This window comes from Mucilaginibacter straminoryzae (assembly GCF_022953055.1).
GTDB classification, from domain to species: domain Bacteria; phylum Bacteroidota; class Bacteroidia; order Sphingobacteriales; family Sphingobacteriaceae; genus Mucilaginibacter; species Mucilaginibacter straminoryzae.
In genome coordinates this window covers 57,672-173,014 of record NZ_JALJEJ010000009.1, presented here as the reverse complement: position 1 = coordinate 173,014, position 115,343 = coordinate 57,672, and the positions used below count along the sequence as shown (strand labels likewise).

102 protein-coding genes and 2 riboswitches (2 of these 104 cut by a window edge) are annotated in these 115,343 nt (G+C 45.1%); of the genes, 52 read left to right on the top strand and 50 right to left on the bottom strand.

Features of this window, described 5'->3' with window-relative positions; genetic code table 11:
• Both MUY27_RS17045 and MUY27_RS17040 read right to left on the bottom strand, forming a co-directional pair.
• Positions 1-699, bottom strand: partial view of a leucine--tRNA ligase gene (locus MUY27_RS17045; protein WP_245132022.1) — the 5' portion only. Its footprint begins 2,379 nt before the window's first position; 699 of the gene's 3,078 nt are visible here — the first part of the coding sequence; its start codon is at positions 697-699; its stop codon lies off the left edge, out of view.
• Positions 700-780: 81 nt separating this feature from the next.
• Complete coding sequence (locus tag MUY27_RS17040) at positions 781-1,317, bottom strand: hypothetical protein (RefSeq protein WP_245132021.1); 537 nt, start codon at positions 1,315-1,317, stop codon at positions 781-783.
• A 129-nt stretch (positions 1,318-1,446) separates the two neighbouring features.
• Here MUY27_RS17040 and dctA point away from each other — a divergent pair, with 129 nt between their 5' ends.
• On the top strand, positions 1,447-2,697 hold the full coding sequence (gene dctA, locus MUY27_RS17035) for a C4-dicarboxylate transporter DctA (RefSeq protein ID WP_245132019.1): 1,251 nt from the start codon (positions 1,447-1,449) through the stop codon (positions 2,695-2,697).
• An 8-nt stretch (positions 2,698-2,705) separates the two neighbouring features.
• Here the strand turns inward: dctA and MUY27_RS17030 are convergent, their stop codons facing one another.
• Entirely contained in the window at positions 2,706-3,098 is a 393-nt protein-coding gene (locus MUY27_RS17030; protein ID WP_245132017.1) for a hypothetical protein, read from the bottom strand.
• Positions 3,099-3,263: 165 nt separating this feature from the next.
• Here MUY27_RS17030 and yiaK point away from each other — a divergent pair, with 165 nt between their 5' ends.
• A complete protein-coding gene (gene yiaK, locus MUY27_RS17025) occupies positions 3,264-4,253 on the top strand; it encodes a 3-dehydro-L-gulonate 2-dehydrogenase (RefSeq protein WP_262918348.1) in 990 nt (329 codons plus the stop codon).
• Positions 4,254-4,686: 433 nt separating this feature from the next.
• On the opposite strand, the gene MUY27_RS17020 is transcribed toward yiaK, so the two are convergent.
• Both MUY27_RS17020 and panB read right to left on the bottom strand, forming a co-directional pair.
• On the bottom strand, positions 4,687-5,430 hold the full coding sequence (locus tag MUY27_RS17020; RefSeq protein ID WP_245132013.1) for an RluA family pseudouridine synthase: 744 nt from the start codon (positions 5,428-5,430) through the stop codon (positions 4,687-4,689).
• 136 nt (positions 5,431-5,566) lie between these two features.
• Positions 5,567-6,382, bottom strand: coding sequence for a 3-methyl-2-oxobutanoate hydroxymethyltransferase (gene panB / locus MUY27_RS17015; protein WP_245132010.1), 816 nt, complete (start codon positions 6,380-6,382; stop codon positions 5,567-5,569).
• Between the two features lie 199 nt (positions 6,383-6,581).
• Here panB and carA point away from each other — a divergent pair, with 199 nt between their 5' ends.
• The 3 genes from carA (at position 6,582) to MUY27_RS17000 (ending at position 9,807) form a co-directional block, all read left to right on the top strand.
• A complete protein-coding gene (gene carA, locus MUY27_RS17010) occupies positions 6,582-7,685 on the top strand; it encodes a glutamine-hydrolyzing carbamoyl-phosphate synthase small subunit (RefSeq protein ID WP_245132008.1) in 1,104 nt (367 codons plus the stop codon).
• An 81-nt stretch (positions 7,686-7,766) separates the two neighbouring features.
• A complete protein-coding gene (locus MUY27_RS17005; RefSeq protein WP_245132005.1) occupies positions 7,767-8,663 on the top strand; it encodes a Nif3-like dinuclear metal center hexameric protein in 897 nt (298 codons plus the stop codon).
• 70 nt (positions 8,664-8,733) lie between these two features.
• The gene (locus MUY27_RS17000) at positions 8,734-9,807 is read left to right on the top strand and encodes a tetratricopeptide repeat protein (protein ID WP_245132004.1); all 1,074 of its coding nucleotides are present in this window, start codon (positions 8,734-8,736) and stop codon (positions 9,805-9,807) included.
• A gap of 681 nt (positions 9,808-10,488) precedes the next feature.
• Here MUY27_RS17000 and MUY27_RS16995 read toward each other — a convergent pair.
• Both MUY27_RS16995 and tilS read right to left on the bottom strand, forming a co-directional pair.
• On the bottom strand, positions 10,489-10,971 hold the full coding sequence (locus MUY27_RS16995) for a hypothetical protein (protein ID WP_245132002.1): 483 nt from the start codon (positions 10,969-10,971) through the stop codon (positions 10,489-10,491).
• Positions 10,972-12,306, bottom strand: coding sequence for a tRNA lysidine(34) synthetase TilS (gene tilS, locus MUY27_RS16990; RefSeq protein WP_245132001.1), 1,335 nt, complete (start codon positions 12,304-12,306; stop codon positions 10,972-10,974).
• A 53-nt stretch (positions 12,307-12,359) separates the two neighbouring features.
• Here tilS and MUY27_RS16985 point away from each other — a divergent pair, with 53 nt between their 5' ends.
• Positions 12,360-14,576: an OstA-like protein gene (locus tag MUY27_RS16985; protein WP_245131999.1), complete on the top strand. Its 2,217-nt coding sequence runs from the start codon at positions 12,360-12,362 to the stop codon at positions 14,574-14,576.
• On the opposite strand, the gene MUY27_RS16980 is transcribed toward MUY27_RS16985, so the two are convergent.
• Positions 14,573-15,154: a non-canonical purine NTP diphosphatase gene (locus MUY27_RS16980; RefSeq protein ID WP_245132071.1), complete on the bottom strand. Its 582-nt coding sequence runs from the start codon at positions 15,152-15,154 to the stop codon at positions 14,573-14,575. The two genes, MUY27_RS16985 and MUY27_RS16980, sit on opposite strands and share 4 nt — an antisense overlap.
• 2 nt (positions 15,155-15,156) lie before the next feature.
• On the bottom strand, positions 15,157-15,702 hold the full coding sequence (locus tag MUY27_RS16975) for a hypothetical protein (protein ID WP_245131997.1): 546 nt from the start codon (positions 15,700-15,702) through the stop codon (positions 15,157-15,159).
• 173 nt (positions 15,703-15,875) lie between these two features.
• On the opposite strand from MUY27_RS16975, the gene MUY27_RS16970 reads away from it, so the two are divergent.
• Positions 15,876-17,243, top strand: a complete 1,368-nt coding sequence (locus MUY27_RS16970) for a peptidylprolyl isomerase (RefSeq protein WP_245131995.1) — start codon at positions 15,876-15,878, stop codon at positions 17,241-17,243.
• Positions 17,244-17,249: 6 nt separating this feature from the next.
• Positions 17,250-18,215 carry an AAA family ATPase gene (locus MUY27_RS16965; protein WP_245131993.1) on the top strand — a complete coding sequence of 322 codons (966 nt, stop codon included), beginning with the start codon at positions 17,250-17,252 and terminating at the stop codon, positions 18,213-18,215.
• Between the two features lie 82 nt (positions 18,216-18,297).
• On the opposite strand, the gene MUY27_RS16960 is transcribed toward MUY27_RS16965, so the two are convergent.
• The 6 genes from MUY27_RS16960 to mutL all read right to left on the bottom strand — a co-directional run bounded on the left by MUY27_RS16960 (position 18,298) and on the right by mutL (position 25,687).
• Positions 18,298-19,167, bottom strand: a complete 870-nt coding sequence (locus MUY27_RS16960; RefSeq protein WP_245131991.1) for a YybH family protein — start codon at positions 19,165-19,167, stop codon at positions 18,298-18,300.
• A gap of 279 nt (positions 19,168-19,446) precedes the next feature.
• Positions 19,447-20,907 (bottom strand): cysteine--tRNA ligase, encoded by a 1,461-nt coding sequence (cysS, locus tag MUY27_RS16955; protein ID WP_245131989.1) that lies wholly within the window; start codon positions 20,905-20,907, stop codon positions 19,447-19,449.
• 74 nt (positions 20,908-20,981) lie between these two features.
• Entirely contained in the window at positions 20,982-22,109 is a 1,128-nt protein-coding gene (locus MUY27_RS16950; RefSeq protein WP_245131987.1) for an endonuclease/exonuclease/phosphatase family protein, read from the bottom strand.
• Positions 22,110-23,000 carry a rhomboid family protein gene (locus MUY27_RS16945; RefSeq protein ID WP_245131985.1) on the bottom strand — a complete coding sequence of 297 codons (891 nt, stop codon included), beginning with the start codon at positions 22,998-23,000 and terminating at the stop codon, positions 22,110-22,112.
• Positions 23,001-23,044: 44 nt separating this feature from the next.
• On the bottom strand, positions 23,045-23,806 hold the full coding sequence (locus MUY27_RS16940) for a rhomboid family intramembrane serine protease (protein ID WP_245131983.1): 762 nt from the start codon (positions 23,804-23,806) through the stop codon (positions 23,045-23,047).
• 27 nt (positions 23,807-23,833) lie between these two features.
• A complete protein-coding gene (gene mutL / locus MUY27_RS16935) occupies positions 23,834-25,687 on the bottom strand; it encodes a DNA mismatch repair endonuclease MutL (protein WP_245131980.1) in 1,854 nt (617 codons plus the stop codon).
• Between the two features lie 115 nt (positions 25,688-25,802).
• Between mutL and MUY27_RS16930 the strand changes: the two genes are divergently transcribed.
• Both MUY27_RS16930 and MUY27_RS16925 read left to right on the top strand, forming a co-directional pair.
• On the top strand, positions 25,803-27,464 hold the full coding sequence (locus MUY27_RS16930; RefSeq protein ID WP_245131977.1) for an amidohydrolase: 1,662 nt from the start codon (positions 25,803-25,805) through the stop codon (positions 27,462-27,464).
• A complete protein-coding gene (locus MUY27_RS16925; RefSeq protein WP_245131976.1) occupies positions 27,451-29,268 on the top strand; it encodes a serine hydrolase domain-containing protein in 1,818 nt (605 codons plus the stop codon). The genes MUY27_RS16930 and MUY27_RS16925 overlap by 14 nt, the downstream gene beginning before the upstream one ends.
• Positions 29,269-29,281: 13 nt before the next feature.
• Here the strand turns inward: MUY27_RS16925 and MUY27_RS16920 are convergent, their stop codons facing one another.
• Positions 29,282-29,488 carry a hypothetical protein gene (locus MUY27_RS16920; protein WP_245131974.1) on the bottom strand — a complete coding sequence of 69 codons (207 nt, stop codon included), beginning with the start codon at positions 29,486-29,488 and terminating at the stop codon, positions 29,282-29,284.
• A gap of 182 nt (positions 29,489-29,670) precedes the next feature.
• Here MUY27_RS16920 and bshA point away from each other — a divergent pair, with 182 nt between their 5' ends.
• Together bshA and MUY27_RS16910 are read left to right on the top strand one after the other, a co-directional pair.
• Complete coding sequence (bshA, locus tag MUY27_RS16915) at positions 29,671-30,816, top strand: N-acetyl-alpha-D-glucosaminyl L-malate synthase BshA (protein ID WP_245131972.1); 1,146 nt, start codon at positions 29,671-29,673, stop codon at positions 30,814-30,816.
• Positions 30,817-30,866: 50 nt separating this feature from the next.
• The gene (locus MUY27_RS16910; protein WP_245131971.1) at positions 30,867-31,352 is read left to right on the top strand and encodes a hypothetical protein; all 486 of its coding nucleotides are present in this window, start codon (positions 30,867-30,869) and stop codon (positions 31,350-31,352) included.
• A 277-nt stretch (positions 31,353-31,629) separates the two neighbouring features.
• Here the strand turns inward: MUY27_RS16910 and MUY27_RS16905 are convergent, their stop codons facing one another.
• The 3 genes from MUY27_RS16905 to MUY27_RS16895 form a co-directional block, all read right to left on the bottom strand.
• Complete coding sequence (locus MUY27_RS16905) at positions 31,630-32,760, bottom strand: lactonase family protein (protein ID WP_245131969.1); 1,131 nt, start codon at positions 32,758-32,760, stop codon at positions 31,630-31,632.
• 141 nt (positions 32,761-32,901) lie between these two features.
• Entirely contained in the window at positions 32,902-35,271 is a 2,370-nt protein-coding gene (locus MUY27_RS16900) for an ABC transporter permease (protein ID WP_245131968.1), read from the bottom strand.
• 176 nt (positions 35,272-35,447) lie between these two features.
• Positions 35,448-36,773, bottom strand: a complete 1,326-nt coding sequence (locus tag MUY27_RS16895) for a pseudouridine synthase (protein WP_245131965.1) — start codon at positions 36,771-36,773, stop codon at positions 35,448-35,450.
• 343 nt (positions 36,774-37,116) lie between these two features.
• Between MUY27_RS16895 and MUY27_RS16890 the strand changes: the two genes are divergently transcribed.
• Together MUY27_RS16890 and uvrA are read left to right on the top strand one after the other, a co-directional pair.
• Positions 37,117-37,767, top strand: a complete 651-nt coding sequence (locus tag MUY27_RS16890) for a lytic transglycosylase domain-containing protein (RefSeq protein WP_245131963.1) — start codon at positions 37,117-37,119, stop codon at positions 37,765-37,767.
• 154 nt (positions 37,768-37,921) lie between these two features.
• Positions 37,922-40,765 (top strand): excinuclease ABC subunit UvrA, encoded by a 2,844-nt coding sequence (gene uvrA / locus MUY27_RS16885; protein ID WP_245131961.1) that lies wholly within the window; start codon positions 37,922-37,924, stop codon positions 40,763-40,765.
• 258 nt (positions 40,766-41,023) lie between these two features.
• Here uvrA and MUY27_RS16880 read toward each other — a convergent pair whose 3' ends face one another.
• Together MUY27_RS16880 and MUY27_RS16875 are read right to left on the bottom strand one after the other, a co-directional pair.
• Positions 41,024-41,548, bottom strand: coding sequence for a DUF2911 domain-containing protein (locus tag MUY27_RS16880; RefSeq protein ID WP_245131960.1), 525 nt, complete (start codon positions 41,546-41,548; stop codon positions 41,024-41,026).
• 45 nt (positions 41,549-41,593) lie between these two features.
• Positions 41,594-42,124 (bottom strand): DUF2911 domain-containing protein, encoded by a 531-nt coding sequence (locus tag MUY27_RS16875; protein ID WP_245131958.1) that lies wholly within the window; start codon positions 42,122-42,124, stop codon positions 41,594-41,596.
• Between the two features lie 98 nt (positions 42,125-42,222).
• Here MUY27_RS16875 and MUY27_RS16870 point away from each other — a divergent pair, with 98 nt between their 5' ends.
• Complete coding sequence (locus MUY27_RS16870; RefSeq protein ID WP_245131957.1) at positions 42,223-43,728, top strand: NAD(P)H-hydrate dehydratase; 1,506 nt, start codon at positions 42,223-42,225, stop codon at positions 43,726-43,728.
• Positions 43,729-43,851: 123 nt separating this feature from the next.
• Here MUY27_RS16870 and MUY27_RS16865 read toward each other — a convergent pair whose 3' ends face one another.
• The 6 genes from MUY27_RS16865 to MUY27_RS16840 all read right to left on the bottom strand — a co-directional run bounded on the left by MUY27_RS16865 (position 43,852) and on the right by MUY27_RS16840 (position 47,985).
• Positions 43,852-44,682, bottom strand: a complete 831-nt coding sequence (locus tag MUY27_RS16865) for an anti-sigma factor (protein WP_245131955.1) — start codon at positions 44,680-44,682, stop codon at positions 43,852-43,854.
• A gap of 1 nt (position 44,683) precedes the next feature.
• Positions 44,684-45,235, bottom strand: a complete 552-nt coding sequence (locus MUY27_RS16860) for an RNA polymerase sigma factor (RefSeq protein WP_245131953.1) — start codon at positions 45,233-45,235, stop codon at positions 44,684-44,686.
• A gap of 24 nt (positions 45,236-45,259) precedes the next feature.
• Positions 45,260-46,138: a lipoyl synthase gene (gene lipA / locus MUY27_RS16855; RefSeq protein ID WP_245131951.1), complete on the bottom strand. Its 879-nt coding sequence runs from the start codon at positions 46,136-46,138 to the stop codon at positions 45,260-45,262.
• Positions 46,139-46,247: 109 nt separating this feature from the next.
• A complete protein-coding gene (gene ytxJ / locus MUY27_RS16850; RefSeq protein WP_245131947.1) occupies positions 46,248-46,577 on the bottom strand; it encodes a bacillithiol system redox-active protein YtxJ in 330 nt (109 codons plus the stop codon).
• Positions 46,578-46,801: 224 nt separating this feature from the next.
• Entirely contained in the window at positions 46,802-47,305 is a 504-nt protein-coding gene (gene ribH / locus MUY27_RS16845) for a 6,7-dimethyl-8-ribityllumazine synthase (protein WP_245131945.1), read from the bottom strand.
• Positions 47,305-47,985, bottom strand: a complete 681-nt coding sequence (locus tag MUY27_RS16840; RefSeq protein ID WP_245131943.1) for a tetratricopeptide repeat protein — start codon at positions 47,983-47,985, stop codon at positions 47,305-47,307. Before MUY27_RS16840 ends, ribH begins: the two co-directional genes overlap by 1 nt.
• 135 nt (positions 47,986-48,120) lie before the next feature.
• Here MUY27_RS16840 and recF point away from each other — a divergent pair, with 135 nt between their 5' ends.
• Positions 48,121-49,227, top strand: coding sequence for a DNA replication/repair protein RecF (recF, locus tag MUY27_RS16835; protein WP_245131942.1), 1,107 nt, complete (start codon positions 48,121-48,123; stop codon positions 49,225-49,227).
• Positions 49,214-49,504 (top strand): DciA family protein, encoded by a 291-nt coding sequence (locus MUY27_RS16830; protein WP_245131941.1) that lies wholly within the window; start codon positions 49,214-49,216, stop codon positions 49,502-49,504. The genes recF and MUY27_RS16830 overlap by 14 nt, the downstream gene beginning before the upstream one ends.
• Here MUY27_RS16830 and MUY27_RS16825 read toward each other — a convergent pair.
• Entirely contained in the window at positions 49,491-49,697 is a 207-nt protein-coding gene (locus MUY27_RS16825; protein ID WP_245131940.1) for a hypothetical protein, read from the bottom strand. The genes MUY27_RS16830 and MUY27_RS16825 overlap by 14 nt on opposite strands.
• A gap of 177 nt (positions 49,698-49,874) precedes the next feature.
• Positions 49,875-50,294 (bottom strand): nucleoside-diphosphate kinase, encoded by a 420-nt coding sequence (locus tag MUY27_RS16820; protein WP_245131939.1) that lies wholly within the window; start codon positions 50,292-50,294, stop codon positions 49,875-49,877.
• Between the two features lie 119 nt (positions 50,295-50,413).
• On the opposite strand from MUY27_RS16820, the gene MUY27_RS16815 reads away from it, so the two are divergent.
• Genes MUY27_RS16815 through MUY27_RS16795 form a run of 5 tightly spaced genes read left to right on the top strand, consistent with a single transcriptional unit; the run spans position 50,414 to position 55,371 of the window.
• On the top strand, positions 50,414-51,424 hold the full coding sequence (locus tag MUY27_RS16815; protein WP_245131938.1) for a DHH family phosphoesterase: 1,011 nt from the start codon (positions 50,414-50,416) through the stop codon (positions 51,422-51,424).
• A 16-nt stretch (positions 51,425-51,440) separates the two neighbouring features.
• Positions 51,441-52,418 (top strand): FKBP-type peptidyl-prolyl cis-trans isomerase, encoded by a 978-nt coding sequence (locus tag MUY27_RS16810; RefSeq protein WP_245131937.1) that lies wholly within the window; start codon positions 51,441-51,443, stop codon positions 52,416-52,418.
• Positions 52,419-52,467: 49 nt separating this feature from the next.
• Positions 52,468-53,466, top strand: a complete 999-nt coding sequence (locus MUY27_RS16805) for an FKBP-type peptidyl-prolyl cis-trans isomerase (protein ID WP_245131936.1) — start codon at positions 52,468-52,470, stop codon at positions 53,464-53,466.
• Between the two features lie 57 nt (positions 53,467-53,523).
• On the top strand, positions 53,524-54,294 hold the full coding sequence (locus tag MUY27_RS16800; protein WP_245131933.1) for a TatD family hydrolase: 771 nt from the start codon (positions 53,524-53,526) through the stop codon (positions 54,292-54,294).
• Positions 54,295-54,345: 51 nt separating this feature from the next.
• Positions 54,346-55,371, top strand: coding sequence for an asparaginase (locus tag MUY27_RS16795; protein WP_245131929.1), 1,026 nt, complete (start codon positions 54,346-54,348; stop codon positions 55,369-55,371).
• Positions 55,372-55,418: 47 nt separating this feature from the next.
• Here MUY27_RS16795 and MUY27_RS16790 read toward each other — a convergent pair whose 3' ends face one another.
• Together MUY27_RS16790 and MUY27_RS16785 are read right to left on the bottom strand one after the other, a co-directional pair.
• On the bottom strand, positions 55,419-55,844 hold the full coding sequence (locus MUY27_RS16790) for an SRPBCC family protein (protein ID WP_245131927.1): 426 nt from the start codon (positions 55,842-55,844) through the stop codon (positions 55,419-55,421).
• 170 nt (positions 55,845-56,014) lie between these two features.
• Positions 56,015-56,863 carry a beta-1,6-N-acetylglucosaminyltransferase gene (locus tag MUY27_RS16785; RefSeq protein ID WP_245131926.1) on the bottom strand — a complete coding sequence of 283 codons (849 nt, stop codon included), beginning with the start codon at positions 56,861-56,863 and terminating at the stop codon, positions 56,015-56,017.
• A 272-nt stretch (positions 56,864-57,135) separates the two neighbouring features.
• Here MUY27_RS16785 and MUY27_RS16780 point away from each other — a divergent pair, with 272 nt between their 5' ends.
• Positions 57,136-58,710 (top strand): Na+/H+ antiporter, encoded by a 1,575-nt coding sequence (locus MUY27_RS16780; protein ID WP_245131923.1) that lies wholly within the window; start codon positions 57,136-57,138, stop codon positions 58,708-58,710.
• Positions 58,711-58,781: 71 nt separating this feature from the next.
• Here the strand turns inward: MUY27_RS16780 and MUY27_RS16775 are convergent, their stop codons facing one another.
• From MUY27_RS16775 to MUY27_RS16755, 5 genes are all read right to left on the bottom strand, one after another.
• Positions 58,782-59,162, bottom strand: a complete 381-nt coding sequence (locus MUY27_RS16775) for a VOC family protein (protein WP_245131921.1) — start codon at positions 59,160-59,162, stop codon at positions 58,782-58,784.
• 166 nt (positions 59,163-59,328) lie between these two features.
• Positions 59,329-61,398, bottom strand: a complete 2,070-nt coding sequence (locus MUY27_RS16770) for an ATP-binding protein (RefSeq protein WP_245131918.1) — start codon at positions 61,396-61,398, stop codon at positions 59,329-59,331.
• Between the two features lie 281 nt (positions 61,399-61,679).
• Positions 61,680-63,119, bottom strand: coding sequence for a SusD/RagB family nutrient-binding outer membrane lipoprotein (locus MUY27_RS16765; RefSeq protein ID WP_245131917.1), 1,440 nt, complete (start codon positions 63,117-63,119; stop codon positions 61,680-61,682).
• A 5-nt stretch (positions 63,120-63,124) separates the two neighbouring features.
• The gene (locus tag MUY27_RS16760) at positions 63,125-66,310 is read right to left on the bottom strand and encodes a SusC/RagA family TonB-linked outer membrane protein (protein ID WP_245131915.1); all 3,186 of its coding nucleotides are present in this window, start codon (positions 66,308-66,310) and stop codon (positions 63,125-63,127) included.
• A 358-nt stretch (positions 66,311-66,668) separates the two neighbouring features.
• On the bottom strand, positions 66,669-67,217 hold the full coding sequence (locus tag MUY27_RS16755) for a TlpA family protein disulfide reductase (RefSeq protein WP_245131913.1): 549 nt from the start codon (positions 67,215-67,217) through the stop codon (positions 66,669-66,671).
• Positions 67,218-67,318: 101 nt separating this feature from the next.
• Positions 67,319-67,424, bottom strand: a riboswitch (SAM riboswitch).
• Between the two features lie 267 nt (positions 67,425-67,691).
• Here MUY27_RS16755 and MUY27_RS16750 point away from each other — a divergent pair.
• Positions 67,692-68,786: a serine hydrolase domain-containing protein gene (locus tag MUY27_RS16750; protein ID WP_245131911.1), complete on the top strand. Its 1,095-nt coding sequence runs from the start codon at positions 67,692-67,694 to the stop codon at positions 68,784-68,786.
• A gap of 16 nt (positions 68,787-68,802) precedes the next feature.
• Here MUY27_RS16750 and bla read toward each other — a convergent pair whose 3' ends face one another.
• The 3 genes from bla to MUY27_RS16735 all read right to left on the bottom strand — a co-directional run bounded on the left by bla (position 68,803) and on the right by MUY27_RS16735 (position 71,469).
• Positions 68,803-69,690: a subclass B3 metallo-beta-lactamase gene (gene bla / locus MUY27_RS16745; RefSeq protein WP_245131909.1), complete on the bottom strand. Its 888-nt coding sequence runs from the start codon at positions 69,688-69,690 to the stop codon at positions 68,803-68,805.
• Between the two features lie 91 nt (positions 69,691-69,781).
• Positions 69,782-70,348: a histidine phosphatase family protein gene (locus MUY27_RS16740; protein WP_245131907.1), complete on the bottom strand. Its 567-nt coding sequence runs from the start codon at positions 70,346-70,348 to the stop codon at positions 69,782-69,784.
• A gap of 92 nt (positions 70,349-70,440) precedes the next feature.
• Positions 70,441-71,469 carry a phytanoyl-CoA dioxygenase family protein gene (locus MUY27_RS16735; protein ID WP_245131905.1) on the bottom strand — a complete coding sequence of 343 codons (1,029 nt, stop codon included), beginning with the start codon at positions 71,467-71,469 and terminating at the stop codon, positions 70,441-70,443.
• Between the two features lie 138 nt (positions 71,470-71,607).
• Here MUY27_RS16735 and MUY27_RS16730 point away from each other — a divergent pair, with 138 nt between their 5' ends.
• Both MUY27_RS16730 and MUY27_RS16725 read left to right on the top strand, forming a co-directional pair.
• Complete coding sequence (locus MUY27_RS16730; protein ID WP_245131903.1) at positions 71,608-72,312, top strand: methyltransferase domain-containing protein; 705 nt, start codon at positions 71,608-71,610, stop codon at positions 72,310-72,312.
• A gap of 35 nt (positions 72,313-72,347) precedes the next feature.
• Complete coding sequence (locus tag MUY27_RS16725) at positions 72,348-74,033, top strand: carbamoyltransferase family protein (RefSeq protein ID WP_245131902.1); 1,686 nt, start codon at positions 72,348-72,350, stop codon at positions 74,031-74,033.
• A gap of 1 nt (position 74,034) precedes the next feature.
• Here MUY27_RS16725 and porV read toward each other — a convergent pair whose 3' ends face one another.
• Complete coding sequence (gene porV, locus MUY27_RS16720; protein WP_245131899.1) at positions 74,035-75,189, bottom strand: type IX secretion system outer membrane channel protein PorV; 1,155 nt, start codon at positions 75,187-75,189, stop codon at positions 74,035-74,037.
• Between the two features lie 245 nt (positions 75,190-75,434).
• Here porV and MUY27_RS16715 point away from each other — a divergent pair, with 245 nt between their 5' ends.
• From MUY27_RS16715 to MUY27_RS16705, 3 genes are read left to right on the top strand one after another with little or no spacing between them, the layout of a single operon-like run.
• A complete protein-coding gene (locus tag MUY27_RS16715; protein WP_245131897.1) occupies positions 75,435-76,145 on the top strand; it encodes a glycosyltransferase family 2 protein in 711 nt (236 codons plus the stop codon).
• Positions 76,146-76,149: 4 nt separating this feature from the next.
• On the top strand, positions 76,150-76,515 hold the full coding sequence (locus tag MUY27_RS16710) for a DUF2304 domain-containing protein (RefSeq protein WP_245131896.1): 366 nt from the start codon (positions 76,150-76,152) through the stop codon (positions 76,513-76,515).
• Complete coding sequence (locus MUY27_RS16705) at positions 76,516-78,558, top strand: tetratricopeptide repeat protein (protein WP_245131895.1); 2,043 nt, start codon at positions 76,516-76,518, stop codon at positions 78,556-78,558. It abuts the gene before it with no gap.
• Between the two features lie 34 nt (positions 78,559-78,592).
• Here MUY27_RS16705 and MUY27_RS16700 read toward each other — a convergent pair whose 3' ends face one another.
• The gene (locus MUY27_RS16700; protein ID WP_245131894.1) at positions 78,593-79,384 is read right to left on the bottom strand and encodes a glycosyltransferase family 2 protein; all 792 of its coding nucleotides are present in this window, start codon (positions 79,382-79,384) and stop codon (positions 78,593-78,595) included.
• 212 nt (positions 79,385-79,596) lie between these two features.
• Here MUY27_RS16700 and MUY27_RS16695 point away from each other — a divergent pair, with 212 nt between their 5' ends.
• The 6 genes from MUY27_RS16695 to MUY27_RS16670 all read left to right on the top strand — a co-directional run bounded on the left by MUY27_RS16695 (position 79,597) and on the right by MUY27_RS16670 (position 84,262).
• Complete coding sequence (locus tag MUY27_RS16695) at positions 79,597-80,271, top strand: Fe2+-dependent dioxygenase (RefSeq protein ID WP_245131893.1); 675 nt, start codon at positions 79,597-79,599, stop codon at positions 80,269-80,271.
• Between the two features lie 7 nt (positions 80,272-80,278).
• Entirely contained in the window at positions 80,279-81,379 is a 1,101-nt protein-coding gene (locus MUY27_RS16690; RefSeq protein WP_245131892.1) for an ABC transporter substrate-binding protein, read from the top strand.
• Entirely contained in the window at positions 81,376-82,299 is a 924-nt protein-coding gene (locus MUY27_RS16685) for a methionyl-tRNA formyltransferase (RefSeq protein WP_245131891.1), read from the top strand. The genes MUY27_RS16690 and MUY27_RS16685 overlap by 4 nt, the downstream gene beginning before the upstream one ends.
• A gap of 82 nt (positions 82,300-82,381) precedes the next feature.
• A complete protein-coding gene (locus MUY27_RS16680) occupies positions 82,382-82,975 on the top strand; it encodes a phage tail protein (RefSeq protein WP_245131889.1) in 594 nt (197 codons plus the stop codon).
• Positions 82,976-83,005: 30 nt separating this feature from the next.
• Positions 83,006-83,620, top strand: a complete 615-nt coding sequence (locus MUY27_RS16675; protein WP_245131887.1) for a phage tail protein — start codon at positions 83,006-83,008, stop codon at positions 83,618-83,620.
• A gap of 27 nt (positions 83,621-83,647) precedes the next feature.
• On the top strand, positions 83,648-84,262 hold the full coding sequence (locus MUY27_RS16670) for a phage tail protein (RefSeq protein ID WP_245131885.1): 615 nt from the start codon (positions 83,648-83,650) through the stop codon (positions 84,260-84,262).
• Positions 84,263-84,832: 570 nt separating this feature from the next.
• Here the strand turns inward: MUY27_RS16670 and MUY27_RS20635 are convergent.
• From MUY27_RS20635 to MUY27_RS16650, 4 genes are all read right to left on the bottom strand, one after another.
• Positions 84,833-87,058, bottom strand: coding sequence for a collagen-like domain-containing protein (locus tag MUY27_RS20635; protein ID WP_274709922.1), 2,226 nt, complete (start codon positions 87,056-87,058; stop codon positions 84,833-84,835).
• 20 nt (positions 87,059-87,078) lie between these two features.
• The gene (locus MUY27_RS16660) at positions 87,079-87,588 is read right to left on the bottom strand and encodes a T9SS type A sorting domain-containing protein (protein ID WP_245131883.1); all 510 of its coding nucleotides are present in this window, start codon (positions 87,586-87,588) and stop codon (positions 87,079-87,081) included.
• 62 nt (positions 87,589-87,650) lie between these two features.
• Positions 87,651-88,160 carry a hypothetical protein gene (locus MUY27_RS16655; protein ID WP_245131879.1) on the bottom strand — a complete coding sequence of 170 codons (510 nt, stop codon included), beginning with the start codon at positions 88,158-88,160 and terminating at the stop codon, positions 87,651-87,653.
• Positions 88,160-88,861 carry an aspartyl/asparaginyl beta-hydroxylase domain-containing protein gene (locus MUY27_RS16650; RefSeq protein ID WP_245131877.1) on the bottom strand — a complete coding sequence of 234 codons (702 nt, stop codon included), beginning with the start codon at positions 88,859-88,861 and terminating at the stop codon, positions 88,160-88,162. Before MUY27_RS16650 ends, MUY27_RS16655 begins: the two co-directional genes overlap by 1 nt.
• Positions 88,862-89,063: 202 nt before the next feature.
• A riboswitch (TPP riboswitch) is annotated at positions 89,064-89,166 on the top strand.
• A gap of 101 nt (positions 89,167-89,267) precedes the next feature.
• Here MUY27_RS16650 and MUY27_RS16645 point away from each other — a divergent pair.
• Genes MUY27_RS16645 through MUY27_RS16630 form a run of 4 tightly spaced genes read left to right on the top strand, consistent with a single transcriptional unit; the run spans position 89,268 to position 91,927 of the window.
• Positions 89,268-89,987, top strand: a complete 720-nt coding sequence (locus tag MUY27_RS16645; protein WP_245131875.1) for a class I SAM-dependent methyltransferase — start codon at positions 89,268-89,270, stop codon at positions 89,985-89,987.
• 11 nt (positions 89,988-89,998) lie between these two features.
• Positions 89,999-91,039 (top strand): AIR synthase family protein, encoded by a 1,041-nt coding sequence (locus tag MUY27_RS16640; protein ID WP_245131874.1) that lies wholly within the window; start codon positions 89,999-90,001, stop codon positions 91,037-91,039.
• Positions 91,036-91,689, top strand: a complete 654-nt coding sequence (locus MUY27_RS16635; protein WP_245131872.1) for a thiamine phosphate synthase — start codon at positions 91,036-91,038, stop codon at positions 91,687-91,689. The genes MUY27_RS16640 and MUY27_RS16635 overlap by 4 nt, the downstream gene beginning before the upstream one ends.
• Positions 91,667-91,927 (top strand): Trm112 family protein, encoded by a 261-nt coding sequence (locus tag MUY27_RS16630; protein ID WP_245131869.1) that lies wholly within the window; start codon positions 91,667-91,669, stop codon positions 91,925-91,927. Before MUY27_RS16635 ends, MUY27_RS16630 begins: the two co-directional genes overlap by 23 nt.
• Before the next feature lie 83 nt (positions 91,928-92,010).
• Here MUY27_RS16630 and MUY27_RS16625 read toward each other — a convergent pair whose 3' ends face one another.
• On the bottom strand, positions 92,011-92,403 hold the full coding sequence (locus tag MUY27_RS16625) for a hypothetical protein (protein WP_245131868.1): 393 nt from the start codon (positions 92,401-92,403) through the stop codon (positions 92,011-92,013).
• A gap of 48 nt (positions 92,404-92,451) precedes the next feature.
• Between MUY27_RS16625 and MUY27_RS16620 the strand changes: the two genes are divergently transcribed.
• The 11 genes from MUY27_RS16620 (at position 92,452) to MUY27_RS16570 (ending at position 109,924) form a co-directional block, all read left to right on the top strand.
• The gene (locus MUY27_RS16620; RefSeq protein ID WP_245131866.1) at positions 92,452-93,102 is read left to right on the top strand and encodes a hypothetical protein; all 651 of its coding nucleotides are present in this window, start codon (positions 92,452-92,454) and stop codon (positions 93,100-93,102) included.
• Between the two features lie 299 nt (positions 93,103-93,401).
• Positions 93,402-94,592 carry a serine hydrolase domain-containing protein gene (locus MUY27_RS16615; protein ID WP_245131863.1) on the top strand — a complete coding sequence of 397 codons (1,191 nt, stop codon included), beginning with the start codon at positions 93,402-93,404 and terminating at the stop codon, positions 94,590-94,592.
• Positions 94,593-94,664: 72 nt separating this feature from the next.
• Complete coding sequence (locus MUY27_RS16610) at positions 94,665-95,009, top strand: hypothetical protein (RefSeq protein ID WP_245131861.1); 345 nt, start codon at positions 94,665-94,667, stop codon at positions 95,007-95,009.
• Between the two features lie 204 nt (positions 95,010-95,213).
• A complete protein-coding gene (locus MUY27_RS16605; RefSeq protein ID WP_245131859.1) occupies positions 95,214-98,207 on the top strand; it encodes a glycosyl hydrolase 115 family protein in 2,994 nt (997 codons plus the stop codon).
• Complete coding sequence (locus MUY27_RS20590; RefSeq protein WP_338042687.1) at positions 98,191-98,370, top strand: hypothetical protein; 180 nt, start codon at positions 98,191-98,193, stop codon at positions 98,368-98,370. The genes MUY27_RS16605 and MUY27_RS20590 overlap by 17 nt, the downstream gene beginning before the upstream one ends.
• 381 nt (positions 98,371-98,751) lie before the next feature.
• Complete coding sequence (locus MUY27_RS16595) at positions 98,752-101,088, top strand: alpha-L-rhamnosidase-related protein (protein WP_245131854.1); 2,337 nt, start codon at positions 98,752-98,754, stop codon at positions 101,086-101,088.
• A gap of 343 nt (positions 101,089-101,431) precedes the next feature.
• Entirely contained in the window at positions 101,432-102,028 is a 597-nt protein-coding gene (locus MUY27_RS16590) for an RNA polymerase sigma factor (protein WP_245131852.1), read from the top strand.
• A gap of 87 nt (positions 102,029-102,115) precedes the next feature.
• Positions 102,116-103,246: a FecR family protein gene (locus MUY27_RS16585; RefSeq protein ID WP_245131850.1), complete on the top strand. Its 1,131-nt coding sequence runs from the start codon at positions 102,116-102,118 to the stop codon at positions 103,244-103,246.
• Between the two features lie 220 nt (positions 103,247-103,466).
• Positions 103,467-106,859: a SusC/RagA family TonB-linked outer membrane protein gene (locus MUY27_RS16580; RefSeq protein WP_245131847.1), complete on the top strand. Its 3,393-nt coding sequence runs from the start codon at positions 103,467-103,469 to the stop codon at positions 106,857-106,859.
• A gap of 15 nt (positions 106,860-106,874) precedes the next feature.
• Positions 106,875-108,350: a SusD/RagB family nutrient-binding outer membrane lipoprotein gene (locus MUY27_RS16575; RefSeq protein WP_245131846.1), complete on the top strand. Its 1,476-nt coding sequence runs from the start codon at positions 106,875-106,877 to the stop codon at positions 108,348-108,350.
• An 83-nt stretch (positions 108,351-108,433) separates the two neighbouring features.
• Positions 108,434-109,924 (top strand): alkaline phosphatase family protein, encoded by a 1,491-nt coding sequence (locus MUY27_RS16570; RefSeq protein WP_245131843.1) that lies wholly within the window; start codon positions 108,434-108,436, stop codon positions 109,922-109,924.
• Positions 109,925-110,021: 97 nt separating this feature from the next.
• Here the strand turns inward: MUY27_RS16570 and MUY27_RS16565 are convergent, their stop codons facing one another.
• Complete coding sequence (locus MUY27_RS16565) at positions 110,022-110,234, bottom strand: hypothetical protein (protein WP_245131841.1); 213 nt, start codon at positions 110,232-110,234, stop codon at positions 110,022-110,024.
• An 80-nt stretch (positions 110,235-110,314) separates the two neighbouring features.
• On the opposite strand from MUY27_RS16565, the gene MUY27_RS16560 reads away from it, so the two are divergent.
• Both MUY27_RS16560 and MUY27_RS16555 read left to right on the top strand, forming a co-directional pair.
• Entirely contained in the window at positions 110,315-111,043 is a 729-nt protein-coding gene (locus MUY27_RS16560) for a class I SAM-dependent methyltransferase (protein ID WP_245131838.1), read from the top strand.
• Positions 111,040-111,609: a class I SAM-dependent methyltransferase gene (locus tag MUY27_RS16555; RefSeq protein ID WP_245131836.1), complete on the top strand. Its 570-nt coding sequence runs from the start codon at positions 111,040-111,042 to the stop codon at positions 111,607-111,609. The genes MUY27_RS16560 and MUY27_RS16555 overlap by 4 nt, the downstream gene beginning before the upstream one ends.
• Here MUY27_RS16555 and MUY27_RS16550 read toward each other — a convergent pair.
• The 3 genes in view from MUY27_RS16550 to MUY27_RS16540 are tightly spaced (at most 4 nt apart) and all read right to left on the bottom strand, a layout consistent with a single transcriptional unit that may run on beyond the window.
• Positions 111,606-112,940 carry an MATE family efflux transporter gene (locus MUY27_RS16550; RefSeq protein ID WP_245131834.1) on the bottom strand — a complete coding sequence of 445 codons (1,335 nt, stop codon included), beginning with the start codon at positions 112,938-112,940 and terminating at the stop codon, positions 111,606-111,608. The two genes, MUY27_RS16555 and MUY27_RS16550, sit on opposite strands and share 4 nt — an antisense overlap.
• Before the next feature lie 4 nt (positions 112,941-112,944).
• Positions 112,945-114,357, bottom strand: coding sequence for a DUF3526 domain-containing protein (locus MUY27_RS16545; protein WP_245131832.1), 1,413 nt, complete (start codon positions 114,355-114,357; stop codon positions 112,945-112,947).
• 2 nt (positions 114,358-114,359) lie between these two features.
• Positions 114,360-115,343 carry the 3' portion of an ABC transporter permease gene (locus MUY27_RS16540; RefSeq protein WP_245131831.1) on the bottom strand. Its footprint extends 426 nt past the window's final position, so only the last 984 of its 1,410 coding nucleotides appear in the window; the start codon falls outside the window, past its right edge — the gene reads right to left on this strand; its stop codon occupies positions 114,360-114,362.

The following is a 115,343-nucleotide window of genomic DNA, read 5'->3' as shown; positions in this document are numbered from 1 at the left end:
AGAAAAGCCGTCTTTTACCTCATCGTTTGCCAATACGGTACCAAGCGCTGCGCACCAGTTTACGGTGCTTTCGCGCAGGTAAGTGAGGCGGTATTTTAACAGTTCGCGCTGCTGTTCTTCGTTGCTCAGGGCTTTCCACTCATCTGCAGTGAAGGTTAAAATATCTTCGTCGCAAACGGCATCGATGTCTTTAGAGCCATGTTTTTCAAAATGTTCTACCAGTTTCTGGATAGATTCTGCCTTATCTGCCGCTTTGTTATACCATGAGTTGAACAACTGCATAAAGATCCACTGCGTCCACTTGTAATAGTCGGGCGAGCTGGTGCGCACTTCGCGGCTCCAGTCGAAAGAGAAACCGATCTGATCCAACTGGCGGCGGTACGTGTTGATGTTTTGTTCGGTGGTTAAGGCCGGGTGTTGCCCGGTTTGGATGGCGTACTGCTCGGCAGGTAGGCCGAACGAATCGTAGCCCATAGGGTGCAGTACGTTAAAACCGCGCAGGCGTTTGTAGCGTGAAAAGATATCAGAGGCAATATAGCCCAGCGGGTGACCCACATGCAGTCCCGCCCCGGATGGGTATGGAAACATGTCGAGCACATAGTATTTGGGTTTTGCTGAGTTATTGTCGGCTTTGAAAGTCTGGTTTTCTGCCCAGAACTGCTGCCATTTTTTCTCGATATCTTTAAACTGATAATCCATAATTACGCACGCTAAAATTGCGCGAAATTACGAAAATATAGATGGATTAGGTAGATAATGAGGAGAAAAGGATGGCAACGTTTACTTATTATAGATGTAATCAAACTCGTGCGTCTGATGAACGCGATCATAATGTTTGAACGCGTCTAAATACATTTTGCCCATTTCGGGATAATTCTTCTTATAGAGATACTGGAACATAACACTATCATATTTGCGTACTCCCAGCGGTATATAATGATAAGAATAACGGACAAAGTTTATATTAAATCTACGACGGACATAATCGAAAAAGATAGAGTCATTTCTATGATCCTCGAGTTCCCCTGCCTGGATGTAGTAAATTTTATTTCTTTTTATGTCATCAATGGCATACTTCACAGCGCTATCAGCACTATTAGTAAATATAATCTGGCCGACATGCCTGTTCTCTGCAACATCGAAACGCGGGAAAAATTTAGGGTCGAAATCTTTACGAGAAGACATCATTAACCAGGATGTGAAAACACTGGCTAAGATAACTACAATGGAGAAAATAGGAGTAGCGCCAATCTTGGTTAAAGGTTGGGTTGGCCAAAACCTAAGCGATTTTTGCCATGGAGAATTATAGTTCGGCATAAAGGTACTAAGTGAAATTACGAAAAATACTTATCGTTTAAATAGTGAACGTACGGAAAGAGAAGAGATTTGTCTTTATTGGATCAGTCTCAAATATCAATCCCGATAATAATCCTATTTTTAGCATTCATGAAACGCTTATTTTCTAATCTTACGTTCCAGGTGCTGCTGGCCATTGTGCTTGGGGTAGTGGTCGGGGTTTATTTTAAATCTTTCGCCCCAACGGCACAAACTATCAGCAAGGTGTTCATCAACATGATCACGATGCTCATAGGCCCGATCATCTTCTTTACCATTGTGCTGGGCATTGCCAATATGAACGACATGAAGAAAGTTGGCCGGGTAGGCGGAAAGGCGATCCTCTACTTCGAGGTGATCACCACTTTTGCGCTGGCGATGGGCGTCATCATGTCAGAGATCCTGAAACCCGGCGAGGGTATGCAGATAGCGGCTGCGCATCATACTGCCGATGCCAAGTTGCAGGCCTACACCGAGCAGGGCGAGCATATGAAGTGGGGCGAATTCTTCGCACATATTGTCCCCGGCAACGTAGTTGATGCTTTTGCCAAAGGCGATATCCTGCAGATCTTATTCTTTGCCATTCTTTTTGGTTACGGGCTAAGTAAGATGGGCGAGACCGGGAAGTCGGTGATTACCACATTTGAAAAGCTCTCTAAAGTGTTTTTTAATATCATGGGCGTGGTGATGAAAGTGGCACCCATCGGCGCCTTCGGCGGGATGGCCTTTACCGTAGGTACGTACGGGCTGACTACCTTAATCCCCATGCTGAAACTGCTTGGCGCGGTGTACCTTACCATGTTGCTGTTCATTTTTATTGTATTGAACATCGTCTGTATGCTGGCGAAATTCAGCTTATGGAAATACCTGAAGCATATTAAGGAAGAAATACTGATCGTGCTGGGTACCTCTTCTTCCGAACCCGTGCTGCCAAGCATGATGGTGAAGATGGAGCAGTTTGGTGCTTCGCGCTCAGTGGTGGGTTTAGTGATCCCAACGGGATATTCCTTCAACCTGGATGGCACGACAATTTATCTTTCCATGTCTGTCATCTTCCTCGCGCAGGTGTTTCATATCCCGCTTTCGCTAGGGCAGGAGCTTACGATCATCGGCATCCTGATGGTGACCAGTAAGGGTGCGGCAGGGGTAACCGGAAGTGGGTTTATTGTGCTGGCATCTACGCTAACGGCCATTAAGGTAATTCCACTGGAAAGCGTAGCCATATTGTTAGGGGTGGATAGGTTTATGTCGCTGGCCAGGGCGCTAACCAACGTCATCGGTAATGGTATTGCAACTGTAGTGATTGCCGAAAGCGAGAACGAGTTCGATAAAGAGAAATATCAGCAGGCGATCAGTCAATAACCGGCTGCTTAATTTACGGGGATCAGGCCGGTCTTGATGTCTTTTACTTTTACCAGGTTCAGTACATGGGTAGAATCGCCGCTGTTAACGGTAAGTTCCATCAGTTTGCGGTCTTTGATCTTTGCGCTGAAGGGCATTGCTCCGTCCAGGTAAATTTTTCCCGCCAACTGCACTTCATTATCCAGTTGGTAGTAGGTGATCTTATAATGTGCTACCTGGTTTTTCAGGCCCTTTTGGATATTGAGTAGTCCGTTGGGGAAAAACTTCATGGTGGTAATACCAGTGTTTTTTGTTTGTGCCGCCCATTCGCCAACCAGGCCCAGCTCTTTATCAGAAACAGCTTTCAGGCTGAAACCCATTGCAACCAGGGCTATACTTACTATTGCGATCAACTTTTTCATCACTCTTTAGCCGGTATATTTAAAGTTAAAATGAATAACGGCGAAAGTCAAGGCTTTGGCATAGTGTAAATTAAGTTTTAACGCTTTTTAACAATGTTAAAAAAGCTGATCTTGCGTTTATCAGTTATATCAAACATCATCTCTGATCATCAGCAACCATCTCAAATGCGCATACCTATAGAAACAATGAAAGCAGAATTTAAGCGAATTCTGCTTAACCATTTTACCGAGGCTAAGGCCGAAGCCATAGCGACCGTCTTTACAGAAAACAGCCGTGATGGGGTGTATACCCACGGCCTTAACCGTTTCCCAACGTTTATACAAATGGTAAAACAGGGGGCTATAAAAACAGATGCCGAACCCGAATTGGTTAGTTCATTTGGTTCGATAGAGAAATGGGACGGAAACTATGGGCCGGGAGTGTTAAATGCGGGTATTGCCATGGGCAGGGCCATTGCTTTAGCAAATGAATACGGTATTGGATGTGTCGCTATCAGGAATACCAACCATTGGATGCGCGGCGGAACCTATGGCTGGCAGGCTGCCGAAGCCGGGATGATCAGTATTTGCTTTACCAATACCATCGCCAATCTGCCACCCTGGGGCGGGCTTGATCCGCGATTGGGAAACAATCCGTTGATCATTGCGGTACCCCGAAAGGATGGGCATGTGGTGTTGGATATGGCCGTTTCGCAATATTCATTCGGTAAGCTGAAGCAATATGAAAGCCAGGGAAGGGAACTGCCACTGCCAGGCGGTTATGACGAAGAAGGAAATTTATCTACGGATGCGTCTACCATCATCAAATCCGGGCGATTAATGCCCGCCGGTTTCTGGAAGGGTTCCGGGCTGTCGCTCATGCTCGATCTGCTGGCAACGGTATTAAGCGATGGCCGGTCCACGGCAGAGGTTTCTAAAGACAATGTAGAAGCAGGGCTGTCGCAGTTGTTTATTTGTATTAAACCCACAGGAGATAGCGATCAGCACGAACAATTGATTCAACAGATACTGGATTATGCAAAGTCGAGCACACCTATTGATCCTGATGACCCAATCCGCTACCCGGGCGAAGGAACCATCCTCACCCGAGAACGGAATTTAAAAGAGGGAATACCGGTTGATGAGAAAATATGGGAAAGTGTGCTAAAGATGTAGGGATCTTTATCGCTATTGAATAGAGACACGAGGTGTCGTGCCTCTACAAGGAAAACCCATTTGTCATCGCGAACTCCAAGGGAGTGTGGGATCTTTTTCGTTTAGCGTTTCCTCTTGAGAGAGGTTAGGGGTGTGTTCTAAGGGATTGCCGCGCTGCGCTCGCAATGACAAAGGAAAAGCTTAATAAATAACAAATAAGAATTGTCATCGCGAACTCCAAGGGAGTGTGGCGATCTTCTCCGTTTAGCATTTCCTCTTGAGAGGGGGTCGGGGTGTGTTCTAAGGGATTGCCGCGCTGCGCTCGCAATGACAAAGGAAAAGCTTAATAAATAACAAATAAGAATTGTCATCGCGGACTCCAAGGGAGTGTGGCAATTTTCCCCTTTTGAATTCCCGTCTCAGAGCTGTTCGGGAGAGGTCTTGTCTCTCTATCTTAATTATCACTCATTACCACATCCTCATCACTATCCTGAACCAGGTGGGCAAACTTATCCCAAAAGCCATCTTTAGGAAGGGGAGCGATAATATCAATCGGTTCTTTTTTTACCGGGTGGATGAATTGCAACCTTCGCGCATGCAGGCTGATGCTTTTGCGCAGGCTGCCGCGTGGGTAACCGTACTTGTTATCGCCAACGATGGGGCAGTTTAAGGTGGATAGCTGCACGCGAATCTGGTGCGGTCTGCCCGTAACCGGGTTAACTTGTATTAATGAGTAGCCATTTTCCTCGCCGGCTAAGCGGTAATGCAGTTCAGACCGTAAACTTCCTTTTACCTCATGGCCATGCGCTGTGGTGACGTTCTTTTTTGGATTTTTCACCAGCCAGTGGACCAGCGTGCCATACGGTGGGTTGGGACGATTGCGTGTTACTGCGTAATAGGTTTTGCGCATCTGCCGTGTTTTAAACAACTCGTTCATGCGGTCTAAAGCCTTGCTGGTTTTGGCAAACATAATCACACCGCTCACGGGGCGGTCTAACCGGTGAACAACTCCCAAAAAAGCTCCGTTTGGCTTGTTATACTTCTTGGCCAGGTATTTTTTTACCTTCTCGTCTAACGGTTCGTCGCCGGTATCGTCTACCTGCACAATGTCTCCTGCGCGTTTATTAATGGCAATCAGGTGGTTGTCTTCGTAAAGGACGTCGTTATCGGTAATTTCGGCAGGTATATCTTGAGGCATAAGTTTTGGTTTAGTCGGTTAGTCAGTAAATCAGTTAGTCCTTTTTAATAGAACAACGAAGTCCACAGGTTTTGTTTGGTTGTCACTCACAAAGTTAGCTTCCCGACTCGGCCTTATCGACTTTCAGACTCGAAAATCAATACTGCTCTTTCTCGCTTGGGAAATCGTTGCTTTTTACATCGTTCACATAGCCTTGTATGGCATCATTCATTACATCGTACAAGCTGGCATATTGGCGTAAAAAGCGCGGACGAAAGCCCTTGTTAATGCCCAGCATATCGTGGATCACCAATACCTGCCCACTGCAATGAGGCCCTGCACCAATCCCAATGGTAGGGATTTGCAAACTATCCGTCACTTCCTTGGCCAGCATGGCCGGTATCTTCTCCAGCACTACGCCGAAGCAACCCAGTTCCTGCAGTTTCAAGGCGTCTTCGCGCAGCTTTTGCGCTTCTGCTTCTTCTTTAGCGCGCACCGTATAGGTACCGAATTTGTAGATCGATTGCGGCGTTAAGCCCAGGTGCCCCATTACAGGGATACCTGCAGTAAGGATGCGGCTAACGGATTCCGCAATCTCCACGCCGCCTTCAATCTTCACCCCGTGCGCACCGGATTCTTTCATGATCCGGATAGCCGAGTTCAACGCTTCTTTCGAATTTCCCTGGTAAGAGCCGAAAGGCAGATCAACAATCACCAGCGCGCGGTTAGCTGCACGAACCACGGATGAAGCATGATAGATCATCTGGTCGAGCGTAATAGGCAAAGTTGTTTCGTGGCCTGCCATTACATTCGAGGCGGAATCGCCCACTAATATCACATCAATACCCGCGTCGTCCACAATCTTCGCCATGGAATAATCATAAGCGGTAAGCATGGCTATTTTTTCGCCCCGGTTTTTCATTTCCTGCAGGCTGTGCGTGGTAACGCGTTTGATCTCTTTATTTACAGACATGGAGTGCAATTTACAGATGCCAAACAAAGGTAGAAACTCCTTTTATAATTTATTCAAATTTTACATCGCGGAAACATTTAAATAACGTATTTTTGCGCCGTGAATTTACAGGCTTGTTTACTTCCTGATACCGGCTTAGTTCACCGTGTTGTTTTAAAGGCAAACCGCCTCATTTTTAATCATTCAACTTTTTTTGGAAATGACAAATTACACCAAGTTACCGGCTGTATTATTACTGGCTGACGGAACTGTTTTTCATGGAAAAGCTGCCGGCAAGATCGGTACCACTACCGGCGAGATCTGCTTTAATACAGGCATGACCGGTTACCAGGAGATTTTTACAGACCCTTCTTACTTCGGGCAGATCATGGTAACTACCAATGCGCACATTGGTAACTACGGTATTGCTAAAGAAGAGGTAGAGTCTGAACGCATACAGATTGCCGGCCTGGTTTGTAAAAATTATAACATCGCTTACAGCCGTAAACAGGCGGATGAATCTATCCAGGATTATTTTCAGGAGCAGAACGTGGTTTGTATCTCTGACATCGACACCCGCCAGTTGGTACGCCACATCCGCGACAAAGGCGCTATGAACGCGATCATCTCTTCAGAGATTCTGGACATCGAGGAACTAAAAGAACGTTTAGCTGCCGTGCCTTCAATGGATGGCCTGGAACTGTCTTCACAGGTATCTACCGGCGAGACTTACACTTTTGGCAATGAAGACGCACCTTACCGCGTTGCCGTGCTCGACTTAGGTGTGAAGAAGAATATCCTGCGCAACTTCTCTGATCGTGGTGTTTATGCCAAAGTTTACCCGGCAAAAACTTCTTTCGAAGAAATAGAGAAAGATTTCCAGCCGAATGGTTACTTCATCTCTAACGGCCCCGGCGATCCGGCTGCGATGCCTTACGCGGTAGAAACTGTAAAAGAGATACTGCAGGCAGATAAGCCAATGTTCGGAATTTGCCTTGGTCACCAATTGCTGGCGCTGGCAAATGATATCCCTACTAAAAAGATGTTTAACGGCCACCGCGGTTTAAACCACCCGGTAAAAAATATCATCAAGAACCATTGCGAGGTTACTTCACAAAACCATGGTTTTGGTGTAGTGCCCGAAGCGGTACGCGCGTCGGATAAGGTGGAAATTACCCACGTTAACCTGAACGACCAATCGATTGAAGGTATCCGCGTAAAAGGTAAAAAAGCGTTCTCGGTACAGTATCACCCGGAATCATCACCTGGCCCGCACGATAGCCGCTACCTGTTCGATGATTTTGTCGACATGCTGAAAAACTAAAACATAACGAAGCCTTGCGAAAGCAGGGCTTTTTTGTTGGCAGATATTTTAGTTAAATTAACCATCGTAACCAATTATCCTATGAAAACAAACTTTACACGCCGGGAATTTATCGCCGGTGCCGCCTTAGTAACGGGTGCTGCTGCTATCGGGCATACCACAGATGCTTTTGCATTAGCAGTTGATACGCCACCCACGGTAGGTGAAATAATGGATACTTTTATAGCCCAGGTGTCAAATGCGCCTTTTCCTAATACAGTTGATACCCTTAAAGCTGGTAATCGTGAGCTAAAGGTGACGGGTGTAGTTACAACCATGTTTGCCACAATAGAGGTGATCCGTAAAGCGATCGCACAGAAAGCTAACTTCATCATTGCCCATGAACCGACCTTCTATAACCATGCTGACGATACCCAATGGCTGGCGAATGACGACGTTTTTCAGTACAAGAAGAAGTTGCTGGACGATAACGGTATCGCTGTTTGGCGCAACCACGATTATATCCATTCGATCCGGCCCGATGGGGTACGTAAAGGTGTAGAGGAAGCATTAGGCTGGCAAAAATACCAGGTGGCAGATCAGTTGTTTTATCAACTGCCCGCCGAGCAATCGTTGAATACTATTATTACTCATTGCAAAAAGCAGCTGGGTATCCAAATGGTGCGTTACGTGGGCGATCTGCAGCAAAACTGCCGGAAGGTAGTGCTAATGGTAGGCGCGGCAGGCGGCCAAAGGCAAATTAGTGCAGTAGCGAAGTACAAACCAGATGTGCTGATCTGCGGCGAAATATCCGAATGGGAAACGGCAGAATACGTACGGGACGCCCGTACGAAAGGAGATCAGCTATCGCTGGTCGTACTGGGGCATATCCCAAGTGAACAACCGGGCTCTGCGTTTATGGCTGCCTGGTTAAAACAGCATTTCAGAGGCTTACCAGTAACAGAAATCAATCCGGGTAATTCGTTGTCGTTTGTGTAATTTTAAAAGACTGAAATAGTAACACTGTAAAAGATTATCTTTAGCTGAAAGATAAATCCAGGACCTCATCATGAAAAAAATCCTACTTTTTACCCTAATTTATTTATCAGGCATAGTAATAGCATCTGCCCAAACAGAAAAGGATAAAGCCCGGCAAAAGGGTGAAGAAGCGGTAAAGCTGGAGGATGAAGGGAAATTTGACCAGGCGTTAGTACTACTTGCCGAGGCCATAAAACTTGATCCCGATAATATAAGTTTTCCTTATGAAACCGCTTATTCCTACTATGCTCAAAAGCAGTACAGTAAAGCTATAGAAGTACTAAACAAGCTGAAAGATCACAAAGATTGTTTTGACAGGGTTTATCAATTATTGGGTAACGCCTATGATCTTTCGGGGCAAAACCAAATGGCTATTACCACTTATAATGATGGTTTGAAAAGGTTTCCGCAATCCGGATCCTTATACCTCGAATCCGGGAATATATACCTGGTAAAAAAGGAATATGATAAAGCACTCAATTTGTACGAGCAGGGGATTATGGCAGAACCTTCTTTTGCGTCAAATTATTATTGGGCTTCAAGAATTTATTGCGGATCTGATGAGAAATTTTGGGGAATGATTTATGGAGAGATTTTTATAAACCTGGAACGTAACTCCCAACGTACACGCGAAATCAGCAAGCTGCTTTACGAAACGTATAAAAGTCAGATTACGTTTTCAGGCAAAGATTCCGTTAAGGTTAGTTTTAGCAAAAGCAACGTAATTAATTATACCGGCAAGGGGCCGATAAAGTTTCCTTATAACGTAATATATGAGCCCACGATGGCTATGGCAGTCGCCGGTCAAAAAGAGATTAATTTGGCCTCTTTGAATACAATCAGAGCGAATTTTATCAAATTTTATTATCAAAGGGAATTTAATAAAACCTATCCAAACGCACTTTTCGAATACAACAAAAAACTGCAGGATAACGGCTTTGATGAGGCTTATAATTATTGGATATTTTCGGCTGCAGATCCGCAAGCCTTTGAAAGCTGGCGTAATTCTAATCAGGAAAAATGGCAAAAGTTTATCGCCTGGTTTGGCCCTAATCCGCTCAAATTATCGCCGGAAAACCGATTTTATAGGACGCAGTATAACTAAAAAACCGCCATTCCCCTTATTGAACGACGGTTTTATGATTTTATGCCATCTTGCGGCAGCTGCCGGATAGCGCGAAATTTATTAATCTGCTTTTTATAGATTAATATCTTACTGCTTTTTTTGAGGTAGCCAGCGGAGCCAGGATTACCAGGATTACAGCAGCAACTTCTAATACAGTTACCATACTTTTATAATTTAATTTGTTTGATGGTAGCCTCTGCACTAAAAAGATGCCATTGCCGAAAACAGATCATTATGAGCTGTTTAGCTATGCTGAACGTGAAAAATGGAATTACAATAAATCAGTAATGCCCCAGCGATTCAACCATATCTGGTTTTATTATTTTCTCTTTTTTGTAAAAAGAAGAACGGAGACGTGCTAAAAGAGGGGATATTTTAGTGTTTTTGCTAAAAAATAAACTTGTTAGTGTTGAAAAAACTGACAATTCGAGATTTAGCATCGAAAATGTTTGATTATTTACGTCTTCGTTTTAAATCACGTTATGGTAGTGGGCTTTCAACTAGCGATTATCTTTTGGAGATAACGGTTTTTCTTTAATGGAAAGGCGAGCGTTAAAATAACAGATAAAATCAATTTGCTATGTCAAATTGTCATACATGTGTTATTCTGAAGCTTTGTCAGGAATTTAGCTGGGAAAATGGGAGTAGTGCAGCGACTTATTATTTCTTCATTTCTTCCTGAACGGCACGAAGCAGTTCATTTACATGTTGCGAACCGATGATGTAGACCAGCCCGTCGCGATCGGTCAGGTGGATGGCATCATTACCGCCGGTATAAAAGCGAATGGTTCCTTTCTGGTGCAGGTTATACACCGGGTTGTTAAACAGGTACCGGCTATAGATACCTTTCTCCACTTTGGTAATGCTGTTCAGGTCAATCTTTACCAGGCGGCTGCTCCACAATCCGTCCAGCAAAAGGCTTTTATTGATTACCCGGGTGCGGAAGTGCGGCAGAAAACCGATGATGACAGAGATGATCACAATGGCAAAGCCTACTACCACCAGCAGGTCGCCGTTACGTTCGCGTTCGTCGGTAAAAAAATAAATGGCAAAACAGATCATGGCAAGCATCAGCCGGATGGTTACGGGTATCCATTCTCTTCCCAGGTATTGTTTTTCGGTATAAGCAGGTTTGTCAGCCATTCAGATCTCTGATAGTTCGAAGATAGAAAAATTTTTAGTAGCAGCGGTTATTTTGTAGCGGTCGTCCAGCCGCAGGCCCGCTATCCAGATGATCTCGCCGTTGCCATTCACCACAATAGGAATGCGGCTTTTACGGTGCAAAGGAATTTTCCGGGCGATAAAAAAATCGCTTAGTTTCTTTCTCGATTCCATGCCCAGCGGCCGGAAAGCATCGCTCAATTCCCAGCTTCTGACCGTTAAGGGGAAAATGAGCTGATCGCTGTCAATCATAGCAATAGCCGGATCGGGCGGTATCGGCACCTGGGCCGATGTATGGCTGATTTTAAATTGATAAGTTCCCCAGATGCAGGTTTCGTCATTGGCGTTGACCTGCACATTGGTTGGCAAGTAGTTGCTTTGTGGACTTAAAATCAGCTGCTCCCTGTCGAGCACCAGCAGCCAACCGTCGCCTTCAAAACGGCGGCCTGCATGCTTATCCAAAGCTTCAATAACATCACTAATGGTGGTAGGAATAAACCCATAGGGTTTCAATAACTCGTTCAGGAGCAGATGCAGCGGTTTTAATAAACGAAGCTTTGACAGCGGGAGATGTATTTCGCCTTTGGTATAGGTGAACAGGTCTTCGCGCACTTCATCCACTTTTAGCTGCAGCAACTCTTCCAGTTCGGCAAAATGCTGCAGGTGGTTTTGAAAAGTTTGTTCCAGGTTGGGGTTTAGTTCTTTCAGTTTCGGAACCACCTCATGCCTGATCTTGTTACGCGCATACTTGGTCGAGGCGTTGGAGCTATCTTCCGCGTAATCCAGGTTTTCTCTTACGATAATTTCATCCACTTCCTTACGCGTCAAAAAAAGCAGCGGGCGAACCAGGTTGCCGTTTCGTGGGCGAATACCGTGCAGACCGGCAATACCCGTACCCCGGGTAAGGTTCAACAATATTGTCTCGATGGCATCGTTCTGATGATGCGCCAATGCAATCAGGTTAAAACCGAGTCGCTGCCTTAGTTGTTCAAACCACTGATAGCGTAAGTCGCGTGCGGCCATCTGGATAGAAACACCGTGTTGTTGGGCGTATTGTTGGGTCTGGAAAGTTTGGGTATAAAATTCAACGCCAAGGTTTTGGGCCAGTAAATGGCAAAAGGCTTCGTCGCGTCGCGACTCTTCGGCACGTAATTGAAAGTTGCAATGAGCAATCACAAAATGATGGCCTGCGGCTTTTAGTAAATGTGCCATCAGCACAGAATCTTTGCCGCCGCTTACCGCAGCGATAATTTTATCGTTGGCATTAAAAAGCCTGTTTTGTTCAGCAAAGGTTTTAAAGCCGGTAACTGGCAGCATAGGTTCAAAATTATTTAATTTAATAACCGCAAGCAAAAAAGTAATTTCGCACTGTGTTAAAATATTTGTTCACTGGTTTATTGCTGTTAACAGGTTTGGCTGCATTTAGTCAGCGCCAGCCGCAAAAAAAATCGGTAGTAAACCTTATTTCTTCAGAACGCAGCCAGGGAATCAAGCGAAACGGTGTCGATGTAATTAAAGTTTACAAAGGCGTTTTCAGGCAGGATTATTCCACCCTGCGGTCGGATAGTGCGTACTTTTACCCCCAGAATAACGCTTTTGACGCCTTCGGGAATGTCAACATCAACCAGGGCGATACGCTGAATATCTATTCGGATAAGCTGAACTATAACGGGAACACCCACGTTGCCTTATTAACGGATAATGTGAAAATGGTAGACCGCGATGCTGTGCTCACCACTAATTATTTTACTTACAATACTGCAACACGTATCGGCACATACACCGGCGGGGGTAAACTGGTAAATAAAGATAATACCCTTACGAGTACTAACGGCTACTACTTTGCGTTCTCGCGTGATGCCTACTTCAGGTATGATGTGATCCTGAACACCGTAGATGCTATTATTAAAACAGATACCCTTCGTTACAACTCCGGTTCGCGTATCGCTTACTTCTATGGCCCAACGCATATCTATGGCAAGAAGAATAAAGATACCCTCTATACTGAGAACGGTACTTACAATACCATAACCGAGCAAGCCTTTTTCGGTAAGAAGAATTTGTATACCCAGAGCACCAAATCGCTAAAAGGCGACAGCCTTTTCTATGACCGGTTGAAGGGCTACGGGCGCGCAGTAAAAAATGTGGTGTTTAACGATAACGAGCAGAAGATTACACTGCACGGGCAGATAGGCACTTACTTTGAAAAAGGTGAACGCGCGGTGGTAACACGTAACCCCTGGGTGACGTTTATTACGGAAGAAAAAGATACCACTAAAACAGACAGCGTAAAGAAGAAGACGCTGCCAGTTGTTAAAGACGCCAAAGCACCACCCAATACGCAGCCTGTAAAACAGAAAGAGGTAAAGGATAGCAAGAAGGAGATTAAGCCTGCTACCGTAACATCAGTTGCCGATACCGCAAAAAGGGTAAAGCAGGATACTATTTATATGGTGGCGGACACGCTGGAAACCCGGATGATCACCTATAAAGAGTTTAAGCAGATACAGGAACAGCGCAGGTTAGCCAGTATCCGCGATACGGCGAAGATTAAAAAGGCGTTGGATGCAACGCCTAAAAGCACCTCCAAATTCCTGATTGCGATCAAGCCGCAGTTCCCCAAAGATACCAGCTACCAACACCGTAATTTTTTCGGGCCGCCGAAGGCACCAGCCAAGCCGCCATTAACGCCGGTTGCAAAAGGGGCAGGAGGGAAGAAAGCCCCGACAGATACGTTGAAGAATAAAACCCTGAAGACAGATTCTGTTAACCTGCGGCAGAAATTTGTGTTAAGTGATACTACACGGATCAGGATACTGAACGGACATTATCATGCAAAGCTGTTCAAATCAGACCTGCAGGCCAAAGCCGATTCGTTGTTCTACAGTACGAGCGATTCTACCATACGTTGTTTCGTGAAGCCGATGCTATGGTCGCAAGGTTCACAAATGTCTGGTGATACGTTGTTTCTGCAGATGAAGAACCGGAAGCTGGATAATATGGATGTGTTCCCGAATTCGTTTATCGTCAATGTAGAGGATAACGATACCACACACTTTAACCAGGTTGGCGGGAAGAAGATGAAAGGCTTTTTTGTGAATAATAAACTAAGCCGGATGTTTGTGGATGGTAATGCAGAAAGTATCTATTTCCAGCGCGAGAATGGCAAGATTACCAACATGGCGCGCTCATTGGCTGCCCGTATGCGGGTGAATTTTAAAGAGAACAAGCCGCTTAATATCATCAATATCAGCAAGCCCGAGCATCGGATCGGCCCGCCTGAGAAATTTAAAGATGATGAGAAGCTTTTAAAAGGGTTTATCTGGAAACCGCATGACCGGCCCGAATCTAAGGAGCAGATCATACCCGAACTGGATAAGTCCGGTAAGTATAAGCGCGTAACTACGCCGCCGGTCCGGCCATCAAAAACATCACCCGGAAAGCCTGCTGTTAAGGGGCAGCCTGTTGGTAAACCGGTAACGGGGTCAGCAAAGCCAGACAGTACGCTGAATAAAACAATTAAACCTGCAGCGGATAGTTTAAAGCTGAAGAGGGATACAACCAATAAAAAGGCAGCAGATAATTAGGCTTTGGCTTTTAGAAATGCCAGTAGTTTTTCCATTGCCCTTGCACGGTGGCTGATGCTATTCTTTTCCTCCATGGTCATTTCGGCAAAGGTAATCGCATAGCCTTCGGGCTGAAAGATGGGGTCGTAACCAAAGCCCCCGTTTCCCGCCCTTTCTGTGCGGATGGAGCCCTCAACTATTCCCTCAAAAAAATGTTCTTCGCCATTCCATAGTAAAGAAATTACGGTCTTGAACCTTGCGCTGCGGTTGCTTTCGTCTTGAAGTTTTGCCAGCACCTTATCCATATTGGCCTCGTGGTTGCCGTGTGTTCCGGCATAGCGTGCAGAGTAAACACCAGGTTCACCGTTAAGGGCGTCTATCTCCAGTCCGCTGTCGTCGCCAAAACAGTTCAGGTGGTAATGGTCGAAAATATAGCGGCTTTTAATGGAAGCATTCTCATGAAAGGTAAGGCCGGTTTCGGCAATGTCTTCCGTGCAGCCAATGTCCGCAAGCGTAAGCAGCTTAAAAGAACCGCCAACTTTGGCGGCCACTTCATCAACCTTATGTTTGTTATTGGTAGCGAAAACGAGTTCCTGCATCATTAAAAGTTTTTCATTTGTTCCCAGAAGGCTTTTACTTTTTCACGGTCGGCAAGCATAGCGCCAAAGTCATAGCTATGCAGTAGCTGTAAATCACCCACCGGCATAATTTTGTTAAAAGTGGTAGCAGGTAAACCGTTTGGCACGGCTTCCGAACCAAGTATCAATATTTTTTTGGGTTGGAAGAAAGTGAACAGATCTGTATGCGAGGCTTGCGGATAAGCCGCTAAATTAACAATGGCTACATCGGCCAAAGAAAGGTCTTTCCGGCCTAAAGTGCTTTCCAATGCTTTTTGGTGAGCTTCAGCCATGCCCTGCTGTCCCGGATAGCTGGTCAGGATCAGGAAGTTCTTTTTGTTATCGCCCAGGCAATTAAAGCTTAACTGGGGCGTTTCAATTACGGTTACCGGCTGAACAGGTTTTTCTACAGCAATTTCCTGTTCAAGGGGCTTTTGCGCTTGTTCTGCATACGCTTGTTTTTCTGCAGCAAGCAGGTACAGATCGTCCTGAAGAAGAAAGCGTAACGCGGCCGGATTATCGTTCAGCATTTATTTAACAAATTTTAACCAAAAATAGTGAAAGCAGGCCCGGCATTATCAGCATATTCGCAAAAAAACTGCGCTTCAGGATAATTGACATTTAAAGGACTGCAGTTCAATAAAATTTGCGAAATTTGAAGGTTGACCGGGCGCAGGCTACGGTTTGGTTTATTGTATATTAAATGAGAAAATTCGGAATAGCCCTTGCGGCATTTTTAATGCTGGTAAGTGTTTCAAAAGCACAACGCACCCTTGATAAGATAGCAGGCGTTGTCGGCAGTAGCATTATCCTGCAATCAGATATAGAACAGCAGTACGCGCAATACATTGTTCAGGGCGGTAACCCTAACCCGGCCGTTAAATGCCAGGTAATGCAAAACCTGCTTACCCAGAAGATATTGGCCCAGCAGGCCGTTATAGACTCGGTTACCGTTAAGGAAGACGAGGTGGACAATGAAATTGAACGCCGTATGCGTTCCATGATCCAACGTGCAGGCGGGCAGGAGCGGTTAGAGCAGTTCCTGGGGCGCTCTGTTATCCAGTACAAGGACGAGATCAGGAATGAGATCCGCGAGAGTATGGTGGCAGACCGTATGCGCGGCAAGATCACCGAAAAGGTAAGCGTTACCCCACTTGAAGTAAAAACCTATTTCGAGCATATCCCTAAAGACAGCATCCCTACTTTTAACAAAGAGGTAGAAGTGGGTGAAATTGTGTTTAACCCGACATTGACGAAGGACGAAAAAGCCTTCGCGCGCCAAAAGGCCGAAGACCTGTTACAGCGTATAAAAAAAGGCGAAGATTTTGGCAACCTGGCCCGTTTATACTCGCAGGACCCGCAATCTGCTATAGAAGGGGGCGATTTAGGCTTTTTTGACCGTACCACCATGGTTAAAGAATTTACCGCATGGGCGTTTAAATTAAAAGCAGGTGAAATGTCGCCTGTTTTCGAATCTGACTTCGGTTTCCACTTCTTACAGGTGATCGAGCGTCGTGGCGAACAGGTAAGGGCACGCCATATCCTGATCATCCCGCAGCTAACCCAGGCAAGTCTTGACCGTGCAAAATTACGTGCGGACAGCGTTTATAACCTGCTGACCAAGAACAAACAGGTAGACTTTTCTGCCGCTGCCGGATATTATTCTGACGATAAGGAAACCAAATACAATGGCGGTATGATGCTGAATGCAGAGAACGTGCAAAGCCGTACCACTTTTATCCCGACTGATAAGCTGGACCCTCAAGTGGCATTGGTAATTGATACCATGAAGGTAGGAGGCGTATCTGCCCCAATCTTATACACAGGGCAGGATACCAAGAAAAGCTACCGGATCTATTATTTGAAATCTGTAGTGGATGCACACAAGGCAAATCTGGCGCAGGATTTTCCGAAACTGAAAGATGCCGCTTATAGCGATAAGCTGAACCGCGTGGTAAGCCAGTGGTTTGAGAAGAAACGTAAAGAGAATTACATCAGGATTGATAATGAGTACCTGACTTGCGGCGACCTGAAGAAGTGGGTAAGCACGCCGCAGGTAGCAGCAAAATAAATACCTATGTCTACCTACCGGTCTGAAGTTGAAGCGGCTGACGCGCTAAAGAAAGCTTATGAGCAGGCGCGTGCCGAGATAGGCAAAGTAATTATCGGGCAGGACGAAGTTGTAAAGTCTGTACTGTTGGCTATTTTCAGTAACGGTCATTGTTTGCTGGTAGGTGTACCTGGGTTGGCTAAAACCTTACTGGTGCAAACTGTTGCCCGGGCGCTCGATCTTAATTTTAACCGTATACAGTTTACACCCGATCTGATGCCGTCTGATATTATCGGCTCGGAAATTTTGGGTGAAGACCGCAGTTTTAAATTCATACACGGCCCTGTTTTCTCTAACATTATCCTGGCAGACGAGATTAACCGTACGCCGCCCAAAACACAGGCCGCACTGTTAGAGGCCATGCAGGAAAAGGCAGTAACTGCTGCCGGTGTTACCTATAAATTGCCCCAGCCTTTCTTTGTGCTGGCTACACAAAACCCAATAGAGCAAGAGGGTACCTACCCTTTGCCAGAGGCGCAGTTAGACCGCTTTATGTTCAACATCGCGCTTACTTATCCCACATTTGCCGAAGAGTTACAGGTAGTGAAAAACACCACCGGTACTACTGTAGCAGAAGTACATAAGGTGCTGAATGCCGAGCAGATCATGTTCTTTCAAAAACTGGTACGCGATATACCGGTAACAGACCATGTGCTGGAGTATGCGGTAAAGCTGGTTTCTAAAACACGCCCACAAAGCGAATTTGCCACACCGCAGATAAAAAGGTTATTGACCTGGGGCGCCGGGCCAAGGGCTTCGCAATTCCTGGTATTAGGGGCTAAGTGCCATGCTGTGATCAGCGGTAAGTATTCGCCGGATATTGAAGACGTACAGGCGGTAGCCAAAGCCATTTTAAGACACCGTATTGTAAGAAGCTACCAGGCAGAAGCAGAAGGGCTTTCTGCGGATCAGATTATCGAACAGCTTTTTTAAGCTTGAATAACGGAATGAGTGAAGGATAGAATGAGAATTTTGCTGTTCAATCCTTCTATCCTTCACGCATTCAATTCTTCAATTATTCGTTCTCTATCGCTGAAAACATTTCAAGGATCACGTTCCAGCGGTGGTTAGCATCAGGTTCCCAGATGCGTACATAGTTGTAATTGCTTACGATATTTCCTTTTTGTATCCGCGCACGGCCGTAGGTATAAGCCAGGTCGCTGCTAAGCGAACGGCCTGCGTTTACGGTTTCTGCGGTAATGGAAATAGCTTCGTTCGCTAAAAACTTCATGGTTTTATCTACACCTACAATCGGCAGAAAGCCCGGGAAATAAAAACGTCCCTCCGGACTGAAAAATTCGCGGTAGCTGGCTAATGCAGATTTGCTTAGTGTATAATTAAGTGTCTTGTCGGTATTGATGATGATCTTCTTGCCCAGGAACGGATCTTTGCTTGCGGCTGAAGTTTTAGATACATCCGGGTCTTTAAAATCTATCAGTTCGTCCTGCTCCACCTCCGGGTGTTGCATGCCCATATCCAACAGCAGTTTTAACTTATTATCCGCATCGGCACGCCAGATAGAGATGTAGTGGCCGTAAACCTTGTCATCTTCGCCCTGTCCGTTATGGTAAACATACGGGCCGGCGGTAAAAGCCAGATCACCGGCAGATGATATACGGGCGTATTTTGGTGTCCAGGTAAGGGTACCAGGCTGTTTGGCTATTTTGCCATAAAACTCGGTCAGGTTTACTGCTTCAGGTTTAAATACCACTCCTTCGGGATCAGCAACGCTTAAAAAGCCCTCTTTGATACCTTTTTTCGCCACGGCCTTGTTAAAGGCATCTTCGGCAGCAACTACAGTTTGTACATCAGCTTTTTTTTGCGCTTGTGATGCAAGGGTAAAACATACGATCGGGAGGAGTACAGATAGTGTCTTGAAATTCATGCTTAGATTGAACGTAAATAAATAATAAACCTGATGGGCCGTACAATTAATTTACAATAATAGTTAATAACTCAACTTATGCAATTTTATTGTACACGGGCGATAAAGTATCGCGCTCGCAGATTCAGGGTCAGCTTTTCTTATTTTTATTGATATGATAATTTAACAGGCCACTTCTGTGGCGGGTAATGCATATACAAATCTGGCAAGGCTTTGGTTTCAAAAAAAAAGCAATATTGCCTTGAGATAATGCTGCCGTAATTCCGGGCGTCGCTGTGCTTAAATCTTGCTCCAGGTGGTGCCTTCTTTGCTATCCTTTAATTGGATACCGATATGTTGTAAGCCATCCCTGATCTTATCAGAAGTTGCATAGTCGCGGTTAGTTTTAGCTTCGCTGCGAAGGTTTACAATAAAATCCAGCACACGCGGCAAATCGTCACCAGTTGCCTGCTCATTCTTCAAACCTAAAACATCAAACACAAAGTTCTGGATCAGCGTCTTCAATTCGTCCAGGTTGGCGGCATCTATCTTCATTTTGCCATCGTGAACAGAGTTGATGATACGCGTCGCTTCAAATAATTCGGCAATCAGAACAGGGCTGTTAAAATCATCATTCAGCGCATCATAGCAACGCTGGCTTAATGGCGCTATCGTTACGTCGGTTGTTGAAGAAGCTTTCAAACCATCTAGTAATGTTATGGCATTCATCAGGCGTTTAAATCCTTTTTCTGACGCTTCCATCGCCTCATTGCTGAAATCCAGCGTGCTGCGGTAATGCGCCTGCAGCATAAAGAAGCGAACGGTCATAGGGCTGTAACCCTTGTTCAGGATCTTGTTATTGCCGCTGAAAAGCTCATGCGGCAAGAAGCTGTTGCCTAATGATTTTGACATTTTCTGCCCATTCACGGTCAGCATGTTGGTATGTACCCAGTAACGGGCCGGTACCTTGTCGCAGCAAGCAATATTTTGGGCTATTTCGTTGGTGTGATGGGTAGGCACCAGGTCTAACCCCCCGCCGTGTATATCAAACTGTTCGCCCAGGTACTTGTGGCTCATGGCAGAACACTCCAGGTGCCAGCCCGGAAAGCCCACACTCCATGGCGAAGGCCATTTCATCAAATGTTCCGGCTTAGCTTTAATCCATAAGGCAAAGTCAAGCTTACCCCGTTTCTCTTCCTGGCCGCCCAGGTTGCGTGTATTGTTCAGCAGGTCGTCCAGGTTACGGCCGTTTAACATGCCATAGTTGTGCGCCTGGTTATACTTTTCTACATCGAAATAAATCGAACCGTTCACCTCATAAGCATATCCTGCTTCAAGGATGGTTTTCACCATCTCTATCTGCTCGATGATATGGCCGGTGGCGGTAGGCTCTATACTTGGCGGCAGGGTGTTCAGAATCTGCATCACCTCATGAAAACCAACGGTGTATTTCTGCACAATCTCCATCGGCTCCAGTTGGGCCAGTTTTGCTTTTTTAGAGATTTTATCTTCTCCCTCGTCGGCATCGCTTTCCAGGTGACCGGCATCAGTAATATTACGTACGTAACGCACCTTATAACCCAGGTGGGTAAGGTAACGGAAAATCAGATCGAAAGATATATAGGTACGGCAGTTTCCCATATGCGCATCGCTGTAAACCGTTGGTCCGCAGACATACATGCCCACATGCGGTGCATTAATAGGGGTAAACTCCTCTTTTTGGTGTGTTAAAGTGTTGTAAACAAACAAACTTTGGTTCATCCGGCAAACTTACAATTTTTTTAATAAGGCGTATTTGTAAACTCCTTTACATAACGTCACATTTCGGCTTTCGTTTACTTTGTTTGGACCGCAGAAGGTTTCAGGAGCAGGTCGCTGTAGACGGGGTAATGGTCTGATAACTTTTTTTCGATCACCCTGTAGTCTGCCACGTTAAATTGCGGCGTAGCCAGAATATAATCAATCTGGTAATTTGGGAAATCGCCGTTATAGGTTCGGCCCAGACCGCTACCTTTTTCCCTGAACGCATTCTTCATTCCTTTGGCGAGGCGGTTAACCGAATAAGAAGAAGGCGTATCGTTAAAATCGCCCGCAATGACATAAGGATAGGGGCAATCCTTTACTTTCTCGCGCAGGATATCGATCTGGTCTGCACGCTTTTTAAAAGCATTCTTGAGTTTTGCAGCCATGCGACGGATAGAATGCACATCTGTCTTTCCTTTCTGCACGCTATCCAGAGATTCATAGTCTTCGGGGCCAAAACCGACTGATTGCAGGTGGATACAGTAATAACGGAAGATCTGATCCTTTCGCTTTACATCGATAAACACACACTGGTTATCAGATTTGATAGGCGTGAGTTGAATATAGCCATGATTGATGATGGGGTATTTAGAGAAGATCGCCAAACCCATGGCGTCGCGCTGGTTCTGGTACGTCATGGCATCGAAATAATAAGAAGCGTTCAGCATGTTCTTAATCGAATCCACCATGGCAAACTCGCCCTTATAACGTGTATAGAATTCCTGAATGCCTAAAATATCAGGCTGGTGCAGGTTAATAATATCCAGGATATCATGCTTGGTGTAGCTGTCGTTGTTATCGCCATACTTTTTAAAGGAATGGACATTATAAGTCATCACACGGATGGCTTCTCGCGTCTCCTTTTGGCGGTAGGTACGCGCTGCATGGAAACCAATGCTTTTATTAAGAATATCCCAGCCGGACAGGACGCAGACTAAAGAGATCAGCGCGAACCAGCTCTTTTGAAGCAACCAGACGAGCACAAATATCAAGTTGACAACCAGCAGCGGTGGATAGGCCAGACCGAAAAAAGCAACCGGCCAGATCTTTCGCGGATCGGTAACGGGCGCCAGGTAGCTGATTAAAAGTGAGAGGGCCAGCAGGCAATTGATGAATAATAAAACTTTGGTAATAAAGCTTAGCCCTTTTTTAGCTTTCATCTAGTGGTTATTGCTCGCTCTGAACAGGGTTTCTTTTTCCTGTTTGTTGAGGCTATCGTATCCTGATTGTGAAATTTTGTCTAAGATACGGTCAATTTCTTCTTGTTGCGGTGCAGAATTTGCGTTTCTGCTGTTCTTTTGGTAGCCTGCATTATGGCTCACCACTTTAATTTTTGATTTACTGCCAAACAGCTGGAAATTAGCCCCCCAGTTATTGCCGCGCTGTAACTGCTTCATATAAATGAACCCGAACACAGCGCCGCCGATATGCGCCATTTCGCCACCTGCATTTGGCCCGGCAATGCTCAGGAAATCCAACACGACGTAGAAAACAGCAATCCATTTAAGTTTCACCGGCCCCAGGAACATCAGGTAAAGCGTATAGTTAGGCAGCAGGGTAGCCGTTGCGATAACGATAGCCATCACACTGGCAGAAGCACCAACCACTACGGTTTCGTACAGGCGTTCTGAATGGGAAAAAGCGGGAATGAGGTTAAAACCTGCTATATAGAACAATGCACCTGCTATGCCGCCCATGATGTACAGGCCTACAATACGCTTGGTGCCCAGGTATTCTTCAAACAACTGGCCCATCCAGTACAGCCACAGCATATTGAATAAAATATGGAACACCCCTTCGTGCATAAACATGTAGGTAATCGGCGTCCAGAAACGGGTAGCCAGTTTAGGCAGGTAGGCGGGCATCGCCAGATATTCGTGCGACATCCCCTCGATCAGGCTCGGCCCGCTGAGGCCGGTAACAAAAAGATGTTCCAGCACGGCGGGAATATTGATCAGCAAAAATACGAGCACATTAATGCCGATAAGCAAATTAAGCTTGCTGCCCGAATGAAGGATTTTATATCTGATGTCTGTCCAGGTAGTATTCATTACGATTGTTTTCTAACGCATATACGTACTATAACTTACATTAGTTAAAAAAAATTGTTTGGTCTTTGAACATGCCAAATTTTAATTAATAAAAAGCCAAGCAAAGCGCCGCCCAAATGGGCGAAGTGCGCAACAGAATCTCCCGAGAATTGTCCTACCCCAAGCCCTAATTCTATCAACACGTATACCGGCATGATATACTTGGCTTTGATGGGGATCGGGATGAACATGATCATCAGCTCCATATTAGGGAACAACATGCCAAATGCAATGAAGATACCGAAAATAGCGCCGGAAGCACCCACCATAGGGCCAAAGTAAATAGCGTAAAGCTTTTCAAGTGCTTTAGGGTCTAAAGGTAAACCAACCATGCTCTGCATATCGCCCAAAGTAACCGGGATAGAATTTCCGTTAAGCCGCAGAAAAAAATGACCTGTCAGGGCATAAACTTCATATGCCTGCACAATCATTTGCAGGGCGATGGCGCCCAAACCGCAGATGAAGTAGAACTGCAGGAATTTTTTAGAGCCCAGCACATATTCAAGCATCATGCCCAATGAATACAACGCAAACATGTTGAAGAAAATATGCATGAAGCTGCCATGCATAAACATGTAGGTGATAGGCTGCCAGAATTTGAACAGGGGGGAGTTGAAATAGAAAACCCCGAATATTCGCGTGTACGGGTCAAGTTCGCCACCGCGGCTGAAAAGCAGTACCGGTATAAAACAGATAATGTTAATGATCAGCAGGTTTTTAGTGACCGGCGGGATATTAGAAAGAGGGTTTTGCCTGTATGCGCTCATGTATATTTATTGGCTTGGCTACGCAAGCTATTTTTCAAAACGTTCCGCTAATTCATTTAGCGTAAATGTACTGATTACCGGTTTGCCATTTAATGCCTGGTTGGGCATTTCGCAGGCAAAAAGCTGGTCTATCAGCAGGTTCATTTCTTCCAGCGATAGTTTGGTGCCTGCTTTAGTAGCCGCATTACGGGCCAGGGTACGGGCTAAAGTATCGCGTTTATCTAACTTTAAAATGGCAGTGTTGTTTTTAAAGCCTTCTAGCAGGCTTTCCAATAGAGCCTGTTCGCTGTTGGGGTTAATATCTGCCGGTATACCTTCTACAATCACCGTATTTGGGCCGAACTCGCGAATATCGAAACCAAGTGCCCGGATATCCGGCAGTAGTTCCCTTAATAGTTCAAAATCGCTGCTGTTCAAACTCACTGTTTCCGGGAACAGGCTTTGCTGGCTTAATCCCGAATGGTTTTGCAGCTGCTGTAAAAAACGCTCGTACAGTACCCGTTCGTGTGCCGCCTGCTGATTAATCAGCATAAAGCCAGATTTAATCTGCGACAGGATGTATTTGTTATGGATCTGGAATAGTTGCCGTTCGCTGGTTTTGCTCACCTGCTCTTCGTCCAGCGTTACTTTGGGTTGTTCCAGTTCTATGGAATGCTGTTGCTGTACATCGCGTTTGCTGATCTCGTACAACGTTTCCCAGTTCGAAGGAATGGCCGTACGTTCATTACGGAAGGCTGCCTGCGAGTAGTTCCGCTCCGGTTTTTTATCAGCTTCAAAGGGATTGAAATTAGGGTTGAAACTGACGGTCGGCGGGACGATCTGCTCGATCGGTTTTGGGGTGATCAGGTGCTCTATGCTGTTCTCCTGGTCAAAGTCAAGGCTTGGGGTGATATTATACCGCCCTAAAGAACGTTTTACGGCCGACCGGATAATGGCGTAGATGGCTTTTTCGTCCTGGTATTTTATTTCTGTTTTAGTGGGGTGAACGTTAATATCAATCTTAGACGGGTCGATATCAATGAACAACACATACAGCGGGAAACTGTCATCAGGCAATAACTCTTCAAATGCTGTTAATACCGCATGGTTCAGGTAATTATCCTTGATAAAGCGATTGTTGACGAAGAAAAACTGCTCGCCGCGTGTTTTCCTTGCGAATTCCGGCTTGCCGATAAAGCCGCTCAGTTTAATAATGCTGGTATCTTCTTCTACCGGTACTAACCGCTGGTTATAGTTGTTCCCCAGCAGGTGAACAATACGTTGCTTCAGCGCAGTAGCAGGTAAGTGATACACCTCCTGCCCGTCGTGGTGCAGGCTGAAGAATATTCTGGGGTGTGCCAGCGCCACACGCTGAAACTCGTCGATGATATGGCGCATTTCTACCGGGTTGCTTTTCAGGAAATTCCGGCGGGCAGGCGTATTGAAGAATAAGTTCTTAACGGAAATAGAAGTTCCGCGCGGGGCAGCGCAGGGCTGCTGGCTTAAAACTTCAGAACCTTCGATATTGATACAGGTGCCCAGCTCGTCCTCATGGCGGCGGGTTTTCATTTCCACCTGGGCAATCGCCGCGATGGATGCCATGGCCTCGCCGCGGAAACCCATGGTGCGGATGGCAAACAGGTCGTCCGCCTTGCGGATCTTTGAAGTAGCATGGCGTTCAAAACACATGCGGGCATCCGTCAGGCTCATGCCGCAACCGTTATCGATCACCTGGATGAGCGATTTACCCGCGTCTTTCAGTATCAACTGTATTTTGTCTGCACCGGCATCTATCGCATTCTCCACAAGCTCTTTCACCGCAGATGCCGGCCGCTGCACTACTTCTCCGGCTGCAATCTGGTTCGCAACGGCATCTGGTAAAAGCTGTATAATATCTAACATTAAAAAATTCCCTTCGATTTCTTTTCCGGATGCTAAATTAAAAATTTGAAGCCATAACTTTAGCTTTCGATACTTGTATATAGCTTTGTATCCAATCTGCCAACTTGAATTGCTGATGACTGATAAACTAAAAAGTACCCTTCTCTCGCTTGTTTGCGCGGCTTTTTTCGGCTGCAATAATCATAACAACGCCAATAAAGAATATAATGCCGACCTGCTGGTGAAAAATGCCACTGTTTATACGGTGGATAGTACGTTTAAAACGGCCCAGGCTTTTGTGGTGATCGGCGGGAAAATTGCTGCGGTAGGTAATGCCGATACGCTTGAAAATAAGTATACCGCTAAAGAAGTAGTTGACGCGGGTGGAAAGCCAGTTTATCCGGGCTTTATAGATGCACATACCCATTTTTATCAGTATGGCCTGGGGTTACAGGAGGTAAAGTTGGACGGTACAAAAAGCTGGGCCGAGATTGTTGACTCGGTGCAGAATTATAGCAAGCGCAATACCGAGGGCTGGATCATTGGCCGTGGGTGGGACCAGAACGATTGGACTAAAAAGCAGTTTCCGGAAAAAGCAAAGCTGGATTCGTTATTCCCCGTACGCCCGGTAATACTTGTACGTGTTGATGGGCATGCGGCAATTGCTAATCAGGCGGCTTTAAATATTGCAGGTATTAAACCCGACCAGAAAATAGAAGGCGGGCAAATAGAAACCGTGAAAGGTAAACTAACCGGTATCCTGGTGGATAATGCCGTTCGGCTGGTTCAACATAAAATACCTGAACCGACAGACCAGATTGCAGACCAGGCCTTGCTGGACGCGCAAAGCAATTGCTTTGCAGTGGGTTTGACTACTGTAGACGAATGCGGATTAAATTACCCGATGATCAACCGCCTGGCGCAACTTCAGCATAAAGGCTCGCTGAAGATGCGGATGTATGTGATGCTGTCAGACAATCCGGAGAATTTCGAATATCTGTTTAAACGTGGCGTATTTAAAACGCCAAGGCTGAATGTCCGTGCCTTTAAAGTGTATGCAGATGGCGCATTGGGCTCGCGCGGGGCTTGCTTATTACAGGACTACAGCGACCGTCCCAAATGGAAAGGCTTCTTGCTGAATACGCCGCAGCACTACCAGGAAGTGGCACAGAAACTGGCCGACAAAGGTTTCCAGATGTGTACACACTGTATCGGCGACTCCGCCAATCGTTTAATATTAAATATTTATAGCAAAGCCTTGAAAGGGAAGAATGATCGCCGCTGGCGGATAGAGCATGCGCAGATCGTTTCGCCGCAAGATATGAAGCTCTTTGCCGATTACAATATCATCCCTTCCGTTCAGCCTACGCACGCTACTTCAGATATGTATTGGGCCGGGCAGCGCTTGGGCGAAAAGCGGTTGAAAACAGCTTATGCTTACAAAGAACTATTAAAACAAAACGGATGGATACCCCTGGGTACAGATTTCCCGGTAGAAAATATCAATCCATTATATACGTTCTATGCTGCAACGGAGCGCAAGGATTTAAAAGGTTACCCTGAAGGTGGCTTCCAGAAAGAGAACGCATTAAGCAGGATGGAAGCGCTTCGCGGGATGACTATATGGGCAGCCCGGGCTAATTTTGAAGAGAAGGAGAAAGGCAGTATAGAGGTGGGTAAGTATGCTGATTTTGTTATCCTGGATCAGGATTTGATGAAAGCTAAAGGTGATGAGCTGCCAAAAGTGAAGGTGTTGAAGACGTATATTAATGGTGAAAAAGTTTATGAAAAGAAATAAGCAGCTATTTATCCTGCTGCTTTTAGGGGGACTGACAACTGTACAACAAGCATGCGCGCAACCTGCTGCAGGCTTAACCAATCAGCAGATACTGGCAGAAACAAGGGTGGCCGCGCAAACCACTGTTTTGCTGAACAATGCCCAGGACGTGATCCCGCTGGAGAACCTCGACCAGAATAAGGTTGCTGCCGTTCATTTTCAGTATAGCTTCTCCAGCGCTTTCGACAGCCTGATGAATAAGTACACCGCGGTAAAGCCGTTCGACGGAAATAATTACCGCGGTAAGATGGACCTGCTGTCGCAGGACCTGAAATTGTACAACGTAATTGTTTTCGAGCTTGCGGAAGCAGATATGGCAAACACGGCGTTAATCAATTTTATTGAGGCTACGCAAAAACTCAAGACCACCATCGTCGCGTTTTATGGTACCGGCCGAGCGTTAAGCACGTTCAATAATTTTACCGGCCCCATTATCTGGTGCGACAGGCAATCGCTGGTTACGGCAGAGTACACACCGCAGGTTTTATTTGGCGGCGTAGCTGCAACGGCTAAATTGCCTCAAAGTTTTTCTTCTAAGTATTTGGTAAGCACCGGCTTCCAAACCACTAAGGTGCGTTTACAATATACCGTTCCGGAAGATGCGGGTGTCAATTCGAACAACCTGGCTGCCATTGATAATATTGCCAATGAAGCAGTGCGCGGACATGCTGCACCGGGCTGCGTGGTATTGGTAGTGAAAGATGGTAAAGTGATTTTTAACAAAGCTTACGGGCACCATACGTACGATGCAGATGCTTTGCCCGAAAAGGTGACCGACATCTTTGATATGGCTTCGGTAACCAAGGTGTCTGCCACTACTCCCGCTGCCATGCGGTTGTATGAGCAGGGAAAGCTTAACCTGGATTCTACCATGGGGTATTACCTGCCCGCAGCTGCAAATACCAACAAGCGTACCATAAAGGTAAGGGAGTTGTTGCTGCATGAAGCAGGTTTGGTGCCATACATTCCTTTTTACGAAGCGTTGAAGCCGCAGGATCACAGCGCTGATTCGTCAGAAGCTTACCCGACCAAAGTTGCCGATGGTTACTACCTGCGTAAAAACTACTACCGCGACGTCATGCTGCCACAGATGCTGAATTCTGGTTTACGCACACGCGGTAAGTATGTGTACAGCGACCTGAGCATGTATTTCACCAAGGAAATTATCGAAACCATTACTGCAAAACCGCTGAATATTTATACGGCCGAAGAATTCTACCAGCCTTTGGGTATGCAAACCGCAGGTTTCCTGCCGCGCGACCGGTTCAGCCGTGATCAGATTATCCCTACAGAAAACGATACCTATTTCAGGCATACGCTGCTGGATGGTTATGTACATGATCAGGGTGCTGCCATGGCAGGTGGGGTATCTGGCCACGCCGGGTATTTTGCTACCGCAAATGATCAGGCTATTCTTTTCCAGATGTTACTGAACAGGGGGAGCTACGGAGGTGTGCAATACCTGAAACCAGAGACGGTTGAACTATTTACGCACCGGCAATCCAACAACAGTCGCCGCGGGTTAGGTTTTGATGGCTGGGGCCCGATTGCTGACAGCCATTATCCATCTTACAAAGCAAGCCCTGGTACCTATGGACATACCGGCTACACCGGTACCTGCGTATGGGTTGATCCGAAATACAACCTCATTTATGTCTTTCTTTCGAACCGGGTATACCCTAAAGTAACAGACAGATTGTCGCAACTGAATATCCGTCCGCGCATTATGGATGCTATTTATGATGCGATAGAAAAGGGATTGTAGATTCGCGGCAAAATTACCTCATGAACCAGTGCATGTAACCGCATTTGCTGCACACAAAGCAGGTGGCGGTTTTATCTGTCCACTCCACACTGAAGAAGGTCCGCATAGGCGAATGGAGCTGTTCATACCTGGTGTCAAAGGTGTCATTTTTGCAAAACTGGCAGAATAGCTGGGTGCCGTCTATTTCGTATCGCTTGGGTTCAGATGTAAATATGCCCATGGTTTCAGCAGGTGATAGTTTTAAGGATGTCCCAAGGTACTGGTTTTTATCAAAAACTCGCGATTGATGCGCATATAATCTTTACACGGCGCTAACACTATTTATGCTAAAATGCTGTTAAACTTGTAACGGCAAATCGGCCTGATAGTCAAAAGGCTTTGTCAATCTAAATACGATCACTCATGAAAATCGGAATAGTTTGTTACCCTACGTTTGGTGGTAGCGGTGTTGTTGCAACTGAACTGGGTAAGGCATTAGCTGACCGGGGGCACCAGGTGCACTTTGTAACCTATAACCAGCCCGCCCGTCTCGATCTTTTTTCCGAGAATTTGTTCTATCACGAAGTAGCAGTTAGTAAATATCCGCTGTTTGATTTTCCGCCGTACGAACTCGCACTTGCCAGCCGTTTGGTTGATGTGGTGCGTTTCGAAAAGCTGGATGTGCTGCACGTACATTATGCCATCCCACACGCATCGGCAGCTTACATGGCCAAACAGATCCTGGCTACTTATGGTATCTCTATCCCGGTGGTTACTACCCTGCACGGTACGGATATTACCCTGGTGGGTAACGACCGTACTTATAAACCGGTTGTTGAATTCTCCATCAATCAGAGCGATGGTGTTACTGCGGTTTCAGAACATTTAAAGCAGGATACCTATAAATTTTTTGATGTTTATAAAGACATCAGGGTGATCCAGAACTTTATCGACCTCAATCGCTTCAGCCTGAAATCGAAAGAACATTTTAAAAAGGCGATTGCACCAGAGGGGGGGAAGATACTGATACATACCTCTAACTTCAGACGGGTAAAGCGCACGCAAGACGTGATACGGATTTTCGCTAAAGTACGCGAGGTAATTCCATCTAAATTATTAATGGTTGGCGACGGGCAGGAGCGTCCTGAATGCGAGCAATTGGCGCGCGACCTGGGCGTGGCAGAAAATGTCCGTTTTTTGGGTAAACAGGAAGCTGTTGAGGAGATATTATCTGTATCTGACCTGTTCCTGATGCCTTCGCAATCCGAAAGTTTTGGTCTGGCCGCGCTGGAAGCAATGGCCTGTAAAGTACCGGTGATCAGTTCCAATGCAGGTGGTCTGCCGGAATTAAACATAGAAGGGGTGACCGGTTACCTGCGCGATGTTGGCGATGTAGACGGCATGGCAGAACGTGCCATCTATATGTTGAGCGATGAAGAAAGGCTGAACCAGTTTAAGGAAAATGCTTTGGAGCATGCCCGGAAATTTGAGCTTTCTTACATTTTGCCGCAGTACGAGCAGCTTTACCAGGAAGTGATTGCTAACGTTAAACCTGTTGCTGCCTCTTAAAGGTTGGCAAGGTTTATGTTCATAGATTTCCGACTTATATTTTTACAGCTATGAAAAGAATACTTAAGCCCATACTTTTACTATTTACTTTAGCCGTTATTATTTCTGCCTGTTCAACTACCAAAAATGCAAGTACAGGCGCTGCAAACGTTTCCCGAGGGAAATTTGTAGGAACATGGACAGTTACCAACGTTAGTTATGACGGCGTTTTGCAGAACGCAGTACAACGTGTATTGGACCAGGCCCCTCCGGCAGATTTTGTGGGAAGTACCTGGAAGTTGTATAATAGCGGCGACGGTATTTACACTTTACCGAACGGTGTTTCACAGACTATTTTCTGGTCTGTTTATAACAATGATGCTTCTGGGCAGATGTTTCAATTTAAAAAGATCTATCAGGGCGATAAAGCTAAAAACGTAACCGAAGGTTACCGGTTACTAATTGGCCAGAACGACGGTTCAAGCATGACCTTGAGAATACCTATTGCGTTAGGTTCTGGCAATGGTTACGTTACTTATACGTTTAATAAGCAGTAAGCAACATCTAAAGATAAACAGAGCTATCCCTAAAAAGGATGGCTTTTTGTGCTCCAAATCCTGTCATTTCGACGAGGTACGAGGAGAAATCTTCTTAGACAGGCTAATCGAAGAAGATCTCTCACTGCGTTCGAGATGACAACATAGAAATGCCAGCGTGTATTGCGCTGTTTGTAACGGGTACTTCATGCTTTTCAGCGATTAAAGTCACTTCAGCTTTATTCACGCGTTGAAAATGCGCGTCAGTGTGAAATTTTCGAAGCCTTTTTGTTTTGTGTTATTCCGCCGGTGCAAATTTTAAACAAACCGGGCTGCCCACATTTAAGCGGATATTAGTTGCGGTGAGTTTGCCTGTTTGCTGGTTGCGTTTGTAAACTACAATGTTATCGCTGTTCTGGTTGCCCACCAGCAGGAAGTTCCCGGTTGGGTCAATGGTGAAATTTCTCGGCCCCTGTCCAAACGTGCTGATGCGGTCGAGATACGTTAATTGTCCGGTTTCTTTATTTACAGAGAAATAAACAATCTCATTGGCCGTACCGCGGTTACTGGCATAAAGGAAGTTACCATCTGCAGAAAGGTGGATATCTGCCGCGCCTACATTTCCGTGGAAGTTTTCGGGTAGTATACTGATGGTCTGCACTTGTTTCATCTTTCCGCCCTTATACTCGTAAGCATAAATGGTACCTGCCATTTCAGTGAGCAGGTAAACAAATTTATGATCCGGCGAGAAGTCGAGATGGCGCGGACCATCACCGCCTTTAACACTCGCCCCATTTTCGGCCAATAACTTTAAGGGCTGGTCTGCCGACGAACTGTATTTCGCAATATTCAGCTTGTCGGTACCAAGGTCTGTATAGAGCAGATATTTATCATCTGGTGAAAGTACGGCCGTGTGCACATGCGGCATTTTCTGCCTCGAGGTATCCGGTCCCGAGCCGGTGTCTTGGATGTTCTGAACCACGGCTCCCAAAGAACCGTCTTTATTGATCGGGAAAACGTTTAAACTACCGCTTTTGTAATTGGCCGCAAAAACATGTTTCTGATCTTTATCCACACTTACATAGCACGGCCCTTTACCGATGGAGGACTGGCGATTGATCGGTTTAAGCAAACCGGTAGACGGCTCGAATGAAAAAGCACTGATCCCGCTGTTTGCGTCGTCTTCATTAACAGCGTAAACAAATTTATTATTGCTGCTTACACAAAGGTAAGACGGATTGTTGATCTCGGTCTGACTTAGATAGGCCATCCGGCCGGTTTCTGCATAAAAGCGATAAACCTGAATGCCGGTGCTGCCACCTGGCTTGGTATAGGTGCCAATGAGCAGGTCGTAAGTTTTAGGCAGCTTCTTCTGGGCAAAAAGCAAACTCGGCGCCGAGAGTATTACAACAAGCAGTAGTTTTTTCATGGGTTAATAATTAGATACTGCAAAGTAATAAAAGTGCGGAGAATGGCTAAATTAATTAGGGAGAAGTTTGAAAAGGTGGGATATAAATCCTTCTCAAACGGAACATTTAAAGTCCTCCCCTTTGGGAAGGATTAGGGGGGCCTACTCCGATTTTAGGCTCTTCGTCGGATTCGTAAAAGCCGCCTTGAAGGCCTGGTAGCTAATGGTCAGGAAAGCGATGAAGATGGCCGAAGCGCCGGATAGCAAAAATATCCACCAACTGATGGCAATACGGTAAGTATAGTTATCTAACCACTTGTTCATCATGATCCAGGCCACCGGAAAGGCGATGAATAGCGCAAACATCACCAGTTTAACCAGATCCTTAGAAAGCAGGGTAACTATACTGGCCGTACTGGCGCCAAGCACCCTTCTTACCCCAATTTCTTTCAGCCTTTGCTGGGTGGTAAATGTTGCCAAACCGAAAAGGCCCAGGCACGAGATGATAATAGAGATGGCCGAAAAGGCATTGAACAGTTTGCCCATGCGTTGCTCTGACAGGTAGAGGTGGTTGATATCTTCATCCACAAAACCGTAGTTGAAGGGATAATTGGGGTAAAGATCTTGAAAAGCTCCTTTGAGCTTGTTGACCATAGCAGAACTATTGTTGCCAGGTATTCTTATCACCAAGAAGCCTGCACGGTCGGTATGCCGCAGGATCAAAGGTTCAATAGCCTGCTGAACGGGTTTAAAATTAAAATTCTTCACCACGCCGATCACCATACCCGGGTGCCCGTTACTGCTGATCAGCTGACCAATTGCACGATCGGGTGTCATGCCCATCAGTTTAACGGCAGCTTCGTTAAGCAGGTAATTGCCGGCATCTGCTTTAGAATCATCATTAAACGTCCTTCCGGTTAGCAGTTGCATTTTAAACGTCTGCAGAAATTTTGCGTCAGCCCCGATATGCGGGAAAACGGTTTGCTCTTTAGGTTTCTTGCCGCTCCACATCACATTTGTCGTGCCGGTGGTTAAGTAAGTAGGTAAGTGGTCTGTAATCGTATAATCAATGCCTTGCAATTGCTGGGGCAGGGTAGCTTTCAACCGTTCATAGTTAGATTTTAAATCGCCTGCGGCTGGCACTTCTACATACATTAAATTCTCTTTGCTGTAGCCGATGTTCCTGCCTTGTATAAATTTCAATTGATAGTTTACCACCATGGTACTAATGATCAGCACTACCGAAATGGCAAATTGCAGGATCACCAGCCCGTTTCTTAAAAATGGTTTATTTGTTTTAACGGCCTTTAATCCCTTTAATACAGCTACAGGCTGATATGAAGATAGCAGGAATGCAGGATACAGTCCTGAAAGAAAAGTAATGACCAATGCCAGTAGCACTAACTCGCCGATCAGTTTTGGGGTGAACAAATTAAGGGTGATGTTCTTTGATGAAATTTCGTTGAACAAAGGCAGGCATGCCCAGGCAATTACTAAACCGACTACCAGTGATAACAGCGTCACCATGAACGATTCACTCATAAATTGGATCACCAATTGCAGTTTATTAGCGCCGATAGTTTTACGTAGCCCCACTTCTTTTGCCCGTTGGGCGGCCAAAGCGGTAGAGAGGTTCATGTAATTAAAAGCAGCGATCAGCAGGATAAATATCGCGACGATGGAGAAAATGCGCACATGCTCGCTGTTTCCCTGCCCTTCCACCTCTAATAAGAGGTTAGAATGCAGGTGAATATCCGTTAACGGTTGCAGGTTAAAAACAGATTTGGTATCGCTGTTATCCTTTTCTTTATAAATAGCATCTATCTGTTTTTCGAGCATGGCGATATTGCCTGCATTGCCTTTGAAGTTTTTATCCAGCTCAAGGTAACTGTAGGCCGAATAATTACCCCAATCTGTTGCGTTAGATTTGTTATAGAAATCAATAGGGAGCAGGATGTCAAATTTTAAATGCGAATTGGACGGAATATCCCTTAACACGCCTTTAACCACGTAGCTGTTACCATTGATGTCGTTATTTACCAAGATGGTTTTGCCGACTGCATCAGCATTGCCAAAATACTTTTTAGCTGTTGATGCGGTGATCACAACGCCGTTTGGCGCATTTAGTACATCTTCCCGGTTGCCTTCTGCAAGCGCATAATCAAACATGCGCAGGAAGTTAGAATCGGCATAGAGCACATGTCTTTCATCAAACTTCTTTGTGCCGATGGAAACCATGGTGGTGATGGGCACAACGGTAGTGGTTCTTTTTACAATGGGTAACTGCTGCCTTACCGCTTCGGGCAGCGGCGGCGGTGTAACTGCCGATTTTGACCCCGAAACGTCAGCCGTTATCCGGTAGATCTGGTTAGCCTGTTTATTGAATTTATCAAAGCTGACCTCGTCTTGAACCCAAAGCAAAATCAGGATACTGCAGGCCAGCCCTGTCGCCAGGCCAAATACATTTAAAAAGCTGAATAACCGGTATTTTTTGAAGCTCCTGATGGCGCTCAATAAATAATTCCTGAACATAGCACACAGATTAGGTTCAAGTATTCGCCAAATTAATGCCTGTAATGTAATGTTTTATTTTACAGTAGTTTAGGTAATTGATTGCGAAAAATTACCGTTCGCTTTTGATACACCGTTTGTGCGGTTTTAGTAGGATTGGCTCCCAATAAAAAAGCCCTGATGAACAGGGCTTCGTATTATTTTACCAAATGTTTCAGTTGGATGATCTCCTTGTCTTCAAGGTATCTCCAGCGTCCGCGCGGAAGGTCTTTTTTAGTCAGGTTGGCATAAACAGAACGGTCCAGTTTCACTACCTCGTAACCCAGGTGCTCAAATATACGGCGCACGATACGGTTACGCCCGCTATGGATCTGGATACCGATTTCGCGTTTGCTGCCACCGGTAACATAAGAAACCATATCGGGTTTAATAAAACCGTCTTCCAGTTCCAGGCCGAAAGCAATTTTGTTCAAATCGCCCTGGGTCAGGTTCTTGTCCAGTTCTACCTGGTATAATTTGGTGATGCTGTTTCTTGGGTGCGAAAGCTTATCTGCCAGGTCACCATCGTTGGTCATTAATAACAAACCGGTAGTATTACGGTCCAGGCGGCCAACAGGGTAAATGCGTTCTTTGGTTGCTTTATCTACCAGGTGCATTACGGTACGGCGCTCCTGCGGATCATCAGTCGTAGTGATATAATCCTTTGGTTTGTTTAGCAGCACGTAAACGTTCTTTTCGCGTTTTAAAGTTTCACCATTATAACGGATCACATCTTTAAACGGATCAACTTTATAACCCAGTTCAGAAACAACCTCTCCGTTCACGCTGATCACACCTGCTTCGATCAGTTCATCGGCCTTACGGCGTGAACAGATACCGGCATTAGAGATATAACGGTTCAAACGGATCAGGCCATCATCTTTAGGCGCTGCAGTAGATTTCTTTGCTCTTAGTGTGCGTACAGGTTTTTGTTCCTGCGCAAACTCGGGGTTAAAACGGCGTGCTGGGTTTTCAAACCTTACCGGGCGTTCAGCAGATTGTTCTCCTCTGTTTTCATATCGATCGCCGCTGCTTCTCTTTTGAAAAGGCTTGCCGCCTGAGTTTTTGTCGAAAGACTTACGTTCGCCAAATTTCTTATCACCGAACTTTTTCTCGCCGAAAGATCTGTCACCAAACTTCTTGTCGCCAAAAGATTTGCTGCCAAAGCGTTTTTCGCCCGAAGGTCGGTCGCCAAATTTCTTTTCGCCAAATGACTTGTTGCCGCGTCCTTCAGAACGTTCGCCAAAGCTTTTGCCTGAGCCGGTTTTGCGCTCGCCAAACGGCCTGTCAGATTTGCCTTCGCCGCCTTCAAAAGGCTTGCCGGTGCGCGGACTGAACTCGCCCGATTTGTTGCCTGAAAATTTTGATGAAGATGAGCCGGATCTTGAAGGATTCTTACCACGCTGTTCACCACCTCTGCTGTTCCTTCCCGATGACTTTTCAGACCTGTCATCACGGCCGTTTCCTGGTTTTCTGAATACCATACTTTTTTTGTTAACGCCTCACGGCGAGGGGTGCAAAGATACTAAAAATGTGGAGTAACGGTGATAAATTTTCAACAAAAAATCTATGCTAACATAGCAATAAAATGCTGTTTTTAAGAGTTTTCCACATTTGCTCTAACACTAAGTAGGTGATAAGTTGTTGATATTCTGATTTATGTATTACCTTTGCCGACACAACACATCTGCTATTGTTGAAATAAATGTAATTTGAATGAGTAAAAAACACTTAGTTACGTGCTCCGTAATGATTGTGTCGGTTGTAGTTTTTAAGCTTTTTGTTTTTGCTACAACTGAAAGAAGGAACCCGGTTAAACTCGCCCGAATGACGAGTTTTTTAGCCCCTCCTGCACCTCAGAAACAAGGCTATACTTTTGCCGAAGAAGCCATACCGATGGCCAATAAAAAGGTAAGCCGCAAGATCCGTATTTCTTTATGGCGCAACAGCTATCAGAAAGTAGGGTCAGCTATTCTGCATCAGAAAGCACGAAAATTGTTTCCCATCATTGAACCTATCCTGGAATTGTACGGAATCCCTGAAGATTTCAAGTATCTTCCACTGGTAGAATCTGGATTAAAAGAGGGAACGTCTCCAAAAGGGGCTGCCGGTATCTGGCAGTTTATGCCCCAAACAGCACGCGAGTATGGTTTAAAGGTAGGCAAAGGACGTGATGAGCGCCTGAATGTGCGTAAATCTACCATTGCAGCCTGCAAGTATCTGCGCGAGCTGTACACCCAATTTAACAGCTGGACCTTAGCTGCGGCCGCTTATAACGCCGGTTCGCCGCGGGTACAGCGGGCGATCAATCGCCAGAATAAAGGTAATTATTACCGGATGGCCTTAAACCGCGAAACCGGTATGTATGTGTACAAGATAATTGCCGTGAAACAGGTGATTAGTAAGCCGAAAGACTACGGCTACCAAAATGTGTATGCCTTGTATGAAAAGCCGGCCGATTTGCTGGCTGTAAATTAAAGCAAAAACAATTACGGAGCATTTGAAGGCCGTTTTGCCCAGTGGCAAAGCGGCCTTTTTTTTGTATATTTGTGCCTCTTTTTCTGAGGGTTACAGCATAGCTAAAACTATGTGGTAAACAAACAGTTACTATACTTTCGGTACGTTATACACTATGAGCGAAAATACGATTGATCTGGGCGAACAAAGCGAAGTTGAGGTTTACGGCGCCCGGGTTCATAATCTTAAAAATATAGATGTTTCTTTCCCCCGCAATAAGCTGGTTGTAGTAACCGGCTTAAGCGGCAGCGGTAAATCTTCACTGGCGTTTGATACTATCTATGCCGAGGGGCAGCGCCGCTATATGGAAACTTTTTCGGCGTACTCGCGCCAGTTTATGGGCGGTATGGAACGGCCGGATGTAGATAAAGTGTCAGGCTTAAGCCCGGTAATTGCCATTGAGCAAAAAACCACCAGCAAAAACCCGCGGTCTACGGTAGGTACTATTACAGAGATCTACGACTTTATGCGCCTGCTTTATGCCCGTGCAGGTGAGGCGTATTCCTACGTAACCGGCGAGAAGATGGAACGCATGTCTGAAGATCAGATCTTCAAAGCCATCCTAAGCCGTTTTGATGGGCAGCCGGTGAACATCCTTGCCCCCGTGGTGAAAGGCCGTAAAGGACACTACCGCGAACTGTTCGAACAGATCCGCAAGCAGGGTTATCTGAAAGTTTGGGTGGATGGCGCCATTATGGATGTGGAGCCCAAAATGCAGGTAGACCGTTACAAGATCCACGATATTGATATTGTGGTAGACCGCCTGGTGATTAGCGAAGCCGACAGCAAACGCCTTTACACTTCGCTGCAGTCTGCATTGAAAATCGCCAAAGGCATTATTCGTGTTGCCGACCGCGATAACAACGTCGCTTACTTCAGCAAGTACCTGATGGACCCGGTATCGGGCATCTCGTACGACGAACCGCAGCCGAATACCTTTTCCTTCAACTCGCCTTACGGGGCTTGCGAAAAGTGCGATGGCCTTGGTTATATCTTCGAGGTGAACGAAGCTTCGGTTATTCCAAATCCAAAACTGAGCATTATCAACGGCGGTTTAGCGCCAATAGGGGAGTACCGCGAAACCTGGATATTCCATGTATTGAAGGCCCTCGCTAAGAAATATGAGTTTTCGCTTTCGGTACCTATCGAAAAAATCCCGCGCGAGAAGCTGGAGATTATCCTGAATGGTTCGCACGAGATCATCAACGTCGCAGTTGAATACAACAAGTGGAACGTTCAGAACTACCAGGTAACCTTCGATGGTTTGATCCGCATGCTGGAAGAACAGCAGGAACGCCGCAGCGAAGATATTGATGATGATATGGAAGCCTACCGGGTGCTGAAAACCTGCCCGGTGTGTAACGGCGCGCGTTTAAAGAAAGAATCTCTACACTTCAAAGTAGACAAAAAAAATATATTCGAGTTGGCTTGCATGGATATCAATACCTTGCAAAGCTGGTTTGAAGGACTGGAAGAGCGGTTGAATGAGCGGCAGAATATCATTGCTAAAGAAATTTTGAAAGAGATCCGCGCCCGCATTGGCTTCCTGCTGGATGTTGGTTTAAGTTATTTGACGCTTGATCGCACCGCACGTACCCTTTCGGGCGGCGAGGCGCAACGGATCAGGCTGGCTACGCAAATTGGTTCGCAACTGATGAATGTAATGTACATTTTGGACGAACCGAGCATAGGTTTACACCAGCGCGATAACGATAGACTAATTAAAGCTTTAAAAAACCTGCGCGACCTGGGCAATACCGTTTTGGTGGTAGAGCACGATAAAGACATGATCCTGGAAGCGGACCATGTCATCGATATGGGCCCGGCTGCCGGTGTGCATGGCGGTACTGTTGTTGCCGCAGGTACCCCGCAGGAATTAATGGCAGCGCACACCCTTACTACTTCTTACCTAAACGGCGAGCGCGAGATTGCCATTCCTAAAAAACGCAGGGCGGGTAATGGTAAAGAGTTGGTGCTGAAAAATGCCACGGGCCATAACTTGAAGAACGTTTCTGTTAAGTTTCCTTTGGGGAAATTAATTGGGGTAACCGGGGTTTCGGGTAGCGGAAAGTCGAGCTTAATTACTGAAACGCTATACCCAATACTGAACCATCACTTCTTCCGCGCGAAAAAGCAGCCACTGGCTTACAAGAGTATAGAAGGATTGGAGCATATCGATAAGGTGATCGAGATTGATCAGACACCTATCGGTCGTACACCTCGATCAAACCCTGCTACTTATACGGGTGTGTTTTCAGATATCCGTAACCTGTTTGTACAATTGCCAGAATCAAAGATCAGGGGATACAAACCGGGTAGGTTCTCATTCAATGTTAAAGGCGGCCGTTGCGAAACCTGCCAGGGCGCGGGTATGAAGCTGATTGAGATGAATTTCCTTCCCGACGTGCATGTGCTTTGTGAAGAGTGCGGCGGAAAGCGTTACAATCGCGAGACACTAGAAGTACGTTATCGCGGAAAATCAATCAGCGATGTGTTGGATATGAGTATCGAAGAGGCGGTTCCTTTCTTTGAGCATATCCCGGCAATCTATCGTAAGGTTAAAACATTGAATGATGTTGGTTTAGGCTATATCACCCTTGGGCAGTCATCGCTAACACTCTCCGGCGGTGAAGCGCAGCGTGTTAAACTGGCAACAGAGCTTTCTAAGAAAGATACCGGCAATACGTTTTACATTCTGGACGAACCGACTACCGGTTTACATTTCGAAGATATTAACGTGCTTTTAGGGGTATTGAACCAGTTGGTTGAAAAAGGGAACACGGTATTGGTGATAGAACACAACCTGGATGTAATTAAGGTGGTAGACCATGTGATCGACCTTGGTCCCGAAGGCGGCTCTGGCGGTGGAACCATTGTGTTTACCGGTACGCCGGAAGGGTTGGCTAAATCTAAAAACAGCTTTACTGGGAAATTCCTGGCAAAGGAAATGGGTTTGTAATAGAGTCAAGAAACAAGAGCCAAGAATCAAGACGTCGTAGCGTCATTGTCGGGAGCATTTCCATTCCCCTCCCTGGAGGGGGTGTGTAAGGTAGTGCGAAGGCAGGGGTGGGTTATAACCTTCCCTAACCCTCTAAAGGTTGGCGACAAAATTCAAATCGTACTTCTTTCTTTTAAACATAAAAATGCCCCCAATAAGTGTCTAACTTTTGGGGGCATTGCTGTATAGCGCCTTTGTTGTTATTAAATACTTTGCAGCTTACTTAATCTTTAGCATCGTGGTCAAATGTTCCCAACTGATAGTTAAGCCTTTGTTATTTAATGAATAGGTTAAACTTTCAACCATTTCGTCGGTTCGCTCTGGTTTAACGGTTACCGTTAATACGTTATTGGCCTTGTCGAAGTTGGCAACGCCGCCTTCTTTAATACCAGACTGTCCTGTTTGAGAGTTGAAGATCACCGTCCATTCGCTCTCAGTAGGTGTAATGAATAAAGAATATTTACCCGCAGGCAGTTTTTTACCCTCGATGGTGATCTCCTTGTCCGTTTCAAAGGTAGTTGCTGCATTAGCACCTGCTCTCCAAGCTTTTCCGTAAGGCACCAGTTCGCCCCATATTTTGCGTCCTCTTGCCGAAGGACTGGAATAGACAATCGTAATATTGGCTTTGCCTACAGTGCCTGTAGCAGTTTTAAGCGGGCTTTTGGGTTGCGCCTGGCAATTCACAAACATCAGCATGGCGGCAAACGCCATAAACAACACTTTACTTACTTGCTTAATTTTCATAGTTATTTGGTTTCGTAATATTACCCTTTAATTATCCGGCGCTTGTTACTTAATTGCTAACATGGCAGATTGATGTTCCCAGCTAATGGTTACTCCTTTTTTGTCAACTTTGTAAGTCAGGTTTTCTACCAGGTCGCTGGTCTTTTTAACCTTAGCTTTAACTGAAATTACGTTTTTGGCTTCCTCGTAATTGGCGTTACCATCTCTTTTAATACCCCATTGGCCGGTTTGCGAGTTAAAAATTACCGTCCACTCTGTTGCAGTAGGGATAATAAAAAGGCTGTATTTACCGGCAGGAAGTTTAGCACCCTGAATGGTAATATCTTTATCTGTTTCAAAGATGGTCGCTTCGTCGGCGCCTGCTCTCCAAGCTTTGTCATAAGGGACTAATCCACCCCAGATTTCGCGGCCTTTAACTGCCGGGCTGCCGTATACAATGGTTACATTGGCACCAGCCACACTACCTGTAGCGGTTTGATGCGGACTTTTACGCTGCATTTGCGCATTGCTGGTCATAAACATTAGCATACCTGCTAATGCCAGGAAAAATACTTTGCTTAATTGTTTGATTTTCATGGCTTATAATTTGATTTTAGTGAACAGATTTACGTTTTGAAGATATGCATTTATATCGCCCCAAAAAACAATTTCCAACAACTTAACTTTAATTGCACATGCGCACGATATTAACTTCCGGCCAGATACGCCAGGCCGATGAGTATACGATAACTCACGAGCCCATTGCTTCTGTAGACCTGATGGAAAGGGCAGCCCGGGCGTTTGTTGATGAATTTGCAAAGCGGTATCCGCAAAAGAAGCTAACGATTGCCCTCTATTGCGGGACAGGGAATAATGGTGGTGACGGACTTGCCATAGCGCGATTATTGTACGAACGTGGTTATCAGGAGGTAAAAGTTACCGTTGCCCATTTTGGTAGCCGGTCTACCAACGATTTTGACGAAAATCTGCGACGGTTAAGGTCACGCCCTATTCCTTTAAAAGAAATCAGCAGTGCGGTTGAGGTGGGTACCGAAGATTCCGATATCATCATTGATGCACTTTTAGGAACTGGCTTGAATAAGCCCATTTCGGGAGATTTTGAGCTTTTGGTGAAAAAGCTGAATGATATACGTAAGCCGGTCGTTTCTGTTGACATCCCGACGGGCTTTTTTGCAGATGAGGAAATACCTGAAAATGCGGCCTGCATTAAATCAGAACTGACCATCACTTTTCAGCAGCCCAAGATCAATTTCCTACTGCCCGAATCTTTTCCGGCGGTAAAGGAATGGGTGGCAGTTGATATCGGGTTAGATCAGCAATTTATACAGCAACTGGGTTCTCCGTATCAATACATCCAGGCAGAGGATGTTAAAGCCATGCTGAAAAAGCGAGAACGGTTTAGTAATAAAGGTAGTTATGGGCATGCATTGATTGTTGCCGGCCAGCCGGAAACCATGGGGGCCGCGTTGTTATGCTCGGCCGCATGTGTACATGCAGGGGCTGGGTTAACTACGGCTTACATTCCGCAAAGCGGATTATTTGCCTTAAATAGCTATATGCCTGAAATTATGGCTATCGTGCGAGATCCGAAATCGTTTACGCAGATTAGTTGGAGTAAATTCAGTGGCTTGGCCATTGGCCCGGGCCTTGGTCAGGACGATGAGGCTTTAACACTGCTGAAGTTGGTGACCGCACATTTTCAGAAACCGATGGTGGTTGATGCTGATGCCTTAAATGTACTGGCAAAGTATAAAGAGCTTTGGCGTTTCCTACCGAAGGGAAGTATCCTGACGCCACATATGAAAGAGTTTGACCGCTTGTTCGGCGAGCATAAAAACTGGCGACAACGCGTAGAGACAGCCAGGCAATGGGCGCAAGAGCGCGAGCTATTTATTGTGTTGAAGAATACTTACACCATTATCGCTACGCCGGAAGGGAAAGTATATTTCAATTCTACTGGTAACCCCGCAATGGCTACAGGTGGTATGGGGGATGTACTGACGGGTGTAATTTCGGCCCTGCTTTCGCAGAATTACACACCTGCAGAAGCTTGTTTAGCAGGAGTTTACGTTCACGGACTGGCCGGTGACGAACTCGCCCTTCCTGATCAGCGCCATGTGGTATTGCCTCATAAAGTGGCTGAACACGTGCCTGTTGTACTGACAAAATTAATGGCATAAAAAAAGCGGCCAGAGTATCTGCAGCCGCTTTTTCTAACTAACTGACCTATAAAGAACAAAATACTTGTCTATAAGATGCACAGTTAGGGTGTTTCGTTACAGTAAAAAGAAAATATTTTTAAATTACTTAGTGTTTCCAACTACCATCATGTTATCCATGGTAGGGATTGGGCTGCCGCCGCGGGGTTCAAGTGTTACAGCAAACGCTTCCGCGCTGTCAACTGCCTTCATTTCTTTCAATGCATCAGCATTTTGCTCATTGGCTTCAAAAACGCCCAGGTCTACAGGTTTGCCGCCTACAATTGCCCAAAGCTGGTAAGAATGCGTTTCGTCTGTCAATGGCATCCGTGAACGACCCATATCAATGATCAGTTTCTTGCGGTTCGGGCTCCAGCCGATCATCAGTTCTGATTTCGGTGTCTTCGAGGTGCCGTTCAACCGGATCATCTTAAATGATGGATCGCGGAATACAGAAAGCTGCCCGTCTAACAGATTAACCGTATTGGCAAATTTTTGATTCTGCAATTGCAAGGTTACCAACTGTCCGTTGGCACTCTGATACTTGTTATAAATAGTTACCAGCGCCGCTACACTTACCACTAATAGAGCCAGGCAAGCAGCGAAGGCATATTTATAAAAGTTATTGGATTTTTGTTGTACTAACTGAACTACCTTTTCTTCGCGGGCAGAGGCTGGTTTGTCTCTAAAAATGCGGTCGTCGCCAAGGTTAGTCACCAGGCTGTTCAGTACCCGTTCACGCAGGGCTGGCGCAGGCTCTACTTCGTTAAGTTCGGCATATCGTTCCATAGAGCTTTCAATAGCATCCAGTTCGGCTTTCACCTCCGGATGTTTTGAAGCCATGGTTTCAACCTGTAACTTTTCTTCCGCGCTGATATCGCCCAGAACATAAAGTTCAAGTATCCCAGATTCAATATATGCCTTAACGTCTTCCAATTTAATTAAAACTTTTTCTTAACTGCTGTATAGCCATCCTTAGCCTTGTTTTGATCGTGCCCAGGGGAACACCCAGCTGTTCTGCTGCTTCCACATGGGTATAGCCCTTAAAGTAAACGAGGTCGAGTATAGATTTTTGTTCCGGCTTCAGCGTCTCCACCAACTCTTTAATTCCCAGCAACTCCGGCTTGTAAACCGTGTTTTCCCGCTCATCAATCAGACCTACGTTATTTTCAAGTTCCCGGTTTTTAGATTGATTTTTAAAGTCCTTCGATCTGAGTTTATCAATGGATAAATTCCGGGCAATATTAACCATCCAGGTAAATAAACGTCCTTTATCGGCGCTGTACGCAGAAAAAGAGTTCCAGATTTTTAAGAAAGTTTCCTGTAAAATATCCTCGGCAGCAATGTCGTCATTCACTATTCTTACAATCACCCCGTAAAGCGATGCCGAGTACATATCGTACAATGCCTCAGCCGCAACTTTTTCGCGCCTGCGCAATGCGTGGATAAGTTCTTCTTCTGAAAGGGATATTTTACGCTTCGGACTCAACGGGTTGAAAATAAAAAGGAATAATTACATTTCAAATAAATGTTTTTCCGCGTGGTATGAAGAGCGCACCAGCGGGCCGCTTTCTACATATCTGAATCCCATTTGTTCACCTATTTCCTTGTAACGTTCAAACTGATCAGGGTGTATCCAATCAATTACCGGGTGGTGGTTGCGCGTTGGCTGCAGGTACTGCCCAAGTGTAAGAATGTGTACACCGGCTTGTAGCAGATCGCCCATGGCTTCAACCACATCCTCTTCTGTTTCGCCAAGGCCAAGCATAATGCCCGATTTGGTACGTAAACCCGCTTCTGAAATATGACGAAGACATTCCAGGCTGCGGTCATATTTGGCTTGTATCCGTACTTCGCGGGTAAGGCGGCGTACGGTTTCGAGGTTATGCGAAACAACCTCTGGGCGAACATCCGTTACGCGCTTTAAGTTATCCCAGTTCCCTTTAAAATCGGGAAGTAAAGTTTCTAAAGTAGTTTCGGGGCTTTCGCGCCTGATGGCATTAATGGTTTCTGCCCAGATGATTGAACCACCGTCTTTCAGGTCATCACGATCTACCGAGGTGATTACGCAATGCTTCACCTGCATCAGTTTAACAGATGTGGCTACCCGGTTTGGCTCGTCCAAATCAACGGCTAAAGGCCGTCCTGTTGCTACTGCACAAAAAGAGCAGGAGCGGGTACAAATGTTACCCAGGATCATGAAGGTTGCGGTACCTGCCCCCCAACACTCGCCCATATTAGGGCAATTGCCGCTCTCGCAGATGGTATGCAACTTATGAGTATCTACCAGGCTGCGTACATGAGCATATTCTTTACCAACAGGCAGCTTTACACGCAGCCAGTCTGGCTTGCGTTGTACCTGGTTAGCCGGGATTACAGGAAGATCAATCATTATACAAAAGTAGGTAAAAAACAATTGCTGCCAATGCCTGCGCAAGCAGTAAAAGTTGTTTAAATATAAAGCGATAAATTAAGTAAAATTCTATCGTTTACAAGCAGTATTACTGTACCATGGTTAACGCTTCTTCGACAGAGATTGCGCCGTGAGATTGGTCGAGAATACATTCGCCTTCTTTGATCAGTAACATCTGCGGCGATTCGTGGTGTACCTGGAAATCTTCTGCCACCTGATTAGAAAGGGAGCGGAATTTAATGAGGTCTAAAAAATAGAGGGGAAGGTTTTCTGGAAAGTCGCCCCAGTCCATCTCAAAGCGCCGACGTGCCATCATGCTGATAGAGCATCGGGTGCTATGCTTGAAAATAATGCTATAACCAGCTTGCTGTTTAATTTCTTTAAGCTGCTCGGCAGACTCCAACGGTATCCATTTCATATCCAGTAACTATTCTGCAAAAATAATAGCTAAACTGCCACAATGGTTTGGATGAATGTTAAAATGATGGTTTAATGACGCGTTATTACCTGCGTTTGTGGTACGAGCCATAGGCAGGGCAAAGCTTATTTGAGCAAGACTCGAACAGGCATCCTAATGCGGTGGCTACTAATGCGATGTAAACAAATTTTTTCATATACTTCTGTTTTCGTGGTGCAATAAGGTTAAATTAAATTTCTGAAGCTTGCCGCCATGTCTGCCATTTTAATGGCGGTAACCGCAGCTTCGTCTCCTTTATTGCCGTGCTTACCGCCGGAGCGGTCTATAGCTTGTTGTAAATTATCTACCGTTAATACGCCAAATATTACCGGTTTGTTATGTTTAATGGAAACATTGCTTAAACCGTTGGCTACAGCATTACAAATAAAGTCAAAGTGCCTTGTTTCGCCCTGTATTACACAACCGAGACAAATTACTGCATCTAAGTTAACAATATTTCTTAATAACAGGTCTGCGCCAGAAATTAATTCATAACTGCCGGGAACAGCGTAAGGAAAAATATTATCGGCCAATGCACCATGGTTAATCAGGCTTTGATAGGCGCCTTCAAACAGTGCATTGGTAATTTGTGTATTCCATTCTGCCGTTACAATACCATAGCGGTATGGCGCAGCGGATGGAACTTCGGTATCAGAAAAATCAGACAGGTTTTTTAACTGTGTCGCCATTATATTTTTGCCTCTACACGGGCAATATATTCGTCGATATTTTGCCCTTCTGTACTTTCGCTATAATCAGTCTTGATCTTTTTATAGGCTTCCAATGCAGACTTGTTGTCTTTTTGTGCCTCGTAAACTAAACCAAGCTTTTTTAGATAAAATGGAGATAGGAATTTATTGTTTGCTTTATCTGAAGCTTTTTTGAAATAAGTAGCTGCTTTGTCGTAATCTTTCAACTCTACATAAGCATCGCCGGTGCTGCCCAGTGCTTCTGCAGCAAGCATACCATCGTCGCCACGGAAGTTAGTGAAGCTGTCGATCGCTTTGCGGTATTCGCCTTTGTTTAAGTAAGCTACACCCAGGTAGTAGTAAGCCAGGTTAGCAGCTTTGGTATTGCTATACTCGGCAACAATCTTTTCGAAACCAGGGTAACCGGCATCGCCTTTAATGGCTTTGTCCCAATCATGTTTGTTCCAGAAATCCTGGGCTACGTGCATTTGGTCGGCAGCCTTGGTTTCCCTTGGGGCCAGGTATACTTTCTGATAAACAAAGTAGATTACAATCAACGCCAAAACAGCGCCAACTATAAATAATAAGCTCTTCTGGTTCTCGCGCACAAATTTTCCGGTCTGTACAAAATCGGTCTTCTGATTATTCTCTACTTTGGTGTTAGCCTGAGTATTTGACATTTCAATTTTAAATTAGGAGTGCAAAAATACGCTTTTCAAAATTCTATACAATAGCTTTTAAGTTAAATACTTATACTTATTTTACCGCTACGGCTCGTTAAACACCACGACGATGTGCTAACTTTGAAACCCGTTATGTATCTGCAGCAGTTATCTGTTATCAATTTTAAGAATTATACCGAAGGCTCTTTCGATTTCAGCCCCGGTGTAAATGCTTTTACAGGTAATAATGGTGCAGGTAAAACCAACCTGCTGGACGCCATACATTACCTTTCGCTTTGTAAAAGTTATTTTAATGCGATAGATAGCCAGCAGATTAAACAGGGGACAGATTTTTTTATCGTCAGCGGTGCTTTTGAACGCAACGGCCAGTCGGATACGGTAGCCTGTTCGGTAAAGCGCAATCAGAAGAAGCAGTTCAAACGTAATAAAAAAGAATACCAGCGGCTGGCAGATCATATCGGACTATATCCTCTGGTGATGATCTCTCCGTATGATGTCAGTATTATTATTGAAGGCAGCGAAGAGCGGCGCAGGTTTATTGATAACGTCATCTCGCAAACGGATAACCGTTACCTGGACGAACTGATTGCTTACAATAAAGTATTACTGAACCGCAATGCCGTGCTGAAACGGATGAGCGAGAGCGGCCGTTACGATAAAAGCCTGCTGGAAATTTACGACGAGCAACTGGTAGATTATGGCAAGGGTATTTACGCCAAGCGTAAAGCGTTTATGGATACCTTTACACCGGTGTTTGATCAGCACTATGCGTACATCAGTAACGGAGCAGAGCAAGTGTCTTTAGTATATGAGTCGCAGTTGCTGGATAATGATTTTGAAAACCTGTTGCAGCAAACTGCAGATAAAGACCGCATACTGCAACGGACCACAGCAGGTATCCATCGCGACGATCTGGCTTTTGAAATTCATGGCATGCCGATGAAGAAATTCGGGTCACAAGGGCAGCAGAAGTCATTCCTGATTGCATTGAAACTGGCACAGTATTCTTTCCTTTACCAGCAGAAAGGCTTTAAACCGCTGCTGTTGCTGGATGATATTTTTGATAAATTAGATCAGTTGCGGATTACCAAGCTGATGCAGATGGTTTCGCACCAGGACTTTGGCCAGGTATTTATTACCGATACCAGTAAAGAACGGGTGGCAGCCGTTTTCAAAGAAATAAATGTGGATTTTAAACTATTTGAAGTAACAGGAGGAGAAGCACATGCGCAAGTCTAACGATAAGCTGTTAAAAGATGCCATTGCACAAATGATGCAGGTTTACAAGATCAAGCGCCGTTTTGACGAAACCAGTATTGTTTCCCTCTGGCCGGAACTGGTGGGGAAACCGGTAGCTAACCGCACAAAAGAACTTTTTATCCGCGATAGGAAACTTTTCCTTCGGATAGAATCATCTGTTATCAAAAACGAGTTAATGCTCATCAGAGGCCAGATTATCGAAAAGATAAACGAGCGGGCAGAAAGCAACCTGGTAGAAGAGCTTATTTTCCTTTAAGCAATTTAAAGTTACGCGCATAAAAGTCATCACGGATTACCGAGTAGGCAATCAGTACAATACCCGGCACCCAAAAAGCCAGCTGCACTTCGGGGTGGTTGATAAACAGCTCGAAACTTCCCAGCAGAATTACCGGGATCGTAACCACATACAGCACATATCTTAGCATGGTTTTGAGCAAACTATTGTTCATCGGAGCCTTTATTGAAGTTTATTAGACAATTATTTTTTGAGCGTAAAGATTATTGGTTTAGTGTTGTCCTATTCGTACTTGCTAAAGTATCAATAGCAACTAAGAAATCCAATCTTATAACAAAAAAAAACAGGCAGTTAACTGCCTGTAAAATCACATTTATCTTTAAGTAAAAAGTTACACTCTCTCGAAAGCAGAGAAGAAGAAGCTTCCTTCTATCGCAGCGTTTTCATCAGAGTCTGAACCATGCACAGCGTTAGCTTCGATAGATTCTGCAAACTTGTTACGAATGGTACCTTCTTCGGCTTTTTTCGGGTCTGTTGCACCGATCAGTTTTCTGAAATCTTCTACCGCATTTTCTTTTTCTAAAATAGCAGCAACGATAGGTCCGCTGGTCATGAATTTTACCAGGTCGTTAAAGAACGGGCGCTCTTTGTGGATAGCGTAGAACTGTCCGGCTTTTTCAGTGCTGAGTGAAGTTAACTTCATCGCTTTAACGCTGAAGCCAGCCTTAATGATCTGGTCTAAAATAGCACCGGTATGGCCATTGGCTACAGCATCCGGTTTTATCATTGTAAATGTTTTGTTGGTTTCCATGATGTTCAAAAAATTGCGGCAAAAGTACTGTTTTAACCTGAGAACTAAAGCCTTTACTTCAAATATTCATAGCGGCTATTTAATTTATTTAATTAGCTTTGCAATTCTGTTTTTAACTGATGTTAGATATTGCTGCGCTTTCTGAACTATTAAAGCAACCTAAAAAAATAGTCATTACCACTCATCACAAGCCCGATGGCGATGCCATTGGTTCTTCGCTGGGTTTGTACAACTGTTTAATTCAGTTAGGGCACCACGCAACCGTAATTACCCCGACAGATTATCCCGTATTTTTTGATTGGCTGCCCGGCAACGGCAGTGTAATCATCTATACAGAAAAGCCTGCAGAAAGCGACCGGCTTATTGCTGAAGCAGACCTGATCTTTTGCCTGGATTTCAACGCGCTTTCGCGCATCAATGAGGTAGGCGACAGGGTGGGCGAAAGCAAGGCATTGAAGGTAATGATCGATCATCACCTGGATCCGCAGGATTTTGATGATTTCCGTTACTGGAACATTAATGCCAGTGCCACTGCGCAGTTAGTGTATGAGTTAGTGACCAGGGAGCTTAACCTGCCCAGACTGATTAATAAAGATGTGGCAACATGTCTGTATACCGGCATCATGACCGACTCTGGTTCGTTCCGGTTCCCTACCACAACAGCTTCCGTACACCGTATCGTTGCAGACCTGATAGATGCCGGTGCGGTTAACTGGCGCATTCACGAATTGGTATACAATAGTGCAACAGAAAACCGTTTGCGTTTTCTGGGCCATTGCCTTGCAGATAAACTCGAAGTATTTGCTGAATATAACACGGCGCTGATCACTGTAACACGTGCCGAACTTGAAAAATATCATATTACCACCGGCGATACCGAGGGCATTGTAAACTATGCGCTTTCTATCACGGGTATCAGGCTGGCTGCGTTCATCGTAGAACGGCCGGATCGTGTGAAACTGTCGCTGCGCTCAACCGGCGAATTCCCGGCGAACGAGATCTGTAAGAAATATTTCCACGGCGGCGGCCACCGCAATGCAGCCGGTGGGCATTCAGATGATAGCCTTACCGAAGTTGTGGCCAAATTCAAATCTATCTTACCCGAATATAAAACACTTTTAATACAATAAAATCGAAATTAATCAGATGAAAAAACACTTCATGTTTTTAGCGGTTGCAGCGCTTGGCCTTGCCAGCTGCGGCGGCGGATTTAAGAAGGGTGATGATGGCGTACTTTATAACATCGTTACCGATAAAGGCGGCCCTGCTATCCAGGGTGGCGATTTTGTAAGCATCGACGTTGTTACCAAAACAGATGGCGATTCTGTGCTTTCAAGCAGCTACGATTCCGGACGCCCTTATAGCTTCCCGATGCCTCAGAAATTACAGTTTAAAGGCGATATTTATTCTGTACTGATGAAAATGAGCGAAGGTGATAGCGCAGTAGTAAAAATCAATGCAGATTCTTTGTTCAAAAAAGGCTTACCTAAACCTCCGGGCTTCAAAGGCAAATACTTTGTTTACGAAGTAAAGATTGACAAGGTAATTCAAAAAGGTAAGCTGAACGACCAGGTGTTTGCAGGCCGTGTGGATGCTTACTTTAAAGGCGAAGCTGAGAAACTGAAAACTGCCGAACCGGCGAAGATCAAGAAATATCTTGCCGATAATAAGATCGACGCTACTAAAACCGATTCTGGTTTATATTATAAAATTACCAAACCTGGTGTTGGCCCAACTCCTGCAAAAGGTGATACCGTAGTGATCAGCTATGTAGGTAAGTTCCTGAACGGTAAAGTATTTGATACCAATATAAAGAGCGAAGCCGAAAAGGCAGGTAAGCTTAACCCAATGAACCCTTATCAGCCTATCCGTTTGCCACTTGGCCAAAACGCGGTGATCAAAGGCTGGGAGCAAGGCTTAATGCTGTTGAATAAAGGAGCTAAAGCTACCATGGTGATCCCTTCAAGCCTGGGTTACGGGCAGCAAGGTTACCAGATCATTGGCCCTTACACACCGCTGGCGTTTGATGTAGAGGTAGTTAACATCGTTCACCCAAATCCTAACGCGCCGAAGCCACAGCAACCTGCGTTGCCACCGGCACAACCACAGGCAGAGAAAAAATAATTTGAAACGGCCGCAGTAAAAGCTACTTGCGGCCGTTATTGATTCTGATATGAAGAAATATTTAATACTTGGTTTTGTGCTGCTTGCCGCTGTATCGGTAAAAGCGCAAACCACCCTCCGTAGTCCTAAAGGCTTATCGTACGTTGTGCTTAAAGCAGGTAACGGGCAGAAATTAAAGCTGGATGATATTGTAACCCTGCAAATGGTGCAAACCACAGAAAAGGATTCTGTATTGTTCAGCACGTATAAAGTAGGTCACCCGTTGCAGATCAAGCTTGGTCCGGCGCAGAATAATCTGGATCCGATGGATGTATTCCCGCTGCTGGCCGTAAATGATAGTGTAATGATTAAAGTGCCTACTGATTCTGTTTTTAAAGGACATGAGCAGGAACGCCCGCCTTATTTACCGGTAAACAGTAACATCATTTTCCGTGTAAAAATTGAAAAGGTGCAAACGCTGGACGAGGCCATTGCCGAACGTAAAGCGGCCGTTGCTAAAATGGAGCAAAGCGAATCTGTTAACGCAGAAAAATATATTGCAGATAACAAACTAGCGTTAAAAACTACCCCTTCCGGCCTGAAGTATATGATTACTTCTGTTGCAGAAAAAGGAAGCGGTAAACGGGCGCTTGCCGGCGATACCGTTCTGGTTAACTACGTCGGCCGCACTGTTGACGGTAAGGTGTTTGATTCCAGTATCGAAGCCGTAGCCAAAGAAGCTAACCTGCAACAGCCTAATCGCGTTTATCAACCGATTAAAGTTATTCTGGGTCAGGGACAGGTGATTCCCGGTTGGGATGAAGGCTTGATGCTGGTACCAGAAGGTGCAGCAGCCAAACTGGTGATTCCTTCTAAACTGGCTTATGGTGCGCAGGGTGCAGGGCAGGATATCGCGCCTTTCAGTACGCTGGTATTCGACGTAATTATGGTGAGGATTTTCCCTGCGAAACATACACCGCCTGTCGCTTCAAAAACGCCGGTTAAGAGCACTAAAACGGCAACTAAGAAAACCACGACGACCAAAAAAGCGGTTAAAAAAAGTAATTGATTTCTAAAGTTATCAAAAAGCCTTCTGCGAAAACAGAAGGCTTTTTACTTTTGCAGCATGGTGTTAACCGATACACATACCCATTTCTATTATGAAAGGGATATGGCTAAACGAGAGGCAATGCTACAACGCTGCCTCGATAATAAAGTAAGTCGTTTATTTCTGCCGAACGTGGATGCAGAATCTGTAGAGCTGATCTGGCAACTGACAGAGGCTTATCCGCAATATTTCTTTGCCATGCTTGGCCTTCATCCCTGCGATGTTAAGCCCGGCTGGGAAGCCCAACTGGAAAAGATAAAGCAAGGCCTGCTCCCGGGAAAGAAGATATATGCAGTAGGGGAGATCGGCATAGACCTTTACTGGGATAAAACCACCTTGGCAGAACAGGTAAAGGCATTTGAACAGCAGATTGCCTGGGCGAATGAGCTTGATCTGCCGATTGTGATCCACTGCCGTAACGCTTTCGACGAGGTTTTTGAGGTACTACAACGTAACAAAACTGAAAAGCTGCGCGGGATTTTTCATTGCTTCAGTGGAACCGAAGAACAGGCGCATCAAACAATTGGTCTGGGTTTTTACCTGGGCATCGGTGGTGTGGTTACCTACAAAAACTCCGGATTAGATAAGGTGGTGGAAAATATTTCATTAGACTATATCGTTTTAGAAACCGATGCACCTTATTTAACGCCGGTTCCGTATAGAGGTAAGCCGAACGAGAGTTCTTATTTAAAATTTGTTGCAGAGAAGATAGCTGACCTGCACCATACAGATACCGAGACAGTAGCCCGTATCACCACCGAAAACTCGGTGAGGATATTTGGTGTGTGACGTAGATTATAACGAGATTTTTTTATTTTTATAGCGAAACCTGAAAATTACATGTGCCAGATACTGATCATTTATACCGGTGGCACCATCGGTATGATGAGTGATCCAAAGACAAAAGTGCTCAAGCCAATTAATTTTGAGCAGATAATGGATAATGTTCCCGAGCTTGAAAGATTGAATTGTCGTATCAAGGTACACTCTTTTGATCAGATCATCGACTCTTCGAACATGAACCCGGAGATCTGGAGTCAGCTTGCGGAATTGATCCAACGCCATTATAACGAGGTGGACGGTTTTGTGATCCTGCACGGATCTGATACCATGGCCTTCACCGCCTCTGCTTTAAGCTTTATGCTTGAAAACCTGACCAAGCCAGTTATTTTCACCGGTTCGCAGCTACCCATCAGCGCTATCCGGACAGATGCGAAGGAAAACCTGATGACGGCTATAGAAATTGCAAAGGCTAAAAAGAACGGTAAAGCGCGTGTACCCGAGGTTTGTATCTATTTTGACTACAAACTGTTCAGGGGGAACCGGTCGTTCAAATACAACTCTTCTAAGTTCGAGGCATTCCGTTCGCCAAACTATCCCATACTTGCCGAATCCGGCGTTCACTTAAGGTTCAGCATTAATGATATCCGTCACCCGGCAGATGATAATCAAGAGTTGGTGGTTCATAAAGAACTGGACAATTCTGTAGCGGTGCTGAAGCTTTATCCGGGTATTAGCCCTAAAGTGGTGGAAAGCATTGTAAATTCAGATGTGAGGGGTATCGTAATGGAAACTTTTGGCTCGGGAAATACCACTACAGACCAATGGTTTATTGATTGCCTGAAGGATGCGATCAAAAGCGGTAAGGTGATTGTGGATATCTCGCAATGTAAGGTAGGCTCCGTAGAACTTGGCCGTTACGAAACCAGCCGCGAATTAAAAGATATGGGTATTGCCAATGGTTACGACATGACCTACGAGGCGGCCATCACCAAAACCATGTACCTGTTAGGCCAGTATGAAGACCCGCAGCAGGTAAAAGCGCTTTTGGAAACCGACTTACGCGGAGAGCTTACCGTATCTTAGTTTTTTGGCTAAAACTGCGGCCCGTGAGGCCGCATAACAAGTGACGGTTAATTACCGGCTTCTGCATATTTCTTAAAGTTGTCCAGTATTGCCTGCCAGCCTAACTGCTGCATTTCTATAGGGTTGGTTTGTTCTGCTTCAAAAGACTCGCTAATTTTAACAGGGTTACTGCCGCTGAATTGAATAACAACTTTTCTGTCGTCATCCATGGTGTAGGCGATCAGTTCATGTTGTTTTACTTTGGTATAAGTGCCGGGCAAGTCAAACCCGAAGCTGCCATCTTTTGCTTCCATACGGGTCATGAACCGGCCGCCTTCACGTAAATCATTTTCTGCATATGGCGTATGCCATTCAGGGGTAGCTACACACCACTGCGTAATATGTTCAGGTTTGCTCCATAGCTCCCAAACTTTTTCGATCGGAGCGTTTACTTCGGTTTCAACGGTAATTACTTTTTTCTCTGAAGTTTCCATAGTCTGATGGTTTTATTAATAAAGGTTATTGGTTAATGATCCTCAAGCATGCGCCTTTGCAAACTTAGTTATCATTGCTAAAAAAGGTTGAGGCCAATAGCGACATGATGAAGGTCTTTTCCGACAATTAAAACGAAATCTAATCAGCTATCGCCGGAAAGCAGCGCAGCTCAATTGCTTGCTGTTTTTTCGTCAATCAGTGCAATGATGCCATCATCTTTCATTGGAAACTTCCTTGCAAACAGTTTCCCTGAAGATAGTATCCGTTCTGCATCAGCCAAGGTAAGGATCTTGGGACTGGCTTTATGCTCAGACCAATCCGTGTAGAGGAGATCATCGCTTACGATAGTAGCTTTTAGTGGTGAATTGTACAGGATGGTTTGAAAGAAGCTTTCGTCTGGTGCCCAGGAATATTTAAATAAGCGGCAAAAAGCCGGATTGTGTTTTACAAATTCTATACAATAAGCAGCCGCTTCGCGGGTGATGGCAAACCATTGCGAACCGCCTGCAATAGTTAGGTTTGAAGGAATGATTCTTTGCGGAAGCAGCCAATTTAAAATTCGCTGAAGCAGATACCTGCCCTTGAAGTTAAAATTATCCAGGTAAATGCTTTTCACCCTGATCTCGCCGTCCGGCCATTGTGGTGCAGTATTAACTGTTACGAAGTTTACCGGTTCATTATTGTCAAAAAAATGACTGATACTGCCAATCGCCATAAGAGGGTAGGTAGTTTCGCTCAACAAGACAATTCGGCCAATATCGTATTTACTGTCACAAATTTCGGTTAGTCCGTTAATGGTGGCCTGTACCATACGATAGCTTCCCCAGTTTATTCTTGCCCTTTTTTTAATAAACAGCACATTATCCGGTGCACCGGTTATAAAGGGTGCAAGGTTGGTCTTTAAGTCGACGTGTATGAAAAAGACAGACCGCGGCGATTGTAGTTTATTAATTAATCGGAACACCCCCGCAGGCGATTCGTGCGCTAAAATCAGGTAAGCAATTTTTTTGTCCGCCATAAATTTGCTAGGCAGGAAACGCCTCCGGCCACGATGAAAAATAATACAGGTTTATCTAAGAAAGTAAAAATAATAATTGATAAAGAATAGGCAATAGCTGCCGTCATTATTACCTACGAATAAATTTATAAATCGCGAATGAGGCGATTTTACGGATTGCTATCGCAGTCCACCGGAAATATAAAAGAGAAGATTGTTTAAACTTAATTGAGGCAGAACGGTATTTTTATAGTTAGAATTTCCTGATCTGTTACAATTAAAAGCCCTCGCCGATGGTCGATAATTTTCCGTTCTACCTCTGTCTTGTCGTTGCTATTTTGCTGCTGATTATGCTGGCCAATAAAATCAGGGTAGCCTATCCTGTATTGCTGGTGCTGGCTGGGTTACTTATAAGTTTGGTACCGGCTATCCCTAATCTGCACATCGAGTCTGAACTGATCTTTATTATTTTTTTGCCTCCCCTTCTCTACGATGCCGCCTGGCAAATTTCGTGGAAAGAACTATGGCATTGGCGCCGCGTAATCGGGAGTTTTGCTTTCGTCGTCGTTTTTTTGAATGCCCTGGTGGTGGCGCTGGCGGCTAATTATTTTATTCCCGGCTTTTCGCTGGCGCTGGGCTTTTTGCTCGGCGGTATCGTTTCGCCGCCGGATGCCGTAAGCGCGGGAGCGATATTAAAATTTGTTAAAGTACCGAAACGCATATCGTCCATTCTTGAAGGTGAAAGCTTATTGAATGATGCGTCTTCGCTGATTATTTTCCGTTTTGCACTGATTGCTGTAGGTACGGGCCAATTCCTCTGGCACCAGGCTGCGCTCACCTTTGTATGGATGATTCTGGGCGGTATCGGTAGTGGTTTGCTGGTAGGGTACATTATCATGAAAATGCATAAGTTTCTGCCTACCGATGCCAACATGGACATCGTACTGACACTGGTCACACCTTATGCCATGTACATCATTGGTGAAGAAATCGGTAGCTCTGGTGTATTGGCGGTAGTCGGCGGCGGCTTATTGTTATCTAATCATCGCCTTAATTTTTTGAGCAGTTCTTCCAGGTTGCGCACGGTGAACGTGTGGGAAAGTTTAAGCTTTATGCTTAACGGTTTGGTATTTATGCTCATTGGATTAGATCTGCCGCAGATTACCGCCGGCTTGGAGCGGGTAACCATGATCTCGGCAGTTGGTTATGGCTTATTGATTACCCTGGTGCTGGTAGTTACCCGGTTGATTTCGGCTTACGGCGCAGTAGTAGTTACCCTGATTGCCCGAAACTATATTACCGTGGCCGACACACGCAACCCAGGTGTAAAGGGGCCATTTGTGCTTGGATGGGCTGGCATGCGGGGCGTAGTGTCATTAGCGGCCGCTTTATCTATCCCCGCGACCCTAAAAAGTGGTGCTGAATTCCCCGAAAGGAACCTGATCCTATTTATAACGTTTGTGGTGATCCTGACCACTTTATTGGTGCAGGGGTTAACCTTGCCGGCAATTATCAGGCGTCTCAACCTGACGGACCCCGATTACGACCTACCTGAAGATGAAATGTACCGGAATCTTCGGAGGCAGTTAAACCAACTGGCATTAAAATATCTGAATGAAAATTATCAGGATAAGCTGACTGATCATCCAGTATTGCGGCAAATGGCGCAGAAATGGGAGGCGAACCAAGCTGAATCTGACGCAACTTCACTTGCTGAGGATTCGAAAACCATTTATCGCGAAATACTAAATGAGCAAAGGGCCTGGCTGGCAAAGCAAAATGACGAGCAGAATGCCATACTGGAAGAAGTGATTCGCAAACACCTGCTTTTCCTGGATCTGGAGGAAGAGAAAATGCGGTTTTTGTAATATTTAAAAGCCTGTTAAAGCCGCGCTCCTAAAGCAACCGGGAGCGCTGCGCTTATGCTAATTATCTTCAATTATTCTTCGGTGGGTTCCCAAAGTTCAATGATGTTGCCTTCGGGATCAAGTATATGGACGAATTTGCCATAATCGTATACGGCTATTTCATCAACAATGGTTACGTTATTACTTTTCAATTCTTCAACCAGGGCAGCCAGATCTTCAACACGGTAATTGATCATAAACGGCTTTTCAGAAGGGTTGAAGTATTTGGTCGTGTCAGGGAAGGTAGTCCATACGGTAGTTCCTTTTTTTGAAGGGTCATCAGCATGCAGCCATTCAAAGTTTGCGCCATAATCGCTGGTAGGTAAACCCAGATTTTGCGCATACCAGTCGTTCATACTTTTAGGGTCTTTGCATTTAAAGAAAATGCCACCAAGGCCGGTTACTTTTTTCATGATGTTTGTGTTATTGGGCTTCTGCCACCCGGTTTAGTTTTTCTTTCAAAAGTCTGTTATTTTGAGGGAATAACGCTCATACTTTAGGATGATTTTGGAAAAACTAAGCGTTTTTAAGGCAGTTTTGTTAACCTGCCAGCTTTTGAAAAGCTATTGTGAGTCGATACTAAATGTCTGTCCGTTGTTTTAGAGGTAAGATCAGGTAAAAGATAGTTCCACCGGTTTCCGGGTTTTCGAAATAGAGCTTTCCACCATGGGCTTCAACAATCTGCCTGGAGGTAAATAGTCCAATCCCGAAGGTTTCTTCACCTGCAGTGCCCGTCCGCTGCGCATTACCAGATCGGGTGAATATATGTGGTTTAAGTTCATCCGGTATCCCGATGCCTTCGTCCTGTATGGCTATTTTAACGGTATCGTTCTCGTCTTCTTCAAGCGAAACGCGTACGGTGGTTCCACGGGGACTGAACTTTATCGCATTCACCAAAAGATTGTTGATCACCCGCCAGATCTTATGCTGGTCTATCCGGATAATCAGTTTTTTTACGCGCGATTTAATAATCCGCTGTTGTTTCTCACCGGCTTTAAACTGTAGTAAGGTAACACTGTGCCGTAATAATGCAGCAATGTCTGTATTTACCAGGTGTAACGCTGTCAGATTAATGTCCTCGCCTTTTTTTAGCACGTCGTTTACAATATCGTTCAGCTTCATGATAGACTCTTTCAGCAGGCCCAGCATTTCCCGGTCTTCTTCGCTTCTGTCATCTTCAAGCATTAGGGTAGCTATGGTAGAAATGGCATGTATAGGGTTTTTCAGATCATGGGCTAATATTCCTGAAAGCCGTGCGTTCTCTTTATTACTTTCAGCCAATGCGTGGAGTGTTAGTTGTTGTTCCTGGTTACGCGCATTTGCCTCTTCGATATGCTTTTTGGCCGTTTTTGTATGTTTTATTAAAAGCCGGATAGTTAATAAACTCATTCCCACTGCGATGCTGGCCGCCCAAAGCAGGTAATTTTTCAATTCGTCACGCTTGGCGAGCGCCTCGTTCTGGTAATCTTTTTCCAGCACAGCGAACATACCACCCGAGTTTACCCCTAATAATTTACGTTTGAGGACGGTAACGGAATCCCTGATGGCCGACCGCTTTAACATATCATTCAGCGCTTCGGCGTAATGGCCGGTTGCCTTGTAATAATTTGCCCTGGTCATTAAAAAACTGATTTCACTATCGGCATCAGCCAGCACGGGCGATTGCCCAACAGAGGTAAGTACCACACCGGCTTCTTCAAACCGGCCAGTCTGCGTATATAACTTAGCTAATTTTAAGCGGGTCATCAAGGCGTCCTGCTCGTAACGGCCTTTCTTCCCGTTGATAGCAATATCAGCCAGGTATAACTCCTCTGCTTTTTTATAATTCCGTTTCAGCATCCAGGGGTCGCCCATATTTCCAAGGCAAACACCCTTCGCCATCAGGAAAAAATCTTTTTTCAACGGGTAGGCCGCCTGATGTTGATCGATAAAGTCAAGACAGCGGTTATAATAGTGCAGGGAACTGTCAGCCTTACCGGAACGCCAGTAACTGGCAGCAACGTTACTTAATGCCCCCTGGGTATCGTAAACATAAGAGTAGGTGTTCCGGTCGGTACTATCCAATGCAGCAATCATCTTGCGGTAATAACAGGCGGCAGTGTCAAATTGCTCCTGCTTGAAGCTGATCATTGCCCGACGATCGAAATAGTGGGCCAGGTAGCGATGATAGGCGTGTGTTTCAACCTGCGAAGAAGCCACAATTTTGCTTTTATAGAAATACTGAAACGCATAGCTGTATAGCCCCTGCACAAAAAGGATATCACCTTTGGTAAGGTAGGCTTCGGCATAATAGATGTTATAATTAGGGTCTTTCGCGTGTGCAGCAAGCAAATGCAAAATACTATCCGCATATAGGTTAGCCTGCTGATATTTACCCTGTTGGAGCGCCAGCTTAGCACGGAAGTCTAAATAACGGCTCTGGTCGCCGGGACCTGCGTCCTTTACAGTACGATAAGCAGAATCCAGGAACCTGATTGCCTTTTGGCTATCGCCACTGTCTTTGAGTAAGGTGGCATGTTCTAGCAGTTCGTTAAATAATTGAGCATGTTCTTTCCCGGGTTTGCAGGGCAAGCTGCATGCGGTACAATAAAGCACCAAAAGCAACAGGCACATTTTAAGGCCATCAAGCTTGTAAACAGCTTCTTTCATTGATTTCAATTAGTTAGGATCGGCTAAGACTTTATAATGATAATGAAAATAGCTGTAAACTTTTTTCTAACAACAATAAAAGTTTAGTGTTTTCGTTAAAAAGTAGTGAAAAGTTAGTATTACAACCATTTGGTGTAAGAAATGTTTTAAACTTAAAAGCTGTCAGGCTCACTAACCTAATTTTATCCAGAAAAAAAGAAGCATTTAAAATAAAAATCCCCACCGGGGGTAACCGGCAGGGATAACTTTCTCGGGATGAATCGCTGAATAACCTGAAATTGTTATTTCACATCAAACCAAAGGCGTGTTGTTAGTACATCTGGTCCCTGGCGTTTAACGGCGGTTGTGTAGTTAGCGCCGTTGAGTGATTGTTCTGTACCGGGGTAAATAAACCTTAATGGAATCTGCCCATTTAATACACCGGCTACCGCTGGTTGCAGTTGCGGATAATCCAGGCGCCTCCATTCGGCGAAAGCTTCCAGCCCTTGCCCGAATAAAGCAATCCATTTCTGCTCGCCGATTGATTTCCGGTAGTTGGCAGGGTCATATTTCACTGCTGCATTAGCTAAGTAGGTATTGATATCATTATCTGCAATGCCGTATTGTTGCAGCGATGCACGTACCGCTTGGTTATAAAGGTCGGCCGGGTTTTCGCCCGTAAGGCCTCTTGCAGCCGCCTCTGATCGGTCGAACAATACTTCTGCATAGCTGATAATTACAGCAGGGGCATGCGGCGCAGTGAAATAAGAACCGGGTTTAGAAGTTTTAGTAAAGCCAAGTGCACTGGCATCGCCAACTAAAAGTCCGTTGGGGATACCCACATAGGTTTGTGGTGTAGCATCTTTAGTTTTAGCAGCATATATAGGTAGACGAGGGTCGTTCAGTGCGAAAAGTTTATCGACGATGGTTTTGCTGATGCGGTAATCATCGCGGGTGTCAAACAAATTGCTGATAGGGTTCTGGTTTGGTGAGTCCAGATAGACCAATTGCGCAATTTCGCTGTTTGAGCTGATATAGCTGCCGCCCTCGGCCTGGATATCTGCCAATACCTGTTTGGCTTTATCCGGTTCTCGGTCGGCAATGCGTAATGCAATACGCAGGCGGAGCGAGTTGGCAAACTTCTTCCACAAGCTAATATTGTTACTATAAATTACATCACCGGCTACTGCTTTACCAGCCGGGTTAAGGTTGGCCTGCGCTGTTTTTAAGTCGTCCAGCAGGGCGAAGTAGACATCGCGTTGTGCATCATATTTAGGCGTAAGATAGGTATCGATATTTGCTGCCTGTTGGTATGGAATATCGCCATAAGCATCAGTAACTAACTGGAATACCCATGAACGCAGCACCAATGCCACTCCCTTGTAATTTGGATTAGCTTGTGCATCTGCCAGTTTAATGATTTGGTTAAGGTTGATGATACTCTTAGAATAACCTATGGTCCACAGATCCTGGAAGGCGCTGTTTGAATAGATGTACCTGTCCGGGTCGGTATACTGTATTTTAGCCCAGTGCTGAACAAACAATAATGAAGCGTCCATATTATTGCTGGTTCCCCAATAGGTATCTGCCGTGGCTTTGGTAGCAGCGGTTAGCAGGTAATCCGGCTGCGCATTCTGCGACGCGTTGGGGTTCTGATTAATATCGGTAAGGTCTTTTTTGCAGGCCGTTAATGATAGCAGTAACGTTCCGGCAATGACGATCGATCTATAGTTAAGTTTCATTTTCTTTAGAATTTAAGGTTGATGTTAAAACCAATGTTGCGAACGGTAGGCAAGGTTAAATCTTCTAGGCCCTGTCCGTTGCCGGTATTAAAGGCCACTTCCGGATCAATGTTCGGTACGTTTTTATGGATGATCCACAGGTTACGCGCTACTGCCGAAATAGTAGCGCTTTGCAACCCGATACCTTTAATCCATTTTGAAGGTAAGCTGTAGCCCAGTTTAACCTCGCGCAGTTTTACGTAAGAAGCATCGTACACAAAGGCTTCATCAACATTGGTAAAACCTTTATAGTAAGATTGGGCGGGGATCACAGTGTTGTTAGGTGTACCGTCGGCTTTTACACCTTTGAACACCATCCCATCGTGGTATACGGTTTCGCCATTCGGAGCTGCGCCGGTACTCAATTTTACTGCTGTTGTTGAGGTGTTGTTACCCGGGTAATAATAGGCTAAGCCACCATTTGCTTCGCCGCGGCCAGGCAGGGTAGAAGCTAGCACGCCCGTGTATGTACCTGTACGGTTGGTATTAGAGTAGATGGAACCGCCCACGCGCGCATCTACCAGGAAGCTGAGGTATACCCTTTTATAGGTAAAGCTGTTGTTGATACTTCCCAACCATTTTGGTGTGTATTTTCCAAGATATTGCTTGGTAGGATTAATTACCGGTGTTCCATTCGCACCAATTACGATATCACCGTTAGCGTTGCGCTGGTAAGCATTTCCATATAGGGTACCATAAGGCTGGCCAACGGCGGCCAGTACCTGCACAGTTCTGTTGGTGCCTAACACGTAGCTTTGCAGTCTGCCTTCAGCATCCAGCGAAACCACCTTGCTTTTGTTGGTAGAGAAGTTGGTGGTTACATCCCAGGTGAAATCCTTTGTCTTAAGTGGCGTTAAGCCCAACTGAATTTCTAAACCCTTATTGTTGATTTTTCCGCCGTTAATCAGCTTTTGGCTGAAGCCGGTGGTTGGGCTTACATCAACATTAAGAATCTGGTTGATACTGTTGGTGTTGTAAACGCTGACATCTAACCGAACCCTGTCCCTGAAAAAGCCGAGTTCAAAGCCTGCTTCACCAGAAGTAGTCGTCTCTGGTTTAAGGTTGGCATTCAGGTCGACACTGGCAGCGCTTTGCTGCGGGTTAGAACCGAAAGGCGCAGTAAAGTTATAGGTGTTGATCAACTGGTAAGGGGTAGTGGCTTTACCCACTTTAGACCAGCCACCCCGCAGTTTGGCGTAAGTAAGCACGTTGCTTTTGATATCCAAAGCTTCGGATAGTACCAAGCTGCCGTTCACCGACGGGTAGAAATAAGATAAGTTGGCTTCCGGCAGTGTAGACGACCAGTCGTTACGGCCGGTAACGTTTAAGAAAGCGTAATTCCTGAAACCTAATTGTGCTGAACCGAACAAACTGTAAGTTTTCAGTTTTCCATAGTAGTTAGAAGATACCAGCGGATCGCGCGAGTTGCTCAAGGTGTACAATCCGGCAACAGCCAGCTTAGGCGCAACCTGGTCGTTCTGCTCGTTTAAAATAGTACCGATGTTGCCACCGCCTAACAGATCGATCGAGAAGTCTTTGTTCAGCTTTTTGGTGTATTGTAAGCGCGCTTCGGTATTGGTTTCATTGACGGTATAGGCATCTTCTTCGTAAGAACCATACGGTGTACCATTAGTTCCGTATGCTACTTTGATCTTACGTCTGTCATTATAATAATCTGTACCGGTGCGGAAGTTGGCCGATAGGCCTTCGGCAATCTTATAATTCAGTTCGACACTTCCGATCAAACGGTTCTTATACTGGCCGACCGTATTTTCATAGGCAATAAAGTAGGGGTTAGAGTAGTAACTGTTGTTCCAGTTAAAGGTATTACCGTTGGCGTCGCGGTAGTTTTTTAAACGACTGACATCCACTTGTCTGCCGAACCAGATAAACTGCAGCATGGTACTGGTCGCGCGTTTACCATAGGCACCCGGCAGGTTATCGGCATCATCTTTAATATAATTAGCAATAGTGGTAACGGTTACCTTCGGCGACAACTTGAAACTGCTGTTCAGCATAAAGGAATTTCTACCGAGCGAGGTATTGGGAATTACGCCGGTTTGGTGCAGGTTGTTGTAGGATAAGCGGTAATCAAATTTATCGCCGCTGCCGGCTACTGCCGCCCCGTTGTTTAGCGTTACACCGGTTTTAAAATAATCGCGCACGTTATTCGGGTGCGCCACGAAGGGTACCGCCTGCCCGTTAGAAAAGAACTGAGGGATCAGCTGTCCGTTTAGCGCCGGGCCCCAGCTTTCGTCCACGCCGTCATTAATACCGCCGCCTTTGCCATCTACATAGCTAAACTTTCCGTTAGATCCCTGGCCGTACTGGTTCTGGAAATCAGGCAGGGTTTTAATAGTGGCAAAACTGGTATTTGAATTAATGTTTACACCGAGGCCGTTAACGCCTTTGCCTGTTTTTGTTTTAATAAGGATCACACCAGCAGCAGCACGATAACCGTACAACGCGGCAGCATTAGGGCCTTTCAGTACGCTGATGGATTCGATATCTTCAGGGTTAAGGTCGGAAATGGCATTCGGGAAATCTCGTGATCCAGCATTGCCCTGGAACTGCGAGTTATCTACTATTACACCATCTACTACGAACAGCGGCTGATTATTACCAGAGATAGAAGTTTCGCCACGGATGACGATGCGTGAAGAACCCATATCGCCCTGGCTATTGGTGACCTGTACGCCTGCGATCTTGCCTGACAGCGCATTTACGAAGTTGGTTTCCTTGGCTTCTGAAATGTCTTTTGATTTTAAGCCCTGCACGGCATAACCGAGCGACTTTTTATCTTTCGAGATATTCAACGCCGTTACCACTACCTCGTTCAGGGCATTTTGTGCTTCTTCGAGCACCACTTGTATGCCTGTCTGGTCGCCGGTTATGGTGATCTCTTTAGCGGCATAACCAATGTATGAAAACCGCAGGATATCATTTTTATGGGCATTAATGGTGAATTTGCCGTCTATTCCTGTTTGGGTACCTGTGGTAGTACCTTTAACCACGACGGTAACCCCGGGTAGTGGTTGCCCGTCTGATTTCCCGGTAACTGTCCCGGATATTTTAACAGCTTGTGCGTTTACTGCTTGCAAAAAGATAAAAGGCAGCAATAAGGCAACAAGCAATTTGTAATTTTTGTACATGATTGTATTCGTAAGCGTTTTAGTTTGGGTATAAGGCAAGCCATAGCAATAGCCCATGGCAGCTTCACACCTTCAGATAAATTAAATTGTCAGTAAGGAGAATTGAGTGCTTTATGCCGCAGCGGCATAAGCTTCATGAACAGAGCGGAGGGGCTAACAACAGCAGCACATACAGCATGTGCAGGCAGGGGATAGGGGTAGTATAGAGGTAACGTAGTCAGATTGAACGAATGGCGTTCGCTTTTTAAAACCGGCAGTAGTTGTTTTCATTTTTTTAGATACGTATTATAAGTGCGCCAACCCAAATGGCTGTAAGCAGCAGTTTGAGAATGGCAGATTTAAGCTATTTTTTAATTGTTTAATTGATTGCGGCAGTTTTGGTATTCACCAGTGCGTCAATCGTTTTCAGCATGTTGGCAAATTCCTGCTCGTCATACAAACGGGTGAGGTACACAATTTTGCCGGTCTGGTCGATCACCACGTTACGGGTAACCCCACTTTTCTTATCAGCAAAACGGCCGAAAATATCAGCGCCGGGATCCAGTGCCAGCGGATAGGTGATCTGCATCTCTTTCTGGAATTTATTAACCGTTGCCAGTGGCTCGTCGCGGTCTACACCGATCAGTACTACGTTTTTGTTCTGATATGTTTTCCAGAGCTCTGCTTCCAGGTGCGGCATTTCTTTGCGGCAAACTACGCACCAGCTGGCTGTAAATTGCAGCACCACCACCTTGCCACGCAATTGCTTTAAAGTAGTTTTAGTACCGTTGTTTAATACCAGTTCAAAATCGGCCGGGGCTTGCTGCCCAACGGCTACAATGTATCCTCTTGCGTCCGGAGTTTGCGCTTGGGTGTATCCAGCGGTAACGAAAAGAGATAATGCGATTAGTAAATGTTTTAATTTCATCAGTGTGCCTGTTAAAACTGCGTTGCATTACGCAATTGGTAGTTTAAAATCATCATCAAGGAGGGGTGGGAGACAACGGCACGAGCTTAAAGACATCGTCAACATTATCTTTTCTGCATTTACAGCAGACAGGATTTAGCACCTTTATAACTTGTACAGGTTGCTAAGACTTCGCAGGGCCTATCCCTCCATCTTTCTTGATAATGAAAATTCAGAACTACGGTACAAAGATATATAAAGTCTACCTATTTTGTAGTTTTTTCGGAAAAATATTTTTATCGGAGTATCAAGAGGCTCGAATATGAATAAACCGGGGGAATGGCGTATATATAATTATTCCACCAGTGATGTATGGTAGGGGTCTTCAGCCAGATTTTTTTTGTTTATCATCACGATCGGCAAGGCACCTGGCAGAAAAACAATAGAGCTGTAACCACACTTCGCTAAATAGCGTCACAGAGGGAAAACAGACAAATGTTAAAAATTCCATCGCTTACTTCAGCTTTCATCTTCTTTGCATTTATATGGGCGCCCTTTGTTCATACTGAGGCGCAATCACTCGACTCCAGATTAGACAGTGTGATCAGAACGGAATTTAATGATCCGAACGGCCCGGGTGGCGCTTTTATGGTAGCCCGCAAAGGCCAGATCATCTATTCGAAAGCATTTGGTAAGGCAAATATTGAACTCGACTCAGACATGAGGACAGACAACGTTTTTGAATTAGGTTCAATGACTAAGCAATTCACGGCAGTGGCGGTACTTATGCTTGAAGAGCAAGGAAAGTTGAACGTTATGGACCCGGTAGCTAAATACGTTCCTGATTATCCCGGAGGCAGCCATATCCTGATCCATCATTTGCTGACCCATACTTCTGGCATTAAGGATTTTACGAAAATGAGCACACTGTCTACTATTTCACAAAAGGAAATGTCGCCGAAAATGATGGTCGATTTTTTTAAGAACGAACCCGTTGATTTTGCACCTGGTGACAAGTTCGATTATAATAACTCCGGGTATGTATTGCTTGGATACCTTATCGAGCTGGTTTCCGGGCAGACTTATGAACAGTTTATTGAACAGAATATCTTTAAGAAGATAGGCATGGAGCATTCTTGCTATGCAAGTGATAGAAAAGTAATCTACAAACGAGCCTACGGTTATCACAAAAAATCAAACGGATATGTTAATAAAACACAGATCAGCTTTAGCGTACCTTTTGCGTCCGGATCGCTTATGTCTACGTTAGGGGATATGCTGAAGTGGCAGAATGCATTAGAACATCATTTACTAATTAATCCTGTCGAGACGCAAAAGGCCTTTTCAACCTACTCTTTAAACAACGGGCAAAAAATCAGCTACGGTTACGGATGGCATATTAAAGAAATAAACGGCATACCCACACGTGAGCATGGCGGAAGTATATTTGGCTTTAAATCTATGGGCGTATATATTCCGAAAGAAGAGATCTATGTTATTGGCTTAAGTAACTGCGACTGTCATTCGCCTACCCAAGTCACGAGAGTAATTGCAGAAATGATGTTGCAAACAAAGCAACATGGAGATTAAACGGAATTTGACCGGTTCAATGTGTAGTCGCTTGCTGCTTGCTTAGCTCTGTAAAAAAGGTATTTTTTGCCTCAGCAACATATTTCCGGTATCCGCTCGGATCAATGAAAACTTTCGGTCCTTCCTTTACATAGCGCTCAAGCTTTGTAAGCAGGTTAAAATACTTACCATGGGCACCTAAAAAAATATCGCATGGTAGGGCCTGTAGTTTAGCAAAGGTTTTTTCAAAATCAGCAGCAATACCAGGATAGCTTTCTTTAGAATTGGCGGTAGGGACGAAATGATACTCGGACCAGAAACTTGTGCCGCCAATGATCACAATATTTCGCCGGGTGTTCTTTGGCTCACCTGGCAGATGGTCCTGCATTGTCCACGTTGTGCATCCACGCGTGTGCCCGGCGGTCTTGTTCGCATAAAGTTTTACTCCGCCAAGGCTGATCGTGCTGCCGTCATGAAGTACACTGTCGACCTGGCAAGGCGGATAGTGTTCCAGATTAGGTGAAGGTGACAAAAAATCCTTTTCTCCTCCGGTTTTAACCACATCTACGTCGTCATCCATCACCATATTCTTAGCACCGGTTTCCCTGATCACTTGCGCTGCACCACCCATATGGTCAAAATGCGCCTGGCTGTTAAGCAATATTTTAATATCCTTCCAACGAAATCCCAGTTGCCCTACGCTGCGCCTTATTAATGGTGGCGAGGAAGGTAAGTTAGCATTGATGAGGATATTTCCCTTGGGGGTAACAATAAGATAACTCGCCAAATCTTTGCTTCCTACATAGTACAGATGGTCCGAAATTTGAAAAGGGGCAATTGCCGTAGTCCAGTCGGGATCTGTCTGTGAAAAAGCAAGAGGCGAGGAAATGACGAAAAACAGCAGGAAAATAAAGGCAAATCGCATACGATCAAATATAGCGCATTGTTACGAGTTTGCCGAAACTCGATAGTATGTACAAGCGTGTATGGTCTGATAACAGTACTATTTAATGCTTTTAAAAAGTGCAGGTACTGCCCGGATTGATGCCTTCGCTATCTTTTGAAAGCGTCCTTTTCTTTCCATCTATGGTGACTATCCATATATCATCGTAGTTCTCGCCTTTCCATTTTAGCTTTTTGTCGGTAATACCCAATGCCGTTACAATTGCGGGGATGTTATCATGCTCCCATACTACAATAACAGTTCCGGTGCGTTTTAGCAAATTGGCAGCAAGGGCAGAGGTTTGGCCGACGGCGTATTTCGTATTAATATTCAGATTGTATTTTATTGCAAGGGGCCACAAAGTTTGCAGCATGCGCACGTTCTTGGTGGCTTTACCTGTTGAAGGCGCTGGTGCATATGCAAAATCCGGCTTGCCAAATTTTTGTGTGATGACTGCAGAAAGTTTTAATGCACGGTTCATTCCTGCGCATGAAAGGTTATCGCCGTCAACCGGTTTTTCGCCGTGCCGGATGATGATTACTTTGAGCGCACCTGATTGCGCGCAGGCAGAATGCGTGCCAGCTATTATAAACGATTGAACAGCAATGAAGAAGCCTATCAGCAAAGATTTTCCAGACATGATGAACTACGGTAAAGTAAATAATGTAAAGAAAGCTAAAGCCAACTCATATTGTTTCAGGTGCGGCGCAAAATTTTCACGGAACCCAAAGATCATACCCACATTTCCTGATCCTGGTGGTCTACCTGTAGGTAGGTAATATATTGAACAAAGCGCGGTTTTGACGATGTATTAGGGCTGCTCCCATGGGGTAATGCCTGTTGCCATATAATTAAGTCGCCCGCTTCTGCCGCTATTGGTTTACTGCCAAGTGCATGCAGGTTTTGTCGCCTTGGATTTGCGCCGGGCGGCAATGATTTTATCCAATCTTCAAGGCGGTGCTGAAAGCCGGGCACAAGTGTAAAGGCACCTTGATTAGCAGCAACATCATTAAGGTAAAGTATGCCCTGTAAATCATAAGGAACGGGCAGTTGCAGGCTGCAATCCCAATGCAGGTCTGGCCCCTGAAACTTGTAAAATTCTGTTTCAGGCGGGTTAAAACCAACACGGTCTGCAGATACCCAAATATCGGTTCGTTGCCAAAGCTGTTCAAATACTTGTCGTATTTTATCCGAATACCTGTTCTTAACAAGTATAGGGTGTTGAAAAAGCTGTACCATAATCCCCTGGCGCGAATCATTTTTAGTATACCACGTATCCGGGTCATTTTTGTCTACCCCGATGTGTTCACATATTACGTCTACAGAAATTTCGCAGTCTTCTTTTGGTATCGCATTTTTAATAATCAGGTAGCCGTTTTCGTTCCAGAAATCTATTTCAGCGGCTGAGAGTACTGATGGAATAGGGTGTGTTTCCCTGGGTTTGTTTTCCTGGAAGGTTGCGTTGAAACGGGTAACCTCGCTTTCCATGGGCATGCCGGCAGTTGTAATTATCCAGTCTTCAAACTCGTCAAACGTAAGCATGTTATTGCCCAACTGCTTGTAAGTTTGTTCGAGGCCTAACCCTAAAATATACAGGCAGATCTTGTCGAGCGTTGCTTCATTCGCGTGCTTGCTAACGTGAGCGGCTGATGCCCTGAAAGAACTCTTATACCAGAATCTTTTGAGTTGCATTATGCCAAGCTTACCCACTTCTGTAGATGCTGGCATTGTATCAGTGATGGTTGATAGGTCGGTTGTCATTGGATAAAGTTTATAATTATTAAATTTATACAGAATAATTAAAAGCGCGGTTAAATTTGATGTTTTTTATAATTTAACTATATGGTTATTCTTTATTTTTAACTTCGCTATTGTACTAATTTTTCTTAACCTTATTACATGGCCGATTTAAAATATACGCCCGTCGAAAAAATCTCTGTTCCTAAAACCGTATCCCGTATTAAGTATATTAAGGCTGCCTGCAGCGGGAAAAATGTATTGGACCTGGGTTGTTACGACGAAACTGCTTTAATAAAAAGAGATTCAACGGAGTATTTATTCGATGAGATATCATCTGTTTCAAAACTGCATATCGGTGTGGACAACTCACCATCGTTGCCAAAAGAGGGGCTGATATTAAATGAACGCGAAAAGATCTTATTCGGGGATATTTACGACCTTGAAAATCTGGGGATAGATTTTAATTCGATTGACATTATTATCGCCGGCGAACTGATTGAGCACTTGCCGGATACGCTGAAGTTTTTTTTAAGCCTTAAAAAATCTTTCGCGGGTAAACGTTTAATCTGTTCTACACCGAATACCACGTCCTTTTCAAATATATTGCTTTCCTTTTTCTCGCGCGAGTCTGCCCACCAGGATCACTTGCAGGTGTATTCTTATAAAACCCTGAATACGCTTTGCCAGCGAAGTGGTTTTGACAGCTGGCAGATTGTACCGTATCATGTCAAATTCAGCGAAATGATCATGAATTCGACTGGCGTAAAGAAAAAAATAGTTGGTGCGTGCGAAAGTATCGTCAACGGGATTGAGCGATTTTTTCCAATGACGGCGGGCGGGTACATCCTTGATATCATCCTTTAGCGGCTGTTCTTGCACCTACTTTAGTAATACTTAATATGAGCGTGTATATTTTAGGTACCGGCCTTTCGCACGATGGTTCTACTTGTATCTTAAAAGATGGTGAAGTTATCGTAGCTATTGAAAAGGAACGGCTTACCAGACTGAAACATGATGGCGGCAATGATTATCTTACTGTAAAGTATTGTCTTGATGCAGCCGGTATAGCAGTTGATGATCTTGCCCTTATTGTACAGGCCGCTAACTTTGAAATAGATATTTCTCCGGCAAAATATTCAGGCAAACGTTACTTTGATGAGGATATACAGGTGCCGGTTGTTACTATCTCTCATCATATGGCGCATGCCTGGAGCGCGGCGGCTATGTCGCCTTTTGATACCTGCAATATCATGGTTATTGACGGTGCTGGCAGCCCTTACCATCAATGTAAGGATCTTGAAGGTGCATATATACCAGGCGAAGCCTTAATAAACGGAATGTGTTGCGAAAAAGACAGTTTTTACCATTTCGATGGCCAAAAACTAATGGCCTTGCATAAGGATTTTTCTGAGATGAGGCTTTATGATAATAAGAATGCCTTAAAGCTACCCACTAACTATCATTCCATAGGTGGTTTATATAGCGCGGCAAGCAGGTACTGTTTTGGCAATATGGACGATGCAGGTAAGCTAATGGGATTGGCCCCTTATGGAAAGCAGGTATATGACAAGCCATTATTTAAGCTGGAGCAGGGAAGGGTAGAGGTGCTTTATGAAAACTTAAATGCAGTATTCACCAGCCCGGCAAAGAATTACGAAGCGTTTAAGGCGAATTTTAGCCATTACGCAGCTATTGCCCGCTGGGTACAAAAAGAAACAGAGAAAGCCATCTGTTATTTGTTTAGCGAGCGTGCGATCGAATATCCGCATCAAAACATGGCTTATGCCGGTGGCGTGGCCCTGAACGCTGTTGCTAACCGGAAGTTGTTGAACGGACCCGGCATAAAAAATTTGTATATGCAGCCTGCTTCTGGCGACAATGGGCTTGCGCTTGGGTGTGCTTATTACGGATGGTATGCCATATTGGGAAATAAGAAAGTGCCGCTTTCTGGCACTTCATTCTTTGGCAAAGCATACCCTGCTTTGCAGATAAAAGAGGCTATTGACTTTTACCAAAACCAACACGCCGTTAAGTTAAACTACAAACAAACCGGCGAGTACATTAAAGAAGCCGCAGCTTTACTGGCGAGCGGAAAGGTGATTGCATGGTTTCAGAAAGGGGCTGAGTTTGGTCCGCGAGCATTAGGCCATCGCAGCATTCTTGCAGATCCACGCTTGCCGGGCGTACAGCTGCACATTAACCAGAACATAAAATTCAGGGAAGATTTCAGGCCCTTTGCGCCCGCTGTGTTGAAGGAAGATGCGCCTGTTTATTTTGAACATGGCGATGAAAGCCCTTATATGATTCTTATTGACCATATCAAACCCCAGTGGCGGGAACAGCTAAGCGGTGTAGTGCACACTGATGGCACGTGCAGGGTACAGACGGTAACGCCAGATTGGAACCCCGAATTTTATGGCCTGCTAACAGCTTTTAAAGCATTAACAGGTATCGGCGTTTTGCTGAATACCTCTTTCAACAAAAAAGGGATGCCAATAGTTGAGACCCCTTTTGAAGCTATAAATATGTTGTTTGACGGTGCGCTGGACGCACTGATCATCGAAGACTTTATTATCAGCAAATAGCTTATTTAAAATTGTAATTAAGCGAAAAACGTAATGTGTTTGCCAAAGGGCTGTTTTGCTGGCTGGCGATCAAATAAGAAAAATCAAGGTTAAAGCCTTTTACCTTAAAGCCTGCACCAAGGGTAAGGTATTGTCTGTTCCCTTTCGACGGCGCCTCATAAAAATAACCTGTTCTTAGCGCGAAAATATGATTATACATATATTCTACACCTGGTGAAAAGGCCACTTCTTTAATTTCTTCGCTGAAACCTCCAGGTGCATCTGTAAAAGAACCGAAAATGCCCGAAACTACAGAGCGATCATCGTTTTTGCCTTTAACGATGTTGCCGTTCTGATCTCTTAAAGGAGGGGTAGGCACTAAAAGTTTATTGATATCAAATGCAAAAGTGAATTGGTTCAGGTCGTCTAATTGGATCATATCCGCAACGCCGACTTTTAAATTGGTGGGCAGGAAATAAGACGGCCCTACGTTATAATAGCTCATCTTCGTACCAATATTTGATATGTTGGTACCGAAGGAGAACGTTCCTGTTTTACCAAATTGCTCCACCGGTTTCCTGTAGTATAAAGAAACATCTGCTGCTACGGCATTACCTACTTTGCCGTTCGCGCCATCAATGCTTGCACCGCTGCGTACAATGCTTGATCTGATGTACCTCATTGCTAAACCAAGTGAAAAATTAGGCCCGAATTTGAGCGCATAAGCGGCATCTAAAGAAAGCTCGTTAGGATGGTACGAACCCAGCGCGTTTTCGTTATAATCGTAAACGTTAATCTCACCAAGATTAAAATAACGTAAAGAGAAACCAATTGCGCTGCGCAGGCCCACCTTTTGGGTGAAGTTCACATAACCAAGGTTAGCATCTGGGGTAACTTTGCGCATCCAGGGGCTGTAAGAAAGCGAGATATTTTTACCGTCTTCTAAAAAGGCAAGTGCCGAGGGGTTCCAAAAGGTTGAATAGGTAGTAGGTTCAAGCGCGACACCTGCATCACCCATACCGCTGGAGCGGGCATCTGGAGCAATGTTTAAAAATGGTACAGCTGTAAGTATAGCGTTAGTTTGGCTTCCGTTAGTATTTATACCACCGTTTAAAACCTGAGCCTTTAATGAAGTAGCAGAAAGTAGAAGTGATAAGTATAAAACGGTTCGTTTCATTTATCTCGATTTAGGTTGATTGAATGTTAATTAATTGGATTGTTATTAAGGTGACTAAAAATCATCTAAATATATTAAGTTTTTATATATCACTAAAAATAAAAATCTTTTTATTCCGTTAATGTAGGTTTTTTCAAGATCAACAATTCGCGTAAAAACGTTACTTTCGAAGTAAAGCTTGTATGCGCGGATTTCATTAAATTTTCTTTATTTTACTTGATAATTATTGATCAACCTAAATTTTAATGACAAAAAAGGTACTTATTGTTATTCCCTGCTATAACGAACAGGCTTCATTGCCAACCTTATTGCACATGTTAAACAATTCGCTTCCTGTAGAAAATTACCAGATTGATGTACTGGTTATCAATGATTGTTCAACCGATGAAACCAAACTGGTTGCTAAGAATAATAACGTAAATTTAATAGACCTTCCTGTTAACCTGGGTATAGGCGGCGCAGTGCAAAGCGGCCTTATTTATGCTCGCGACCATAAATATGACCTGGCTGTACAAATGGACGGAGATGGGCAGCATCCACCGGCAGAATTGAAAAAGTTATTAGAGTGTCACCAAAAAACTGCAGCTAATATTGTGATCGGGTCGCGGTTCATAAGCAAACAAGGCTTCCAGTCTTCGGTATTGCGGCGCATGGGTATCAGCTATTTTCATTGGCTAAACAGGGTTTTCACCGGAAAAAGCATTTACGACAGCACTTCGGGTTTCCGGCTTTTTGATGCTAACGCGCTGGCCTTGGCTTCAAAATATTACCCGGATGATTACCCTGAGCCCGAATCACTGGTTTTCTTTTCAAGGGCGGGTTTAACCATTAAAGAAACTGCGGTAAATATGGTTGAGCGGCAAGGCGGTAAATCCTCTATCCGCAGTTTTGGGCCGTTATATTATTGTATCAAGGTTACCATTGCTATGTTTTTTTCTGCTATACGTAAAATATAAGTTTATGGGGCGTATTCAAATTATAACCATTGCGGCAAGTTTTCTTTTTTTATTATATATCTCGCGCTTAATTATTAAAGGCAGGCTTAGGGAAGAATACTCTATTGTTTGGTGTATTTGCACCATTATCCTTTTGATATTTTCTTTTTGGCGAAATGGGCTTGCCGTAATGTCTGAGCTATTTGGAGTGTATGAGCCACCTAACCTGGTGTTTACGGCCAGTATTTTCGCCATACTTATTTATTTGCTGCATTTAAGCGTGGTGGCGTCAAAGCTGCATAAGCAAAACAAACAAATGGCCCAGCAGATCGCACTTTTAAAGAACGATATAGACCAAATGAAGAACGCGCAAAAAAATAATCTTTCTTAAATGAACACCAAAAGAAATATCATCATCATCGCTATAGCGGCACTGATAGTTTTACTTGTTGCTTATTCCAATCATTTCAGAAACCAGTTTCACTTTGATGATTTTCATACTATAGTTGATAATACCTACATCCGCGACCTTAAAAATATCCCGCACTATTTCACGGAATCGAAAATGTTCAGCGCCAACCCAGACCACTGGGGTATGCGCGCAATGGTTACCACCACACTTGCTATTGACTATCATCTAGGCGGCGGTTTAAACCCATTGTTTTTTCAATGGGATACCTTCTTATGGTTCGTTGGCTTATGTGTTTTACTGTACTTTACTTATAAGGCATTATTACAAAAAAGTTATGAAGCACCATGGCCGCAATACTTGGGTATCATTGCAACGGTATGGTTTGCTTTACACACGGTAAATGCTGAAACGTTGAATTATGTTATTGCCCGTTCAGATGTACTCTCTACCTTCTTTATCATTGTATCGTTCCTCATTTTTATTGTCTGGCCTCAAAAACGTAAATATTGCTATTATATCATTCCGGCATTAATCGGTGTTTTTGCAAAAGAAACGGTGCCGGTGCTGGTTATTATCCTATTCTTTTATCTGTTACTGATAGAGGCTGAGTTGTCCGTCGCTGACCTTTTTAAATTAAAGAATTTTAAGACGGTCTGGAACGCCTTTGTCAAGCTGCTCCCAATAACCATAGCTGTTGCTGTTGTTCAATTATATACCTTGTCAAAGGTGCCCTCGATACCGGGTATTACCAATCCGTTCGGTTATTATGTACTGACCCAGGCTTACGTTTGGCTGCACTATTTCATATCGTTCTTTTTACCGATGAATTTAAGTGCCGACACTGACTGGACGGTAATTAGAAACCTGTTTGACGAACGCATTATTGCTGGGCTGGCTTTTGTGGCAGCTTTGGTAATAGCGATTTTCAGGACATCAAAAAATAAGCAGACACGTGTAGTGTCCCTTGGGCTTATTTGGTTTGCTGCTTCTTTGCTGCCCACATCGCTGGCGCCATTTGCCGAAGTAACTAACGATCACCGGATGTTTTTTGCCTTTGTAGGCTTATCACTAAGCGTGGTGACTTATCTGGGATACCTTGTGAAAAAGCACCAGGCAACGTTTCTGGCAAATCCTTTATATAAAAATGGATTGATAGGGGTGATCGTACTGGTTATGTTGCTGAACGCCTACGGAGTTTATCAGCGTAACAAAGTCTGGCGCACCGAAGAGACTCTATGGTATGACGTAACTGTAAAAAGCCCGCTTAACGGGCGCGGACTGATGAACTATGCCATTACACAAATGGCAAAAGGGAACTTTACCGTTGCGAATGATTACTTAGAACGGGCAACACCGTTGATGCCCTATTATTCAACGCTGTATATTAATAAAGGAATACTGAAGGGGGCTACAGGGCAACCTGCACTTGCAGATGAAAACTTCAAAAAGGCAATTAGTTTAAACCCTAATGATTACGAAGCTTATTCATTCTACGCCGGTTATTTAAACCGTGCAGGCCGTACGCCCGAAGCCAGGCTAATGGCGGAGAAAGCTTATCAACTCAACCCGTATTATACCACGACATTGCAGACGCTGATGAGTGTTTATAATCAGCTCGGCCTTTGGGAGAATCTGCAACAAACTGCTTTAAATACACTTAAACTATTGCCAGGAAATAAAGAGGCAACGGCCTATCTGGAAGCTTCCAAAACACATAGTTATTTAGCGCAGCCGGGTGTGGCTAATACTGCAAAACGTGATTTAACGCCGCAGCAATACCTGGATCAAAGTTTAAGCTATTACAATACCGGTGATTATCAGAAATGTATCCTGGCCTGTTTTAACGCGCTGCGCCTGAAACCAGACTACGCGGCTGCCTATAATAATATTGGTGCTGCATATAATCAGCTGAAGCAGTGGGACAAGGGGGCGGCCGCATGTAAAAAGGCGCTGGCTTTAGATCCTAATAATAAACTTGCTGCAGGTAATTTGAACTGGGCATTAAGCCATATGAAAAAGTAAACCCGGAAACTTTCCAGCGGGCATGAGTAATTTATCACAATGTGTTTTGCTTATGCCCGGCCGAATATATTTTAGATAGCAGATTGCCGGCATATTTTCCCCACATCATCCTGAAGATCATTTTTTCTTCCTGCTGGCGTTTCCCCATGCTTAATTGTACAGTAGTTTCAGAACCGGCATGTATGCGGTGCCCAACCAGTTTTTTAGCGGTATAAACAAATTTGCCCTTCTTTTGAGCCAGCTGGTACCAGGCCAGCCAATCTAATGCGCAGGTAAAATCCGGCGAAAAGTTAAAATCCGGAAGCAGTTGTTTATTGATCATTACCGTTGGGCAGCAAATCGGGTCGCCGAACAGTAGTACGGATTTTTTTAAGAAACGCTTTTCTATAGCCGGTTTAATCAGAAAAGGCAAAAGCAGGGTTCGCTTTACAAAGGCATTTAAAGAATTGTTTTTGGGCGCGTTATTAACAATGTCGTAATAGTTTGAAAAGGCAATCAGCGTATGTGGGCTTTGGTCAGCTACAGCCGTTAAAAGTGTTTCCACATAATCAGGCTCATAAATATCATCCTGATGCGCTATAGTTACCCATGGCGTTGCAGCTTTAGACAAGGCGAAATTCCAGTCGGCCGCAATCCCTAACGCCCCGGTGGTATTAACAAAGTAGGGCAAATCATATTGATGTGCAATACTTTCAAGGCTGCTGCCGGGGGTAGAGGTAGTAATGATGATCTTACTTTTAACCGTCTGCGCTTTTAAACTGCTGATGCAGGTTTCCAGGTAAGGTGATTGCTGATATGCAGGTATAACAAATGTGTGTTGCTCCATCAAATGCAGATAACGGCCAGGCTTGCAAATATAAATTTTGGTTTACCTAATGTATAACAAAAAACATCACTCTCCCAGCCGAAAAAAAAAATCTAAATAAATGTTATGAAATCTAAACAGAAGCTCTAATTTAGACTAACGATCAGACCAATTGATCTGAACCTTATTTATGTCACTCGCCCGATTAAATTATACCTACACCTCCGCCTATCATGTATACCTATATCAATGAATTATTAACTGCTTCAGAGGTTGATCAGATAGCCGGGATAGTAACTAAGACTACATTCGTAAGTGGTGCTGCCACCGCTTCGGGCGCAGCCAAAAACGTAAAAAACAACGAGCAATTGCAGATGAACGATACTCAGCTGCAAAATATCAACTATATCATTCAGAACGCATTAGTAAAAAGCCCTTTATTCAGGGAAGCAACCTTTGTACGCCATATACTGCCGTTTATGGTAAGCAGGTATCTGCCCGGCATGGAATACGGCTGGCATGTAGATAGCCCGTTGATGAGCGGTGGGGGCGGTACAATACGAGCTGACCTGAGCACGACCATATTCCTGAATGACCCGGCCGAATATGAAGGCGGCGAACTTGAGATTGAAAGCGATAGCGGGCTGCAAAAGTTTAAACTACCCAAGGGCCATGCCATCGTTTATCCTACAACAAAGCTGCACCGGGTGGCGCCGGTAACACAAGGGGTAAGGCTGGTTGCCGTAAGCTGGATACAGAGTTTTGTAAAGGACACCGAAAAGCGTGATTTACTATTTCAACTTAAAGCCTTGCAGGAGGTGTTAAACCAGCAGCAGCAAGGCTCGCAGGTGCATCTGTCTTCACAGCAGCTATACAGTAATTTATTACGGATGTTCTGCGAAGCTTAAAACAATAATGAGACAAATAAATATAGGCGTTTTAATTCCCAACTCAGGTATCTTCCCGATAGGAAAATCATTTGAAAAGGGATTAAAAGCCGGATTAAAACCGCTTCACGAATCTGATATAGAAGTTGAGCTATCAACCGAGTTTTCTGGGCAAAGCGGGGTAAGGCAATTAGGTGAAATATTCGACCGTTTTTTTAATTATCATAACTCAGATATCGTCACCGGGTTTATCTCGAATAAAATGGCAGAAGATGTTGCCGTAAAATTTAGAGAAAAGCAAAGGACGCTGATTGTTAATAACGTAGGCGGGCAGATACCAGATATTACTAAGCTGAGCGAAAATGTTTTTGTGAACTCAGCCCATCTGTGGCGACATGCCTGGAGCCTCGGGCATTACGGGGTGAAGAACCTGGGTAAAAGCGGCATGTATGTTAGTTCTGTTTACGATGCCGGTTACTCTTTTTCACATATGTTTAATATGGGGATGACCGCTGCCGACCCAGCTTCGCAATGGTCATTCGCTGTAGGTAGTATGCCGCCAAACGGGAAACTTACGGATATGGAGGTGATTTTACCACATATAGATAAGCAAAAACCCGACTTTATTTTTGCAACTTTTTGCGGTACCGAAACCCCGCTGTTTTTGAATGAATTTATGAAACGGGGGCTGCATAAGGATATCAAAGTTTTGGGTTTGCCTTATCTAACCAGTCCGTTTTATGGGTTGGATCATGATCTCCATATTACTTCAACGCAGTTATATCATCAGGATGCTACCATAACTCCTGATAAGGTTTTCTACGAATTAGGGTTGCAAACCGGCGAAATGATCGCGAGCGTTGTGCCTGATGCAAAAGACAATATCGAAATTCAACAGCGGTTAGCTGAATTAAAGCAATGCTTTAATATAGATGCAGCTGGCGAACTGGCAAACCTTGGATTTGAAGAACAGGTCACCCTAACCGAAAATCATATTACTGATAACGGTAAGCAATTAAATACAACTGTCTTGTGTGAATATGAAAGCTATTCACCCACAGCAGATCAATTGCGTGATATGTTTAAAGGCCCGGTATTTAGCTGGATAAACCCTTACCTGTGCGTATGATGAGGGTCTTAGCCTTATGTAATTCAGACTGGCTGGCATTTCCTGCACTAAACCAGTTACACCAGCAAGGGTTGCTGGCCGGTGTGGTGATACCTGCCAAATCTGCCGGCGTTTTAGCGCCGTCTTTAAAGAAGATGGGTATTGCAGAAGACGCTGTTTTTGAAACCGATAAAAAGAATTTGGCGCAGGCGCTTAGCAATGCCATAAAAAGCTTAACCCCCGAAGTGGTAATGGTTTTCACTTTCCCGTGGAAGATACCGGCAACGCTTCTGAATTTACCTGCAAAGGGCTTTATTAATTTTCACTTCGGGCTTTTACCTGCGTACAAAGGTACAGACCCTGTTTTCTGGCAATTGAAAAATGGCGAAAGTAACGGGGGGATAAGTGTGCACGTGATGACGGACGAGGTTGATGAGGGGCCTTTGCTATTGGTGCAGCCGATGCCGGTTATCCCCGGAGAAACTTACGGTATACATTGCCAACGGCTGGGTATGCTAGCAGCCCAGGTATTAGAAAAGGTTTTTAACTTATTGGATAGTCCCGAGTGTAATTTCATTAATAACCAGGGTGGCGAGTTTTTAAAATCGCCCTCAATTGCAGCGCTTACCATTAACTGGCAAACACAAACTGCTGACGAAATTGAGCGGCTGGTAAACGCAGCAAATCCCAAATATGGCGGGGCAATTACCACCATCAGGCAAACGCAGGTACAGCTACTGGAGGTGGCAATGGCTGATCTTAACTCGCCGGTGCTAAACGCACCGGGCACAATCGTTTATGCCGATGCGGTATATGGGTTAATCGTCGCTTGCATTAACAACCGGCATCTGCAATTACGTATCGTTAGTTTGCCTGAAGGTTATATATCTGGTATTAAATTGTTCAATATGGGATTTAAGCCCGGTGAGGTATTTAATTGATGAGTGCAATAAAACGTTATAAAGTATTGTAAATGAACTAAATTACATATAAATTTATTATTAACCTTAAACCAAAAAAAGTATGGAAGGATACTATGGAGAAATCCGGCTGTTTGCCGGGAACTTCGCTCCCTATTCATGGGCGCTATGTGCAGGGCAAATTTTACCAGTTTCAAGCAACACGGCACTATTTGCAATTTTAGGCACCCAATACGGGGGCAATGGAGCATCAACATTTGCCCTGCCTGATTTTGCAGGAAGAGTAGCAGTATGTACAGGCCAGGGCGCCGGCCTTAGCGAGTACGTTAACGGCGAATCCGGCGGCGCGGCAACGGTAACCCTTTTGCAAAGCCAAATGGCCGCCCACAATCACCTTGTTAGTGTACAAGAGACTATTTCTGGAACTGTAAGTATCAATGCTTTATCAGCAGGAGCAGATCAGTCTGACCCTGCTGGTTGCATGATTGCGGGCGACGGTAACACATCGCTTTTTTCAAATGGTACACCAGTTGCAATGTCGCCAAAATCAATCACGTCATCCAATTTTACCGTGCCTGCACCAACAGTAACTAATATTACTAACGTAGGCGGTAGTACCCCGCATAATAACTTACAGCCCTATCTGGGGCTGAATTACATTATTTGCCTTATGGGTATTTTTCCGGCAAGAAACTAAACATTTTGATCACAATTTAAAATTTACATCATGGAAGGAACTATAGGAGAAATAAGGATTTTCGCTGCAAACTTCGCCCCAAAAACATGGGCATTTTGCCAGGGACAAACAATGCCGATAAACCAATACCAGGCATTGTTTTCCATATTAGGAACAAATTATGGCGGAAATGGTACTACCACGTTTCAGTTGCCGGATTTACGCGGCCGCGTACCTGTAGGCGTTAGTTACGGGAAGCAGGGGGTACCTAATATTACATTAGGGCTTACAGGCGGCGAAGCTAAGCATACGCTTCTTGTGACTGAAATGCCGGCTCACAACCATACTGTTGGAAGTACTACCCCACTTACCGCACCACCGCCGCCATTTGTGTTACATGCATCAAGTACGACACCTGACAGTTCAGACCCTGTGGGTAACCTTTTGGCCGATGAAAGTTCAGCCGGCTTATCAGTATATGCGAACGGAAGCAGCACTATTACACCAATGGGAGATAATACCATAACAGGTTCATTTACCACTGTTGGTAGCCCTACAGTAACATTACAATCTGCAGGAGGCAATATTGCGCATGAAAACATGCAGCCATACATCGCAATGAATTATGTTATTTGTTTACTAGGCGTATACCCGTCAAGAAATTAACCTATCACATTTTAAAGAAATAAAATCATGGAAGGAACTTTAGGAGAAATCCGGTTATTTGGTGGCGCTTTCGCGCCGAGGGGCTGGGCATTTTGCGATGGACAGTCATTATCAATAAGTGCGTATGATGCCTTATTTGCATTAATAGGGACTACCTATGGCGGAAATGGCGTATCAACGTTTAATTTACCCAATCTTCAAAGCCGGGTAGTTATCGGTGCAGGCACGGCAGCAGGCTCTAATATCCCTTATTTAGTTGGGCAAACCGGTGGCGAAGAAGAAGTATCTTTAACTATCGCAAATCTACCTTCGCACCAACATACGGCAACAGTCAGCGCCGGTGCGGGTAACATCACAGCAACATTAACGTTAAATGCAGCAGCAGGTGGCGCTGGTGGTGAATCAAGTCCTGGAAATAACCTGATCGGCAGTGATGGCTCAACATCAGTGTATTCTGCCAATACCGCAAAAGCACCAGGTTCAGCAATGTCATCTGCATCCGTAACATTTCCAAATGCTACCGTTAATGCAAATACCACCACTTCTGTTACAGGTGCAAGTATTGCGCATGAAAACAGGCAGCCATACACTGCAACAAATTATATTATTTGTATAGAGGGAATTTTTCCATCGCGCAACTAATATTTTTTGTTTTAGTTATAAAAAAGTGAGGAGGCGCTAAGCCCACGAAAGGTCGGAAGTTTATTCTTCCGACCTCCTTTGTTTTAAAGGACCTTTATGAGTAATATCAATACCTGATTTCATTTATAGGTTGTTTTTCTTGTTGGTTTTAAATGTATTAGATAGCGCAGGCCTATAAATACGGGCTATTTTAAAACTCATACCGTTTTCTTGTTGTGGTGTAAGGGGGGAATAACGGAAGGCTTAGCCAGAAAAGTATTGAAACACCTTCGATTCTGTATTCAAGGTGCTTTTTAACTTTGATGGAGAGGAAAGATACTTAGAAATTCTATCTCAGAAAGGTTATCCAAAGTCACTACAATTAATTCAGGCAGATCTGCAAATTTTTCTATAGGTAGTTTTCCGCAGCTTATACTAAAGTGAAGAAAGGAATATAACCTGATATTACCTTGATGTGTAGATGAACCGAGCCTTTTTCTTTGAAATTAAAATGGCCGGAAGAAATTCCGGCCATTCGTGGGTCTAAACCCCAATTATTTATTGATAAAATACATTTCCTATAACCTATCGTTATCTCAACATATACCATGTCGTGCTGCCATCACTAACCAGTCTGTAACCTACTGTGGTTATGGCGCCTGTAGTAGTTGTAGTATAAACGTTTCCGTTTACATAAAGGGTAGTTCCGGTTGTTGACGCTATAGTTATTTGTGGATTGGAACTCAAATTTCCGACAATAGATATTTGCAATACCGTACCTGCTGTATAACTGGCAGGAGAAGGTATCGTAACTGTAAAAGAGCTACTAGAACCTGTATTGCCATTATAATTAATTATCACATATCTCACCAATAGATCTGTAACCGTACCACTGGCTGTGCCCCCGCTGGTACCCGTAAATACCTGAAGTTTACCGGTAGAACTTCCGCCGCCGCTTGGCGTAGCCCATGTACCGTCACCACGTAAATAAGTGGTGTTATCGGCAGTACCGCTGGAAGTGCCTATTTTGCTAACGGTTACAGCACCATCAGCAATTTTTGTACTGGTAACTTTTGAGTCACCAATTGTTGTTACACCGCTTGAATTAATTGTTACATCGCCGGTTACGGTTATTGGCGCCTGAGGCGAATAAGGACTTGTGGCACCGGTAAGAATAATCTGACCGCCTGCTGTACCATTTGAAACCCCGGCACCTGCAGCTCCGGTGGCACCAGTTGCACCTGTAGCACCAGTTGCTCCGGTAGCACCTGGGGTACCTTGAGGGCCAGTAGCACCGGTGGTCCCGGTAGAACCAGCTATACCCTGAGGGCCTTGGTTACCTTGCGGACCGGCAGCGCCTTGTGGACCCGTAGCTCCTGGCGAACCTGTAGCACCGGTTACGCCCTGTATACCTTGCGGGCCCTGGTTACCCTGCGGGCCTTGTGCACCTTGCGGGCCAGTATCGCCCTGAACGCCTTGAATACCTTGTGGACCAATACTGCCCTGTGGACCCTGTGCTCCTGTTGCGCCAGTAGCCCCTGTTGCGCCTGGTGATCCTGTTGCCCCGGTAATACCTTGAATCCCCTGTGCGCCTGTAGTACCTTGCGCTCCTGTTGCGCCAGTAGCCCCGGTTGCGCCTGGTGATCCTGTTGCTCCGGTAATACCTTGAATCCCCTGTGCGCCTGTAGTACCTTGCGCTCCTGTTGCGCCAGTAGCCCCGGTTGCACCTGGTGATCCAGTTGCCCCGGTAATACCTTGAATCCCCTGTGCGCCGGTAGTACCTTGCGCTCCTGTTGCGCCAGTAGCCCCGGTTGCACCTGGTGATCCTGTTGCGCCAGTAATACCTTGAATCCCCTGTGCGCCAGTAGCTCCGGTACTACCTTGCGCTCCTGTTGCTCCAGTAGCCCCGGTTGCACCTGGTGATCCTGTTGCGCCAGTAATACCTTGAATCCCCTGTGCGCCGGTTGCTCCTGTAATACCTTGCGCACCGGTTGCGCCAGTTGCTCCGGTAACACCCTGCGCACCAGTCGCCCCTTGTGAGCCTGTTGCGCCGGTCACGCCTTGAATACCTTGCGCTCCTGTTGCGCCCGTTGCTCCTGTAGTCCCTTGAGGACCGGTTGCTCCTTGAATACCTTGTGAGCCGGTTGCCCCGGTAACACCTTGAATACCCTGCGCGCCAGTAGCACCTGTGGTACCTTGAGCGCCAGTAGCACCCTGTGCACCAGTCGCTCCGGTAGCACCCTGGATCCCTTGCGGGCCCTGTGCACCTGTAGCACCTTGCAGGCCCTGCGCACCTGTAGCTCCCTGAATGCCTTGTGGCCCGATAGCACCGGTTGCCCCTTGCACACCTGTTGCGCCAGTAGCGCCTTGTGGTCCTGTGGCGCCGGTTGGCCCGGTAGCACCAGTAGCGCCCTTAGCTGCATTTAAAGCATAAGTAGCATAAGGTACGCTAAGTAACTTCGTTGCACCTAAGTCAGTATAGCCGCCACCTAAATCAATTTCTGTTTGGATGTATTTTTGGGAAGCGCCCCAGTTTATGGCTGTAAAAGTGCCCCTGGTGGGGCTGCCATTTCCAACTTCAATTGAAAATGTACCAAACTGGTTGGTTGTGACAGAGTGAACTTCCTGATATTCAAGTGTTCCGTTATCAGAACCCGCACGGATACTTATCCGTACGTTCATTGCTGCATTGGTTAGCAAAGTCCCGTTAGAATTCCTTGCCACCGCCTGGTACTTAAAAGCCTGGCTTTGGGCATTGGCATTGTAGCAAAACGCCAATAATGCAAAGAAAATAATAAGTAAAGGTTTTCTTATCATAGACAAGGTTTAAGTTGGTGTTATAGTTTTACGAGTTTAGTCTGACCCGAATTCTTGTCGTTTTTAACGCGAAGAAAATAAGTGCCGCCTTTAAAATAAGAGATATTTAGATCAAAGTTCAGATTATTACTTTTAGTATAGACCACATTGCGCGTGTAAAGCACATGTCCAACGGCATCAATGATATCTACCAGATAAGTGCCATCCGGCAGGTCACGAAAATCCAGCTTTACCAGACCTGTAGTGGTAGGGTTGGGATATACCACCACCTGTTGCGCAAGGTTATTATTGATGTCTTTTAATGTCTGGTCGGCCTGAATAAACCCTGTGGTTAAAATTTTTGCACTCGAAGAGTTTACTAACAGATCAGCAACCGGTTCGCCGATATTATATGTAAAACTTATGTTTTGTTGAAAAACAATACCGCCTCCGCTGCTTACAACGTTACGGTCAAGTATCTGAGCATGAGTTTTAGTGAAGGCTAAAAGCCCTAACAGGACTAAAAACGTAAAGTATTTAGGTTGGGTCATGGTTCAATAAAATTATATAAAAATTCAATTTGTCAATAATTTTTTTGAAATAAATTCGTTCATCAATCTATTTGTGATAACCAGTGCTTCATTCCTGGATATGTAATATACTGATTGTCAGGTGTTTTATGGGTGGTTGCGTCATTTGTCATCCCGTAATAAGCCAATAGCGGCACTCCAAAATACCTGCCCGCGTTAAAATTTTCTAAAATATTATCGGCGGCACCCTTATATCCATCCGCGTGAAATACATGCACCGGATCTATATTCAGATACTTACATGCGGCATATGACCACGCAATTGCTGCCATTTCTTTACCACCAGAGGAGTGGTCGTTTTTGATCAGTTCCTCGTTAAGCAATGGCCTTGTATCTATACCTGTAACGGCAATGTGGCCGGCTTCATGCAAAATATCACCGGGGTAACTTAATTTATCGGTATCTATGATCAACCCGCCATCCTGAATTTTTAAGCCTGGTAAAAAAGTAGGTTCATTTAACGGGCTTAAAACAACCTTAATACCAATCTCTCCCAGAAAGTTCAGTATCGTATGAAATGTATTTTCGTCCATTAGTTGGTTTCTGAAAGCAGGCGATATTTTTCTTCTAGTTCATCTATTATACCCTGTGCTGCTGGAGACGGATTGGCTTTTAATTCTTCAATCATTCTCAAAATCATATTCGTATCGGTTGGATAGGTATAATATGATTTCTCCGCCCGTTCAAATAAATCTTTCAGCCAATCATTAACTACACAGTCTACTACTAAATGTATCCTGTCTGTATCGCCAGCATTGATGGCATTATGAGGCAGGTTGGCATTGATATACCAGCACTCGCCAGCTTGCATGGGTAATAGTTTGTCGTTTAGATAAAAGGATACTTTATCATTCGTAATAATTGGGAAATGTAAACGGGCCTCGCCATGCTCAAAACTCAGGTCAAAGTCGCGATGCTTTTTTATAACAGACCCGGCTTTTAAATTTAAGAGCCTTGCTGAAAGTAGCGGGCAATTAAATTGTTGCAGTAATTGCCTGATGGCAGGAAATGAATTTAAATATGCCGTATCCTGAAACTGGCCGTGGTTCATAGTTTCCGCATAAGAAAACGCTGTATTACCGCCCGGAGATCTTAACGGTAATACATCCCAATTACCGGTATAGTGCACTTGGTTGTAATGTGCATTCCACAAACCATTGGTATTGGCAACTTCATTAATCAGTGAAGGTACGATAACTGGTAACTTGGCTGAGGATACAACCGTAGTAGACATTGCGATAATAATAATTTAAGTTGCAATAAAAGTAGCAAATAAACTTTTAAAGATCATATTCCTTACTTAAATATTTTACCGGGGTAAATACCTATACGATTTGAGGTTTTTATAATGCATATTTCTGAAATGGGCTTTAGATCAGCGGTTATATTAAAAAATGTCTGCTTGCACCATATTAATATAATGTATACCTTGCCACTATACTTGCACGGGGTGCTGTTTACTAAAAAGTAAAGGCTGAGATGATACCCGAGAAACCTGATACGGATAATACCGGCGTAGGGATGCAAAGGCCTGATATCAACTGCTGGCAGCGTTAGCTGCTTTTCAATAGGTAAAGCCTTGTTTCTATGCCATACTAACCGGCAGCGAAGCAAGGCTTTTACATTTTATCCTGTTGAATATGGAACTAAAGCAAAATGGGAATTTTGGCCTGATGACCCAAAGCCTGAACAACTGGCAGGGCCGGAAAGAATGGTTCTTTAACCGAGAACACACCGATACTTACGAACAATGGTACGAAGGGCGTTACAAGCGTGCCGAAGTATGGCAGAAAAAGGTAATGGCCCAATTGCTCTGTAAGGATAAGCGAGTAAAGGAATTACTGGAATTTGGCTGCGGTACAACCCGCTTTACCCGTTGGTGGCATGAAATAGGTATTGATGCTACTGGGGGCGACCTTTCCCCGTTTATGCTGGGCCAGGCGGTACACTTGTTCAAGGGCGACCTGGTAAATGCCGATTCGCATTACATGCCGTTCAAGGACGGAACCTTTGATGCGGTGGCATTTATCACCACTTTCGAATATTACCGTGATCCGGTGCGGGTGATCAGGGAGGCGGCCCGTGTAGGCAGGCACGGCATCGCCTTTGGAATGATGAATAGAAATTCGCCCAAAGTATTGCGCCGACGCATACAGCAATTGTTCGGGAAGAACCCGTTCTATGTCACCGCTACCTTTTATACACCCGCCTTACTTATTGAAAAGATAGAACAAGCGCTGGAAGGGCGTAACTATAGCCTGGAGTGGACTTGCACCGGCCTGCCCGAATGGTTCCCGGTGCAGCAATGGAGCATTCCGGTAGGCGACTTTTTTGGTCTGTACGTCAAGTTCAATGATTAACAGATAGCGCGATGTCCCAATTCACCGGAAAGATAGATGGCGGTAGTTTTGACGAACTCATTCTACCGCGACTGGGTTACCACCGCCCTAACATTAAGCAAGGGCCGGCTTTTGGCGTCGATGTGTCATTGATTGATCTTGGCGGTAACCTCGGCATGGCCATGACCAGTGATCCGCTTTCGCTTATCCCGTCATTAGGCTTAGCCGAATCGGCCTGGTTATCAGTCCACCTCATGGCCAATGATATGGCAACAACCGGCTTTTCGCCAATGTACGCACAAATGGTTTTAAACCTGCCGCCGCAATTCAGCCAGGCAGATCTCACCACGTATTGGGATCATATACATCGTTACTGCAAAGACATCGGCGTAGCGATCACCGGCGGGCATACCGGTAGCATTGTGGGTCAGAACTCAACCATTGCCGGGGGCGGAACGATGCTGCTTACAGCGCCGTTAGACGAGATATTGTTAAGCAACCATGCCCGGCCAGGTGATGTGATTATCGTTACCAAGGAATGTGCCCTGTCATCCGCCGCGATCCTTGCCATGAGCTTTCCGCAAACGGTGCAGCAACGCCTGGGTAAAGAAGTTTACAGCGAAAGCTGTGCTTTATTTTACCAGACGTCGTCGCTGCCTGATGCTTTGGCAGCGACAAGTACAGGAAAGGTGACCGCTATGCACGATGTGACGGAGGGCGGCGTACTTGGCGCTGTTTACGAAATGGCCAAGGCTTCGGGAGTAGGGGCCACCATCGATAATGATCTGCTACCTGTTGGCTACCCGCAGCAACTGGTGACCCAGCTCTTCGGTATTGATGCCCGGTTCTGCATTGGCGCCGGTGCCATGGTTATTGCTGCAGAGCGTGGATCTGAGCAGCAGGTTTTAGCTGTACTCGCTGCAAAGCAGATCAAAGGCAGCGTGATCGGCGAGTTTACAGAGCGGAACGACTGCCGACTCATAACCCGGGGAAAAAGTGAACCGCTTCCTTATTTCGAGAAGGATCCTTATTGGTCTGCATTTTTCAATGCTTTAAAGAAAGGCTGGAAATGATGAAATCGAAAAAGATCGATGGCGGCGTGTACCTAGTGATCGATCCGGGTATGCAGGCCGATGAGCTGCTCTTCAAACTGGAGCAGGCGCTCAAGGCCGGGTTGGCGGCCGTTCAGATCTGGAACAATTGGGCGCTGGATACAGATAAGCTGCAACTCGTTGCCGGGGTAGGTCGCCTTTGCGAGGTCCATCGAACGCCATTAATCATTGACAATGACTGGGAGTTGATGCTTCGATGTCCAGAATTGGATGGTGTGCATTTCGATAATATCCCGCCGGACTATGCCGAGATACGAAAAAAGATTAGTAAGCCTTTCCTGGCAGGAATCACCTGTTCGGGCAATCTTGACGTAGTACAATGGGCCCACGATCAACAATTAGATTATATCTCGTTTTGCGCGATGTTTCCATCCGCCTCTGCCGGAAGTTGCACAATCGTTATGCCGGAGACGGTAACAAAGGCCCGGAAGCTCACCGGTATGCCTATTTTCGTTTCAGGGGGCATAACACCTGATAATATTTATTCGCTGCGCCAGCGCGCGCCATTTAACGGTGTAGCGGTGATCTCTGGGATCATGAGCGCTGTTGAACCGCAAACCAAAGTCAAACTCTACCAAAAAGCTTTAGATGAAACTACAAACCATTGCTAAACTCTGCTGTCCTTTCGACAAACACGACCTTAAATTAAAGATACTGGCACAAGACCTGGAAAAAAATGTACAGGAAGGGCTGCTAAGCTGCCCGAACTGTCTGCGTGTTTATCCTATTGTATACGGTGTGCCCATTATGGCGCCTGACGAGTACAGGCAGACAGCGCTGGAGCAACCGGTGATCGACCGCTGGAAACTTGAGTATGGGATAGAGCCGCTTAACTTGTTACCGGGCTGACCGATGTTATCGATGGCTTCATTGATTTGAGGCCATTATTTCATTGAGTACTTATGGAGCAACTCGATTAAGCTAGTCACAAATTAGTTTACCTCTCTAAAAACGATCGCTTTTTGCATTTTTCTATTCCAAAAAACTGCACTGATCTTATTAGAATTGCCTTCTGGCTTCAGGCCCTTAAGTAACAGCCATGATCCCTTATCATCCTTATAATGGCCGGTACCTTTTACCAGATCGAATTTAAGTTCTCCGGCTGCATTGGGCTCGTTAGCGGTTGGCGCATATATCTTGTCGCCAGACCGGGAATGAAGGGTTACTTTACTGGCGAGCAGGTATCCGTCTGCCAATTCTAATCTGGCAATGGTTCCAGAAATCATTGCTTTATAAGTAAAGACATCGTAAGCTTTCTGGGCATGGGCAGGGAATGCCAAGCACATCATAAAAAGTATTTTGAGACCGATAAGCAAGTTTCTCATCTGTTATTCTGGTTGATAAAGCGATACGTCACAAACGTTTTCCCGGCCTTGATGTTTTTTGTTATAGCACGAAAGAGTTTCCCGGGCAATACTAAAATCGATCCTTACATGAACTTAACCTTCCGATCCTTTTATTATACTTTTTTCGCACTTTGGGCGATAGTATGGGTTTTGATTGCCATTCGTGCAATCGTGATTCTTCAGGAAGTTAAACCGCTCACTATTTATGATGTCTACACGGGTTCTTCAGGGCCTTCCGGATTGATTAAAGGTTATTACATTAAAAAATATCATCACAATGGCCCCTCATTGATACGAAAGGGCTCAGATACCACACGTAACTACGCCGGATTTACCTTAGCAAGGCTTCTATATCCAACCAGTGCTATCAACAAGGTACGTACAGTCACGTTTTACGCGCGATTTGCTTCGGATCACAAAAGTATCACACCCTTTGCTGCGACAGCCGGCACCAGGCCTGCATCCGGTCTGAGGCTGGTAATTGATGTGACCGATTATCTGTTGCTGCGCTACAGTTTGTTCACTATTGCCTTTTTTATTTGTTCTGTCTTCCTGGGCGATATTTACAGACGCTTCAAAAAAAAGCAGGATGTTACTGCTGAGGTTAAAGAGGTCTGCAATCAATCTAAATTACAGCTTATCGGGATGATCGCTTTCTTTATAACGCTTTTAATCTGATATTCTGCCGGGGTTTCCAGCGCATGAGAGTTATTAAGCTTAAAAATTTTAGATGCCCATTCGATCATTTCTTCACGAGTATATTTAGAAGAAAGTCATAGAATTTCACGCAAAATTGCCATTTTATGTATTTACCAATTATTACCTAGGAATGGGTAGACAGAAATACTTCATTTAAGCGATTTCGGCAAAGTATCTAGTAAGATAGATTTGAGATAAGAGTGTTTTAAAAGTTGAGAGGCTTACGTAACAACTAGAACAGAGAACAGTCTTTAATCAAATAATAAGATATTTTATAAATGAAAATCACGTCGAGCATAGTTTGGGTATTACTAACCATTTGTCTGAGTATACCTGCAGTTGCCCAAAAAGCACCTTTATCTCCTGGTAGTCGCCTTGATAGCCTGATCAGTAAAAAAATGGAACAAAAGGGCATCGTAGGAATTGGTGCGGCCATCATTGTCAATAAAAACTTGGTTTGGAAAAAGGGGTATGGTTATGCAGACCGCGAGCTTAAAAAGCCTTTTACCACCTCGACAATCATGAACATTGCTTCGGTAAGTAAGACCATAACCGGTGCCTGCATGATGAAAGCAATCGAGCAGGGAAAGATTAACCTGGATGAAGATATTAACCACTACCTGCCTTTTAAAATTGTGAACCCGTATTTTCCTCAGGATGTAATCACATTACGACAACTTGCCACTCATACTTCCAGCCTGACAGATCGCTATCCGTTCTATACGGACAGCACCTATTTTAACGGTAAGGATTCCCCCGAGGAATTGGCAACATTTCTTAAAAACTATTTTGTCCAGGGGGGCAGGTATTATTCTAAAGAAAACTTCCTTGATCATAAGCCGGGTACCTGCCGCGACTACTCTAATATTGGGGCTGCCCTGGCTGGCTATATTGTAGAAAATAAAACCGGTGAAAAATTAAATATTTATAGCAGAAGGTACTTATTTAAGCCTTTAGGTATGCAGCACACCAGTTGGTTTCTGTCCGAGACTAACTTAGCAAACCACAGTAAGCTATACGACAAAAAGGATGGACAGGTGGTTGATATTCCGTTGTACGGATGTACTACGTATCCGGATGGCGGCTTGCGTACCACCGTTGAAGATCTTGCAAAATTCTATAACTGCCTGCTGAATGACGGAAAGCAGGGTAATAAACAAATTCTGCAAAAAAGATCGGTGCAGGAAATGCTGAGGCTCCAGTTTAGTGATAATAATAAGCCGGAGAATGTAAATCCGAAAAAATTAAACTCGGGATTGTTCTGGTCAACCAAAATGGGCGGCGAACGGATAGGGCACAATGGTTCTGACCCAGGCGTACGGACATTTATGTTATCGGATCTGAATAAAGAAGTAGCTGTAATTCTGTTCGTAAATACATCCCTGGGCGAGAAGGAAGAAGATACCTTCTTTGAGATTTATAACTTGCTTTACAAGTTTGGAAAAACTTTGAAGAATGCCCCTCGCTGAATAAAATTACAAAAGCCCGTTTCATGCGAAATACGGGCTTTCAGTTTTTTCTGGTATGAAAACCAGCGGAGAGTGGGGCAGAACATATCTTTTTATTTTATTGAAAACCCCGATTTTATTTTCTTTACCGTCAACGAAGTGATGAGCGGAAAGCTGCATAATCTGGCTATGGTGAATAAAATGAAATCACTCGAACAGTCGCATTTTGCTGATCAGCTAAAGGAATTATATGCAACTGGAAAAATTGGCTTTCACCCTGTCAATATTTTATGGAATATTACCGGAATGATCTTTTTTCCTTTTTTAACCCGTCTACGTATGCTTGATTCAGGTTACTTTAATTCAGAAGAATTTACGAATCTGATGCTGGAGAGGAAAAAGTTGATTCCTATATGGGTGAGGCAGAGCATCAGTTAAGCCCCTGAACTTATCAAAATAGCGCGATTGCTGGTAGGTACACTTCTTACTTGCCATAAGTATCGCAAAAAAACGCTCCAAAAGTTTTCATTCTACATCTGTTGCAGCTTTTTAAACATGTCTGCTATAGTTTAGGTACTGACGAATCTAAATTTGCTATTCGGATTCCCCTCTCGAGACTTATAAACCAAATAGCATTAGATAATGATAGAAGCATTCGTAAAACCGTTTCGGTTAAAGCGGCATTTCAAGCTGGCGATTGTAAAAACTGGAATTTTACTTTTTATAAGCCACTTATTACCGTTAGGCGCCCAAGCGGTAAATGGTGCTAATTATGTTTCAGAGAAATCTGTAAAAGATGCTTTCAAACTTTCGGCTAACGGTAGTTCTGCTACATTATTCGCCAACTCGGCTGATTACAAAGGCGTATTAAGAGCCTTGCTTGATCTCCAGGGCGACATCAGTAAGGTAACGGGCCATCAACCCCATATTGTTTATGATAAAACACCTTCACAAAAGGAATTGGTCATAGTGGGTACGCTCGGCAAAAGCGAGGTGATAGACCAACTGGTGAAAAGTGGCAAACTCGATGTAAGTGCAATTAAGGGTAAATGGGAACACTTTACCCTGCAGGTAGTAAACAATCCGCTACCCGGTGTTGCAAAAGCCTTCGTTATTGCCGGTAGCGACAAACGGGGCTCCATTTACGGTTTATATGATGTTTCGTCGAGTATTGGTGTATCGCCTTGGCATTACTGGGCAGATGTTCCGCCACAAAAACATAGCAGCTTATATATAAAGCCAGGTAAATATACCGAAGGGCCAAGTGTAAAGTACCGCGGTATCTTTATTAACGATGAAGCACCTGATTTAACAAGTTGGGTGAGAGATAATTTCGGCACGGTAAAACCTAGTACTAACCCACCTATAAGGGCCGGGGTTTCTAACTACGGGCATGAGTTCTACGCCCGCATATTTGAACTCTTGCTCAGAATTAAAGCTAATTACCTGTGGCCAGCGATGTGGTCAAACGCATTTAATGAAGACGATCCTGAAAACCCGCGTCTTGCCGATGAATACGGTATCGTGATAGGAACTTCGCACCAGGAACCTATGTTACGCTCGCAACAGGAGTGGGACAGAAGATACATACGCACGTTAGGTACCTGGAATTATAAAAAACATGCTGATACGCTTGCCAAATTCTGGCGTGAGGGGGTACGCAGAAATAAAGATTTTGAAAGCATTATTACCATGGGGTTACGTGGCGCTAATGATTCTGAAATGGAGGGTACGCTGCAGGATAATATCGCCATGGTGGAGGGTATTGCAAGTACACAGCAAAAGATCATCAAAGAAGAGTGTGGCGCACAGGCCGCAAATGTTCCGCAGGTTTGGTGCCTGTATAAAGAGATCATGGAATATTACAACAACGGTATGCGTGTTCCTGATAATATCACTTTACTATGGGCTGATGATAATTGGGGTAACATCCGCAGGCTTCCTGATGACAAGGAACGCTTAAGGTCTGGCGGTGCAGGTGTTTATTACCATTTTGATTACCATGGCGACCCAAGAAGCTATGAATGGATCAACACTAATCCGATCGCGAAGATCTGGGATCAGATGTCACTTGCCAAGCAATACGGTGCAGACCGCATATGGATAGTGAACGTAGGGCACTTCAAAGGCTATGAATTACCGATGCAGTATTTTATGGACCTTGCCTGGGATACAAAATATTGGACAAGTGACAAGATACATGCTTATACCAGGCAATGGGCAGCGGAGCAGTTCGGGAGCCAGTATACCGAAGAGATAGCGGATATATTGAACAAATATACCAAATACAACGGGCGCCGAAAGCCAGAGTCGTTAACGCCGACCACGTATAGCCTGGTCAATTATAACGAAGCGGAGAACGTAGTGAAGGACTATGTTCAGTTGCAAAAAAGAGCCGAGGCACTTTATGATAAGATGCCTGCAAATCTGCGAGACGCCTATTATCAGATTGTACTGTTTCCTGTTAAAGCATGCGCGCAGGTAAATGAAATGTACCTGTCGGCAGCCAAAAATGAACTATATGCCCATCAGCAACGGGCCAGTACCAATGCTATGGCCGCAAGAACGCGTTTATTCTTCCAAAAAGATTCACTGCTGATGAATGAGTACAACCATATTTATGCAGGCGGAAAATGGAACCATTTTATGGATGAAACGCACATCGGTTATACCACATGGGCGCCACCACGAAAGAACAGTCTCGACGCTATCAAACTAAAACAATTGGAAATTCCGGCATCGGCTGCAATGGGGGTAGCATTAGAGGGTAGCGAACTGAGTTGGCCCGATGAAGATACTAAACCCGTTTTACCGTCTTTTGATAACTACAGCAATTCACAGCATTATATAGAGATCTTTAATAAAGGTAAACTTCCGTTTAGCTACAAAGTAAGTACTGATGCAAGCTGGCTAACTGTAAACGGTGCAAGCGGTCAGGTAGATAGTGTTGATAAAAGTATTTGGATCAGTCTCAATAAAGCCGCACTGCCTAAAGCTAATGCCGAAGGCGTCATCACTATTGTTGGTACAGGCGATCCCGTTAAGGTGAAGGTCAAATTCTCAAAGCTGCAATTGAATGCAGCAGCACCGAAAAGCTTTGTTGAAAGCAACGGAGTGATAGCCATAGAAGCGGCTCATTTCGCTAAAAACACCGCTAAAGGTGGCCGCCAATGGAAAGAGATAGAAGATTACGGGTTAACGCTGTCTGGCATGCGCGCAACGGCTCCGGCTAATGCGGCTCCTGCTGTTCCCGGTAAAGATGCCCCTTGTATGGAATATCCGTTATACTTATCTTCAAAAGACACGGCAGAAATCACCCTGATTACCTCTCCACAACTGAATGTAATGCCGGGCAGAGCTATAAAGCTGGCGGTTTCGTTGGATGATCAGCCACCTGTTGATGTGGTGAATGTTCCGGATAAATTTAAAGTCCACTGGTCAAATCCCGCCTGGGCACAAACGGTAGTAAAGCAGGCCAGGCAATGTAAAACAACGCTAAAGATAAAGTCGCCCGGCAATCACACCTTAAAAGTGTGGATGGTAGACCCTGGCGTGGTGCTGGAGAAAATCATCGTGAATACCGGTGGGCTGAAGCCCTCTTACCTTGGTCCACCGGAAAGTGCCAGAACGTTATAAGAATCCGGGCAAATTAGTTATACTTCATAGTCAGATAAGTCCAGGGTTACACACGCTTAAGATTTACATGATTGATCCTGAGGTGGTGCTGGAACGTATTGTGGTTAACCCGAATGACAAGTATCCGAGCTATTTAGGCGCTCCTTCAATTATGCATCAATAGGGTTTGTATAGTGCTAATTTTAGAATTCGGCAAGCGGTTGTCTATGTGCCCGGTCTTTATTGTCCCACCAAAGAACAGCACTTAATCGTTATTCGAATTAGGCTCTTATGTTGGTAACCAGGTTGCATCCCGAGCCAAAAATGAAGTACGCGATAATCAATCCTCACCATTTTACCAGACCATGGAAATTCTAACGTTATCTATAGTCGTTTTTTAACCATTGCTTATCATATTCTGACCAACTACTGCAGATCATTTCTCTTATTGATATTTTAGTCCATCATAGCAGGGGGCATCAGATTTGCTGGCCTTGCGAATTTTTCAACTTTCATCGGTATGTTTAAACTAATGTCAGGGGTAAATAGCTCCCCAACCAAACTGATGAGCAATCTAATAGCGGTCAATAAACAGCAATGGAAACTGAGCAGCTATTTGCTGGTCTGTTTGCTTTATTTGGGTTCCCCTTCGTGTTTGCTTGCTCAATCTATAGCCAGACCTGCACATTGGATATCTTCTCCGGAAGAGAACGTGGACAAACCAAACAGTTGGATTGCCTTTCGCAAGGATATCATATTAAAAGCAAAGCCCGGATCCGTTACTGCTATGATTGCGGCCGATACCAAATACTGGTTATGGATCAACGGGAAGCTGGTAGTGTTTGAGGGAGGGCTAAAACGCGGACCTAATCCTCGCGATACTTATTTCGATCAGGTCGAACTAGGTCCTTATCTTAAAAATGGACGCAATCACATTTCAGTTTTGTTGTGGCATTTCGGTAAAAGCGGCTTTTCACATGTTAATAGCGGGCGTGCCGGATTGTTATTTGCAGCAAGTGGTAAAACTGTACAAATTTATAGCGATCATAGTTGGGTTTGCCGTCTTCATCCCGCTTATGGCACTGCAGACAAGCCTGATCCAAACTACCGCCTTGCTGAATCAAACATCCGTTTTGATGCACGCGACGATATACCAGGCTGGCAAACAGCTTCTTTAAACAAGCTAAGAGGATTTACGTCTGCTAAAGAAGTTGGTATTCCCGGTGACGCTCCCTGGAATCAACTGATCAGGCGCCCTATTCCTCAATGGAAAGACTTCGGTATTAAACAGGTAAGCTTTCAGCGTATAAAAGGTAAGGGCACCGACACCATTATTGCCAAGTTACCTTATAATATGCAGATGACACCTATCATTTCGGTGAATGATCCCGTAGGCGGCCGTTTAATACACATCAATACCGATCACAGCCAGGCCGGCGGAACTGACAACCTGCGCGCTGAATATATTACGAAGCAGGGCGAACAGGAATACGAATCCTACGGCTGGCTAAACGGCGAGCATATCCTGCTGACCATTCCTTCAGACATTGTGGTAAGGGCCGTTAAATACCACGAGACCGGATATGATGCAGAAGCGACGGGCAGCTTTAACTGCAGTGACGAATTCTATAACCTGTTTTGGAAGAAAGCCAGGCGTACCCTTTACCTTAATATGCGGGATAATTATTTCGACTGCCCTGACCGTGAGCGGGCGCAATGGTGGGGTGATGCAGTATTACTGATGGGTGAAAGTTTTTATACTTACTCAACCTCAACTCATGCCTTAATGCGCAAAGCGATTTCCGAACTGGTTGACTGGCAACGCCCAAGCGGTGTATTGTTTTCGCCAATCCCCGGAAACTTTAACACAGAGCTGCCTGATCAAATGCTGACCAGTATCGGTGATTACGGATTCTGGAACTATTACATGAACACCGGCGACCGACAATTAATAGCAAAGGTTTATCCATCCGTAAAAAAATATCTTGCGTTATGGAAAACTGATGAAACCGGCTTAACCGAATTGCGCAAAGGCGATTGGCTGTGGGGGGACTGGGGTGACGATAAAGATTTGCGGTTGATATTAGCCGGATGGCACTACCTGGCATTGGATGCCGCCTCAAAAATGGCAGATTTAAATGATTTCCCTGCCGAGGCAGCTGAATACCGTAAGATCATGCAACAGGTTAAAAGTGGTTTTAACCAATGCTGGAACGGGCATGCCTACCGTCATCCATCTTACAACGGTGCAACAGATGACCGTGCGCAAGCTTTAGCTGTACTTACAGGTATTGCTGATACTACTAAATACGCCGAACTGTTTAATACCTTTCAGAAAGAATTTCATGCCAGCCCTTATATGGAAAAGTATGTCATGGAAGCATTATTCGTGATGGGCAAGGGCGGCTACGCTTTAGAAAGAACCAAAAAGCGATTTGCTGAAATGGTGAACAACCCTGATTACACTACCCTGTTTGAAGGTTGGGGCATTGGAGAACACGGGTTTGGCGGCGGCACTACTAATCATGCCTGGAGTGGTGGCGTACAGATCGTCATTGCGCAAAACCTTTTTGGCATCAAACCGCTGCAGCCGGGTTATAAAACTTTCCTGATAGCACCTAACCCGGCAACATTCAAATCAGGCACCATTAGGATACCTACGATAAAAGGAATGATCGACGCTGATTTTCAAAATAATACAAATGGTTTTAAACTAAAAATAACTGTTCCGCCTGGCTCAAAAGCAGTAGTCAGATTGCCTTCAGGAGTCAGAACATTGTTGAATAATAAACCACTAAAAGAAGGCCGGGATCATCAGGCGGACTCTGAACCAAATGGCAATTATCTACAGGTGGAACTTTCACATGGTAGCTACCGTATTGAAAGGGCTTTACCCCTTTAATTTTCCTATATTACAGGGTATACAGATCGTTCGACAACGTTTAGTTTTCAAAGCGCATAAACCGGTGGATTAAAGGTTTTCCTATCCCTGTAAACAGTACGCTTACTACCCGGAGTAAGGGCGTGCGTTTGAAGAACCAGAAACTGGCGCAGTAGCCATTAAGGCTGACTAAAAAAGAGCAGCACTGGTTAGTTTATCGAAAGCCCGACAGCTACGATTAGTTCTTCATATATTTCGCTTGCTGACCCATAAATCCAACTGATACTTCATCTTTTTATTCCGTTAATACAGAGGTAACACAATCTCGTTTATTTTGCTTAAGGGTAAATTAGGAACAGGTTAAATGACGACGGCGCATTTAGAATCAGATGCTGAATTAATTGAATTGATTTCGGGCAACGATTACGCGGCATTTGAGGTTATTTATAGCAGGCATTCGGATGCGATCAGGAAAATTTTAATCAGAATCTTAAAGTCGGAACAGCTGGCAGACGACCTTTGCCAGGAAATCTTTCTGCATTTATGGAGCAGTCGCTATAATTTGGGCCATATCAAAGCAATTAAAGGCTATCTACTGACCACTGCGCGTAACCGGGCGCTTGATCATTTGAAAGCAGCTTTGCGTACAGAAAGTACAATGGCTAACATGATCCGGAACTTCAATGAACAGCGCAATACCACTGATGAGGAGTTATTGACCAAGGAATACCTGCTTTTTTTAAACCGCATCTTGTCATCATTACCCGAACGCACCCGCCAGATATTTTCATTATGCCGTGAGCAAGGTAAATCTTACGACGAGGTTGCCCAGATGCTCGATATTTCCCGGAGCGCCGTTAAAAATCACATGGTGCTCTCGATGAAGGTATTGAGCAAATCCGTTCAAAAAGAGCTTGGCATATCCCTAAGTATGCTTTTAGCTTGTATTTTCCGCCACTGAGTAAGCAAATTGTTACCCCTGTATTAACTTATTTCTTTCCACTACCCTCCATTCGCATGTTATCGTCTTAGGGTTAAAATACCACGGATGGACGAGCAGCATTACCGGCATTTAGTTAAACGATATCTGGATGGCAAGGCTACCGATGATGAATTGGAAGTCTTTATCCATTTGCTGGGGACAGGTGTGCTGGACAATTATTTTAAACAGGTGCTGGACGAAGAATCGACAGGAGCAGAAGAACCATTTGTGTTACCTGCCGCGCAAAGGAAAAAGCGTGTTTTGCCTATGTGGTTTAAATATGCTGCTGCCGTACTGCTGTTCTCCTCAATATCGGTTAAGCTTTTTCTTGATCACTTCCGCAAACCGGAAAAGGCACAAGCAACTAACACCATCAGGTTGAAGAATGATGCGCTGCCCGGCGGCAATAAAGCTATTCTGACCCTGGCTAACGGGAAAAAAATTGTATTAGGAAAATCGGCACAGGGAACTATTGCCCGGCAGGGTGCCAGCCAGGTTGAAAAGATTAAAGAAGGGCATCTGGTTTACCAGGCTTCTGACTCATTGGATCAATCGCAGGCAGAGACAATGTACAACACGGTAAGCACGCCCAAAGGAGGGCAATATGCCATCACACTTGCAGATGGCACATCAGTCTGGCTTAATTCTATGTCGTCCATTACATTCCCTACAGCTTTTAAAGGCAATGAGCGAAAGGTGATTACCCAAGGGGAAGTTTATTTTGAAGTAGCCAAAGACAAGGCGAAGCCGTTCACAGTAGAAAGCAATGGGCAAATGGTTAAAGTGCTGGGCACACACTTTAACATCAATGCCTATAACGATGAAGGCGCTATTCGCACCACGCTGTTGGAAGGAAGTATAGCCGTGACAGGCCCAAGTGGAACTAAGGTGCTGGTACCCGGACAGCAATCCGAAGTAACAGACCGCTATATCAACATCGTTTCAGGTGCTGATGTCCAGGCGGCCGTAGCCTGGAAGAACGGTAACTTCAATTTCAACAATACAGACCTGCCCACCCTTATGAGACAGCTGGCCCGCTGGTATGATATTAATATTATTTATACAGGTAAAGTCAGTGAGCACGAATTTATGGGACAGATCAAACGGAGTGTCCGCCTTTCCAGCGTGCTGAAAATCCTCCAGGCCAGCGGCGTGCGATGCAATATAGACGGTAAGAACTTATATATCAGACCTTAATTAATAAACGCTTCAAATCCTAAGAAAATGAAAGATTACTACTAAGCTCGTCAAAGCCATAAAAAAACCAGAGTGCGCTAACACCCCGGTTTTAAGTAAGGCGATCAAAAATCCTATCGACAGATTTATTAACCCCAAACAATGCAAAAGTATGCAATTCAATCCGTGCAGGAAAGTTCCTGCAAAGGAAGTCATTCCTTATTCCAAATTTTTTCTGGTTATGAAGTTAACGATCATTTTAATAACCATCGCCTGTGTTCAGGTATCCGCCAGGGCCATTGCACAGCAAATTAATATCAACGCAAAAAATACCTCATTAAGCAAGGTGCTGCAAATAATCCAGCAGCAAAGCGGGCAAAGTATATTTTTTGATAACAGGCAGGTGCAGAAAGCCCAGGTTTCAAATGTAAGCATAAGCAATGCATCATTGCAGGATGCGTTGGCTATTGTTTTAAAAGATCAGCCATTTGCTTATACCATCATTGATAATACGGTAGTGATCACCTCAAAAGTAAACGCTGTTCAATCAGCCGCCCCTATCAGGATAAGCGGTACAGTTACGGATGAAAGAGGCATATTGTTACCCGGTGTCTCCGTAATGATCAAGGGCACTACCAACGGTACCGTAACCGATCATAAAGGCAGTTACAGTATTAGTGTACAAAGTGGCCAAACATTGGTGTTTTCTTTTTTGGGCTATAAGAAAACCGAAATTATAGCGGATGGCAAACGGACTATCAATGTAAGTTTAACGCCCGACGCTGCTCAACTTAACGATGTGGTGGTTACTGCGCTCGGTATCAAGCGCGAGGAAAAATCTTTAGGCTTTGCCGCACAAACGCTTAAAGATAAAGCGGTTGAAGATGCAAAAACCAATAACTGGGTAAACTCGTTAACCGGTAAAGTTGCCGGTTTAAATATCCAGGGAACAGGTTCCGGACCGATCAGTTCGTCGCGTATCACGCTTCGTGGCGAAAATTCACTTAACCTGGATAACAACCAGGCACTCATCGTGCTTGATGGTGTACCGGTAAACAGCAAGATCACCGGTACAGGCTTTAAGGCTCACCTCGCAACCGATAGCCCCATCGACTTTGGTTCCGATGTATCAGATATCAATCCGGACGATATAGAAAGCATCACGGTATTAAAAGGTCCTGGCGCAACCGCACTTTATGGCAGCAGAGCTGCAGGCGGCGCGTTGATTATTACCACAAAAAGCGGTGCACGGAAAGACGCCGGGCTTGGCATCACCTATAACCTCAACATGAGTATTGACCAGGTTAACCGCTGGCCGGATTATCAGTATGAATATGGCGAGGGCCGTACAACCGCCTATTACTCTTACGGCGATAGTGCCGATGGTATTAACACCAGTACCAACGCCGCCGCAGGCCGTGCTTGGGGACCGAAGTTCAATGGTCAGTCTTATTTTCAATATGACCCGAATACCCCAAATAACAAGGCAACGGAGCGTACGCCATGGAAGGCTTATCCGGACTACATTAAGGGCTTTTTCCAAACCGGTTCTACCGTAACCAACAACCTTTCTATCGAGGGCGGTAATGACAAGAGCTCGGCCCGTTTATCTCTATCTCACCTGGGCAATAAATGGATCATCCCGAATACCGGCTTTTCGCGTACATCTGTAGCGCTTTCCGTCAATCATAAAATTAACGACAAATTAAGGATCAGCGGTAAAGCTAACTATACCAACAAGGAGAGTGATAATTTGCCGTCTGCCGGTTATAATAATCAAACGCTGATGTATTTCCTGGCCATTGGCACTGCCCCGAACATTGATCACAATTGGTTTAAGCCTTACTGGCAGCCGGGTCTTGTTGGTGTACAGCAAAAAAATCCGTTTAATCCAGGGCCTGATAATCCATATATCGACTTGTACGAAGACTTGAACAAGCTGTCTAAAAACGGTTTCATTGGTACTGCCTCTGCGTTTTATCAGTTCAGCAATAAACTGGAACTGATGCTGCGCACCAGCTTGGACATGTCAAGCGAATTTCGTTCGCAACAGCGGCCTTACAGTATTACCAAATACCCGAAGGGCAGCTATAGAGAAGAAAACGTTTATAGTTTCGAATCTAACAATGATCTCCTGTTGACCTATAAGGATAAAGTTAACCAGGATATCAAATTCTCCTTAAACGCAGGCGCAAACGCACTGGTACAGAATTATAACTTCGCCGGCATCTATGCAGACCAATTAGCACAGCCTGGCGTGTACCAGCTTTCAAACAGCCTTGATCCGGCCGTTGCTGATCCTCAGCGAACTAAAAAAGCAGTCAATAGTATTTATGCTGCTACACAATGGTCATACAAAGACGCGATCTTCCTTGACCTGACCGGCCGTAACGACTGGAGCAGTACGTTACCTTACAAGCATAACTCGTTTTTCTATCCATCTGTTAGTACCAGCTTTTCGCTGGGCGATATGTTTACCCTGCCTCACCAGATCTCTTTTGCTAAGCTAAGACTTTCTTACGCGCAGGTAGGTAATGATACCCGCCCTTATCAAACGTCTAAATATTACGACAAAATCTACAGTAACAGTTTTACCACAGCCACTACGCTTTACAACCCGACCTTAAAGCCAGAGATCACTTCCAGCTACGAGGCGGGGTTAGATCTAAGGCTATTCAATAGCAGACTTTCAACAGACATCGCTGTTTACCGTAACAATAGCCGCAACCAGATCCTGGCTATCCCGCTCGACCCTACCTCTGGCAATGCCAGCGCCCTGGTTAACGCTGGTTTGATAGAAAGCAATGGCGTTGAAGTACAGTTGAGAGGTACGCCTATCCTGAAAAATAATTTCAGATGGAACACCACCCTGAACTGGAGCCGCAACCGTAGCTACGTAAGAGAACTTACCAACGGACTTACCAGCCAGGTAATTTACAGCCATGATGGAAACGTGACCATCGAAGCAAGAGTGGGCGGCCGTATGGGCGACCTGTATGGGCTGGGCTACCAGCGCTCGCCCGAAGGCAAAATAATTTATAACTCTACGGGCTTGCCTGCACCACTTGATCCTGTTGCCAAAAAACTGGGTAACGCATTCGCCGATTGGAAATCCGGGCTGATCAATGAGTTTCTGATCAAAAAGGTGCGCTTCAGCTTTCAGCTCGATTATCAGCACGGCGGTAAAATGTTTTCGCAAACCAACCATAAGAACAATACGCTTGGTAAAACCAAAGTCACCCTTCCGGGGCGCGATGGCGGAATTGTTGGGGATGGTGTAGTACGTGGTGCTGACGGTGTTTACCGGCAGAATACTGTAAGCGTATCGGCGAGTTCTTATTATGAAAATTACTACGCCATTAACAATGCCGAGAATAACATTTTCGACACCAGTTTCTTAAAGCTGCGCGAAGCACGGGTAGAATTTAACCTGACACTGCCATTTTTAACCAAGGCTGGCTTTAAACAAACCAGCGTAGCGGTTTATGGCCGTGACTTGTTCGACATTACGAAATTTCCGGGCTTTGATCCCGAGGGGGGAAACCTGAATAGCGGAACCCTAACACCCGGTGTTGAATTGATGCAATTCCCTTCACCCCGCACCATTGGGCTCAATTTAACTTTCAAACTTTAATCATTGATCAGCATCATGAAAAAGATATATAGTTTAATTTTTATGGTAAGCTGCCTGCTGGCATCATGTACCAAGAATTTCGAAGAAATCAACACGGATCCCAACCGGCCGAAAGAAGTAAACCCAGGCGTAGTGCTCGGGCAAATGCAATATCGCATAGTAAGCAGCAGTATCAGTGCAGCACGAGGCTTTACACACGAATTGATGCAAGTGGACGCCCCACGAAGCAGCGCCGGCGGTGGCGGCGTACACCGTTATGTAATTACCCCTGGTACGGGTGTTTGGAGCAGCTTTTATACGTATCTGGCAGATATTGATGTTGTGATCAGCAGTGCGGAGCGATTGAAGGAAAACAACTATAAGGCAATTGGTTTGGTGTACAAATGCTGGGCTTATTCTATACTAACAGATGTTTACGGCGATGTGCCTTATTCACAGGCGATGCAGGCCGCCAATGGTAACTTTCAGCCAAAGTTTGACGCGCAAAAAGACATATATACGCAGATCCTGAAAGACCTGGTTGCCGCAAATGATCTGTTCGATGATACCAAAGCGCTCACTTACGGCGGCGATGGCGTATACAACTCGAACGTTTTAACCGGAGGCAAAAATGTAGGTATCCAGAACTGGAAAAAGTTTTGTAACACGTTGCGTCTTCGCTTACTGCTGAGGTTGCTTAAACGTGACGGCGAACTGAACATCAGCGATCAGATCAAAGCAATATTGGCAGACCCGGTGAAGTATCCCGTGTTCACCTCCAATACAGAAGAAGGTATTTACAAATTCCCGAATGTAAATCCTTACTTCAACCCTTACTACACAGCCCGGCAGCTCGACTGGAGAGACGGTACATACTATACCAAATTTTTCATTGATAACCTCAACGCCTGGAATGACCCACGTCGCGCCGTGTGGGCGCTTACCGTATCCGTGAACGGCCAGAACGTTTATCAGGGTATTGAAAGCGGTTATCCAACTACCACAGAGTATGTAGTCGGCAAAAACTCCAGCTATACCGATGCCCTTAAAACGTCAGCGATCACCGGTGTAATGATCACTTATGCCGAAGAAGAGTTCATTAAGGCAGAACTTGCGCTCAGAGGTTTTAATACCGGCAATACCGCCAAAAACCACTACGAAAAAGGTATTACTGCTTCCATGACCCAATGGGGCGTGGCTTTGCCCGCCGGATACCTGCAACAAACAGGTGTAAAATACAACGAAGGCAGTAGTGTGGATACGCAATTACAGCAGATCATGCTGCAAAAATATTATGCTTATTTCTTCAATGATTACCAGGCCTGGCTGGAAAAACGTCGTACCGGATATCCGGTATTACCCAGAGGTTCAGGTATACCTGCTGAAAACCAGTTCCCAAGCCGTATACCTTATCCAACTTACCTGCAATCTTTAAATGCTAACAATCTCGCCGCTGCTGTTGCCGCCATGGGAGGAGATAAAAGCACTATTAAAGTATGGTGGGAGAAATAATCGAAGTTCATTAAGTATAAAAAAAGAAAAAAGACTTAGTCATGTTCAAATCAAGAATACTATTTGCCGGTTTCCTAACCCTTATGTTGGGAACAAATAGTTATGCCCAATCAGGAAATAAAGAAACAAGAACGCTCATTGTGTTCTTCGACGGGCTTCGCCCGGATTATATTACCCCCGAAGCCATGCCAAATTTATATACCTTTAGGGAGCATGGAGCATATGGCAAACAACACCATAGCGTATATCCGACAGTTACCCGTGTTAACTCTTCTGCTTATTCAACCGGCAGTTATCCGGCTAAAACAGGTCTGATGGGTAATACCGTTTACTTTCCTGAAGTAGATTCGTTAAAAGGTCTTAATACCGGGGAGGTGGAAGACCTAAGACGGATTAACCAGGCGACTAATGGCAAACTGCTAACTACGGTATCTCTTGGAGAACTTTTACAGGCCGGAGGTAAACGAATGATGGTTTTCAGCTCCGGATCTACCGGTCAGGCATTTCTGCAAAATCATACGGTAAGCGGCGGGGGAATTATCAATCCGTCCATGATCCTGCCAGAGTCGATGAAAGATGAAGTAATTAAAGCCGTAGGGCCTATCTCGCCGCATGCTAAGCCAAATGCAGCCCAGCATAAATGGGTAGCCGATGCGCTGATCAAATTAGGCCTTGCCCCGGGCGGCCCTGCCGTAAGCGCGATCTGGTTTTCGGATCCGGACGGCACCGCTCATGCCGATGGTATCGGCGCCGAAAGTTCCATGGCTTCTATCAAAGCTGTAGATGAACAGTTTGGACGTATCATTCAATACCTGAAAGATAGCCACCAGGAAGGGATATACAATATCCTGGTTTCAACCGATCATGGTTTTGTGACCCACGCCGGGAAACAAAACCTGATGTCACTGATGATTGGAAAAGGACTTAAAAAGAGCACAAACTCTGACGATGTGATCATTGCTGAAGGGGCTATTTATGTAAAAGATCATGATAAGACGGTAATTGAAAAGATTGTAAAAACACTGCAAGCGCAGCAATTGATCGGTCCGGTATTTACAAAGGGTGGTAAGCCAGGTGATCTTAAGGGGTGGGTGCCCGGAACCTTATCTTTCGAGGCTATCCACTGGAACCATCCGACCCGTTCTGCCGACATCCTGGTGGATGAAGACTGGAACGATGATAAAAACGAGAAAGGTTATGCCGGTACCAGTTTTTCAGGTGGCGTGGCGGGGCATGGTGGTTTTAGCCCGTACGAAGTACATATTGCCTTAATGGCGGCAGGCCCTGCATTCAAAAAAGGTTATGCCAGCGAGCTGCCCACCTCTAATGTGGATATTGCACCTACAGTTTTGCATTTGCAGGGACTAGCGGTTCCTCAGCAGATGGATGGCCGGGTAGTATACGAGTTGATGAATGAAAAAACGAAGTTACCAGCTACAAGTAAAGTAAAAACAGATACCGTAGAAGCTACCACCGCTACATCCTCGGGTACTTATACTGTAATGATACACCGTACTTTTTTAGGGCGTTATATCTATATTGATTACGCTAAAGCAAAGCGTACAGAGAAATAGGGAAGGACACTTAAGAGACAGGCTTTTATGTTTAAAACCAACCAGGGCGGTCTATTTGTGGACCGCCCTGGTAATAAATTTCGAAGAAAAAGGTATTTTACATAAAGTAATTGATGTCAACGGCACTGCAAATTATGCGATGCGCAGCGAAGATTGCAGTGAGGGGCATCATCATGATGAACATCTGCATTTCAACTGCACCAACTGCCAGGAAGGTATTGCCTAAGGGATTTTCAGCTGCCGCCACTGAAATTACCGCCCGGGTACATAGCCGAAAATTAATATGCTGATCTCCGGCGTCTGTGAGCATTATAAAGAATCTTTTTAAGTATAAAAAAGTAACATTGTTGCTTTTTTATTAGGTTGATTATCTTTGAGAAAAGTTAATCAATGAATAATAATCCGGTTCCTTCTAATGTTCCCCACTACACCATTTATCAGGAGCATTGCGCGGTGTATGACCGTCTGCGTACCTGTATGGATCATGAAGGTAATTTACTCCGACAATTCTTAACTATTCAAGATCCTTCAGATCAAATAGTCGTGGAGTTTGCGGCCGGTACAGGCCGTCTTACAGGTCTGATCGCACCGTTGGCCAAAGCAGTTCACGCATTTGATCTGGCCCCGGATATGGTTAATTATGCCAGGGAAAAATTCAGCGCTTATCCAAACGTCACTTTTAATGTAGCAGGAAATGACAGTATTCCGCTGCCAGGAGGCTCCGCAGATATCGTTGTCGAAGGATGGAGCCTGGGTTACATCGCCTTTGCAGGAGGTGCAGCCTGGAAATCGGACATTGATCACGTACTTTCGGAGATGGAAAGGCTGTTAAGACCGGGGGGATCAATTTTATTGTTTGGGACGCTGGGCACCGGCACACATCGTCCTGCTGCACCTAACAAGGTTTTAGCGCAGTTGTATGAGTACCTCACAACCGAAAAAGGTTTTACACAAAGCGAATGGTTCCCGACGGACTACCGTTTTACTGACCTTGAAGAGGCTGTCGAATTAACTTCGTTTTTTTGGAACGATAAATTCGGCAACTATGTTCGCGAGCATCAATTGGTTATTGTGCCTGAATGTACCGCCATCTGGCATAAAACTTTGCCGTTATCATGACCGTTCCTTCATTCCGAAACCATCATGCCGCAGTATCCGGTAAAGTACTGCCTCCCTCACAAACACTGCTGGAGGGTTTGAAACATTTCACAGCACCTGCCGCTGCGGTTGACCTGGGCTGTGGCGCGGGCACAGACGCACTGCATTTGGCATCGCAAGGATGGAAAGTACTGGCGATAGACGCTGACCAAAATGTGCTTGAATCGATAGAGGCCGATGCCGTGATTACTCAATGCCAGCGTTTCGAATCATTGGTACTTCCGCCGGTGCAACTGGTGAATGCAAGCTTCGCCCTTCCTTTTTGTAACCCCGCGCATTTCAGTTCCTGCTGGTTGACGATATGCGAAGCATTAACCCCGAACGGTCTGTTCTGCGGTCATTTCTTAGGCATCAGGGATAGCTGGGCTACCCGCGCAGATATGACGATCCATACTGTAGAACAATTGAAAGACTTGTTTGCGGGCTTCGAGCTGCTCTGGCAATCAGAAACAGAAAAAGACGGGAGAACGCTGGGTGGTGCGGCAAAGCACTGGCATGTCTATCATATCGTTGCGCGGAAGTGCTAACCGGCCATCGCTTGCATGCGGTTGCGTGTACACCAGTAAACGATATTGATATAGATGATGTTTTCGGCCAGCAAGGCAATGTAGATTCCTTGATAATGCCAAAGGTATACCGATAATAAAACCACCGGCAGAAAGATCAGCAATTCCCGCCGCAGGGTGAATTTGGAAGCCAGGGCTGATTGCCCGGTAGATTGCAGAAAAACGATACTTCCCGATGCGAAAGGCATGAGCAATAATACCAGGATCACCACCTGGAAGTAACCCGATCCGGCGTAAGCCAGTGCAGGGTTGGCTAACAAGAAAGACAGGACGGTTTGTGGAAAAATAAAACAAGTTAGTGCGATTGGAAATAGCAGGATGATGGTGCAGCTGCGAAAAATAGCTACGGCACGCTGGCTCCGTTCAAGTTTCCCGGCACCGTAGTTAATCCCCACTACCGGGCCTAAGGCTTGTAACATACCAAACATGGGTATGGCTGTGAAGGAGAATAAGCGGTAAATGCCTGAAAATATTGCCACATCACTGGGCGACCGTGCGCTATAAGCCGCAAGCTTAAATAAGATCAACTGGCGGAAGAAGCCGTTGGCCTGCATATAAAAAGTCGGTAGTCCGGTTCGAAACAACGTATGCAGAAATTGCGGCTCGATCTTTCCCCATTTTAATTGTAAGGGACTGTTTTTTCCTGACAAATGAACCAGGGTTAGCACGCTATAAAAGATCATCGCCAGTATACTGGCCAAAGCCGAACCTTTCACACCCAGCCCTAAATAACGGATCAGCAAAGGGTTGATCAGCGCGTTAAGCAGCATGGCCAGTGCGGTAATCCGCATGGCCTTACCGGTATGCCCTTCAGACCGGATGAGCGCCGAAGTACACAGGCCTAAAACCGGGAAGCAGGCGCCAGCCAGCGTGACATGGTAGAAATCCTGCGCGAAAGGCAATTGACGTGCGGGAATATCCAGCCAGGCTAATAACCATGGGGAAGCGGCAAAGCCAAAGATCATCAACAAAACAGTGACAACCAGAATAGCGACCAGCAGATGCCGGAATAACATCGCTAACAGGGATTGGTCATTGCTGCCGATCGCCCGGCTGTAAACCGATCCGGCACCGGCTGATAACAGCGCTATAACTGCCGCATTGATGGTGAGCAGGGGCATAGCATAGGATACACCTGCAAAAGCATCTGTCCCGACTAAATGAGACACAAAAAATGCGTCAACCAAACCATTGACCGAGATCACCAGCATACCCAAGATCCCAGGCAAGGATAGCCTGATCATTAATTTCCATAAGTTACCCTGCAATATTTCTTCGCGTTTATTCATCATGGAATTATAAAAACGATCTGTTTATCAGTTTGATCCATCCTGCCAACCCAAAAACCACTACACCAATGGTTAGCGCCAGCAGGTCAACAAACCAATTTTTTAAATTAAAGGCTGCTGACGGCGGTTGGAATTTCGGTTGCGCCAGATAGTCCAGCGGCTTCATTAACTTGCCTTCAAAAAGCGGCCGGTTAGCAAACCAGAACACCTGCCGGTGAAAAGACCGTGCAGCGGATTTAAATGCCCATTCGTCTGCAAGGGTGGTACCTGCAAGCATACTTAACATTTCTGAAGTATTATACGCCGGATTGACCGCGTTAAATCGTGCCAGTTGTTGCTGATGTTGTGCTAACAGCTCATATCTTGCATCCACCAGGCTGTCCGCAGCGCGGTCGCCGTTGAATAAAAAAGCTGAATAGCCCTGGAAGTAATAAAAGCGGCCAGGTATCGTGTCTTTAGGGCGATAACGGGGATTAACCAGGTAGAATTTTTGAAGGGCGGCATTCATGGCACTATCCGTTTCCGGCATATTACGGCTGCGCATCAGTGTCGCTAATTTGACTTCCCCGGTACGGGGAACCTGTCCCAGTGCCAGATCGGCTGCCGACGGAATAATGATCATGATACTTACCCAGGCGGTCAAAACCGCAATCGCATTAAAGGTCCCGTCTTTTTTAAAACTGTTGACCCAAAAATTGATCCCCGACCACACCAGCGCGTAGACCAGTGTGACCACGATCCAGCCCAACCCACACCAAAAATTCATCTGGCCCGCAATAAAAAAACCGGCCAGGCATAATAACAAGGTAGCCGCCATGACCAGGCCCGAGCGGAACAGCAAACGGTACAACAGCAGTAATCGCAGGTTACCCGAAGCAATGGCGAGCAAACGGTCTGTACCGGAACGCAGCTCGGCTGACAATACATCAAAACAGCATGCGCAGAGGAGCAAAGGCATCAGGTAAACGATCACAAAAGCCAGGTCAAAATTGCCCGCTTTTAGTTTAAACGGATTATAGATATCGCCTTTGAGTGTTTGCACATAAAAGCTTTGAGCGGTTAATGGGTAATACAGCGGGAAAAGATCGCGCTGCCCGATACACAGGGGAGCAAGTGCGCCCGGCCGGTTCATGGCCAGGAAAGGATAATTAAACCTGACCAGTGAAGGAACGGATGCCTTTTCATAGTTGTACCGGCCCGACGAAGTGGTGGTATCAGCCATGAAATTTTTGATATACGCTATTTGAGCCCGGCTGATCGAATCGGCGGCTTCCGCAATTTTTGTCTGCTGGACAACGATCACCTGCCGCCCATAATAAATGCTGTACAGGCCCAGGAACAGGTAACAAAGAAGTCCTGTCCATACTGCCGGGCTTCTTCTGAATTGCAAATATTCTGAATGGAAAATGGTTCTGATCATTTTTAAGATTGATTTAAATAAGCCGGATAACGCTGAACCAACCACACGATCAGGATCAGCCAGATCATTAAGGAGATCATTCCGGGTAACTGATAGCTAATGGAGGCCATTAAGCCCTGTGGATGGTAACGAAAAGGCGGCACAGCGGCGAAAACCCGCCGGTCTGACCGGTAATCCCAATCCCCCATTTTGGAATGCACTTCCATCTCGTGGTTCATCTGCTGAACAAAGCGACGGCGATACTGCTCAGCCTGGCGCTGAAAAGCTAAATGACTGTAATAATCCGTACCTGCCAGGGCCATGGATAAGCCGTTCACGGCGATAAAAGGATCGATCAGGCCGCACCATTGCGTAAGCTGGTTTTGGCGGATGAGCGTTTGCTGAAGCTGCGCAAAGTGACGGTCATACACCCGGCTACTGTATTCTTCCCCGGCTTCCATGATATAGCCATCAAAATTGAAAGGCAGTTTAGCTATCGTATCTACTTTATACTTTCGCAGCAATTCGCTTTTGAGCTTTTGTGCGCGCGCACCGGAAGGATCATGCCCGTTGATCCCATTGAGCAGGTCATGATGGATGGCTGCATCGAATGTGTTTTTAGTAGGCAAGCGGAAAAAACCGTCACCTGTGCTTGCCGCCCATTTGGGCAGCACGATGGTGATCATTACCCAAAGGGCGGTCAGCAATAATAAGCTGAACCGGCTGTTGCGTAAATAAGCCGAACAAAGCAGGCTAAGCGCCAGTATAACAATAAAGTACAGGCCGTATAACCCGCCCAGCAGTATCATCAGTAACCATTGTTCACCATCGGTACCCGCTAGCGCCGCTAACGTGATCATTACGGGCGCGAGTAATACCGCTAACAGCAGGCTGAACCCAACTAATTTACCCAGGTATAACTGCCGGAACGAAAGGCCCTGACTGTACAGCAACTGAATGGTTTGCTGTTCAAACTCGCGGCTGAAAGCGTCAAAACTTATAAAAAT

What these genes read in the sequence shown, in the direction of transcription:
- MUY27_RS17040 (WP_245132021.1), bottom strand. Translation starts at nt 1,317, where the DNA reads ATGCCGAACTATAATTCTCCATGGCAAAAATCGCTTAGGTTTTGGCCA.
- dctA (WP_245132019.1), top strand. Translation starts at nt 1,447, where the DNA reads ATGAAACGCTTATTTTCTAATCTTACGTTCCAGGTGCTGCTGGCCATT.
- MUY27_RS17030 (WP_245132017.1), bottom strand. Translation starts at nt 3,098, where the DNA reads ATGAAAAAGTTGATCGCAATAGTAAGTATAGCCCTGGTTGCAATGGGT.
- yiaK (WP_262918348.1), top strand. Translation starts at nt 3,264, where the DNA reads ATGCGCATACCTATAGAAACAATGAAAGCAGAATTTAAGCGAATTCTG.
- MUY27_RS17020 (WP_245132013.1), bottom strand. Translation starts at nt 5,430, where the DNA reads ATGCCTCAAGATATACCTGCCGAAATTACCGATAACGACGTCCTTTAC.
- panB (WP_245132010.1), bottom strand. Translation starts at nt 6,382, where the DNA reads ATGTCTGTAAATAAAGAGATCAAACGCGTTACCACGCACAGCCTGCAG.
- carA (WP_245132008.1), top strand. Translation starts at nt 6,582, where the DNA reads ATGACAAATTACACCAAGTTACCGGCTGTATTATTACTGGCTGACGGA.
- MUY27_RS17005 (WP_245132005.1), top strand. Translation starts at nt 7,767, where the DNA reads ATGAAAACAAACTTTACACGCCGGGAATTTATCGCCGGTGCCGCCTTA.
- MUY27_RS17000 (WP_245132004.1), top strand. Translation starts at nt 8,734, where the DNA reads ATGAAAAAAATCCTACTTTTTACCCTAATTTATTTATCAGGCATAGTA.
- MUY27_RS16995 (WP_245132002.1), bottom strand. Translation starts at nt 10,971, where the DNA reads ATGGCTGACAAACCTGCTTATACCGAAAAACAATACCTGGGAAGAGAA.
- tilS (WP_245132001.1), bottom strand. Translation starts at nt 12,306, where the DNA reads ATGCTGCCAGTTACCGGCTTTAAAACCTTTGCTGAACAAAACAGGCTT.
- MUY27_RS16980 (WP_245132071.1), bottom strand. Translation starts at nt 15,154, where the DNA reads ATGCAGGAACTCGTTTTCGCTACCAATAACAAACATAAGGTTGATGAA.
- MUY27_RS16975 (WP_245131997.1), bottom strand. Translation starts at nt 15,702, where the DNA reads ATGCTGAACGATAATCCGGCCGCGTTACGCTTTCTTCTTCAGGACGAT.
- MUY27_RS16970 (WP_245131995.1), top strand. Translation starts at nt 15,876, where the DNA reads ATGAGAAAATTCGGAATAGCCCTTGCGGCATTTTTAATGCTGGTAAGT.
- MUY27_RS16965 (WP_245131993.1), top strand. Translation starts at nt 17,250, where the DNA reads ATGTCTACCTACCGGTCTGAAGTTGAAGCGGCTGACGCGCTAAAGAAA.
- MUY27_RS16960 (WP_245131991.1), bottom strand. Translation starts at nt 19,167, where the DNA reads ATGAATTTCAAGACACTATCTGTACTCCTCCCGATCGTATGTTTTACC.
- cysS (WP_245131989.1), bottom strand. Translation starts at nt 20,907, where the DNA reads ATGAACCAAAGTTTGTTTGTTTACAACACTTTAACACACCAAAAAGAG.
- MUY27_RS16950 (WP_245131987.1), bottom strand. Translation starts at nt 22,109, where the DNA reads ATGAAAGCTAAAAAAGGGCTAAGCTTTATTACCAAAGTTTTATTATTC.
- MUY27_RS16945 (WP_245131985.1), bottom strand. Translation starts at nt 23,000, where the DNA reads ATGAATACTACCTGGACAGACATCAGATATAAAATCCTTCATTCGGGC.
- MUY27_RS16940 (WP_245131983.1), bottom strand. Translation starts at nt 23,806, where the DNA reads ATGAGCGCATACAGGCAAAACCCTCTTTCTAATATCCCGCCGGTCACT.
- mutL (WP_245131980.1), bottom strand. Translation starts at nt 25,687, where the DNA reads ATGTTAGATATTATACAGCTTTTACCAGATGCCGTTGCGAACCAGATT.
- MUY27_RS16930 (WP_245131977.1), top strand. Translation starts at nt 25,803, where the DNA reads ATGACTGATAAACTAAAAAGTACCCTTCTCTCGCTTGTTTGCGCGGCT.
- MUY27_RS16925 (WP_245131976.1), top strand. Translation starts at nt 27,451, where the DNA reads ATGAAAAGAAATAAGCAGCTATTTATCCTGCTGCTTTTAGGGGGACTG.
- MUY27_RS16920 (WP_245131974.1), bottom strand. Translation starts at nt 29,488, where the DNA reads ATGGGCATATTTACATCTGAACCCAAGCGATACGAAATAGACGGCACC.
- bshA (WP_245131972.1), top strand. Translation starts at nt 29,671, where the DNA reads ATGAAAATCGGAATAGTTTGTTACCCTACGTTTGGTGGTAGCGGTGTT.
- MUY27_RS16910 (WP_245131971.1), top strand. Translation starts at nt 30,867, where the DNA reads ATGAAAAGAATACTTAAGCCCATACTTTTACTATTTACTTTAGCCGTT.
- MUY27_RS16905 (WP_245131969.1), bottom strand. Translation starts at nt 32,760, where the DNA reads ATGAAAAAACTACTGCTTGTTGTAATACTCTCGGCGCCGAGTTTGCTT.
- MUY27_RS16900 (WP_245131968.1), bottom strand. Translation starts at nt 35,271, where the DNA reads ATGTTCAGGAATTATTTATTGAGCGCCATCAGGAGCTTCAAAAAATAC.
- MUY27_RS16895 (WP_245131965.1), bottom strand. Translation starts at nt 36,773, where the DNA reads ATGGTATTCAGAAAACCAGGAAACGGCCGTGATGACAGGTCTGAAAAG.
- MUY27_RS16890 (WP_245131963.1), top strand. Translation starts at nt 37,117, where the DNA reads ATGACGAGTTTTTTAGCCCCTCCTGCACCTCAGAAACAAGGCTATACT.
- uvrA (WP_245131961.1), top strand. Translation starts at nt 37,922, where the DNA reads ATGAGCGAAAATACGATTGATCTGGGCGAACAAAGCGAAGTTGAGGTT.
- MUY27_RS16880 (WP_245131960.1), bottom strand. Translation starts at nt 41,548, where the DNA reads ATGAAAATTAAGCAAGTAAGTAAAGTGTTGTTTATGGCGTTTGCCGCC.
- MUY27_RS16875 (WP_245131958.1), bottom strand. Translation starts at nt 42,124, where the DNA reads ATGAAAATCAAACAATTAAGCAAAGTATTTTTCCTGGCATTAGCAGGT.
- MUY27_RS16870 (WP_245131957.1), top strand. Translation starts at nt 42,223, where the DNA reads ATGCGCACGATATTAACTTCCGGCCAGATACGCCAGGCCGATGAGTAT.
- lipA (WP_245131951.1), bottom strand. Translation starts at nt 46,138, where the DNA reads ATGATTGATCTTCCTGTAATCCCGGCTAACCAGGTACAACGCAAGCCA.
- ytxJ (WP_245131947.1), bottom strand. Translation starts at nt 46,577, where the DNA reads ATGAAATGGATACCGTTGGAGTCTGCCGAGCAGCTTAAAGAAATTAAA.
- ribH (WP_245131945.1), bottom strand. Translation starts at nt 47,305, where the DNA reads ATGGCGACACAGTTAAAAAACCTGTCTGATTTTTCTGATACCGAAGTT.
- MUY27_RS16840 (WP_245131943.1), bottom strand. Translation starts at nt 47,985, where the DNA reads ATGTCAAATACTCAGGCTAACACCAAAGTAGAGAATAATCAGAAGACC.
- recF (WP_245131942.1), top strand. Translation starts at nt 48,121, where the DNA reads ATGTATCTGCAGCAGTTATCTGTTATCAATTTTAAGAATTATACCGAA.
- MUY27_RS16830 (WP_245131941.1), top strand. Translation starts at nt 49,214, where the DNA reads ATGCGCAAGTCTAACGATAAGCTGTTAAAAGATGCCATTGCACAAATG.
- MUY27_RS16825 (WP_245131940.1), bottom strand. Translation starts at nt 49,697, where the DNA reads ATGAACAATAGTTTGCTCAAAACCATGCTAAGATATGTGCTGTATGTG.
- MUY27_RS16820 (WP_245131939.1), bottom strand. Translation starts at nt 50,294, where the DNA reads ATGGAAACCAACAAAACATTTACAATGATAAAACCGGATGCTGTAGCC.
- MUY27_RS16815 (WP_245131938.1), top strand. Translation starts at nt 50,414, where the DNA reads ATGTTAGATATTGCTGCGCTTTCTGAACTATTAAAGCAACCTAAAAAA.
- MUY27_RS16810 (WP_245131937.1), top strand. Translation starts at nt 51,441, where the DNA reads ATGAAAAAACACTTCATGTTTTTAGCGGTTGCAGCGCTTGGCCTTGCC.
- MUY27_RS16805 (WP_245131936.1), top strand. Translation starts at nt 52,468, where the DNA reads ATGAAGAAATATTTAATACTTGGTTTTGTGCTGCTTGCCGCTGTATCG.
- MUY27_RS16800 (WP_245131933.1), top strand. Translation starts at nt 53,524, where the DNA reads ATGGTGTTAACCGATACACATACCCATTTCTATTATGAAAGGGATATG.
- MUY27_RS16795 (WP_245131929.1), top strand. Translation starts at nt 54,346, where the DNA reads ATGTGCCAGATACTGATCATTTATACCGGTGGCACCATCGGTATGATG.
- MUY27_RS16790 (WP_245131927.1), bottom strand. Translation starts at nt 55,844, where the DNA reads ATGGAAACTTCAGAGAAAAAAGTAATTACCGTTGAAACCGAAGTAAAC.
- MUY27_RS16785 (WP_245131926.1), bottom strand. Translation starts at nt 56,863, where the DNA reads ATGGCGGACAAAAAAATTGCTTACCTGATTTTAGCGCACGAATCGCCT.
- MUY27_RS16780 (WP_245131923.1), top strand. Translation starts at nt 57,136, where the DNA reads ATGGTCGATAATTTTCCGTTCTACCTCTGTCTTGTCGTTGCTATTTTG.
- MUY27_RS16775 (WP_245131921.1), bottom strand. Translation starts at nt 59,162, where the DNA reads ATGAAAAAAGTAACCGGCCTTGGTGGCATTTTCTTTAAATGCAAAGAC.
- MUY27_RS16770 (WP_245131918.1), bottom strand. Translation starts at nt 61,398, where the DNA reads ATGAAAGAAGCTGTTTACAAGCTTGATGGCCTTAAAATGTGCCTGTTG.
- MUY27_RS16765 (WP_245131917.1), bottom strand. Translation starts at nt 63,119, where the DNA reads ATGAAACTTAACTATAGATCGATCGTCATTGCCGGAACGTTACTGCTA.
- MUY27_RS16760 (WP_245131915.1), bottom strand. Translation starts at nt 66,310, where the DNA reads ATGTACAAAAATTACAAATTGCTTGTTGCCTTATTGCTGCCTTTTATC.
- MUY27_RS16755 (WP_245131913.1), bottom strand. Translation starts at nt 67,217, where the DNA reads ATGAAATTAAAACATTTACTAATCGCATTATCTCTTTTCGTTACCGCT.
- MUY27_RS16750 (WP_245131911.1), top strand. Translation starts at nt 67,692, where the DNA reads ATGTTAAAAATTCCATCGCTTACTTCAGCTTTCATCTTCTTTGCATTT.
- bla (WP_245131909.1), bottom strand. Translation starts at nt 69,690, where the DNA reads ATGCGATTTGCCTTTATTTTCCTGCTGTTTTTCGTCATTTCCTCGCCT.
- MUY27_RS16740 (WP_245131907.1), bottom strand. Translation starts at nt 70,348, where the DNA reads ATGTCTGGAAAATCTTTGCTGATAGGCTTCTTCATTGCTGTTCAATCG.
- MUY27_RS16735 (WP_245131905.1), bottom strand. Translation starts at nt 71,469, where the DNA reads ATGACAACCGACCTATCAACCATCACTGATACAATGCCAGCATCTACA.
- MUY27_RS16730 (WP_245131903.1), top strand. Translation starts at nt 71,608, where the DNA reads ATGGCCGATTTAAAATATACGCCCGTCGAAAAAATCTCTGTTCCTAAA.
- MUY27_RS16725 (WP_245131902.1), top strand. Translation starts at nt 72,348, where the DNA reads ATGAGCGTGTATATTTTAGGTACCGGCCTTTCGCACGATGGTTCTACT.
- porV (WP_245131899.1), bottom strand. Translation starts at nt 75,189, where the DNA reads ATGAAACGAACCGTTTTATACTTATCACTTCTACTTTCTGCTACTTCA.
- MUY27_RS16715 (WP_245131897.1), top strand. Translation starts at nt 75,435, where the DNA reads ATGACAAAAAAGGTACTTATTGTTATTCCCTGCTATAACGAACAGGCT.
- MUY27_RS16710 (WP_245131896.1), top strand. Translation starts at nt 76,150, where the DNA reads ATGGGGCGTATTCAAATTATAACCATTGCGGCAAGTTTTCTTTTTTTA.
- MUY27_RS16705 (WP_245131895.1), top strand. Translation starts at nt 76,516, where the DNA reads ATGAACACCAAAAGAAATATCATCATCATCGCTATAGCGGCACTGATA.
- MUY27_RS16700 (WP_245131894.1), bottom strand. Translation starts at nt 79,384, where the DNA reads ATGGAGCAACACACATTTGTTATACCTGCATATCAGCAATCACCTTAC.
- MUY27_RS16695 (WP_245131893.1), top strand. Translation starts at nt 79,597, where the DNA reads ATGTATACCTATATCAATGAATTATTAACTGCTTCAGAGGTTGATCAG.
- MUY27_RS16690 (WP_245131892.1), top strand. Translation starts at nt 80,279, where the DNA reads ATGAGACAAATAAATATAGGCGTTTTAATTCCCAACTCAGGTATCTTC.
- MUY27_RS16685 (WP_245131891.1), top strand. Translation starts at nt 81,376, where the DNA reads ATGATGAGGGTCTTAGCCTTATGTAATTCAGACTGGCTGGCATTTCCT.
- MUY27_RS16680 (WP_245131889.1), top strand. Translation starts at nt 82,382, where the DNA reads ATGGAAGGATACTATGGAGAAATCCGGCTGTTTGCCGGGAACTTCGCT.
- MUY27_RS16675 (WP_245131887.1), top strand. Translation starts at nt 83,006, where the DNA reads ATGGAAGGAACTATAGGAGAAATAAGGATTTTCGCTGCAAACTTCGCC.
- MUY27_RS16670 (WP_245131885.1), top strand. Translation starts at nt 83,648, where the DNA reads ATGGAAGGAACTTTAGGAGAAATCCGGTTATTTGGTGGCGCTTTCGCG.
- MUY27_RS20635 (WP_274709922.1), bottom strand. Translation starts at nt 87,058, where the DNA reads ATGATAAGAAAACCTTTACTTATTATTTTCTTTGCATTATTGGCGTTT.
- MUY27_RS16660 (WP_245131883.1), bottom strand. Translation starts at nt 87,588, where the DNA reads ATGACCCAACCTAAATACTTTACGTTTTTAGTCCTGTTAGGGCTTTTA.
- MUY27_RS16655 (WP_245131879.1), bottom strand. Translation starts at nt 88,160, where the DNA reads ATGGACGAAAATACATTTCATACGATACTGAACTTTCTGGGAGAGATT.
- MUY27_RS16650 (WP_245131877.1), bottom strand. Translation starts at nt 88,861, where the DNA reads ATGTCTACTACGGTTGTATCCTCAGCCAAGTTACCAGTTATCGTACCT.
- MUY27_RS16645 (WP_245131875.1), top strand. Translation starts at nt 89,268, where the DNA reads ATGGAACTAAAGCAAAATGGGAATTTTGGCCTGATGACCCAAAGCCTG.
- MUY27_RS16640 (WP_245131874.1), top strand. Translation starts at nt 89,999, where the DNA reads ATGTCCCAATTCACCGGAAAGATAGATGGCGGTAGTTTTGACGAACTC.
- MUY27_RS16635 (WP_245131872.1), top strand. Translation starts at nt 91,036, where the DNA reads ATGATGAAATCGAAAAAGATCGATGGCGGCGTGTACCTAGTGATCGAT.
- MUY27_RS16630 (WP_245131869.1), top strand. Translation starts at nt 91,667, where the DNA reads ATGAAACTACAAACCATTGCTAAACTCTGCTGTCCTTTCGACAAACAC.
- MUY27_RS16625 (WP_245131868.1), bottom strand. Translation starts at nt 92,403, where the DNA reads ATGAGAAACTTGCTTATCGGTCTCAAAATACTTTTTATGATGTGCTTG.
- MUY27_RS16615 (WP_245131863.1), top strand. Translation starts at nt 93,402, where the DNA reads ATGAAAATCACGTCGAGCATAGTTTGGGTATTACTAACCATTTGTCTG.
- MUY27_RS16605 (WP_245131859.1), top strand. Translation starts at nt 95,214, where the DNA reads ATGATAGAAGCATTCGTAAAACCGTTTCGGTTAAAGCGGCATTTCAAG.
- MUY27_RS16595 (WP_245131854.1), top strand. Translation starts at nt 98,752, where the DNA reads ATGAGCAATCTAATAGCGGTCAATAAACAGCAATGGAAACTGAGCAGC.
- MUY27_RS16590 (WP_245131852.1), top strand. Translation starts at nt 101,432, where the DNA reads ATGACGACGGCGCATTTAGAATCAGATGCTGAATTAATTGAATTGATT.
- MUY27_RS16585 (WP_245131850.1), top strand. Translation starts at nt 102,116, where the DNA reads ATGGACGAGCAGCATTACCGGCATTTAGTTAAACGATATCTGGATGGC.
- MUY27_RS16580 (WP_245131847.1), top strand. Translation starts at nt 103,467, where the DNA reads ATGAAGTTAACGATCATTTTAATAACCATCGCCTGTGTTCAGGTATCC.
- MUY27_RS16575 (WP_245131846.1), top strand. Translation starts at nt 106,875, where the DNA reads ATGAAAAAGATATATAGTTTAATTTTTATGGTAAGCTGCCTGCTGGCA.
- MUY27_RS16570 (WP_245131843.1), top strand. Translation starts at nt 108,434, where the DNA reads ATGTTGGGAACAAATAGTTATGCCCAATCAGGAAATAAAGAAACAAGA.
- MUY27_RS16565 (WP_245131841.1), bottom strand. Translation starts at nt 110,234, where the DNA reads ATGCTCACAGACGCCGGAGATCAGCATATTAATTTTCGGCTATGTACC.
- MUY27_RS16560 (WP_245131838.1), top strand. Translation starts at nt 110,315, where the DNA reads ATGAATAATAATCCGGTTCCTTCTAATGTTCCCCACTACACCATTTAT.
- MUY27_RS16555 (WP_245131836.1), top strand. Translation starts at nt 111,040, where the DNA reads ATGACCGTTCCTTCATTCCGAAACCATCATGCCGCAGTATCCGGTAAA.
- MUY27_RS16550 (WP_245131834.1), bottom strand. Translation starts at nt 112,940, where the DNA reads ATGATGAATAAACGCGAAGAAATATTGCAGGGTAACTTATGGAAATTA.
- MUY27_RS16545 (WP_245131832.1), bottom strand. Translation starts at nt 114,357, where the DNA reads ATGATCAGAACCATTTTCCATTCAGAATATTTGCAATTCAGAAGAAGC.